Source organism: Novosphingobium lindaniclasticum LE124 (genome assembly GCF_000445125.1).
Taxonomy (GTDB): domain Bacteria; phylum Pseudomonadota; class Alphaproteobacteria; order Sphingomonadales; family Sphingomonadaceae; genus Novosphingobium; species Novosphingobium lindaniclasticum.
In genome coordinates, this window is sequence record NZ_ATHL01000151.1 from 1 (window position 1) to 111165 (window position 111165).

90 protein-coding genes and 1 pseudogene are annotated in these 111165 nt (G+C 66.4%); 54 read left to right on the forward strand and 37 right to left on the reverse strand.

All coding sequences use genetic code 11. The features are described 5' to 3' along the window. The 4 genes and pseudogenes from L284_RS45105 to chrA all read left to right on the forward strand — a co-directional run. A pseudogene (locus L284_RS45105) lies at positions 1-450 on the forward strand (IS21 family transposase); the annotation flags it as partial. Beyond that, positions 447-1316, forward strand: a complete 870-nt coding sequence (gene istB / locus L284_RS45110; protein ID WP_021235954.1) for an IS21-like element helper ATPase IstB — start codon at positions 447-449, stop codon at positions 1314-1316. The pseudogene L284_RS45105 and the gene istB, both read left to right, overlap by 4 nt. Positions 1317-1762: 446 nt before the next feature. Beyond that, complete coding sequence (locus L284_RS45115) at positions 1763-2716, forward strand: chromate resistance protein ChrB domain-containing protein (protein ID WP_021236015.1); 954 nt, start codon at positions 1763-1765, stop codon at positions 2714-2716. Further along, a complete protein-coding gene (gene chrA, locus L284_RS45120) occupies positions 2713-4119 on the forward strand; it encodes a chromate efflux transporter (protein WP_021236016.1) in 1407 nt (468 codons plus the stop codon). Before L284_RS45115 ends, chrA begins: the two co-directional genes overlap by 4 nt. A gap of 46 nt (positions 4120-4165) precedes the next feature. Here chrA and L284_RS45125 read toward each other — a convergent pair whose 3' ends face one another. The 3 genes from L284_RS45125 to L284_RS48320 form a co-directional block, all read right to left on the reverse strand. Continuing rightward, positions 4166-6016 carry a methyl-accepting chemotaxis protein gene (locus tag L284_RS45125; protein ID WP_021236017.1) on the reverse strand — a complete coding sequence of 617 codons (1851 nt, stop codon included), beginning with the start codon at positions 6014-6016 and terminating at the stop codon, positions 4166-4168. Between the two features lie 229 nt (positions 6017-6245). Beyond that, positions 6246-6872 (reverse strand): DUF1826 domain-containing protein, encoded by a 627-nt coding sequence (locus tag L284_RS0125000; RefSeq protein WP_021236018.1) that lies wholly within the window; start codon positions 6870-6872, stop codon positions 6246-6248. Further along, positions 6869-7072: a hypothetical protein gene (locus tag L284_RS48320; RefSeq protein WP_160172156.1), complete on the reverse strand. Its 204-nt coding sequence runs from the start codon at positions 7070-7072 to the stop codon at positions 6869-6871. The genes L284_RS0125000 and L284_RS48320 overlap by 4 nt, the downstream gene beginning before the upstream one ends. 550 nt (positions 7073-7622) lie before the next feature. Here L284_RS48320 and L284_RS48140 point away from each other — a divergent pair. From L284_RS48140 to L284_RS45190, 14 genes are all read left to right on the forward strand, one after another. Beyond that, the gene (locus L284_RS48140; RefSeq protein WP_152524778.1) at positions 7623-7835 is read left to right on the forward strand and encodes a hypothetical protein; all 213 of its coding nucleotides are present in this window, start codon (positions 7623-7625) and stop codon (positions 7833-7835) included. A 262-nt stretch (positions 7836-8097) separates the two neighbouring features. Then, positions 8098-8289, forward strand: a complete 192-nt coding sequence (locus L284_RS45135; protein WP_021236020.1) for a Flp family type IVb pilin — start codon at positions 8098-8100, stop codon at positions 8287-8289. Between the two features lie 74 nt (positions 8290-8363). Then, positions 8364-9269, forward strand: a complete 906-nt coding sequence (gene cpaB / locus L284_RS45140; RefSeq protein WP_021236021.1) for a Flp pilus assembly protein CpaB — start codon at positions 8364-8366, stop codon at positions 9267-9269. Beyond that, positions 9259-10776, forward strand: coding sequence for a type II and III secretion system protein family protein (locus L284_RS45145; protein ID WP_235054600.1), 1518 nt, complete (start codon positions 9259-9261; stop codon positions 10774-10776). The genes cpaB and L284_RS45145 overlap by 11 nt, the downstream gene beginning before the upstream one ends. Continuing rightward, positions 10766-11068: a hypothetical protein gene (locus tag L284_RS45150; RefSeq protein WP_021236023.1), complete on the forward strand. Its 303-nt coding sequence runs from the start codon at positions 10766-10768 to the stop codon at positions 11066-11068. Before L284_RS45145 ends, L284_RS45150 begins: the two co-directional genes overlap by 11 nt. Positions 11069-11096: 28 nt before the next feature. Continuing rightward, entirely contained in the window at positions 11097-12671 is a 1575-nt protein-coding gene (locus tag L284_RS45155) for a TadE/TadG family type IV pilus assembly protein (RefSeq protein ID WP_021236024.1), read from the forward strand. A 2-nt stretch (positions 12672-12673) separates the two neighbouring features. Beyond that, on the forward strand, positions 12674-13174 hold the full coding sequence (locus tag L284_RS45160) for a TadE/TadG family type IV pilus assembly protein (protein WP_031343178.1): 501 nt from the start codon (positions 12674-12676) through the stop codon (positions 13172-13174). Next, positions 13171-13803: a TadE/TadG family type IV pilus assembly protein gene (locus tag L284_RS45165; protein ID WP_021236026.1), complete on the forward strand. Its 633-nt coding sequence runs from the start codon at positions 13171-13173 to the stop codon at positions 13801-13803. The genes L284_RS45160 and L284_RS45165 overlap by 4 nt, the downstream gene beginning before the upstream one ends. 9 nt (positions 13804-13812) lie before the next feature. After that, positions 13813-15015: an AAA family ATPase gene (locus tag L284_RS45170; protein WP_021236027.1), complete on the forward strand. Its 1203-nt coding sequence runs from the start codon at positions 13813-13815 to the stop codon at positions 15013-15015. Position 15016: 1 nt separating this feature from the next. After that, a complete protein-coding gene (locus L284_RS45175) occupies positions 15017-16408 on the forward strand; it encodes a CpaF family protein (protein ID WP_021236028.1) in 1392 nt (463 codons plus the stop codon). Further along, positions 16405-17406: a type II secretion system F family protein gene (locus L284_RS45180; protein WP_021236029.1), complete on the forward strand. Its 1002-nt coding sequence runs from the start codon at positions 16405-16407 to the stop codon at positions 17404-17406. The genes L284_RS45175 and L284_RS45180 overlap by 4 nt, the downstream gene beginning before the upstream one ends. A 1-nt stretch (position 17407) precedes the next feature. Continuing rightward, positions 17408-18379: a type II secretion system F family protein gene (locus L284_RS45185; RefSeq protein ID WP_021236030.1), complete on the forward strand. Its 972-nt coding sequence runs from the start codon at positions 17408-17410 to the stop codon at positions 18377-18379. A gap of 1 nt (position 18380) precedes the next feature. Next, positions 18381-19202, forward strand: coding sequence for a tetratricopeptide repeat protein (locus L284_RS0125005; protein WP_021236031.1), 822 nt, complete (start codon positions 18381-18383; stop codon positions 19200-19202). Continuing rightward, positions 19202-19669 (forward strand): A24 family peptidase, encoded by a 468-nt coding sequence (locus tag L284_RS45190; RefSeq protein WP_021236032.1) that lies wholly within the window; start codon positions 19202-19204, stop codon positions 19667-19669. Before L284_RS0125005 ends, L284_RS45190 begins: the two co-directional genes overlap by 1 nt. 10 nt (positions 19670-19679) lie before the next feature. Here the strand turns inward: L284_RS45190 and L284_RS48580 are convergent, their stop codons facing one another. Both L284_RS48580 and L284_RS45200 read right to left on the reverse strand, forming a co-directional pair. Further along, complete coding sequence (locus L284_RS48580; RefSeq protein ID WP_021236033.1) at positions 19680-20069, reverse strand: M23 family metallopeptidase; 390 nt, start codon at positions 20067-20069, stop codon at positions 19680-19682. Between the two features lie 455 nt (positions 20070-20524). Further along, positions 20525-20743 (reverse strand): hypothetical protein, encoded by a 219-nt coding sequence (locus L284_RS45200; protein ID WP_021236034.1) that lies wholly within the window; start codon positions 20741-20743, stop codon positions 20525-20527. Positions 20744-20963: 220 nt separating this feature from the next. Here L284_RS45200 and L284_RS45205 point away from each other — a divergent pair, with 220 nt between their 5' ends. From L284_RS45205 to L284_RS45215, 3 genes are read left to right on the forward strand one after another with little or no spacing between them, the layout of a single operon-like run. Next, positions 20964-22127 carry a PepSY-associated TM helix domain-containing protein gene (locus L284_RS45205; RefSeq protein ID WP_021236035.1) on the forward strand — a complete coding sequence of 388 codons (1164 nt, stop codon included), beginning with the start codon at positions 20964-20966 and terminating at the stop codon, positions 22125-22127. Beyond that, positions 22127-22309, forward strand: coding sequence for a hypothetical protein (locus L284_RS45210; protein WP_021236036.1), 183 nt, complete (start codon positions 22127-22129; stop codon positions 22307-22309). Before L284_RS45205 ends, L284_RS45210 begins: the two co-directional genes overlap by 1 nt. Positions 22310-22354: 45 nt before the next feature. After that, positions 22355-24565, forward strand: a complete 2211-nt coding sequence (locus L284_RS45215) for a TonB-dependent receptor (RefSeq protein ID WP_327194227.1) — start codon at positions 22355-22357, stop codon at positions 24563-24565. A gap of 83 nt (positions 24566-24648) precedes the next feature. Here L284_RS45215 and bdcA read toward each other — a convergent pair whose 3' ends face one another. The 5 genes from bdcA to L284_RS45240 form a co-directional block, all read right to left on the reverse strand. Beyond that, positions 24649-25362 (reverse strand): SDR family oxidoreductase, encoded by a 714-nt coding sequence (gene bdcA, locus L284_RS45220; protein ID WP_021236038.1) that lies wholly within the window; start codon positions 25360-25362, stop codon positions 24649-24651. Between the two features lie 136 nt (positions 25363-25498). After that, entirely contained in the window at positions 25499-27685 is a 2187-nt protein-coding gene (locus L284_RS45225; RefSeq protein ID WP_021236039.1) for a TonB-dependent receptor, read from the reverse strand. Next, on the reverse strand, positions 27682-28878 hold the full coding sequence (locus L284_RS45230) for a PepSY-associated TM helix domain-containing protein (protein WP_081674195.1): 1197 nt from the start codon (positions 28876-28878) through the stop codon (positions 27682-27684). The genes L284_RS45225 and L284_RS45230 overlap by 4 nt, the downstream gene beginning before the upstream one ends. 77 nt (positions 28879-28955) lie before the next feature. Beyond that, positions 28956-29354 (reverse strand): hypothetical protein, encoded by a 399-nt coding sequence (locus tag L284_RS45235; RefSeq protein ID WP_235054602.1) that lies wholly within the window; start codon positions 29352-29354, stop codon positions 28956-28958. Between the two features lie 113 nt (positions 29355-29467). Further along, positions 29468-31522, reverse strand: coding sequence for a TonB-dependent receptor plug domain-containing protein (locus tag L284_RS45240; protein ID WP_021236042.1), 2055 nt, complete (start codon positions 31520-31522; stop codon positions 29468-29470). Positions 31523-31645: 123 nt separating this feature from the next. Between L284_RS45240 and L284_RS45245 the strand changes: the two genes are divergently transcribed. Together L284_RS45245 and L284_RS45250 are read left to right on the forward strand one after the other, a co-directional pair. Beyond that, positions 31646-32227, forward strand: a complete 582-nt coding sequence (locus tag L284_RS45245) for a hypothetical protein (RefSeq protein WP_052018459.1) — start codon at positions 31646-31648, stop codon at positions 32225-32227. An 8-nt stretch (positions 32228-32235) separates the two neighbouring features. Then, the gene (locus tag L284_RS45250; RefSeq protein WP_021236044.1) at positions 32236-33228 is read left to right on the forward strand and encodes a cytochrome-c peroxidase; all 993 of its coding nucleotides are present in this window, start codon (positions 32236-32238) and stop codon (positions 33226-33228) included. Between the two features lie 18 nt (positions 33229-33246). On the opposite strand, the gene L284_RS47755 is transcribed toward L284_RS45250, so the two are convergent. The 3 genes from L284_RS47755 to L284_RS45260 all read right to left on the reverse strand — a co-directional run bounded on the left by L284_RS47755 (position 33247) and on the right by L284_RS45260 (position 40201). Then, positions 33247-37431, reverse strand: coding sequence for a PAS domain-containing protein (locus tag L284_RS47755; RefSeq protein WP_021236045.1), 4185 nt, complete (start codon positions 37429-37431; stop codon positions 33247-33249). 192 nt (positions 37432-37623) lie between these two features. Continuing rightward, on the reverse strand, positions 37624-39723 hold the full coding sequence (locus L284_RS45255; RefSeq protein ID WP_021236046.1) for an AsmA family protein: 2100 nt from the start codon (positions 39721-39723) through the stop codon (positions 37624-37626). After that, entirely contained in the window at positions 39674-40201 is a 528-nt protein-coding gene (locus L284_RS45260) for a hypothetical protein (protein ID WP_021236047.1), read from the reverse strand. The genes L284_RS45255 and L284_RS45260 overlap by 50 nt, the downstream gene beginning before the upstream one ends. A 184-nt stretch (positions 40202-40385) precedes the next feature. Between L284_RS45260 and L284_RS45265 the strand changes: the two genes are divergently transcribed. Further along, a complete protein-coding gene (locus L284_RS45265; RefSeq protein ID WP_021236048.1) occupies positions 40386-40982 on the forward strand; it encodes a hypothetical protein in 597 nt (198 codons plus the stop codon). A 122-nt stretch (positions 40983-41104) separates the two neighbouring features. On the opposite strand, the gene L284_RS45270 is transcribed toward L284_RS45265, so the two are convergent. The 3 genes from L284_RS45270 to L284_RS45280 all read right to left on the reverse strand — a co-directional run bounded on the left by L284_RS45270 (position 41105) and on the right by L284_RS45280 (position 44002). Continuing rightward, positions 41105-41956 carry a glucose 1-dehydrogenase gene (locus tag L284_RS45270; RefSeq protein ID WP_031343197.1) on the reverse strand — a complete coding sequence of 284 codons (852 nt, stop codon included), beginning with the start codon at positions 41954-41956 and terminating at the stop codon, positions 41105-41107. Between the two features lie 154 nt (positions 41957-42110). Next, positions 42111-42851, reverse strand: a complete 741-nt coding sequence (locus L284_RS45275; protein ID WP_021236050.1) for an alpha/beta hydrolase family protein — start codon at positions 42849-42851, stop codon at positions 42111-42113. A gap of 11 nt (positions 42852-42862) precedes the next feature. After that, positions 42863-44002: a DUF3182 family protein gene (locus L284_RS45280; protein ID WP_235054604.1), complete on the reverse strand. Its 1140-nt coding sequence runs from the start codon at positions 44000-44002 to the stop codon at positions 42863-42865. Between the two features lie 213 nt (positions 44003-44215). Between L284_RS45280 and L284_RS45285 the strand changes: the two genes are divergently transcribed. The 4 genes from L284_RS45285 to L284_RS45300 all read left to right on the forward strand — a co-directional run bounded on the left by L284_RS45285 (position 44216) and on the right by L284_RS45300 (position 48456). Beyond that, the gene (locus L284_RS45285) at positions 44216-45319 is read left to right on the forward strand and encodes a fumarylacetoacetate hydrolase family protein (protein ID WP_021236052.1); all 1104 of its coding nucleotides are present in this window, start codon (positions 44216-44218) and stop codon (positions 45317-45319) included. Positions 45320-45332: 13 nt separating this feature from the next. Then, the gene (locus L284_RS45290) at positions 45333-46085 is read left to right on the forward strand and encodes an SDR family NAD(P)-dependent oxidoreductase (RefSeq protein ID WP_021236053.1); all 753 of its coding nucleotides are present in this window, start codon (positions 45333-45335) and stop codon (positions 46083-46085) included. Then, the gene (locus L284_RS45295) at positions 46069-46947 is read left to right on the forward strand and encodes an SMP-30/gluconolactonase/LRE family protein (RefSeq protein WP_021236054.1); all 879 of its coding nucleotides are present in this window, start codon (positions 46069-46071) and stop codon (positions 46945-46947) included. Before L284_RS45290 ends, L284_RS45295 begins: the two co-directional genes overlap by 17 nt. Before the next feature lie 63 nt (positions 46948-47010). Next, positions 47011-48456: a sugar porter family MFS transporter gene (locus L284_RS45300; RefSeq protein ID WP_021236055.1), complete on the forward strand. Its 1446-nt coding sequence runs from the start codon at positions 47011-47013 to the stop codon at positions 48454-48456. Positions 48457-48556: 100 nt separating this feature from the next. Here L284_RS45300 and L284_RS45305 read toward each other — a convergent pair whose 3' ends face one another. Both L284_RS45305 and L284_RS45310 read right to left on the reverse strand, forming a co-directional pair. Further along, positions 48557-49612, reverse strand: coding sequence for a LacI family DNA-binding transcriptional regulator (locus L284_RS45305; protein WP_031343201.1), 1056 nt, complete (start codon positions 49610-49612; stop codon positions 48557-48559). A 93-nt stretch (positions 49613-49705) separates the two neighbouring features. Further along, positions 49706-51799, reverse strand: coding sequence for an alpha-glucuronidase family glycosyl hydrolase (locus L284_RS45310; protein ID WP_021236057.1), 2094 nt, complete (start codon positions 51797-51799; stop codon positions 49706-49708). A 244-nt stretch (positions 51800-52043) separates the two neighbouring features. Between L284_RS45310 and L284_RS45315 the strand changes: the two genes are divergently transcribed. The 8 genes from L284_RS45315 (at position 52044) to L284_RS45350 (ending at position 65860) form a co-directional block, all read left to right on the forward strand. Continuing rightward, the gene (locus L284_RS45315) at positions 52044-54425 is read left to right on the forward strand and encodes a glycoside hydrolase family 3 N-terminal domain-containing protein (protein WP_021236058.1); all 2382 of its coding nucleotides are present in this window, start codon (positions 52044-52046) and stop codon (positions 54423-54425) included. An 11-nt stretch (positions 54426-54436) separates the two neighbouring features. Continuing rightward, a complete protein-coding gene (gene manD / locus L284_RS45320; RefSeq protein WP_021236059.1) occupies positions 54437-55648 on the forward strand; it encodes a D-mannonate dehydratase ManD in 1212 nt (403 codons plus the stop codon). Positions 55649-55662: 14 nt separating this feature from the next. Continuing rightward, a complete protein-coding gene (locus tag L284_RS45325) occupies positions 55663-56967 on the forward strand; it encodes an MFS transporter (RefSeq protein ID WP_200861690.1) in 1305 nt (434 codons plus the stop codon). Beyond that, the gene (uxaC, locus tag L284_RS45330) at positions 56964-58376 is read left to right on the forward strand and encodes a glucuronate isomerase (RefSeq protein ID WP_021236061.1); all 1413 of its coding nucleotides are present in this window, start codon (positions 56964-56966) and stop codon (positions 58374-58376) included. Before L284_RS45325 ends, uxaC begins: the two co-directional genes overlap by 4 nt. Continuing rightward, entirely contained in the window at positions 58373-59833 is a 1461-nt protein-coding gene (locus L284_RS45335) for a mannitol dehydrogenase family protein (RefSeq protein WP_021236062.1), read from the forward strand. The genes uxaC and L284_RS45335 overlap by 4 nt, the downstream gene beginning before the upstream one ends. Next, the gene (locus L284_RS45340; protein WP_021236063.1) at positions 59830-61509 is read left to right on the forward strand and encodes a GH35 family beta-galactosidase; all 1680 of its coding nucleotides are present in this window, start codon (positions 59830-59832) and stop codon (positions 61507-61509) included. Before L284_RS45335 ends, L284_RS45340 begins: the two co-directional genes overlap by 4 nt. Positions 61510-61644: 135 nt before the next feature. Then, the gene (locus L284_RS45345; protein WP_021236064.1) at positions 61645-64554 is read left to right on the forward strand and encodes a TonB-dependent receptor; all 2910 of its coding nucleotides are present in this window, start codon (positions 61645-61647) and stop codon (positions 64552-64554) included. A gap of 85 nt (positions 64555-64639) precedes the next feature. Next, on the forward strand, positions 64640-65860 hold the full coding sequence (locus L284_RS45350) for an SGNH/GDSL hydrolase family protein (protein ID WP_021236065.1): 1221 nt from the start codon (positions 64640-64642) through the stop codon (positions 65858-65860). A 122-nt stretch (positions 65861-65982) separates the two neighbouring features. Here the strand turns inward: L284_RS45350 and L284_RS45355 are convergent, their stop codons facing one another. Next, positions 65983-67038 carry a glycoside hydrolase family 43 protein gene (locus L284_RS45355; protein WP_021236066.1) on the reverse strand — a complete coding sequence of 352 codons (1056 nt, stop codon included), beginning with the start codon at positions 67036-67038 and terminating at the stop codon, positions 65983-65985. A 259-nt stretch (positions 67039-67297) separates the two neighbouring features. Here L284_RS45355 and L284_RS45360 point away from each other — a divergent pair, with 259 nt between their 5' ends. Then, entirely contained in the window at positions 67298-67507 is a 210-nt protein-coding gene (locus L284_RS45360; RefSeq protein ID WP_021236067.1) for a hypothetical protein, read from the forward strand. A 71-nt stretch (positions 67508-67578) separates the two neighbouring features. Here L284_RS45360 and L284_RS47760 read toward each other — a convergent pair whose 3' ends face one another. Together L284_RS47760 and L284_RS45365 are read right to left on the reverse strand one after the other, a co-directional pair. Continuing rightward, the gene (locus tag L284_RS47760) at positions 67579-67761 is read right to left on the reverse strand and encodes a YbdD/YjiX family protein (protein ID WP_021236068.1); all 183 of its coding nucleotides are present in this window, start codon (positions 67759-67761) and stop codon (positions 67579-67581) included. Further along, a complete protein-coding gene (locus L284_RS45365; RefSeq protein ID WP_031343204.1) occupies positions 67758-69794 on the reverse strand; it encodes a carbon starvation CstA family protein in 2037 nt (678 codons plus the stop codon). The genes L284_RS47760 and L284_RS45365 overlap by 4 nt, the downstream gene beginning before the upstream one ends. Positions 69795-70086: 292 nt before the next feature. Here L284_RS45365 and L284_RS45370 point away from each other — a divergent pair, with 292 nt between their 5' ends. The 3 genes from L284_RS45370 (at position 70087) to L284_RS45380 (ending at position 73276) form a co-directional block, all read left to right on the forward strand. Next, positions 70087-71463 (forward strand): ATP-grasp domain-containing protein, encoded by a 1377-nt coding sequence (locus L284_RS45370; protein WP_031343205.1) that lies wholly within the window; start codon positions 70087-70089, stop codon positions 71461-71463. After that, on the forward strand, positions 71460-72263 hold the full coding sequence (locus L284_RS45375) for a sulfite exporter TauE/SafE family protein (protein WP_021236071.1): 804 nt from the start codon (positions 71460-71462) through the stop codon (positions 72261-72263). Before L284_RS45370 ends, L284_RS45375 begins: the two co-directional genes overlap by 4 nt. Before the next feature lie 326 nt (positions 72264-72589). Next, complete coding sequence (locus L284_RS45380; protein WP_021236072.1) at positions 72590-73276, forward strand: CDP-alcohol phosphatidyltransferase family protein; 687 nt, start codon at positions 72590-72592, stop codon at positions 73274-73276. A 9-nt stretch (positions 73277-73285) separates the two neighbouring features. Here the strand turns inward: L284_RS45380 and L284_RS45385 are convergent, their stop codons facing one another. From L284_RS45385 to L284_RS45400, 4 genes are all read right to left on the reverse strand, one after another. Next, positions 73286-74860, reverse strand: a complete 1575-nt coding sequence (locus L284_RS45385) for a Na+/H+ antiporter (protein WP_021236073.1) — start codon at positions 74858-74860, stop codon at positions 73286-73288. An 81-nt stretch (positions 74861-74941) separates the two neighbouring features. After that, a complete protein-coding gene (locus L284_RS45390; protein WP_160172157.1) occupies positions 74942-75538 on the reverse strand; it encodes a M17 family peptidase N-terminal domain-containing protein in 597 nt (198 codons plus the stop codon). Positions 75539-75620: 82 nt separating this feature from the next. Next, entirely contained in the window at positions 75621-76319 is a 699-nt protein-coding gene (locus L284_RS45395; protein WP_021236075.1) for a pirin family protein, read from the reverse strand. A 122-nt stretch (positions 76320-76441) separates the two neighbouring features. After that, the gene (locus L284_RS45400; RefSeq protein ID WP_031343208.1) at positions 76442-77089 is read right to left on the reverse strand and encodes a response regulator transcription factor; all 648 of its coding nucleotides are present in this window, start codon (positions 77087-77089) and stop codon (positions 76442-76444) included. A gap of 108 nt (positions 77090-77197) precedes the next feature. Between L284_RS45400 and L284_RS45405 the strand changes: the two genes are divergently transcribed. Further along, positions 77198-77842 carry a response regulator transcription factor gene (locus L284_RS45405; protein WP_021236077.1) on the forward strand — a complete coding sequence of 215 codons (645 nt, stop codon included), beginning with the start codon at positions 77198-77200 and terminating at the stop codon, positions 77840-77842. A 6-nt stretch (positions 77843-77848) separates the two neighbouring features. On the opposite strand, the gene L284_RS45410 is transcribed toward L284_RS45405, so the two are convergent. The 8 genes from L284_RS45410 to L284_RS45445 form a co-directional block, all read right to left on the reverse strand. After that, positions 77849-80806, reverse strand: coding sequence for a sensor histidine kinase (locus L284_RS45410; protein WP_152524779.1), 2958 nt, complete (start codon positions 80804-80806; stop codon positions 77849-77851). A gap of 82 nt (positions 80807-80888) precedes the next feature. Next, on the reverse strand, positions 80889-81662 hold the full coding sequence (locus tag L284_RS45415) for a YoaK family protein (RefSeq protein ID WP_021236079.1): 774 nt from the start codon (positions 81660-81662) through the stop codon (positions 80889-80891). Positions 81663-81767: 105 nt separating this feature from the next. Continuing rightward, positions 81768-83111 carry an alginate export family protein gene (locus L284_RS45420; RefSeq protein ID WP_031343211.1) on the reverse strand — a complete coding sequence of 448 codons (1344 nt, stop codon included), beginning with the start codon at positions 83109-83111 and terminating at the stop codon, positions 81768-81770. Positions 83112-83226: 115 nt separating this feature from the next. Beyond that, the gene (locus L284_RS45425; RefSeq protein WP_021236081.1) at positions 83227-83655 is read right to left on the reverse strand and encodes a DoxX family protein; all 429 of its coding nucleotides are present in this window, start codon (positions 83653-83655) and stop codon (positions 83227-83229) included. 3 nt (positions 83656-83658) lie between these two features. Next, positions 83659-84552, reverse strand: coding sequence for a VOC family protein (locus L284_RS45430; RefSeq protein WP_021236082.1), 894 nt, complete (start codon positions 84550-84552; stop codon positions 83659-83661). Positions 84553-84691: 139 nt separating this feature from the next. Further along, the gene (locus L284_RS45435) at positions 84692-86539 is read right to left on the reverse strand and encodes an amidohydrolase (RefSeq protein ID WP_031343212.1); all 1848 of its coding nucleotides are present in this window, start codon (positions 86537-86539) and stop codon (positions 84692-84694) included. An 89-nt stretch (positions 86540-86628) separates the two neighbouring features. Continuing rightward, positions 86629-86913, reverse strand: a complete 285-nt coding sequence (locus tag L284_RS45440) for a DUF1427 family protein (protein ID WP_021236084.1) — start codon at positions 86911-86913, stop codon at positions 86629-86631. A 194-nt stretch (positions 86914-87107) separates the two neighbouring features. Further along, positions 87108-87767 (reverse strand): hydrolase, encoded by a 660-nt coding sequence (locus L284_RS45445; protein ID WP_021236085.1) that lies wholly within the window; start codon positions 87765-87767, stop codon positions 87108-87110. Between the two features lie 327 nt (positions 87768-88094). Here L284_RS45445 and L284_RS45450 point away from each other — a divergent pair, with 327 nt between their 5' ends. The 6 genes from L284_RS45450 (at position 88095) to phoA (ending at position 98312) form a co-directional block, all read left to right on the forward strand. Continuing rightward, entirely contained in the window at positions 88095-88577 is a 483-nt protein-coding gene (locus tag L284_RS45450; protein WP_021236086.1) for a sigma-70 family RNA polymerase sigma factor, read from the forward strand. After that, entirely contained in the window at positions 88574-89491 is a 918-nt protein-coding gene (locus L284_RS45455) for a FecR family protein (RefSeq protein WP_160172158.1), read from the forward strand. The genes L284_RS45450 and L284_RS45455 overlap by 4 nt, the downstream gene beginning before the upstream one ends. Positions 89492-89616: 125 nt before the next feature. After that, positions 89617-92337 (forward strand): TonB-dependent siderophore receptor, encoded by a 2721-nt coding sequence (locus L284_RS45460; protein ID WP_021236088.1) that lies wholly within the window; start codon positions 89617-89619, stop codon positions 92335-92337. 37 nt (positions 92338-92374) lie between these two features. Continuing rightward, positions 92375-93964 (forward strand): alkaline phosphatase D family protein, encoded by a 1590-nt coding sequence (locus L284_RS45465; protein ID WP_021236089.1) that lies wholly within the window; start codon positions 92375-92377, stop codon positions 93962-93964. A 130-nt stretch (positions 93965-94094) separates the two neighbouring features. Next, on the forward strand, positions 94095-96734 hold the full coding sequence (locus L284_RS45470; protein ID WP_021236090.1) for a TonB-dependent receptor: 2640 nt from the start codon (positions 94095-94097) through the stop codon (positions 96732-96734). A 150-nt stretch (positions 96735-96884) separates the two neighbouring features. Continuing rightward, complete coding sequence (phoA, locus tag L284_RS45475; protein WP_021236091.1) at positions 96885-98312, forward strand: alkaline phosphatase; 1428 nt, start codon at positions 96885-96887, stop codon at positions 98310-98312. Between the two features lie 106 nt (positions 98313-98418). Here the strand turns inward: phoA and L284_RS45480 are convergent, their stop codons facing one another. Beyond that, positions 98419-98775, reverse strand: a complete 357-nt coding sequence (locus L284_RS45480) for a response regulator (protein ID WP_021236092.1) — start codon at positions 98773-98775, stop codon at positions 98419-98421. Between the two features lie 253 nt (positions 98776-99028). Between L284_RS45480 and L284_RS45485 the strand changes: the two genes are divergently transcribed. After that, complete coding sequence (locus L284_RS45485; RefSeq protein WP_021236093.1) at positions 99029-99277, forward strand: hypothetical protein; 249 nt, start codon at positions 99029-99031, stop codon at positions 99275-99277. A 140-nt stretch (positions 99278-99417) separates the two neighbouring features. Next, positions 99418-99987, forward strand: a complete 570-nt coding sequence (locus tag L284_RS45490; RefSeq protein ID WP_021236094.1) for an opacity-associated protein — start codon at positions 99418-99420, stop codon at positions 99985-99987. Between the two features lie 86 nt (positions 99988-100073). Here L284_RS45490 and L284_RS45495 read toward each other — a convergent pair whose 3' ends face one another. Together L284_RS45495 and L284_RS45500 are read right to left on the reverse strand one after the other, a co-directional pair. Then, positions 100074-101705, reverse strand: coding sequence for an alginate export family protein (locus L284_RS45495; protein ID WP_021236095.1), 1632 nt, complete (start codon positions 101703-101705; stop codon positions 100074-100076). Positions 101706-101722: 17 nt separating this feature from the next. Continuing rightward, positions 101723-102718 carry an MBL fold metallo-hydrolase gene (locus L284_RS45500; RefSeq protein WP_200861691.1) on the reverse strand — a complete coding sequence of 332 codons (996 nt, stop codon included), beginning with the start codon at positions 102716-102718 and terminating at the stop codon, positions 101723-101725. A gap of 111 nt (positions 102719-102829) precedes the next feature. Between L284_RS45500 and L284_RS45505 the strand changes: the two genes are divergently transcribed. After that, positions 102830-103552 (forward strand): TetR/AcrR family transcriptional regulator, encoded by a 723-nt coding sequence (locus tag L284_RS45505; protein ID WP_021236097.1) that lies wholly within the window; start codon positions 102830-102832, stop codon positions 103550-103552. 448 nt (positions 103553-104000) lie between these two features. Then, a complete protein-coding gene (locus L284_RS45510) occupies positions 104001-106148 on the forward strand; it encodes a TonB-dependent receptor (protein WP_160172159.1) in 2148 nt (715 codons plus the stop codon). Between the two features lie 63 nt (positions 106149-106211). On the opposite strand, the gene L284_RS45515 is transcribed toward L284_RS45510, so the two are convergent. Continuing rightward, a complete protein-coding gene (locus L284_RS45515; RefSeq protein WP_021236099.1) occupies positions 106212-106889 on the reverse strand; it encodes a TetR/AcrR family transcriptional regulator in 678 nt (225 codons plus the stop codon). Positions 106890-106998: 109 nt separating this feature from the next. Here L284_RS45515 and L284_RS45520 point away from each other — a divergent pair, with 109 nt between their 5' ends. The 3 genes from L284_RS45520 to L284_RS45530 are packed head-to-tail and all read left to right on the forward strand — an operon-like array spanning position 106999 to position 111120. After that, positions 106999-108111, forward strand: coding sequence for an LLM class flavin-dependent oxidoreductase (locus L284_RS45520; RefSeq protein ID WP_021236100.1), 1113 nt, complete (start codon positions 106999-107001; stop codon positions 108109-108111). A gap of 55 nt (positions 108112-108166) precedes the next feature. Further along, a complete protein-coding gene (locus L284_RS45525; RefSeq protein WP_031343218.1) occupies positions 108167-108751 on the forward strand; it encodes an NADPH-dependent FMN reductase in 585 nt (194 codons plus the stop codon). Beyond that, positions 108748-111120 (forward strand): beta-glucosidase, encoded by a 2373-nt coding sequence (locus L284_RS45530; protein ID WP_021236102.1) that lies wholly within the window; start codon positions 108748-108750, stop codon positions 111118-111120. The genes L284_RS45525 and L284_RS45530 overlap by 4 nt, the downstream gene beginning before the upstream one ends. Positions 111121-111165 lie beyond the last annotated feature (45 nt).

Sequence of the window (111165 nt, forward strand, 5' to 3'; positions counted from 1 at the left end):
CGTCTCGATGTCTTCATCGGCGGCACAAGGCTCATGACCCTGCAGCGCGGCCGCGCCGGTGTGAACGGTAAGCACGGCCACGTTGTCGATTATCGCCATGTCATTCATTCCCTGCGCCGCAAGCCGATGGCGCTGCGGGGATTGGTCTATCGTGACAGCCTGTTCCCCCGTGCGCCCTACCGCCTCATGTTCGAGCACTTGCTGGAAGCTGTGGGCGAGAAAGAAGCCTGCCGGATCATGGTCGAGCTTCTGGCCATGGCCCACGAGCGCGCCTGCGAGGCGGAGCTCTCCCATGTCCTGGAGGAGAACCTGGCAATCCGCAGGATCCCATGCTTGTCGGCACTTCGGGCCCGCTTCAGCCCCGATCCCGCCACTTTGCCCGAAGTCGTGGTCGAGATGGTCTCGCTCTCGATCTACGACGGGCTGATCGAACAGGGAGAAGCGGCATGAGCACGGCTCCCATGATCGACGCACAGCGCCTGGGCCTGATGCTCAATGAACTGCGCTTGCCAACCATTAAGCATATCTGGGGAGATTTTGCAGCCCAGGCGGACAAGGAAGGATGGCCCGCGAGCCGGTTCCTTGCAGCTCTCGCCGAACACGAACTCGCCGAACGCGATCGTCGCCGGATCGGGCGTCATCTGGCTGAAGCCCACCTGCCGGCGGGCAAGACGTTGGACTGCTTCGCCTTCGAGGCCGTGCCGATGATCTCCAAGGCACAGGTCATGGCCCTGTGCGCCGGCGATGGTTGGCTCGACCAGGGTTCCAATCTCATCCTGTTCGGCCCGCCAGGCGGCGGCAAAAGCCATCTGGCGGCGGCGATCGGCCTGGCATTGGTGGAAAAAGGCTGGCGAGCACTGTTCACCCGCACCTCTGACCTCGTCCAACGTCTGCAGGTGGCTCGCCGCGAACTGACGCTGGAATCCGCAATCGCCAAGCTCGACAAATATCATCTGCTCATTCTCGACGACTTCGCCTACGTCTCACGCGACCAAGCGGAAACCTCTGTCCTCTTCGAACTGATCAGTGCCCGATATGAGCGCAGATCCCTGCTCATCACCGCCAACCAGCCCTTCGGTGAATGGAACCGCGTCTTCCCGGACCCGGCAATGACGCTCGCTGCGGTCGACAGGCTCGTGCATCACGCCACGATCTTCGAGATGAACGTGGAAAGTTATCGCCGGCGCACGGCTCAGGCCCGCCGCACCGGGGCTGGACGTCCTGCCGCCTACACCACTCCGAAAGTCCTCGAGACCATCCGCGACAATCAGGATGAGAACGAGATCCTTGCCAGCGAAAAGCAAAATCGGCACTGAATGACGCGCCGCGACAATCACATTCTCATCCTGATTGACGCGCAATCCTCATCCTGTTTGTCGCGCTACACACAACCACTTCCGGCCTTACTCGAGCCTGGGGAACAGAACCCCGGCCGAGGTAGGAGCCAGTTCGGTCGGCAAACCGGGCCATCACGTCCACGCTTGGGCATCAAACCGGGCACAGGCTCTACTCATAGCTGGTAGAAACCTCGGGCTCGGACCACACGAACACATGACCCATATCTACATCCAGGGATGGGTCGGCGGCTCGCCTGTGACCTGGATGGAAACCGCGACCAACGAGGAATATCTAGCACTCATTAGAGAGAAGTAAGGAACTGACGCGTCAGTTGGGTACCGCCAAAGGATCGCAACCGTGATCTCACAGCAGGGAATGATATAGCTGTTCTTACGGGTGGAAGCTGTGATATACCCATATCAACATGCTCAAACCGTCACCCGCCCTCTGGCTGGCGCTGCTCCATCAGCTGCCGACGAAGCCGCCCTACTTCCGCGTCAAGATCTGGCGCCGCCTTCAGGCGATCGGCGCGGTTCCGATCAAGAACGCGGTCCACGTTCTCCCCAGGGCCCCGGAGCACGCGGCAACCTTCCAGGAACTGCTGGATGAGATCGTCGCCGGCGGGGGCGAAGCGATTCTGATCGAAGCCCGTCTGCTGGTCGGCATGACCGATGCGGAAGTGCAGGCACTGTTCGACGACGCGCGCAATGCCGATTATGAGGACATCACCCAGAACGCGCGTCGCCTGCTGGAAACAGGCCCCGCGAACGGAAGCGAGATCGTCCGCCTTCACAAGCGGCTGGATGAGGTCAAGGCGCTCGACTACTTCGGCGCACCCCGCCGGCGGGATGCCGAGGCGGCGCTCGCACAGCTCGATCGCCAGCGGTACGAGCATCCGGACGTCGGCCGATCGCAACCGCTTTCCGAGGAGCCGCTCGACCTGGTGGCGAAAGTCTGGGTGACGCGCAGCGGCGTCCACGTCGACCGGATCGCCTGCGCCTGGCTCATTCGCAGGTTCGTAGATCCGCAAGCCACCTTCAAGTTCGTCGATGCCCGCAGCTACTTGCCCGGCCTGGGCGAGTTGCGCTTCGACATGGCCGAGGCGGAATTCACGCACGAGGAAGATCGCTGCAGTTTCGAGACCCTGGTGCTGCGGGCCGGCCTCGGCGACGACCCGGCTCTCGTGGCGATCGGCGAGATCATCCATGATCTCGACATCGGCGACGGCAGGTTCAATCGCCCGGAGACACCGGGGCTCGGCGCCATCCTTTCGGGGATATGCGCCTCCTGCGACGAGGACCTCCAGCGCATCGCCCAGGCCGGTGAGGCGCTCAACCAGTTCCATGCCTTCTTCAGCGCAAGGAAGACCGAACCATGACCATTGTCGCCATCGAACCTGCCGAAGGGCCTTTGCCGGCCACTGGCGATCACGGCATCGCCTTCGCCGAGGCGGTCGCCGTCTGGGCGCGCATCGCGGCGCTCAGCTTCGGGGGGCCTGCCGGTCAGATCGCAGTCATGCACCGCATTCTGGTGGAGGAGAAGAAGTGGATCGGGGAGGAGCGCTTCCTCCATGCCCTGAACTACTGCATGCTCCTGCCCGGCCCCGAAGCGCAGCAACTGGCGGCCTATATCGGCTGGCTGCTCCACCGGACCAAAGGCGGCCTTGTCGCCGGGGCATTGTTCGTCCTGCCGGGTTTCCTGGCGATCCTGGGCTTGAGCTACGTCTATGTGCTGCTCGGCCGGACGCCGCTAGTCGAAGGGCTGTTCTTCGGCCTGAAAGCCGCCGTGCTGGCCGTGGTGGTCCAGGCCGTCGTTCGCGTGGGGTCGCGGGCGCTGAAGAACGGCGTGATGCGCGGGATCGCGGCGGCGGCCTTCCTCGCCATCTTCTTCCTGGACGCGCCGTTTCCGCTGATCGTCCTGCTCGCCGGCCTGGGAGGGTATGCCGGTGGCCGCGCCGGTCTTGCCGCCTTCAAGGCCGGCGGCGGTGGTCATGGCTCGGCGGGCGGCAGGATCGTTCACGATGCCGAGACGGCGCTGGGTGAAGGTCTGCCCGAACACGCCCGCCCGAACCTTGCCTGGTCGCTCAAGATATCGGGCGCTCTGCTCGCCTTGTGGTTGGCGCCGGTTATCACGCTGCTGGTCCTGGCGGGACCGGACAACGTCTTCACCCAGATCGCCACGTTCTTCAGCCAGATGGCGGTCGTGACCTTCGGCGGCGCCTATGCGGTGCTCGCCTATGTCGCTCAGGAAGCGGTCGGCACCTATGGCTGGCTGAAACCGGGCGAAATGCTCAATGGCCTGGGCCTTGCCGAGACGACGCCTGGCCCGCTGATCATGGTCACGCAATTCGTCGGCTTCCTTGCCGCCTTCCGCGAGGCGACGGGACTGTCGCCGCTCGTCGCGGCCACGCTGGGCGCGGTCCTGACGACCTGGGTCACATTCGTGCCCTGCTTCCTGTGGATCTTCGCCGGCGCGCCGTTCGTCGAGCGGCTGCGCGGCAATCGCGCGCTGTCCTCGGCGTTGACCGCGATTACGGCCGCGGTGGTCGGCGTCATTCTCAATCTTGCGGTCTGGTTCGCCGTGCACACGATCTTCACTCAGACCCGCACGATCGGCTTCGTCGGCAGAGGCTTCGATGTGCCGGTGCCGACCTCGCTCCATGTCCCCGCTCTCGTGCTTGCGCTTGGCGCGGCGGTGGCCGTCTTCCGGTTCAGGATCGGCATGATCCCGGTGCTGCTGGCCTGCGCCCTGCTTGGCGCCGCCTATGGCCTGATCGGATAACCCACCAGGCCGCAGCGAGCAGACGTCCGCTGCGGCCGGGCGCGCTTCAGAAATCGTTCCAGTCGGCTTCGCTGGGGACCTGGGCCGAGAGCAGCCGCAGATGCGCATTGCCGGAGACGCGTGCAGGACGCGGCTTCTTCGCTTCGAAGCTGCGCGGGCGGGGCGGCGTCGCGGATGCCGCGACCTTGAAGCTGGCGGTCTGGCCGGCCAGCGTCATGACTTCGTTGGACAGGTTCCGGGCTGCCGCCGAGGTTTCCTCGACCATGGCCGCGTTCTGCTGGGTGGACTGGTCCATGGTCCCGATAGCGACGCTGATCTGGCTGATCGCTGTCGACTGCGCCTGGTTGTCGGCCGCCATCGAGCCGAGCAGACCATGCACTTCCTCGACGTCGCTGGTGATCGCGGCCAGCGCTTCGTCGACATGCCTGACCATTTCGACGGCCGAAACGATCTCGGACTGCGTGGTCGTGAGCTGATCGCGCGCGCGGCCGGCTTCCTCTTCCGCCCGCATCGCCAGGGCCGAAACCAGGTCGGCGACGACCGCGAAGCCCCGTCCTGCCTCCCCGGCCCGTCCGGCTTCGACGGCGGCGTTCATCGCCAGGACGCGGGTCTGAAACGCGATCTTGTCGAGGCCTTCGATGACGCTGTCGATTCCCTTCGCGCTGTCCGCGACCCGCGTCATGGCCTCCACCGCCTCATGCGCCGTTTCGCGCCCGCCGCGCACGGTCGAGATGGCGCCGTCCGCCCGCTCAACAGTGCGCGTGGCCGAGACGGCGGTGGCCTTGAGCCGGCCGTCCATCTGCGTCACCGCTGCCGCCGTCTGCTCAAGGCTGGCCGCGCTGGATTCGGTGCGCCGGGCAAGATCTTCCGAGGCCTGGGCGATCTCTCCCGATCCGGTTCGAATGGCCTCGGTGCTCTGCCCGACGGCGGCGATGAGCGTTCCGAGCGTGGAAAGGGCCTCGTTGAAATTGGTCTTGAGTTCCGCGTAGTCGGCAGGAAACTCGGCCTGGATGCGGGCCGTGAGGTCACCTTCGCTCAGCGCGGCGAGGCCGTCGCGCAGCGCGCTCGTGATGACCTGCTGCGCGCGGGCGGCGGCCGCGTCCGCCTCGGCGCGGTTCACGGCCGCCATGCGGAACTGCTCGACCGCCTTGGCGACATCGCCCAGCTCGTCGCCGCGATCCAGGCTCGGCACACGCGCGGTGCCCCCCTCGGCCAGGGTCGTCGTCGTGCGCGACAGTTCGGCCAGCGGCGCCGAGACCGAGCGGGCCAGCAGGCGCCAAATGGCGAACAGCCCGGCCATGCCGATCGCGGTGACCGCGAGGATGAACCAGAACGCGCGCTGGGCAAAAGCCTTGCCGGTGTCGTTAGACGCCTTGGCGCGCGCTTTCTGAAGCGCGATGAGATCGTTGGCCTCTTTCGAAGCCGCATCGGAGATGTCCTTGCCTTCCCCGAGGATCATCGCCAGCGCCGCCTCGGCGCCGCTGCGCTGCTTCATGGCGAAGATCCGGCTGTTCACCTCGTGAAGCCGGTCGATCCGGCTTTTCAGCGAGGAGAGCTGCGGGGTGAATTCGCCGGCGAGCGGAGCGTAGTCGCTCGCCGCGCGGTCGATCGCCTGCCGGTTCTTGTCGAAGCGCTCGGCGTAGTTGCGCTCCTGTTCGGGTGAGCGCGCGTTCATCTGCGACAGGATGATCACCCGGTGCTCTCTCAGTCCGGTCATCAGGCGCCCCAGAGCATCGGTTCCGGCGATGCCGCGCTCGACATGCCGCGTGGCGATGGCCTCCAGCTCTCTCATTACGATGATGCCCGATCCCGCCAGCGTGCCCATGAGCGCTCCGATCGCAAGGAACGTGACGAGCATTTTCTTCGAGAATTGCCAATTGTTGAAGACGGTTATCATGATGGAGCCCCCCTGAGCCGATTGAAACGTCGTATAAGAGAATTATAGAAGTTGGCGGTGCGGTCGGTCGGGGAACTGACGATACATTTTGTTGCCGATGCCCAAGCCTGTTCAGTGGGGCAGGGCTTGGCGGCATGGCGGACCTTGGGGGAACCGGTAAGATCACTCGCCGCCGCGGAACATCGTCGCGCGGCTTATCCGCTCCAGTACAGGGGGCGTCGCGGGTCGTTCATGGCTGCGCCGCTTCGAGCGGGGCCAAGGGTGGCATGTCCAGGACCAGCAGCAGTCGCGCTGCACCGGTGCCGGCGATCGGCGGCGATCGGTGGAGGATCGCCGGCGTTTCGGCCCACATGCGGCCCTTGAACAGCCCGACGGTGCCGGCGGCCACGTGGTTGATCGGGGCTTCCGCTCCGGCGCCCGCCTCAATCCATTGCGTACCGGGTTCGGTGAGGGGCATCAGCAGGCGGGCCGTGACATTGTCCATGTGGAACTTGCGGCAGGCGTCCGTCTCCACGATGTCCAGACGCAGGCGGACCGTGTCTCCGCCCATGATGCGGACGAAGCGGCGGGCAAGCGAAGCGATTTCGGCAGCCAGAACGGCCGCACGCACGCCAGCGGGATAGCCTGCCCGCTCCAGGGCGGCGGGAAGGGTCGCGGCAGGGTCTGTCAGCGCAAGACTTTCCTGCACATCGTCGATCTCGCTGAAATCCAGCTTGTCCAGCCAGTCCAGACCTTTCGGCCTGGCCCGCGTCCAGAGTACGAGATGGACGGTCTCTTCGAGAATGCGCGCGAGAACGGCCGGATCATCGGAGGCGGCCCAGGCGGTACGAAGAGATTGCGGCGCGGCGAGGCTCACTGGGCCGTCTCCACGGTGCGGAGCGGGAAGGGGGAGGCGTCGATGCTCACGTCCGACATGTCGTGAACGGTCAGGACGATGAGGCGTCCTGCCCAATTGGCGCGGATAGGATGGAGCGGCGCGGTCCTCCTCGCGCCCAGCAAAGCGGGCAGAACGGTGAGGTACGGCTTGCGGGGCGCTACGGTCGGACTGATGGGCATGATGCGATCCTGGTCAACGCAATGATATAACGTATCATAAAAATGACGCAATTGGGAAGGGTGTCCTGGCAATCCGCTTTTCCAGGATGCGATGGTTTGGAGGCGGATCGGTCGGTTCATCCTCCCAGGCTTCGAGCCGCCTGTGATTCCCACCGGGCGCCTATCGCGAAAGTCCCGGCGGGCCTGATGCGCTTTCTCGAAGATGACCAGTCCGATGATCCCATCCTTTCGGTCGTGAACCTCGTGGATCTGTTCCTGGTGATTTGCGCCGTGGGGAGGAGAAGTGGAAACCTCCGCCATTCTCTGACTGCGGTCCGGGGATGCGAGTCGCCGCCGGCAGCGCGGCAGCGGGAGGTCGCTCGGCAAAAGCGCAGGGGTGAAGGTCCACTCTAGTGCCGATGCCATGCCGCCGCCTGGCGCAATTCGGCAAAACTAAGTTGCGCTACCGAATAACCCGATTGATCCGTGCTTAGGTCGATGGCCACTGCCGAGTTCGTCCGAGATAATCGCAATCTCTTCCGCCGTTTAATGGGAGCACGATCATCATGGCTTGAGCGCTTCTGATAACAATTCGCAGCAGCAAAGCGCACCGGCATCCGAGGAAGCCCATCCTTTTGGCGTAATTTTCAGCCAGTCTTCTGTTCTTTTTTGGGACGAAACGGGCTTTTTTAGCGGCAAGGCGCGGAACTTTTGCGTATTTTGTCGAAATATTGCTGAAATGCCACCGCTTACCCGCGGTCAATTTATTGATCTGTATCGATAAAAATCAGGTTAGCATTTTCGATTGACGATGATGTGTTCACAACCGATCATTGGTTTGTCTCTGGGGAGAGGCAAAAGACGATCGGAGCCACAGCACAACAAGCCGGCATTGATCTAACAGAACCGCAGTCGCGGCTCGCAACATCTCTCGTCGAGACACGACATACCGCAGCGATTGCTACGGACAACTGTATCATAACTCGAACCATGCATTCCTGTCGGCCTGTCGCCGGCAGTTGAGGATCTGTAACTGGGAGACCGCCATGAGCAAGTTCATCCGCGATTTCATTTCCGATCAGTCCGGCGCTTCGGCAGCCGAATATGCGCTCATCCTCGCCATCGTCGGCGCCGGCATCGGCACAGCGGCCTATGCGCTGGGCACCTCGATCAAGGGCGCCATGGGCAGCGCGGCCACCAAGATCGACGCCTGCAGCAGCCAGGCCGGCTGCCCCTGATCTTTCCGTTCTCCCCGCCGCCCGGGCGGCGGGGTCTTCGCCAGTCGTTTGGGGGCAACTTGGGGAGAGGCGCCATGGCAAAAGGGCGCAATCTGTTACTCGTCGGCGCAGCGGTCACGATCGGCCTTGCGGCAACCTTCATGGCCAATGCCTACTTCTCGGGAGTAGAGGAACGCCAGGCGCAAGTCGCACAGCAGCAACAACTGACCCGCATCGTCGTTGCCGCCAACGATCTTCCGTTCGGAACCGTGCTCAACGAGCAGAACCTGAAGCTGGTGGGCTGGCCCGCCGTCTCGGTCCCCGCCGGAGCCTTTACCACTCTGGCCGAAGCCACGCGCGGCGGGCAGGCCACCATCCGCGCGATCGTTCGCGGTGAGCCCGTGCTGGCCTCGAAACTGTCGGGCCGCCCGACCCTCTCGGCCAACTTGCCCAAGGGCCAGTTCGCCGTCGCCGTGCCGATCAGCGCCGCCACCGCCGCCGGCGGGTTCGTGCGGCCGGGGGACATCGTCGACGTTCTGCTCACGCGGCAGATGCCGGGCGACAATGCGGGCAACCAGGACAAGATGACCGACGTGGTCCTTGCCGCCATTCCCGTGCTGGCCGTGGATGTGGACGCCAACGACAAGAGCACCGGCCCGGCCGTCGGCAAGACGGCGACGCTGCAGGTCGACACGCTGGGCGCCCAGAAGCTGGCGCTTTCGCAGCAGCTCGGCATCCTGAGCCTGGCGCTGCGCAACGCTGCGGATGCGACGGTCACGTCATCTTCTACCGTGATCCCGCCGCAGCTTTCCGCCCGCAACTATAGGATCGGCGCTCCGCGTGCGAGCGCGCCTTCCGCCCCCGCCGCCCGGATCGCCCCGATGCGCGTCAACCTGACGCTGCCCCGGGTCGATACGCCCGCTCCCCGTCCTGTCGGACTGCTCATGAGCGTGTTCCGTGGCAACGAAGGCAGCGAATACGAGGTGCAACGTGGCTATTGATCGCAACCGGGCCGCCGCGTGCGCCATGGCTTTCGCCATCGCCGCCGCCGCGCCCCTCATCGCCCCTTCCGCCGCCAGCGCACAGGCCGTCCGTTCCGCCGCGCTCGCGCCTACCCTCCACGCCGGTACGCTTGCCGTGCCGCTCAACAAGAGCCAGGTCGTCAGCGCCGACCGCCCGATCGCCAAGGCCATGGTCGGCAGCGCCGACATCGCCGACATCCTGCCGGTCACCGATCGCTCGATCTACGTCCTCGGCAAGAAGATGGGCACCACCAGCCTGACGCTCTACGACGGCGGCGGCCGGGTGATCTCGATCCTCGACGTCGCGGTCGGCCCCGATGTCGAGGCGCTGGGAGACCAGATCCACCAGCTCATCCCCGGCGACCCGATCGAGGCACGCATCTCCAACGATTCCGTGGTCCTGACCGGCATGGTCAGCAGCCCCGGCAATGCCGATCGCGCCATGCAGCTGGCCCGCGCCTTCGCCGGCGACAAAGTGGTCAATTTGCTTTCGGTCGGCTCCAGCCAACAGGTTATGCTGGAAGTCCGCTTCGCCGAAGTGAACCGCTCCACCGGCAAGGAGATCGGCGTCAGCGCCTTCTTCCAGTCGCGCGGGGGATCGTTCTCGGGCGCGATCGGCAAGGGCGCACAACTGGTTCCGGGCGGCGCAACCACGACCACGACTGTGCCTTTACCGGGCGGCGGCTCCACCCAAGTGACTTCCACCAGTAACGCCGGCATCCTTGGCCTGGCCGCGATCACCGATACCTTCGGCATCTTCCGCAAGGTCTTCTCGCTGGGCGGGCTCGATATCGATGCCACGCTCAACGCGCTGGAATCGCGCGGCATGGCCAAGACGCTGGCCCAGCCGACGCTGATCGCTCTCTCCGGCGAGCGCGCTTCGTTCCTGGCGGGCGGCGAGTTCCCGGTGCCGGTGGCGCAGGCCAGCAGCAATTCCAGCAACGGCAACCAGGCGATTACCGTCGAGTTCAAGTCGTTCGGCGTCAGCCTCGGCTTCACCCCCACTGTGCTCAGCGACAAGACGATCAGCCTGATCGTCGAGCCCGAAGTGAGCGCACTGGATCCTTCCGCCTCGATCGCCGTGGGCAACATCACCATACCCGGCCTCCGAACGCGGCGGGCGAGCACCACGCTGGAGCTGCGCGACGGAGAAAGCTTCGCAATCGCGGGCCTGCTCCAGAAGGACTTCCAGACGACGGTCAGCCAGGTGCCCATTCTCGGCTCCCTGCCGATCATCGGCTCGCTGTTCCGTTCCAGTGCCTTCCAGAAGGGCGAGACCGAGCTGCTGATCGTGGTGACGCCGCACCTGGTGGCGCCGATCAAGCCTTCGCAAGTGCGCCTGCCGACCGATCGGGTGGCAGATCCCGGCGAACTGAACACGTTCCTGGCGGGACAGGCCTATGCGCCGCAGCCGCTGGCACCGGCCGAGCCATCAGGCGCTCAGCCTTCCTCCACCCTGCCGAAGGGAGACGGCTATGACTTCTGACCGCACGCTTCCCGCGCTCCTGCTGGCGCTGCTCGTTACCGGGTGCGCCACGCCGGACGGCAAGTTCTACATGGGCGGCAAGGACAACTTCGGCGAGGCCAACCGCCAGACGATGGCCGCGCAGATCATCGATCCCGATCCGCGCTACGATACGGCGGTTCCGGACGGCAACGGCGCGCACGCCGCCGCCGCCCTGGAGCGCTATCGCACCGACAAGGTGAAGAAGCCCGAGCGGGTTCGCACCAGCCGCGACCTTGCAGGTGCCGCCTCCGGCGCTGCCGGTCCCAACTAATCCCACCGAGTGCCCCGGAGCCCCGGCCATGATCAGCCACGCGCCAATCCACCGCTTCCTCGCCGACCAGAGCGGCGCCGTTGCGGCCACTTACGGACTGTCGCTCTTCGCGCTGATCATGGTCGGCGGCGTCGGGTTCGACTATGCCCGGCTCGCCGGGATGGACAGCGAGTTGCAGAACGGCGCCGACCAGGCCGCGCTGGCCGGAGCGACCCAGCTCGACGGCAAGAGCGGCGCCTGCTCCCGCGCCGCCGCCGCCGCGATCGGACTGGTGACGAACACCACGATCCTGGCAAGCACGCATAGCATCTCCGTCGCCAGCGAGAGCGCCTGCGATGCCACCGGCACGGTGCGCTTCTGGCAGAATCGCGATGCCACCCAGGCCGCCACCAGCGATGCCAATGCCCGTTACATCGAACTCGATGTCGCCGCGCGCAGTGTCGACTATGCGCTCACGCCGGTCGGCGGGCTGCTCCACGCCACGTCGAAGGCGAGCGCCATGGCCGGGATCGGATCGTCGATCTGCAAGGTGCCGCCGGTCTTCATGTGCAATCCCGCCGAAGCGAGCGACGTCTCCTTCAACACGCCGGACTACATCGGCAAGGGTATCCGCCTGATCGCCAACGACGGTGGCGGCAACTATGGGCCGGGCAACTTCGGATACCTCCAGTCCAACGCCGGCAACGGCGCCCAGGCTGTCGCCCAGACGCTGGGCCGTACCGAGATCCCCGGCGACTGCCTCGGTATCGATGGCGTGGACACCAAGCCCGGCGTGCAGGTCAGCGTGCTGGATGCGCTCAACACCCGCTTCGATGTCTATGCCAACGGCCTCAACCAGGCCTGCGGCAACGGCAACGGGCTTTGCCCGCCTTCCGCCAACACCCGCAAGGACCTGATGCACAAGGGCGGGACCGGCAACTGCGCATTCCAGACCGGCAACGGCAACGGCTGGCACGAGGCGCCGCACCCTTATGTGCCGACTTCTGCCACCACGCCGCTGACTGCCGCCCAGATCACCGGTCTGTCGCCGATGGGCTATCCGCGCGACATGTGCCACGCCGTCAGCCTGACCGGCAGCTGCGCCAAGGGCCAGATCGGCGATGGCAATTGGGACCGGAACGCCTTCTTCAAGACCAACGGCGCCAACTACCCTTCCACTTTCGATGTCGGCGGTACTTTCGGCACCGCCGCGCCGACGCGCTACCAGGTCTATCGGTACGAGGCGGCCAATGCCGGCTCCCGACTGCAAATCCAGGCCGACGGCAGCGACACCTCCCGTCCGCAGCCCTATTGCCAGGCGCCCGGTGTGCCGGTGGGCGGCGTATCGGGAGGCAACGGGGCAGCAGACCGGCGGGTGATCTCGGTGGCGGTGATCAACTGCCAGTCGCAGGGCATCGGCGGCGCCTCCTCCGGCGTGCAGGTGCAGAAGTGGGTCGACGTGTTCCTCGTCGAACCCGCCGTGGCCCGCAAGAGCGGCTCGACCAAGCTGACCGAACAGAGCGACGTCTATGTCGAAGTGATCCGTGAAACCTCGCTCGGCAGCGGCGGCGGCAGTTCGGCCGCGCAGATGATCCGGCGCGACGTGCCGTATCTGGTGAAGTGACGATGCGTGCGCTTCTTTCCCTCCGCCCTCGCTCGCTCCGGACCGATCGTTCCGGCGCCGCCGCCGCCGAGATGGCGCTGCTCCTGCCGCTGGCGCTGGTGCTGATCTTCGGCGCCATGGAAGGCGGCTGGTACATGGTCTGCGAGCACCGCGTCGTGAAAGGCGTCCGCGACGCCGCCCGCTATGCCTCGCGCCTCGATTTCAGCAACTACACCTGCCCTTCGACCTTCAGCGGCAACGGCACCGCGGTGAAGAACCTGGCGCGGACCGGCAAGCTCACCGGCGGAACGCCCACGGTACCGGGCTGGACCGATGCCCAGGTGACGATCGCCGTCACCTGCTCCCCAGGCGCGAGCGGGCTCTATTCGGTCGTTTCCGGCAATGCCCCCAAGGTGAAGATCAGCGCCCAGGTGCCCTATCCCTCGCTGTTCGGGACGCTGGGCTTCGGCGGGACCTCGCGCACCCTCGGCGCCTCGGCGCAAAGCCCGGTGGCAGGGCTGTGACCGCTGCTCCCTTCTCGATCCGGGCTTTCGCGCAGGACCGCGCGGCGGCGAGCGCAGCGGAATTCGCGCTCGTCCTGCCGCTGCTCCTGCTGCTGATCCTCGGCACCATCGACATCGGCCTCTATGCCTGGCAGATCAACCAGGCCGAGAAGGCCACGCAGACCGGCGCGCGCTGGGCCGTCGCCACCGACATGATCGCCAGCGGCCTGCAAAACTACAGCTTCGCCAGCGCGGGAGGTATTCCGCAGGGCACCGTCGTCGGCGTCAGCGCCTTTCCCGGCGTCACCTGCCAGAGCGGCGGCACCAGCGTAAGCTGCACTTGCGCCGCCGGTGGTTCCTGCGCCTTCCCGCTGACCGCCAGCAACACCGCCTTCACAGCGCTGGTGACCCGCATGAAGCAGATCGACGGGCATATCACCGCCAGCAATGTCGTGGTCACTTACGGATGGTCCGGCCTCGGCTTTGCGGGCGACCCGAACGGGCCGGACGTGGCTCCGCTCACCACCGTCAGCCTGCGCAACATGAACTACCAGCCGATCAGCACCCTGGTCTTCGGGGTGCAGGTCCCCCTGCCAACCTTCGCCTACACGCTGACCATGGAAGACGGCAGCGGCACGGTCTCAAACTAGGCGCATCTCATGGGAAAGAACGTGCACTTCGACCAAGCGGGCAGCCAGACCGGCGGGAGCGGACGCTCCGCGATCCTCGTCGTCGCCTCTCAGGCCGTGATCGAGGAATTCAGGGCCGGCAGCCAGGGCGATCTTGTACTCGGCCTGCATCTCCTGGCGATGGAGCCGCACGAATTCCTGCCCGCCCATATGCTTCAGGACATGACCATGGCGGTGATCGAGGTGCACCCGGAGGACCAACGCTCGATGGCCCGCCTGACCCGCGTCTGCGAAGCCTTCCCGACGCTTCCGGTGGTCGCCGCGATCAGTGACGCCAGTGTCGCCCTGGTGCGGGCGCTGGTGCGCGAGGGCATCTGCGACGTCGTGTCGCTGCCTCTGGACCTCGACGAGATCCTCCAGATCTCGCTCGACACCCTTGCCCGCCAGCAGGTCCGCATTCCGCAGACGGGCGCCCTGGCGCCGGTCCTGGCCGTGACCCGCTCCATCAGCGGCTGCGGCGCGACCTCGATCGCGACCCATCTGGCAGCGGACCTCGCCGGCCATGAGGAAGGCGGCAAGGGCACGGTGATCGTCGATCTGGACCTCCAGTTCGGGCACGTCGGTCACTATCTGGGCACCACCGCGCGCGGCAATCTCAACGACCTCCTTGCCGCCGGCAATCGCCTCGACGAGGAACTGCTCGGTTCGGTCCTCGGCGCGGCAGGCGGCGGCCTTTGGGTGATCGCCGCGCCCGAGGCGATCATGCCGCTGGAAGCGGTCGATACCGACCAACTCCTGCGCGTCATCCACCTGCTGCGCCAGCGCTTCGACCATGTCGTGCTGGACCTGCCGGCGAACTGGACCAACTGGACCCTCTCCGCGGCCGTAGGCGCGGAGGTGATCGTGCTGGTGGTCGAACTCTCGATCGCCAGCCTGCGCGAGGCCCGCCGACGGCTCGACCTTTTCGCCTCGGTCGGCATCGCGCCGCAAAGCATCGCCATCGTCGTCAACCGCGCCGAGAAGCGCCTGTTCCGCACGATCGACGTTTCGGACGCCGCCCGCACGCTGGGGCACGCGGTGCTGGGCACCATCGCCCTCGACGCGCCGCAAGTGGAAGCCGCGCAGGCGGAGGGGCGCCTCGTCGGCCAGGTGCAGCGCAAGAGCCGTTTCGCAGCGGACGTCCGCACGCTGGCTGAAACGCTGAGAACCGGATTACGCGTAGGGGAGAACTGACATGTGGCAATTGCGTCGATCGCCCGGGGATCTCGATCAGGCCGGGAACGTCACCGGACTGCCGGTCCCGAACGCGGAACCGGCCAAGCCGCAACCTGAACCCTTCGATAAGGCAGGTGGCCAGCTCTCCACCCTCAAGATCCACATCCACCGCCAGTTGCTGGACCGCATCAATCTCTCCGTTCTGGAGAAGATGCCGCGTGAGACGATCGCCAGCGAAGTTTCCGCGATCATCACCGAACTGCTGGAGGACAGCAGCGAGATGCTCAACCGCGCCGAGCGGCTGCTGCTCTGTGAGGAAGTGCTGGACGAGCTACTGGGGCTGGGGCCGCTCGAACCCTTGCTCAAGGACGAGACGATCAACGACATCCTCGTCAACGGCCCGGAGGCCGTCTTCGTGGAGCGTTTCGGCGTGCTGGAAAAGGTCAGCACACGCTTCCAGGACAGCCGCCACCTGCTGCGCATCATCCAGAAGATCGTCAGCGCGGTGGGTCGCCGCGTCGACGAATCCTCGCCTTTCGTCGATGCCCGCCTGCCGGACGGCTCGCGCGTCAACGCCATCGTCCCGCCGCTGGCGATCGACGGGGCGTTGCTATCGATCCGCAAGTTCTCGAAGAAGCCGATCGGCATGGACCGCATGATCGACCTGGGCAGCATGCCGTCCGCCATGGCGCAGGTCCTGCAGGCGGTCGTGCTCGCACGGCGCAATGTCATCATCTCCGGTGGCACCGGCTCGGGCAAGACGACCATGCTCAATGCGCTGTCGAGTTACATCGACAGCCACGAACGGATCGTCACCATCGAGGATTCCGCCGAACTGCAACTCCAGCAGGAACACGTCGCCCGCCTGGAGACTCGCCCCGCCAATATCGAGGGCAAGGGCGAAGTCACCCAGCGCGAACTCGTCAAGAACGCGCTGCGCATGCGGCCGGACCGGATCATCCTGGGCGAATGCCGCGCCGGGGAGGCCTTCGACATGCTGCAGGCCATGAACACCGGCCACGACGGCTCGATGACGACGATCCACGCCAATACCCCGCGCGACGCGCTCTCCCGCATCGAACAGATGGTCGGCATGAGCGGCATCGACATCGCGCCGCGCTCCGTGCGGGCGCAGATCGCCTCGGCCATCAATGTCGTGCTCCAGATCGGCCGCCTGCCGGACGGCAAGCGCAAGGTCCTGTCGCTCAGCGAGATCACCGGCATGGAAGGCGAGACGATTTCCATGCAGGAAATCTTCCGCTTCCATCGCACCGGCCGCGAGGACGACGGAACCGTTATCGGCCACTTCGAGGCCACCGGCATCCGCCCCCGTTTCATGGCCGACCTCGCCGCCCACGGCATCCACCTCGAACCGGAACTGTTCCGCCCGACCGCGAGGCTGGAGGCATGAGCGCCGTCCTCGTCCGGCTGGTCACCATGGTCGCGGTCTTCGCGGCGGTATTCCTCATCGCCCAGGTGCTGCTGCGCCTGATCTGGCAGTACCAGGCGGACCGTGCAGCCGTGAACGAGCGCCTGCGCATGCTCCGCGCCGGGCACGACCGCGACCGCGTGGCCCATACCCTGCTCAAGAACGCGCCGCCGCAGCTCTCCGCCGATGCGACCTGGCTGGAACGGGCCCATGTCGCTTTCGTGCGCACGCTGATGGCCGCGGCGATCCGCATCGATGCGCGGCAGATCCTGCTGCGCATGGGACTGGCCTTCGCCGCCGTGGTGTTCCTGGCCCTGTTCCTGGTCTCGCTGTCCGGCCGGACGGTGACCATGGGCGTGCTCCAGTTGGTCCTCGCCTTCGCGGCGGCGCTGGCCTTCGGGCTCCCGCTGCTGCTGATCAACCGCAAGGCCCAGAAGCGCCGCCGGCGGATGGAGGAACTGTTCCCCGTCGCGCTCGACATCTTCTCGCGCTCGCTCCACGCCGGGCACCCCATCGCCTCCGCCATCGCCCTCGTCGCCGAGGAGATGGACGATCCGGTGGGGTCGGAATTCGGCCTGGTTTCCGACGAAGTCTCCTACGGCGCCGAACTCAACGATGCCTTGGCCGCCATGGCCGATCGGTGGGATCTGGAAGACATCCGCATGTTCGTCGTCTCCGTCTCGGTCCAGAGCGAGACCGGCGGCAACCTTGCGGAGATCATCGAAAACCTGACCAGGGTGATCCGCGAGCGCGCGGCGCTCTTTCTCAAGGTCCGCGCACTCAGCTCGGAAGGCCGGATGACCGGGTGGATGCTGACCGTGCTGCCGGTGTTCACCTTCGTCAGCATGTTCCTGATGAACCCCGCCTTCTACCTGGAGGTCGCGCAGGACCGCATCTTCACGATCGGCTTTCCTTGCCTGTTCGGCCTCTACGCCATCGGCATCCTCGCCATTCGCCGCATCACGGACATCAAGGTGTGATATGTTGAACCTGCTCGTCGGCAATACTCTCGTCCGCCTTCTGGCCCTTGGGCTGGTCTTCGCGATCGTCGCCGGTCTCGTGCTCACGATCCTGCTGATGGTGAGCCAGCGCGCGTTGGTCCGCCAGCAGCTTGACACCCTCAGCCGCAGCACGCTCGATGCGCATAGGCCGGTTTCGCTGCGCCGAGGCAGCAACGATGCCTGGTCGCGGCTGGCCGACCGCATCGAGAAGACCGGCCTCAACCTTGCGGACACCAAGGGCGACGCCCTGCGCGACCTGATGGTTTCCGCAGGCTTCGAATCCCCGGCGGCGCCGCGCGTCTACACCCTGCTTCGGCTCGTCCTGGTGATCGTGCTGCCGCTCGGCGTCATCGTCCCGCTGCTGCTGGCCGGGACCGAGATGAGCTACTTCAAGCTCTACCTGCTCGGCGCAGGGCTGGCGCTGGCGGCGCTCTATGGGCCCAACATCTACGTCCGTTCCCGCGCGGCCGGACGGCGCCGCGACGTGCTCAACGGCTTCCCGGACAGCCTGGACCTGATGCTCGTCTGCATCGAGGCGGGCCTCGGCCTGGAGGCGGCGATGGACCGCGTCGGCCGCGAGATGGTCGCGTCCCATCCCGCGGTCGCGCAGCTTCTGGTCACCGCCACGCTGAGCCTGCGGGCCGGCGCCTCGCGGGAGATGGCGCTGCGGGGCATGGCGGACCGCGCGCGGCTGGACGAGATTTCATCCTTCGCCACGATGCTGATCCAGTCCGACCGGCTCGGCACCAGCATCGGTTCCACTCTGCGGGTCTATGCCGCCGAGATGCGCGAGAAACGCAGGCTCCGCGCCGAAGAGCGCGCGCACCGCATCCCGGTGCTGATCTCGGTGCCGCTGGTCGCCTGCCTGCTGCCGACGATGATCGGCACGCTGATGCTGCCCGCCGCGATCCGCGTGGTGCGCATTCTCATTCCGCAGATGATGGGAGGCTGAGATGAAGGTGAAGCCAGTCGGTACGCTCTGCATGGCGCTCGGGATGTTGCTGCCGCTGACCGGATGCAGCGGTGCGCTGAAACTGTTCGGACTGCGGCATGACAGCCGCCCGGAGATTGCGGTCCGCCCCATCGGCGGCACACGATCCCCAGCCGGCGCTGCCACTCGCCAGGGACGCGAAGACCTTGCCGCCGGGCGGATCGGCGCCGCAATCGCGCAGTTCCAGGTCGCGCTGGCAGCGGGCGAACCCGTCGGCGCGGCCGCCAACGGTCTGGGCGTGGCCTATGCGCGGCTCGGCCGGTTCGAGCAGGCCCACCGCTTCTTCTCCGAAGCCCTCGCCATCGAGCCCGCCAACGCCAAGTACCGGTCCAACCTCGCGCTGCTGATGCGCTCGCCCCTGATGGCCGAGCGTCACGCCGCCGACCTCGCCGCCCAAATCGCGCCGGCCGCCCTGCCCGAAATTCCCCGCCGCTCCGTCGTACCCGGCGCACTCACGCGGATCTCGCGCGGCGCCGTCGCCCTGCGCACAACCGGCCGCGCAGCGCCGGGACGCGGGCCGCTCCCCCGGACGGGCGCATCGGGCAGCGAGGGATTTCATCCGCTCGTGCGCATCGAGTTTGCAGACGTTACCGAGGCGCTTCCAACGAAGCCCGAAATCGCACCCTCCGCTGCAGCCGCCGAGACTGAGTCGGTAATGGCGCCGAAGCCCCCGCCGGTACCGCGCCGCACGGTTCACCTGAGCGCCGATGCGCGCGGCTTCAAACCCCTTGTCCATATCGAGCTTGGCGGTCCCGCCGTATCCTCCAGCAAGGAGCAACAGTGATGGCAGTGACATTCTGGGCCGGTCTCGCGCTGCTTCTTCCAGCCTGCCTCCATGCCGCATGGTCCGACCTGTTCCGCCGCCTGATCCCGAACCTGCTCTGCCTTGCGACCGGGCTGGCGGGCCTTGCATGCGCAGGAGTTCTGGGCGGAATCGATGCGCTCACCAGCCACGCCGCCCATGTTCTCATCGCGCTGGCCGGAGGAATGCTGCTGTTCCGCCTGGGCATGGTCGGGGGCGGCGATGCCAAGTTCTACGCGGGCTGCGCGGGCTGGTTCGCCCTGCCGCAGGGGCCGGGCCTGCTGGTCTATGTCGGGCTGGCCGGCTTCGTCCTGTTCCTTGGCTGGTTCACCATCCGCCGCATCCAGCGCCGCCCTATCCGCGCCGCCTCCGACCGTCCCTTCGAACGCCTGCCCTACGGCCTGGCGATCGCCGGCGGCACATTGCTCCTGGCGTTCGACCTGATCTGAGAAGGCGCTTTCAGCGCCCGAGCGTTCCTGAAGGATCGATCGGGCGCCCAAAACGCCGCAGCTCATAGTGCAGATGCGGCCCGGTCGATCGACCGGTGGAACCCACGAACCCGACGAGTTCGCCCGAACGGACATCCTCTCCCGCCATCACGCCAAGCCGCGAAAGATGCGCATAGCGCGTCTGCAACCCATTGCCGTGATCGATGGTGACGGCAAGCCCGTAGCCGCCGCTCCACCCCGATTGCACGACGCGGCCCTCAGCCGTCGCGAAAACGCCGTCGCCCTCCCTCGCCGCCAGATCGATTCCGGCATGAAAGCGCATGCCTCCCAGCGAAGGATGCGGGCGCATGCCGAAACCGCTCGTCATGCCCCGGCTGCGCACCGGCACGCCGGCCGACATGTCTCCTGCAACAGGCGAGAATGAACTGGACCTGATCCTCGAGAGAGGCCGCAACCGCGCGCCTTCGACAGTATGCACTGTTCTGGATACAGGCGATGTCGCGGACATGCTGCGGGAAGGTCGATCGAAAAGGGGCGGCCCCTGACCGGACAGGTCCTGCTCCCGTCCAATCGTGATGTGCGCCGCAGCGCCAAGTTGATAGGCTTGGGCAGCATCGTCGGCGAGCGCGGACGATGGAACCATTATCCTGGCGATGATACAGGGGGCAATCATGAAGCGGACGATCATACCGACCCCTCAGTCTTCGGGCAGTACTTACGATAGGCCTCGCAGGTCGAGAGGTCGATAGGACTGAGGGATAAGTGCTGTGCCAATATGATCCAGCGGTCTCCCGAACGGGCTTCCTCTGATTACCCCACGCTCTTGCCATGCCGCGCTGGCACGGCAGCGGATCTCTAAAACGCTTTCCGGAGCGGTGAACAGCATCGCCGCCCGGCCGCACGCGTCAGCAGCGTCGAGGTGACGTCGCCGGGCACTTCGGCGAGGGTGCTCGGCTCGGCAGGGTGATCGCTGGAGATCACCCGGCCGGCGTCATGCGCGAGTGCGGCAAGGGCGAAGCGCAGATCGTTGATGTCTTGCGCCCCTGCGGCGGGCGGAGTGTCTCGTTCGCTCATCCTGTCCTCCTGCCTCGGAAGAGCAGTATGTGCGCTCGGGAGGTCATTCGATCCATCCATTCGAACCAGCAAGATCGCTAAGTTTTACCTTCTTGCGGCAACTGGGAGGATCCTGCGACCGACGCAGGCCCTGCCATTTCCCACAATGCGCCGAGTTGACAGACTGGAGACGGCTTCTTAAGGCGAATGATAATCGTTCGCAATTGTAGTCGCGGCTCTGATGACAAGTTCCACCATCCGCATCTGGTATCTGGTCCACAAGTGGACCAGCCTGATCTGCACGGCTTTCCTGCTGATGCTGTGCCTCACCGGGCTGCCGTTGATCTTCCACGATGAAATCGACCGGATGAGCGGCAACGCCCCGGCATTCGGCATGCCGGACGTCGGCTCGAGCGGCACGACGCCGGGCCTGCTGCCGCTCGACGAGATGATGCGCAGGGCCCTAGCGTTCCGTCCCGACGAAGTGCCGGTGTTCATGGCGTTCGACAATGAATCGCCGTCAATGACGATCACCACCGCCCCTCGACCCGACTCCCCCGGATCGGAGATGACGATCCAGGTCTTCGACCGCTCCACCGGCCGGCGCATCGGCCAGGAGGATGAGAGCGGGGTCATGCATTTCCTGCTCCAGCTCCATACGGACATGTTCCTGGGGCTGCCGGGGATGCTGTTCCTCGGCGCGATGGGACTGCTGTTCACGGCGGCCCTGATCTCGGGCGTGGTGCTCTACGCGCCGTTCATGCGCAAGCTGGCTTTCGGCACCCTGCGCACCTCGCGCAGCGCACGGCTGAAGTGGCTGGATTACCACAACCTTATCGGCATGGCCGCGCTGGCCTGGATGACGGTCGTGGGCCTGACCGGGGTCGTCAACACGCTGGAGAAGCCGATCAACAAGTTGTGGCAACGCAACGAACTGGCGGCGATGACGCGGCAGTATGCGGGCAAGGAGGCGCTGGCGCCATCGCGCTACGGCTCGCTGGACAAGGCGATGGCGCAGGCGCGCAAGGCCTTGCCCGGAAACAACCCGCAGTTCATCGCCTTCCCGGGCGGCAGCTTCAGTTCGAAGCATCACTATGCGGTCTTCTTCCAGGGCGACACGCCGCTGACCGAACGCCTGCTGACGCCGGCCCTGATCGACGCGGAGACCGGCGCTTTCACCGCCGCGCGCACGATGCCCTGGTACAACAAGTCGCTCTCGCTCTCGCGCCCGCTGCACTTCGGAGATTACGGCGGGCTGGTGCTGAAGATCCTCTGGGCCGTGCTGGACCTGTTCACGATCGTGGTGCTGGCCAGCGGCCTCTACCTGTGGCTCGGCAGGCGCCGCGCCTCGGCCGCCGCGCATGTGCGCGAGGTCGAGAGCGGCGGCGCGGCGGAGCCGGCCTGATGAAGCGACCGCCTCAGAGACTGCGGGCGATCTTCGCCGCGCCGGCGGGGATCGGCGTGCTGAGCAGTGCCGCTCTCGTCCTGGCCCTTACCGGGGACGGCTGGCGCGACGCGATTTCCTGGGCCGGCCTTGCCGTACCCGTACTCACCGTGGCCTGGGCGATGACGTCCCGCCGCTCCTGAACTTCCCGCGCATCATGCCGAATCGCGCCAATCGAGGGCTATTTCGTGATCAAGAACCGCTGCCGACCTGCCTTTGCCGTCATGGGCGGTGCATCCGCGCTCGCCCTTGCGCTTCCGGCCCATGGGCAGGACGCCCGGCAGGGGCGCGACGACGGCGATATCATCGTAACCGCCCAGCGCGAGAACCAGACCGGCGTCACGCACGGCGGTAACATCGGCGTGCTGGGCAACAAGGCGGCAGAGGACGTGCCCTTCGCAGTGAAGAGCTACAACGGCGCGCTGATCCTCAACCAGCAGCCGCAGACCCTGGGCCAGGTGCTTGACAACGATCCTTCGGTGCGCACCAGCTACGGGTTCGGCAACGCGGCCGAGCAGTTCGTCATACGCGGCTTCGCCCTGGCCGGCGACGACATCGGCTTCGACGGTCTCTACGGCATCACTCCGCGCCAGTTGATCGCGCCGGAACTCTATGACAGCGTCCAGGTGCTCAACGGCTCCAGCGCCTTCCTCAACGGTGCCGCGCCGGGTGGGACGGCCATCGGCGGCAGCGTCAACCTCATCCCCAAGCGCGCAGGCGACAAGCCGCTGACCCGGCTGACGGCGAACTATACGTCGCACGCGCACTTCGGCGGCAGCTTCGACTTCGCCCGGCGCTTCGGCTCCGGCGGCGAATGGGGTGTGCGGATCAACGGTGCCGCCCGGCGCGGCGACGTGGGCATCGACGACGAGTTTCGCAGCGCCTACCTCCTGGGCGGCGCGATCGACTACGACAAAGGCCCGCTACGCCTCTCGCTCGACCTTGCCTATCAGAAAGTGCGCGTGAACCGGCTTCGCCCCAAGCTGACGCTGCCGGCCTCGATCACCGCGATCCCGAGGGTACCGAAAGCCGACGCGAACTACGGCCAGCCGTTTTCTTTCACCAACTTGCGCGACATCTATGGCCAGTTCCGTGCCGAGTACGACCTGTCGGACAATGCCATGGTCTATGCCGCTTTCGGCGCGCGCGACGGGTCTGAGGACGGCTTCTACAGCAGTCTGACGCTGCTTGATGCCACGACTGGAAATGGCACGGTTTCGGGCTCTCGCATCCCACGCACCGACAACAACGAGGCGGCGCAGGCGGGAATTCGCGTGAAGCTGGCGGCAGGGGGCATCAGCCATGAGTTCAACCTGGGCGCCTCGCTGAACTGGCTTGTCAACCGCAATGCCTATGAGTTCTACGCCGTCTCGACCGGCACCAACAACATCTACGATCCGGTGACCGTGCCGCAGCCTGGGCAAGTCAACTTGCGAGGCGGCAACATGGCTGATCCGTTCCCGATCTCCCGCACTCGCCTGATGAGCACGTTTGCTTCCGACACCATCGGTTTCTGGAACGATCGCATCCTGTTGACCGGGGGCCTGCGCCTTCAGCAGATCGTGGTAAAGTCCTATGCGGCAAATGCCGACCCCAAGCTCAATATTCCCCAGGGCGGCCTTTCTGGCGAATACGACAAGGACGCGGTCACGCCGGTGATCGGCCTGGTGGTGAAGCCCGTCGAAGGCATCTCGCTCTATGCCAACCGCATTGAGGCGCTGGTGCAGGGCGCCACGGCTCCGGCCATCAGCGGCGGCTATAACATCGTCAACGTCGGCGAGGTGCTCGATCCTTACAAGTCGACCCAATACGAGGTCGGCGGCAAGCTGACGCTGGACAGGGTGACGGCCAGCCTTTCGTTCTTCACCACCGACCGGGCCACGCAGATCCTGGTCCCGGTGGACACGCCCGCGAATTCCGCTCGCTTCGAGGCATCGGGGCTCCAGCGCAATCGCGGCATCGAACTGAGCATCCAGGCCGAGCCCGTCGAAGGCCTGCGCATCATCGCCGGCGGTTCGGTGATCGATGCAAGGCTGCGGCGCCAGACCAACGGCTTGAACGAGGGCAACAAGGTTGCCGGCGTTCCCGAATACCTCCTCAACGGCAATGTCGAGTGGGACCTGCCGTTCGTGCCCGCCCTGACCCTGACCGGCAGGATCGTCCACACCGGCGAGCAGCCGGCGAACAACGCCAACACCCTCGAACTTCCAAGCTGGACACGCTTCGACCTGGGGGCGCGCTATGTCGCACTGGTGGGGGATCGACCGCTGACGCTCCGCTTCGGCGTCGATAACGTCGCCAACAAGCGTTACTGGGCAAGCGCCTTCGACACTTCGCGCCCCGACCTGCTGCAGGGCGCGCCCCGCACTTTCAAGCTCTCCGCCTCGATCGACCTCTAGGCCTTGCAAAAATGGCCGGGCGGCGCGGGCAAAGCGCCCGCCCGGCTCAAGCGGAACGCGGTTTTCGCCGCATCCCGCGCCAACTAGGCGCCGAAGCCGCCGTCGATGGTCTGCATGGATCCGGTGATCATCGCGCCGTGGGGGCCGGCGATGTAGGCGGCGAGTTCGGCGATTTCGGCCGCCCGGGCGTGGCGCTTGATCGCCATGAAGCTGTGCATCGTGGCCGCCATCGGCCCGTCGGCCGGGTTCATGTCGCTGTCGGTCGGTCCAGGCTGGATGCTGTTGACGGTGATGCCGCGCGCGCCGAAGTCGCGGGCCAGGCCACGGACCATGCCCTGCATCGCTGATTTCGTCATCGCGTAGGCGGCGCCGCCAGCGAAGGGCATGCGGTCCGCGTTGACCGAGCCGATGATGATGATGCGCCCCTCGTCGTTCATCCGCCGCGCCGCTTCCACCGCGGCGTGGTAGGGCGCGCGGACATTGACGTCGATCATATGGTCGACGGCGTCGGCATCGAGCGTCAGGGGATCGCCCAGGACCAGAGTGCCGGCATTGACGACAAGGACGTCCAGCGCGCCCTGCGCCGCCACCGCTGCAATCAGGGCGTCACGGTCGGCGCTGTTCGCCTGGAGGGCCCGCGCGCCGGTCTCTGCGGCCAGGCCCTGGGCGGCCTCCTGCGATCCGGCGTATGTGAAAGTGACCGAGGCCGCCGCCGCGCGGAAGCGGCGGACGATCGCAGCGCCGATGCCGCGGCTGCCACCGAGCACGAGGACATTCTTGCCGTTGAACGCGTTCATGAACTGTCTCCTTCCGGTTCCGTCGCCAGCGGGATGGATCCTGGGGAAAGCCGGGCCGCTCGCGCCGTCGGGGAGGCATGATGCCGATCAATTGCCGCCCCTTCCAGACCTCGATGACGGCCGCTGCGCTTTCGCTTCAGAAATGCGCGGCCAGTGACGCTTCGACGCTGCGCGGGGCGCCGATATAGATGTCGTTTGCGCCGTAGCCGGAATATTCGCCGTAGAAGGCGTCGGTCAGATTGCGGCCGCGCAAGGCAAGGGTGAGCTGCTCGGTGATCGTCCACGATACGGCGGCGTCGAAGGTGGTGCGCCCTTTCACCAGGACCGTGTTGGCGGTATCGGTGTAGAACCCGGAGACGTGGCGGACGAAGCCGCTCAGCGTCACCGGCGCGGCCGCGAGCCGATAGGCGAAGTTCGCCGCCGCCGTCGTCGAAGGGACGTTCACCGGCCGATTGCCGGCCCGGTCGAACCCGCCCGCCTCGATCAGTTCGTCATAGCGGGCATCGGCATGGCTCATACTGGCACCGAGCGTGAGGCGGTCGGTGATGGCCGCGCCCAGGCTCAGTTCCACTCCGCGAGAGGACTGCGTTCCGCCCTGAACCGTCAGGGTGGGATCGTTGGGATCGCGGGTGATGATGTCGTTCTGGACGATCCGGTATGCCGCGCCGGTGACGGTGAGGCGCTGGTCGAAGGCGGCGAGCTTGAAGCCGCCTTCGTACGAGTACCCCTTCGTCAGCTTGAACCGCGTATTGGCGAGCGGCATCAGCAGGATCGAGGAAACCGGACTGACCGCATTGGTATATTGCCCGTAGAGCGTCAACGCCGGAGTGAGCGCGTAGCTGCTCCCGAGGCGCCAGGAGATCGGCCTGTACACCGGATTGGCGCGGGTGACGACGCTGGGCGTGACGAGATAGTCGGTGGAAGCGCGATCGAGATCCAGGTGGTCGTAGCGGAACCCGCCTACCAGCAGCCATGCGGGCGTCAGGTTCAGCGCGTCCTCGGCAAAGAGGGAAAAGGTACGCAGCCGGGAATCGAAATTTACGTTGGACGCGCGGTACTGGCTGCCGTCGACCGGGAAGGTGCCGAGGATCGGGGCGAAGGGATCGACCTGCGGGACCAGGCTGCTGGTGCTGGTCTCCCGGAGGCTCGCCAGGTCTGTGTGATTGTATTCGGCCCCAACCGTGAAGCGATTGCGCAGGCCCGCGACGGTGCCTTCGTTGCCAAGCGCCGTGCGGACGTTCCAGAACTCATGGTCATGGTAGAACCGCGTCAGACCGCGCTGGATGCTGCCGCTCGGGAATGCGGTGCTCGGCGCCAAGAAAGTGCGAGTGCCGTTGTTCACGAAAGCGCGGTCGGCGGTGTACCACAGCAGATCGGTCCCGAGCGACCACCCACCGCCAAGCCTGAGGTCTATACGCGAGCGGATCGTGGTGTCCTCGGCTCCCGAGTAGCCGCCCCGGGGCGTGTAGTTGCGGCGGCGCGCCGCCTTGTCGACGACCATCCCATTGCCGGTGGCCACCGCGTGACTGGGATCGCGGGCATAGGCCAGCGGGATCAGCACCGCGCCTTGATAGGCACTGTCGGCGCGGTCGCTATAGTGATCCACCGCCAGCAGGATCGAGAGGTCGTCGGATGGCCGGAACAGCAGGCTGGCGGTGAGGCCGCTCGCGCGCGTCTCGTTGTCGTCGATGTCATAGAGGCTGCGGGAATGGAGGTAGCTGGCGTCGGCGCGCAGGGCCAGTTTGTCGGAGAGCTGGTAGTTGACGCCGCCGGCGGCCGACAGGGTATCGAAGCTGCCGTAGCTCAGCAGGGCATCCATGTGGTGGCCGTCGAAGCTTGGCTTGCGCGTCACTTTGTTGATCACGCCGCCCAGAGCGCCTTCGCCGAACAGCACCGAGGCCGGGCCCTTGATCACTTCGATCCGGTCGAAATGCCAGGTGTTGGTGTCGCGTTGGACCACGGTGGAGGAGGAGATGCGCACGCCGTCCTGCAGGATCGAGACGACATTGCCCGCGAAGCCGCGCATGCTGACGACCGCCGGATTGCCGGGGGCGTTCCCGGCGATCGCGCCCGGAACCTCGGCGAAAGCCTCACGCGCGGTGCGCAGGCCGCGAAATTGCAGATCGGCCTGGCTCAGGGTCTCGAGGCTGGCGGGCGTCTCCCGCACGGTGAGGTCGAGGCGGCTGCCGGCGTCGCTGTGCTGCTCCAGCTTCAACGGGTCGCGCTGGGCGGTGACGGTGATCGTGCCGCCGGCCGGCGCCTCGTCCGCGAAGGCAGGCGTGGCGATCAGGCAGGCGGCGATGGCTGCGTGTGGAACTTTCAAGATCTGCTCTCCATGGGATTCATTGCGGCCCGCGCGGCGGTGCGGCGGCGCCAGTGAAGAAGGCCGGTGACGAGGAGCCCGGCAGGGCAGAGGCCGAGGATCACGGCGAGAATGCGGGTGGGCAGGCCGCCGACAGATCCGTCATGCAGCACCCGGATCCAGCCGATAGCGGTCGTCGCGGCGTTGCCCCGGCGTATGTCCTGCACGGCAAGGATGCGGGCGTCATGCTGGTCGACGAAGACATAGCTTCCGGGAAACCGGCGATGCGGATCGCCGGGAACCTGCACGCGGATGCGGAACGGCTCCGCACCCGCCGGCGGGACGTCCACGAAGGCCAGGCGCCCCTCCGGCAGGATCCGATGCGCGGCCAGGAGAGCCTCCGAGGGGGCGATCTGCCTGCCGGACGAAGCCGCCGAGCGGGGGCTCGGAACGTCGTCCGGAACGGCGATCGCGGCGGCGAACAGGGCCGTGCGGATCTCCGGCAGGGCCAGCAATGCGCCGGTGGCCGACAGCACGATGAGCAGCACGACGCTCCACAGCCCCGTCAGCTTGTGGAGGTCGCGCAGCCGGCGCTGGGGTCCGGCGCCGCGTTTGAAGGCCACGGCCTTGCGCCAGGTGCCACGCGGCCACCATGCGGCGAGGCCGGTTGCGAGCAGGGCCAGAACGGCATAGCCCGACCATCCCACCACCTGCCGGCCCGGCTCGCCGGCGAGAAGGTCCATGTGCAGATCGTAAAGCCAGGTCATGAGGTAGCTTCCCCAGGGCTCGGCCCGGACGACGCGCGATCCGTCGGCGGAGAACCAGACCATCAAGCGCGGGGCATGGTGACCGGCATGGCGGGAGGCCGGATAGAAGCGGGCGGGAATCATGCCGTCTTCCCCGGTCGCCTCGAACGACCACTTGCCGGGGGCGCCCTTCCAGCGGGCGCGTCCGGCGGCCAGGGCGCGGTCCCATGCAGAGGAGGTCCAGGACGGTGCCGAGGCCGCTTCCGTCCGCGCGATCGCGGGATGGAGGGCCTTGTCGATCTCGACATAGAAGACCAGCGCCGACCCGGTAAGACCGAGCAGGGCGAAGACCAGTCCGAGACTGAGCCCCAGCCAGAGATGGACATGGCGCAAAAGCGGGCGCGGCCTCAACGGGCTCGCGGATCGTGAACGGGCGCGCTCAGCGGAGCGCCATCGGGCAGCAGACATGCAAGGGAAGCTCCGGCAAGGGCCGGAAGATCAGCGCGCAGGCGCCTCCGGCCGGTCCGACAAAACGCTCTGGTTCGTCAGATCAGCGCCGGTGGGCCGCGCAAGGGCGGGCGAAGATGGGAAAGGCGCGCCGCAAGCGCGAGGCGGATCGGCGCGAAGCCGAGCGCCAGGATGAAGGCGATCGCGAGCGCGAGGAGGACGGGGTCGGCCCCGCCGAGGGAAGCCATCGACAGCGCGCCGTAGGGGCACTCGCCCTTGGCAGGCTTTCCGGGGGTCTCGTCCTTGGCCGATTTCACCGGTATGGAGACCTGGGTATCCGGCCCGGCGCCGCTGGCGTCGTGACAGATCTGCACGGTGATCGTCCGGCTGTCCTGCGCGATCATGTAGCCGCTCGGCACGGCGATCTTCAGGCATAGCGCCAGCGCGATGAGCCCGAAGGCCAAGGCGCTGTGCTGCCTGAAGAAGGTGCGGAGCATGTCCATCGGGAACGAGCACTAGCCGTGGGCGCAGGGCCTGTCACCTGGGCAAGTTGCCTCAGCGCGCCGGCGTGCACGAACAAGGGCGACCCGGCGGCCGCCCTCTTCGCCGTTCAATACTTGAAGCCGAAGCTCAGGAAGAAGCTGCGCCCCGGTTCGGGGAAACCATCGGCAAGCACGTAGTAATCGTCGAACACGTTGCGCACGCCCGCGCCCAGTTCGACGCCTTCGCGCAGCGCGTGGTTCACCGTCAGATTGGCCTGCACATAGCTGCCGGTACGGTAATATCGGCTGCCATCGGTGCTGACCGTCCAGCGGTTCGACGCGATGTCGGCACTGGGCAGGATGTGCAGTCCTGCGATCGGCGACCAGTCCGCCCAGACGAAAGCCTTGTGCGTGGGCACGCCGGTCGGCTGGAAGGCGGTGTTGGTGGGATCGTCGAGATCGCGATGGGTATAAGTATAGTTGCCGCCGAGGGTGAGGGTGGAGGCCGGCCGCGCGGTCAGCGCGATTTCGCCGCCGTAGTAATTGCCGCTGCCGAGGTTGCGGCTCTGGGTGACCGGCTGGCCCTGGAACACGGTGGGGAAGGCGACGATAACATCGTTGAGATGCGAATAGAACATCGCCGCTTCGGCGTGGAGCGGGCCAAAGTCACGCGCGCCGCCGATTTCGTAATTGGTGGCGCGTTCGGCCTTGAGCTCGGGGCTGGAGGTGGCCCCGCCGAAGCGCGAGCTGAAACGTTCGAAGATCGTGGGGAAGCGCGCTCGCGAGGAAACGCCGGCGTGAAGGCTGGTCCGGGCATCGGCGCTCCACACGAGTTGCGCCTGTCCGTTCAGCGCCTCTCCATTGTGCAGAGGATAATTGATCAGGGCATTGTTGGCATAGTCCTCCGCCCGCGACAGGTTGCGCCAGTCGAAGCTCGCGCCGGCGGTGAAGGCCAGTGCCGGCGTCAGATCCAGCTTGTTCTCGGCGGCGATGCTGTAGGTTTCCTCGAGGCTGGTCTGCTTCGGTTCGGTCGCGCCCGAAGGGAAGGCCTGCTGCCATTCGACGTGCTTGTCACGGCGATAATGGGCGGCGATGCTCAGGCGGTCGATATCGCTGACATCGACGTCCAGTTGCGCCGAGCCGCCCCAGGCCTTGTCGGCATAATAGCTGTTGAACGCCCGGCCCTTGCTCTGGGTGGTCTGGCTGGCGTCGTCGAATGCGCGCAGCAGATTGTCGAAGCTGTTGTGATAGACGCGGGTCTTCAGCGAGGCCCGGTCACCCAGGGCGGTGGTGGCGAGGAAGTAGATGCTGTCGATGTTCCAGTAGGGCCACGACCAGTTGCGCTGGGTCGGGGGCCGGTCGGTGATGTGCAGCGGCGCGTTCTTGGAGCCTTCCTGCCGGGTATAGCTGATCGAATATTCGTCGTTGGCGTTCGGCGTGAAGCCCAGCTTGGCATTGACGCGCCAGTCGGCCGTGCGGGAAAAGCCGCGGCGGCCGCCGTCCTCGGCCGATCCGGCAATCGGGTCGTAGCCGCCCGGCAAGTCCCAGTGATCGGTGAAATTCCGGGTATAGCTGGCCTGCGCATACCACTTGTCCTGCTTCGTGCCGAGCAGGGCGAAGACATTGTAGCCGGCATATTCGGCCTTGCGGCCAAGGTCCAGCGTGCCGCGCGCTTCGGCCTCGATCGGCTCGGTGGGCTTGCGGGTGACGAGGTTGATCGCGCCGCCCATCGCGCCCGGTCCGTCGAGCACCGAGGCATAGCTCTTGGCCACCTGCACCTGGGCGATGTCGGACGTGAGGAAGCGGCCATAGTCGAGCCGCCCGTCGGCAGGCAGGTAGACGCGGATGCCGTCGATCGAGAGCGGCACCTGATAGCGGTCGAAGCCGCGCACGTTGATCAGCCGCTCGTTGCGCGATCCGCCGCTGTTCGACGACGAGACGCCCGGCATCAGGTTGACGGCGTCGTCCAGGCTGTTGCGCTGGAACAGCGTGATCGCCTCGGCATCGAGCGTGGAGGAGGTGATCGCGAGACCGTCCGGCGCCGGGGCGGTGACGATGATCTGGCCCAGCGTGAAGGCATTGCCGCGCTGCGCGTCCTGGTCTTCGGACGCTGCGGACTGCGCGAGCGCGGGACTGGCGAGGATGCAGGAAAGAGTGACCGCAAACGCGGGTGCGAAACGCATGAAAGAAGCCCCTGTGCCTTGTAATGTCGTGGTTTTTTGCTGTCGTCGTCGCGACGAATCGCTATATCTGATCGTATATAGTTGTCGTGCGCTGCAAAAGTGCAGCAAAATGAGGATCTCAAGATGATCGGGGAAAAATTTCGGACCTGGCAGGGCGGCTTGGCTGCGGCGGTGCTGCTGGCCTGGGCGCCGGCAGGCGCGGCGCTGGCGCAGGACATGCCCGGCATGGGCACGGTCTGTCCGGCGGATGCGCAGGCTGCCGCCCTGCCGGTCGAATTGTCCGGCTGGACCCGGCGCGTGCCCTTGGCGGCCGGGCGCGATGCGGCTTCGGCGGCGCGCCTGGTGCCGGGCACCGCGATCGAGGGCAGGCTCAGCCCCACGCCCGAGGTTCGCTATGCCCTGCGGCCTGAAAAGCCCGGCGGGTCGGTGAGTTTCGGCGGGATCTTCGCCTTCACCGTCGCAGAGACGGGCCGCTACCGCGTGGCGCTGGGCTCCGCCGCCTGGATCGACCTGATCAGGATGGGCGAAGCCGCCGGCAGCGGCACCCCCGGGCGGGGCCTCGCCTCCATCGCGCATGGTCACGGGCCGGACTGTTCGGGCATTCGCAAGATGGTCGACTTCGCGCTCGAACCGGGAGACTATCTGGTGCAGATCGCCGCCAATGCGAACGAGAAAATGCCGCTGCTCGTCGCCCGTCTTCCCTGAGCTCTTCCATGCGTTATGCCCTGACCGGCCTTGCCCTGATCGCCGCGGCGTTCTGGGGGCAAATGGCCTTATGCCGCGCGGCTCCCCAGCTGGACGAGCAGGTGAAAGCCGCTCGGGTCGAACTCGGGCGCCGGCTGTTCTATGACGCCGATCTCTCGGTCAACGGCACCATGTCCTGCGCGACCTGTCACGAGCAGCACCACGGCTTCACCGACGGCAACCGCACGCACCCCGGCGCGCTCGACGACCCGGGCCGGCGCAATGTCTCGACGCTCGCCGATGTCGGGGATTTCCCCTGCCTGACCTGGGCCGATCCGCGCCTGACCAGCCTGGAGGCGCAAGTGGCGGTGCCGGTGTTCGGGGAGCATCCGGTGGAAATGGCCATGAAGGACCATGAAAGCGAGATTGCCCGGCGGCTCGGCCGCGACCCCTGCTATGTGACGCAGTTCCGGCAGGCCTTCCCCGGGGGCGACGGCGCGATCGACTATCCCAAGGTCGCCGGCGCCCTGGCCGCTTTCGAACGCGCGCTCGTCTCGCGCGGCAGCGATTGGGACAAGGCCGTGTCGAGCGCACAAGCCCGGCAGGGGGAGGGCATCTTCCGGCGCATTTGCGCCGGCTGCCACAGCGGCCCGAACTTCACCGACGCGCGCTACCACCGGATCGGTGAGGTCCCCCCTCCGGACGCGGCCGATCCGGGCCTGGCCGAAGTCACCGCCCGCGACCTTGGCCGCGCCCGCGACCGTGGCCGCTTCCGCACGCCGAGCCTGCGCAACGTGGCCGTCAGCGCGCCCTATCTGCATGACGGTTCGGCGCCCACGCTCGAGGCGGCGATCGCGGCGCATGCCCGCATCGCACCGCTTTCACCGGACCGGCGCCAAGCGGTGACCGCCTTTCTCGCGGCCCTCACCGATCGCGCCTTCCTGACGGATCCTGCCTTCCCGCTGCCGCAGACCGCTTGCGGCAAAGCGCTCTACGGGCAGTCTGCAAGCCGATCCAACTGAAGCAGCGGGCGTGGGAGGTCAGACGCCGAGACTATCCGCCAGTGCGCCGATGATATGCCGGAATTCCACCGGCTTCTGCAGGCAGGGAATACCGGCGAACCGCTCCGGGATCACATCCTGATCATAGCCGGTGATGAACACGAAGGGCACGCCGTCCCGCCTGAGGTCGCCGGCGAGGTCGAACGATCGGCCGCCGCCCAGATTGATGTCGAGGACGGCGCATGTCGGCGGCGCATCGGCCATATGGGCGCGCGCGGCGTCTTCGCTGGGGCAGGGGCCTAGCACCTGGGCGCCGGCGCCTTTCAACGCGCGCGCGGTATCGGCGGCGAGGTAGTAATCGTCCTCGACCACCAGGACACGCTGGCCGGTGAGATCGGCTTGTCCGCTCATGTCTATCGCTCCTCCAAACAGGGTGGCAGGCTGAGGCGCATCCGTCTCCAGGATACTGGCGCCGTCCTTGAGGGGGAATTCCAGCCGGCATTGCGCGCCGCCCGCCTCGAACCGCACCGAGCCGCGTCCATTCAGCTCATAGGGAATGCGCCCTTCGATCAGCTCGCTGCCGAACCCCACGCGGCGAGGACGGTCCGGCGGCTCTCGTCCGGGAGCCCCGCTTTCGCTCCACTCGAACACCAGCCAGGGCTTGGTCGGCTTCTCCTCGACGCTCCAGCGCACGCGGACCAAACCGTCGGGATGCGAAAGCGCGCCGTATTTCAGGGCATTGGTGGTCAGCTCGTGTACCGCCAGCGTCATGGTCTCCGCCGCCTTGGGGGAAAGCTCGATCTCGGGACCTTGAGCGTCGAACTGGCCGCCGTGCCCGGCCAGCGCCGAAAGTTCGTCGTGAACGATCGTCGCCATGCCGACGCCGACATTGGCGGCGCGGGTCAGCAGCGCCTGGACCCGCGCGAACGTGTCGAGGCGCCCGGAAAGAAGTTCGGAATAGTCCGAAACGCTGCCCGCGCCGTCCGCCGTGCGCAGCGTGATCGAACGGATGATCGCCATGATGTTGCGCACACGGTGCTGAAGCTCGGCCAGCAGGACCGTCTGGTGCTCCGCCGAGAGCTTCTCCTCGGTCACGTCCAGGGCGATGCCGCCGATGCGCGGGATATGGCCGTTGTCGCGGAGCGGGAAATCGGTGTTGCGGATCCAGCGGAACGCCTTGTCGGACGCGCGCTGGATACGGAACTCGTGCAAGGTGGCTTCGCCGCTCCGCGCCCGTTCCAGGTGCTCGAGCGCGATATCGCGATCCTCGGGCAGGATCAGCGCGGCCCAGCGCTTCACGTCGCCCAGCAGTTCGTCCGCCTCTATGCCGTAGATCGGCTCGATCGCGCGGCTGGCGAACTCCATGTTCAACGTGGCCGCATCGCGGATCCACAGGGCGCCGGACGAGGCATCGGCGAACTGGCGGAACCGCTCCTCGCTTTCGCGAAGCCTCGCTTCCGTGCGCGCGCGTTCCAGAGTCGACCACGTCCGTTCGGCAACCTCGCGCACCAGGTCCTGCTCGCCGGCGCTCCAGCGTCGCGGCAAGGTGTGCTGCACATAGAAGAACGCGGTTAGCCTGCCGTCTCTGAGCAGAGGCACGGCGATGCTGGAGCGCAGCCCCCCAATGGCTCTCAGAGCCTCCTCGTTGCCCTGAGCGATGGGATCTACGTGGGCGTCCTCGATAATCACGGTTCTGCCGGCGCGATAGGAAGAGACGATGTCGTCGCTGAACAAGTCGAGCCGCCACTGCCCTTGAAGGCTGCCCATTTCGCCGTCGGTCCAGTCGCGCCTGACGATAAGCATGTCGCCGGGCGGCGGAACTTCGCCGTAGCCGCACCGTCCGACCCGCATGTGGGCGCCCACCATCGCACTGGTGAGGGCCATGATCTCGGCCGGATCTGCCAGGTTCCGCACGGCGTCGCTGAGGCTGAGCAGGAACATCTGCCGCTCCTCGCTTTCGCGCAGCACCTCGTCTGTCCGGGCCCGTTCGATCGCTGCCCAGGTGCGCTCCGCGGCGGCCTCGACCAGCGCGATTTCCCCGGCGCTCCAACGTCGCGGCGAAGAGGAAACCGCCGCCATGGAGCAGAGCGGGTTCTTCGTCCCGCGGCGTAAGGTAGAAGCCAGCATCGCCCGCATCCCCACCGCCTTGCTGCTGGCGCGCTCGGCATCCGAAAGGCCTCGCCGCGCGAAGTCGTCTTCGATCACGAAAGTCTTTTCGAGCAGCTGTCGGTAGGCATCCGGGAAGTCGGACAGGCGGACCTGGGCCGGAAGCGGCGGGACGGTGTCGTTGCCGATCTGATAGGGGAAGTCCGCGCGGTCATCTTCGGGGCGATAATAGGTGACATAGCAGCGATCGAGCCGCATATGATCCGAAAGCATCCCGATCGCGCGATAGGCAACCGCATCGGCGTCCTTTTCCGCGCGCAGCGCGTCCGAAAGCTCGAGCAGAAAGGCCTGGTGTTCCCGGCTTTCGCGCAGAGCGATCTCGCCCTGCTTGCGCCCGTCGATGTCGCGGATGAACAGGGCGATCCGGTCCGGCCCGCTGGGATAGACGCTCAATTCGAACCATCGCTGCACGGACTGGGCGTAGTTTTCCACCGTAACCGGCTCGCCCGTTTCGACCACTTGCCGGTGGATCGGCAGCCAGTTGTCGAAATCGTCCTTCAGCGAAACCTCGGACAGTGGGCGGCCCAGGAAGTGCGATCGCTCCAGGCCCGTCTGTCGCTGCACGGCCTCGTTCAGTTCCAGATAGATGAAATCGACGATTTGCCCGGCCGGGTCGCGAACGGCGCGCAGGACGGCGATCCCATCCTCCAGCTTGTCGAACAAGCTCCGGTACTTTGCCTCGCTCTTGCGCAGCACCGCTTCGGCAGCCCGCTGTTCCAGCAGGTCGGCGGCTTGGCGGGCAAGCAGATCGAGGAACCGCAAGTCCCGCTCGGAAGGGCGATGGTCCGCCGTGGCCCAATGTGTCGAGACCATGCCGATCGCCCTGCCGGACCGCGACACCAGCGGCATGGACTGCGCCGAGAGGACGCCATCCTCGACATGGAGCCGGACCGACGGGTCCGAACTGGCCGGATCGAAGTGGCACCAGGCGCGACTGCCGGTACGCATGGCTAGGCCGCAGGATGTGCTCGAGCTTGCGCTTACGCGGTGGAACCGATCCTGCGTCCGCCGGCTGAAGCCCTGGGCGGCGAGGATGACGAGTTCCTCGGTCTCGGAATCCAGCATCTGCACGCTGCCAGCCTTGGCCCGCATGATCGCGATCGCCGCCGACAGGACTTCTTCGTAGATGGTCTGCACGTTGTCTTCGGTGACGAGCCGGGCGCCAAGCTGCTGGAGGATCAGGGTGTCGCGCAATTCGTCGTTGAGCGCCTGCTCGCTCCGCTTGCGCTCGGTGATGTCCTCCATCACGCCGATCATGCGGCAGGGAGCGCCCGTTTCATCATAGAAGAACCGTCCGCGCGCGGCGCACCACAGGACGGTGCCGTCCGGATGGAGCGTGCGGAATTCGTGAGCGTAGACCTGGCGGGTGTCGCGCGCCGCCTCGATCCGGGAGACGGTTTCCGCGCGGTCTTCCGGGTGCACTCGCGCCAGCCAGGCTTCGAAGCTCGGCGTCACTTCGCCGATCCGATAGCCCTGCATCAGGAAATGCCGGTCGCTCCAGGTCACCGCGCCGGAGCGGGTGTCCCAGTCCCAGCTGGCGAGTTCCCCGATTTCTATGGCGAGCCTCAGCCGTTCCTCACCTTCGGCGCGTGCGGCTTCGGCGCGCTTTCGGTCGGTGACGTTCCAGATGAAGCCATTGATCCTGCGCTCGCCGGTTGCCGGATCGGTGGTGGGGGAGGCGCGCTCTTCCAGCCACTCGATCTCCCCGGTGTCCGGCCGAACGACGCGAAACTCCATATGCCATCCGGTGCCCGTCTGCCCGGCCTTCAAGACCATCGCCTGATGGCGTTCGCGATCGTCTGGATGCACCCGGACAAAGCCGTCAATGCCCTTGTGCGCGTGGGCGACTTGGCCGGAAGGTCCAAAAGTGGAAATCGCATTGGCGCGCGTAACCCGGTCGCTCACCGGATCCCATTCCCAATACTCCATGCCCCCCACTTGCAGCGCTTGCCGCAGCCTGGCTTCGGCGGCGGACAGTGCCGACTTCGCGGCCGAGGCTTCCTCCTGCGCGGCGGCAAGGCGGCGCTCGAGTTCCTGGTAGGACGGCTGCTCTCCCATGTCTCAAGAACAACACATGTCGGCGCAATGTCCAATAGCATGTCGGCAATCGTTCCTGCGGTAATCCGGCCTCAGGGCGCACCTCGTCCGATCAGCGACCGGCAGAGGCAAGGGTCGGCGGCGCAGCGCGAGTTGTCGCGATCGGCACGGCTTAACGCTTCCCCCGGCCGAAAAGCGCGGGACCCACCGCCATCAGCGGATCTTGCCCGCGCGGCCGGAGCCCACGTCGTCGCGCGGCTTGCCCTTGGTGGTGCGCTGGGCCTTGGCCGTCGCCCCCGCCAGTACCGGGCCGCAGGCGGCGGACTTGGCATCGCCGACGTCCACGAAAGCCAGCAGCCCGGCCACCGGCGTTGCCGCTACTGCCAGGCCGAGGCCCACGCCTGCCCGGCCGAGCAGTTGCGGGCTGATCACGTCGAGCGAGGGCTTGGCGAAGCGGCCGCCGATGCCGACGGGGGACTGGCCCGAGAACAGGCTGAACTTCTTGCCGTCCGCACGGAAGGCGAGATCCAGCGCTTCGGTGCCGAAACTGAACCCGCCGCGTCCGGTGATGACGTTTTTCGAGGTGTCGATCAGGATCGGATCGGCGGCCGCCGTGCCGCCGCGCACCGTGAAGGCGACGAGGCCGCAGTTGAGCTGGACCGGTTCCTTCAGCTTGCCTTCGAACATCTTGGAGGCGAACGTTCCGAGGTCCAGCTCCGCAAGCTGGACGTTGCGAGTCCAGAACGTACCGCGCGGCATGACGAAAGCGATGCGGCCGGAGGCGGAAGCCAGGGAGTCGTGAATGGTGTCGCCGCGGCCTTCCAGCTTGATCCGGCCGCCGATCGTGCCCGTCGTACCGGATTCCTCGACGCCGTAGCCGGCCAGCAGGCGGCCCATCGGCGTCGGCTTCAAGCGGATGTCGTAGCTGACCGCGGAGGGCCGCTGGCGCGTGTCGAAAATCAGGTCCGAGGCGACATCGCCCCGCGCCATCGAAAAGGTCAGCGGCGACAGCGCCAGCCGGCCGCGCTCCAGCGAGAGCTTGAGCGCGATGTTCTGGACCGGGACGCTGCGCGACCGGATCGCGCCGATCTTCCAGTCCAGCCCGGCGTCGAAGCGCTGCATGGTGCCGATCGGCAGGGCAGCATCGGGCAGCACGCGCTGCGACCCGGCGCCGGTAGCGGCGGCAGCGGCGACGGCGCCCTTGGCAGCCACGATGTCCGGGTTGTAGCCGATGAAGGGTGCCGCATCGACGATGTCCAGCCGGCGCGTGGCAAGCTGCGCATCGAGGCGCAGGCGCTCGGCGTTCTTCACCGTCAGCGTGCCGCGCAAGTCGGACTGGCCGAAAGTGCCGGTCATGCCGGTGAAACGATAGGTCGCCTCATCCTTCACCATCTGCGCTTTCAAAGCATAGCGACGGGTCTGCGGAATGGCGACGTCGATGATGGCGAGCAGTTCGGACAAGTCGCGTCCCTGTGCCCGGACCTTCAGCGGGACGCCCTCGAACTCGGCAAGCGAGGGGAGGGTGCCGGATACGTCCATCCGGTTGTTTGCCGCCCAGGCCGTCAGTTCCAGTGCATTGCGGCCGCGATCCACCGTTTCGTCGGGCGAGAGCAGGCGGGCGCTCAGGCGAAAGGGTGTCTTGCGCAAAGTGCCGTCGCCGCGCAAGGCTACGGCCTTGCCGATCCGCGCATCGATGGCCGTGACCGGGTCCACGACGAGATCGGCGACGAGCGGCATCTGGGGATCGAGATAGCGAATGCGGGTATCGGACAGGGTCGCGCGGTCGATCCGGGGGAACTCGAAAGGCTTGCCGCCTTCGCCGCTTCCGAAAGTCCAGGTGTTGCGCTTATGCGTCTTGTCCCATTCGAGGTCCAGCGCGCCGCCCTGGAGATCGAGCATGGGGACATGGCGTCTGCCGAACAGGAGAGAGAGCGGCGCGATCCGCGCTTCGATGTGGCGGGCGGCGAACATGCGGGGGCGCCCCGCCCATTCGGGATTGGCGATGCTCAGGTCTTCGGCGAGGAACTTGATGCGGAACGGCGCGAAGTAGAGCTGGAACTCGCCGCCGACTTGCACCTGTCGCCCGGCCGCGGAACTCGCCATGCTCTCGAAGGGGTGTTTCAGGAACCGCCCCTTGGTGATGAAGAGCACCAGCCACGCCGCGAACAGGGCAAGGACCGCGCCGATCGCGACATTGCGCAGGATCCTCAGGACGCGGAGCCGGCGTGCGCGCTTATCGCTCGTTGGCGGAGGAGCGGGAGGTTCACCGCCCCCCGCATGGTTTCGCTCGTCGATCTGCGCCGCTACATCCATGCAGGGCTAAAGATCGACATGCGATTTGGTTTCGCGAAAAGGCGCAGCCTCGGCACGCGCGGTCGAAAAGAGCGCTCCTCAATAGACGCAGATCTTGCGGTTGCTGCCCTGAACCCAGCAGGCGCGGGTCGCGCTTGCTGCGCGTGAAGGCGCCTTGGGGGACCATTCGTGCACCGTTGTCATAGTCGACCACCACGCGTTCGGGCGAGGTCTTGTCGGCATAAAAGGCCCGGCCGTCGACGTCGATGGCGAAGCTGCCGTCACCGTTGCGGGGGTAGAACGTGCAGGCCTTTCTGGGACCGCCCTCCAGCACGCATTGTGCTGCGCGGCCCTTGCTGATGGTGCCGCCGTTGTAATCGGCAATAGGCTTCACCGGACGGCCGAGGTGGAGTTCGTTGCCGTTGCCGTCCTTCACTTGCGCGCCTGCGGGAAGGGACAGTGTCGCCACCGAAGCGGTCAGTATGGAGAGCGTGCGCATGAATGTTCCTTCATCTACAAGCGGTTGCCGGCATGATCGCAGCGCGGCGAGGCTTTGGGCAAACCCTGTTTCGGGTACGACGGCAGATCCCGGATCATCGGGTGATTTCACCTGACAGGAAAACGCTTTAAGGGGCTGGACCCGAGGCGGCGCAGGCCGCGAGAAACGAGCAGGAATTACCCCGATGACGATCGCACGCGACCTGGTGCAACTGGGCAAGCTGGTGGCAGCGCAGCACGGCTGGGCCGCGGCCAAGGCGTTCAAGGCTTACGAGATGCCCGACGCCGACAAGGCGCGCCTCGCTGCCTGCGCGGTGGAGATCCTGAAGGTGTTCCCTCAGGCCGCGGATCGGCAAAGTGCCGTTTCGGGCTGGCTCAGCGCGGCGCTTGCGGTTCAGCTCGAACGGCATCTTGCCGCTCCGGTCCAGGTGGTGGCCGGCGTGCTGGCGGTCGATGGGCAGCCGGTCTACGGACGGCGCGAACCGGTGGACGGCCCGGCGGCGTTCGGCGGCGAGGATGCCGGATGGGATGGCCACGTCTGGGTCATGGTCGGCCCTTACGTGGTGGACCTCGGCATGTTCCGCGCGGCCTATTCCGCCGATTGTCCCCCGGAACTGGCGCGCCATGTCCATTCGCTGTTCGGGCAGAACCAGGCCGTCTACGTCGACCACTGGCGGCGCACCCGCCAGTCAGGCCTGAGCTACGAGCCCCAATATGTCCTCACCCGCGACGAAGTGACGCTGCTGATGGGCGGGGCATACCGGCTGATCGCACCGCAATGACCTTTGTCGCCGAAAGCCATCGACCTTCCGGCGAGCCGTTCACGCCTTGAGATCGGAGCAGCCCCCTCCGCCCGGCGAGGCCGTGGAGGAGGCGACTGTCCGTTGGCTGGACGGTGCGGGCTTCAACTGCCGACGATGATGCCGCCGTTCGGATGGAGCACCTGGCCGCTCATGTAGCTGGCGTCTTCGCACGCCAGGAACAGGAACGAGGGCGCCACTTCGTTGGGCTGGCCGGGGCGGCCCATCGGCGTGTCTTCGCCGAAGTTTTCGAGTTTCTCAGGCGTCGCGCCCCCGCAGGGGTTGAGCGGGGTCCAGATCGGGCCGGGCGCCACGGCGTTGACGCGGATGCCCTCGCTTACGAGGTTCTCGGACAGCGAGCGGGTGAAGGCCGTGATCGCGCCCTTGGTGGAGCTGTAGTCGAGCAGTTCCTTGCTGCCCTTGTACATGGTCACGCTGGTGCAGTTGACGATGCTGGCGCCGGGCTTCAGGTGCGGCCGGGCGGCCTGGGTCATGAAGAACATGCCGAAAATGTTCGTCTGGAACGTGCGGCGCAGCTGTTCCTCGGTGATGTCGGTGATGTCCTTGTCGGGATGCTGTTCGCCGGCATTGTTGATCAGCACGTCTATGCGGCCGAACGTCTCCAGGGTCTGGCGCACGGCCAGCTCGCAGGCGTCCGGCGAGCGGATGTCGGCGCGGATGGTGATGGCGCGCCTGCCTTCCGCTTCGACGATCCGCTTGGTTTCCGCCGCATCGTCGTCTTCGAGCAGGTACATGATGGCTACGTCCGCCCCCTCGCGGGCGAAGAGGGCGGCCACTGCGCGGCCTATCCCGCTATCGGCCCCGGTGACGACGGCGACCTTGTCCTGCAGCCTGCCGGAACCGAGATAGCGCGGCTGCCATTCCGGCTTCGGCTCCAGTTCGCTTTCGTGACCCGGCAAGGGGTCCTCGTGGATCATGTCCTGGGTCTCGGCCATCGGCGTGTTCCTGTCGTCTGCCCCTTCCGTGTCTTCACCGAACGTGGCGCAGCGCACCCGGTTGCAGGCGTAACGAGCCCTGCGGCGTACCGTTCGCCAGCTTCGGCGGGAGGTGGAATCTTGATAATTTGCTGCCGCAACGAAGGCAGAGCCCTCAGGCCGGACGGCGGACGCCCCGCACCATCTCCTCGATCCAGTTGATCAGCAGCTGATTGTAGCCCTTGCGCTGGCTTTCGTCGCGCAGGACATGGTCGGCACCCTTGAGGACCCGGTAGCTGAGCGAGCGGCTGTTGCGAAACGCCGCCATGTAGGAGCTGATCGCCGGATGCGGCACGTAGTCGTCGAACTCCGATTCCACGATCAGCACGTCTCCGGCGAAACGCTCGCAGGCGGCCAGGGCGCGGTCCTGGTGCCCGGTGCGGAAATGACTGCGGTAACGGTCGATCTCCGCGCGGTCGAGCAAGGCCTTGGGCACATCCCAATGGCTGTCGGGATAGAGCGCCGGAACGCGCAGCGCCAGCCAGGAGACCGAGCGCTCCGCCGTGAGCAGCGCAGCCAGATAGCCGCCGTAACTGGTGCCGACGACGGCGATGGCGGAGCTGTCTATGCCTTCCTGCCCGGCCAGGAAATCGTAGGCGGCCACGACGTCGGCAAGCCCGTCCGAGCGGGTGACGCTGTTGCGCTCGTCTTCATGCCGGGCATGGCCGCGCAGGTCGAACGTGAAGCAGATGCAGCCGAGCTGCGCGATTTCCTCGGCACGGATGAGATCCTGCTCCTGGCACCCACCCCAGCCGTGGATGAAGAGAACGCCGGGCGTGAGCTTGGCGGGGGTAAGGATGGTGCCGTCGATCGTCTCGTCGCCGACGGCCAGGGTCACGGGGTTGGCTGACTTCATTCGATTACCTGTCACTCGATGATTTGCGCATATTTCGTGAGCGGCCCGGCTACCGGATCCACGCCGGCATAGTACACGGCCGCGTCGGGAGGGGCGGCATGCGGGTTTCCGTAGATCTCGACGGTTGCACAGGTCACCCCGGCTTTCTCGGGATGCGCTTCGAGATATTGGCAGGCGGCGATTTCCGCTCCGGTGGCGCCGCCGATGCGCCAGCTCTGTTCCAGCACACCGATGCGTATGCGCCCCCCGGCGTCCGTCCCCTCGGCCACGTCGTAGTTGCGACGAGAGGCGAAAAGCGCCGGGTAGGCGGCGAAAACGGCGCGGTCGTAGAGCAGCGCCTTGCGAACCGCCTCGGCGCGGTCGTGGGAAAGCAGCTCTCGTTGGAGTTCCTCGAAGCCGCCTCGCACCACATGAAGGCGCGAGCCGCCGTAGGCCGCTTCGCCGCGATTGTTGCGGGTAAGCCGCTGAGTCCCCCAATAGGCGAAAGACCGGACGGCGGATGCGGAAGGAGCATCGCGCCGCCCCGGCAGCCCGATCGTGCCGATGCTGTACGTTTCGACCTCGCAGAGGTTCTCCTCGATCACCAGCCCGCCGGCTTCGATCCGGGCCGGATCGATCGCGGCGAGCGCCGCCTCCAGTTCCTGCTCCGAGGCGACCACGGTCTGCCCCTGGCCCGATGTCGCCTCCACTTCCTTGAGCCGGGCCGTTCCGTGCTTGAGCATGAGCTGGCCGGCGATGCGGGCGTCTTCCACCGCGAAAGCCGTATAGCCGCGCAGGACGGCGTTCCCGAGGTGCACCGCAAGGCCGGCCTGCCAGCCCTCCGGAGCCCGCGCGTCGGCGGAGATCAAGCCGTGCGATATGGCCTTGCTCGCCACGAAGCGGTGCGGGACGGCACCGCCGAAGAACTGCGTATCGCGCGTGATGCCCAGCGCATGCGCTTCCTCGACCAGCAGCGTATCGCGCGGGACGAAGTAGTCGCCGCCTCCCGCCGGCCATCGCATCCAGCCCGGCTCGCCTGCTGGGACCGCACCGGCCAGAGCGGCGATGCGCCTTGTCGCTTCCTCCCAGGTCGTCCGGTCATGCTCGTTGGAAAAGGACGCATCCGGGGGTGTTGCGGCGGGGATTGCAGTGTCAGAAGGAATTCCATTCACGTCGCGCGATCCTCGCAAGTGCGGCCGATATGGACCAACGCCTGAAACCGCCTGCAGGATGCAAGGAGGTAGGCCACCCCTTTGCCCAAGCCTTTCGATTGTTACCGTTCGTGCAATCCGCCTTGACAAGCCGCATCAATGTGCCAAATGGTAGCGCTATCAGTTATACCAGACAAACAAAGGGAGGGGATCCGTGGCGAATCCCGATACTGCATGTCGTTGATGCCTGCCGACTGGACTTCCGGCACCTTCCTGGGCCGTGCGGACTTCGGCGAAGGCCCCAGCCCGATCCTCGTGGTGCGCGGCGAACTGCTCGATATGTCCGCGGTAATGCCCACCGTTTCGGCGCTGGTCGAAGCGGGCGATTTCTCCGGCCGAGGCGGCAAGAAGCTTGGCGCTTTCGACGTTGCATCCGTCAACCTGCTCTCCCCGGTCGATCTCCAGTGCGTGAAGGCCTGCGGCGTCACTTTCGCCACATCCGCCATCGAGCGCGTGATCGAAGAGCGCGCGCGTGGTGACTGGAGCGCCGCCGCCGCCATCCGCGAACGCCTGGAATCGCGCATCGGCGGCCAGATCCGCTCGGTCGTGCCCGGCTCCGAAAGCGCCGCGCAGCTCAAGGCCGCGCTGATCGAGGACGGCCTCTGGTCTCAGTATCTCGAAGTCGCCATCGGCCCCGATGCCGAAGTCTTCACAAAGTCGCCCGTGCTCTCCACCGTCGGCGTCGGCGCCGAGATCGGCGTGCGTTCGGATTCCAGCTGGAACAATCCCGAACCCGAAATCGCCCTGCTGGTCGGGAGCAATGGCCAGGCCGTCGGCGCCACGCTGGGCAACGACGTCAACTTGCGCGATTTCGAGGGCCGTTCGGCCCTGCTGCTGGGCAAGGCGAAGGACAACAACGCCTCCTGCTCGCTCGGCCCGCTCGTCCGCATCTTCGACGATGGCTTCACTATCGACGACGTGCGCGTTGCCGAAGTGCGCCTCTCGATCACCGGCGAGGACCAGTTCGTCCTGCGCGGCACCAGCAACATGGCGGAAATCAGCCGTGATCCGCTGGATCTCGTGCGCCAGACGCTGAGTGAGCACCACTATCCCGATGGCTTCGTGCTGTTCCTCGGCACGCTTTTCGCGCCCGTGCAGGACCGCGATGAAGCGGGCCGTGGCTTCACCCACAAAGTGGGCGATGTCGTAACTATCGAGAGCGACAAGCTGGGCCAGCTCCAGAACCGCGTCGTCACCTCCCGCGATGCGGCGCCCTGGCGCACCGGTATCGCGGCGCTTTACGCCAACCTGCTTTCGCGCGGGCTTCTCAAGGCTTGATGAGGGCCCATCCATGACCAAACATTCCGCAATCTATCCCAGCCTCAAGGGCAAGCGCGTCCTCATCACGGGCGGCGGCACCGGCATCGGTGCGGGCCTCGTCGAGGCTTTCGCCGCGCAAGGCGCGCATGTCGCCTTCGTGGACATCAACGCGGCTGCCGGCGAGGCGCTTTCCGCTGCGCTGCCGGGAACGCATTTCCGCACATGCGACTTGCGCGACCTGGAGGCCACCGCCGCCACCGTGGCAGAGCTTTCGGGCCTGCTGGGCGGCGTGGACGTGCTGCTCAACAATGCGGCCAACGACGATCGCCACACGATCGACGACGTGACGCCCGCCTATTGGGACGAGCGCATGGCCACCAATCTGCGCCACCAGTTCTTCGTGGCACAGGCGGTGGTGCCGGGCATGAAGGCGCAAGGTCACGGCGTGATCCTGAACTTCGGTTCGATCAGCTGGCATCTCGGCCTGCCGGACCTGGTGCTCTACCAGACCGCCAAGGCGGCCGTGGAAGGCATGACCCGCGCCATGGCGCGCGATCTTGGCGCGGACAACATCCGCGTCAACACGATCGTGCCGGGCAATGTCGACACGCCGCGCCAGAAGCAGTGGTACACGCCGGAGGGCGAGGCCGAGATCATGGCCGCGCAGTGCCTGAAGGCGCGCATCCAGCCTGCCGATGTCGCCGCGCTCTGCCTCTTCCTGGCTTCGGACGACGGCGCCATGTGCACCGGGCACGACTACTTCGTCGATGCCGGGTGGCGCTGACGTGACGCCGGAATCCGTTCTTTCCCTAGGCGCCACGCTGGGCGAGGGGCCGGTCTGGACCGGCGACCGCCTGTGGTTCGTCGATATCAAGGAACACCGGCTCTACCGACACGATCCGGCCACCGGCATGCTCGACATGTGGCACGCCCCCGACCAGATCGGCTGGGCGCTGCCGACGGAGCGGGGCGACATGATCGCCGGGGTCAAGACCGGGCTGCATCGTTTCAGCCCGGAAACCGGCGCCTTCACGCCGCTCCATGATCCCGAGCCGACCCGTCCAGGCAATCGGCTGAACGATGCCGCCACCGATCCCTCGGGGCGCATCTGGCTGGGTTCGATGCATGACGAGGAAACCGAGGCTTCCGGCGCGCTCTATCGGCTGGACCGGGGGCATTGCGTCCACGCGGGCCTGCCAGAGGTAGTGATCACCAATGGACCCGCGATCAGCGCGGACGGACGGACGCTTTGGCACACCGATACGCTGGGCAAGACGATCTGGCGCGTTTCGGTCGATGAGGACGGCACGTTGGGCAAGCCCGAAGCCTTCGTCACCATCGAGGACGGCGCGGGCTACCCGGATGGCGCCGTGATCGACGCCGAGGGCTGCCTCTGGACCGGTCTGTTCGGCGGCTGGGGCGTGCGGCGTTACGACCCGGCGGGCAAGCTGATGGTAACCGTGAAGTTCCCGGTCGCCAACATTACCAAGATCGCTTTCGGCGGCCCGGGCTTATGCACCGCCTACGCCACGACGGCGCGCAAGGGCCTGTCCGCGGCCGAGCTGGAGCAGCAGCCGCTCGCGGGCGATGTTTTTGCTTTCGATGCGGGCGTTTCCGGCTTGCCGGTCCACGCCGCCAACAGCTAAGTCCAACGAAGATGTCGGGCGCCAAACAGAACATCGCGCATCTCGATGAAGGGGAAAAGAGGAATGACTGCGGCGCAGACCGGGCCACTAGGCGGGCCGGACATCGGGGGCGAGACCCGGATCAACATGGCATTCATCGTCGCCATCGTGGCGGTCGCCACGATCGGCGGCTTCATGTTCGGCTACGATTCCGGCGTGATCAACGGCACCCAGAAGGGGCTTGAGGCCGCCTTCGATCTCGGCAAGCTGGGCATCGGCTTCAATGTCGGCGCGATCCTCGTCGGCTCGTCGATCGGCGCCTTCGCCGCAGGCCGCATGGCCGACGTGATCGGTCGCCGCGGCGTGATGATGCTCTCCGCCGTGCTGTTCTTCGTCAGCGCCCTAGTGGCGGGCGCGGCCGGTTCCTCGGCGATCTTCATCATCGCGCGCATCGTCGGCGGCCTCGGCGTCGGCGCGGCCAGCGTGATCTCGCCGGTCTATATCTCCGAAGTGACCCCCGCCGCCATTCGCGGCCGCCTGTCCAGCGTGCAGCAGGTGATGATCATCACCGGCCTCACGGGGGCCTTCGTCGCGAACTTCGTGCTGGCACGCTACGCGGGGGGCTCTACCGAAGCGCTCTGGCTGGACCTTCCGGCCTGGCGCTGGATGTTCTGGCTCCAGGCGATCCCGGCCGCGATCTACTTCTTCGCGCTGCTCATCATCCCCGAAAGCCCGCGCTATCTGGTCGTCAAGGGGCAGGAGCCGCGCGCCCATGCGGTGCTGACGAAGCTGTTCGGCACGGCCGAAGCCGACCGCAAGGTGGCCGAAATCCGCGCCAGCCTGGCCGCAGACCACCACAAGCCCAAGCTCTCGGACCTTATCGAGAAGACCACCGGCCGGGTGCGTCCGATCGTCTGGGCGGGCATCGGACTGGCCGTGTTCCAGCAGCTCGTCGGCATCAACGTGGTGTTCTACTACGGCGCCACGCTTTGGGAGGCCGTCGGCTTCTCGGAAGACTATGCGCTCCAGACCAACATCCTTTCCGGCGTGCTCTCGATCGGCGCCTGCCTCGCGACGATCGCGCTGGTGGACCGCATCGGCCGCAAGCCGCTGCTGCTGATCGGCTCGGCCGGCATGGCGGTGACGCTGGCGATCGTGGCCTATGCCTTCTCCACTGCCGTCACCGGCGCGGACGGCGCGGTTTCGCTGCCCGGCAACAACGGCGTGATCGCGCTGGTCGCCGCCAATCTCTACGTGATCTTCTTCAATATGAGCTGGGGCCCGATCATGTGGGTCATGTTGGGCGAGATGTTCCCCAACCAGATTCGCGGCTCCGGTCTGGCGGTCGCTGGCTTCGCGCAGTGGATTGCGAATGCAGCGGTTTCGGTGAGCTTCCCGGCGCTGGCAGTCAGCCCCGGCCTGGCCGTGACCTACACCGGCTACGCCTTCTTCGCGGCGGTTTCGTTCTTCTTCGTCCGCGCCATGGTCAATGAGACCAAGGGCCGCGAACTGGAAGAGATGGAAGGCTGATCTGAAGCGGGCAGGAGGCTTCGGTCTTCTGCCCGCCCTGAAACGACAAGGCCCCCTTGCGACCTGTGGCAAGGGGGCCTTGTCGTTTGTGCGCTCTGGGTCAGGCAGGCCCGGCGTCGGAATCCCGGCGGATCAGCTTGAACTCCGCGACGACATGGGGATGCTCCACGGCGGATCGACCGCCGTTGCGTGCGCGGATCTCACCGATCAGCAGCCGTACCGCGCGGCGCGCCATATCGGTGGTGGGCTGGCGGATCGTGGTCAGTTCGGGCCAGACGGAGACGGCCAGGGCGGTATCGTCGTAGCCGCAGACGGTAAGCTGGTTCGGCACGTCCAGCCCGCGCCGGTGGGCCACGGTGATGGCGGCGGCGGCCATGTCGTCGTTCGAGGCGAAGATCGCGGTGGGCGGCGTGTCGAGGTCGAGAAGCTGCGTGGCCGCCTCCAGACCGGAACGATAGGTGAAATACCCCTGCGCCACCAGCGCGGGATCGAACGGCAGGTGCAGCGCCGAAAGCGCCTCGCGGTAGCCGTCGAGACGCTCGGCGCTGGCGGTCTGGTTCGGGTGGCCGGTGATGAAGCCGATGCGCCGATGGCCGAGCGCAGCCAGGTGATGGGTCATCGTGAAAGCCGCCTCGCGGTCGTCGATGCTGACCGAAAGCGCCCATTCCGGCGCGCGGCCCGTGGCCACCGCCACGACCGGCACATCCGCGTCCTTGAGCGCCTCCAGCACGGCCGGGGAATCGCTGAGCGGCGGGGGCAGGATCACGCCGTCGATGCGGGTCCGCAGCAATTGCGCCACCGCCTTGGCCTCGCCGCCTTCCTCGTTGCAGGGCTTCACCAGCAGCTGCGCGTTGGCAGCACTGGTTTCCTCCAGCGCGCCCACCAGGAACTCGCTGAGATAAGCGAAGCTCGGGTTGGAATGGAGCAGCCCTATCCTGAGGTCCTCACCGCCCGCCAGGATGCGCGCGGCGTTGCTGGGGGCGTAGTTCAGTTCCGCGATCGCCGCCTCTACCTTGCGGCGGGTTTCCTCGCGGACGTTGGCGCCCTTGTTGATGACGCGGCTCACGGTCATCGGCGACACGCCTGCGAGACGCGCGACGTCGTCGATCTTGGCGCTGGAGCGCTGTTTGCGCGGACCTCTGGTTTGGCTGCTCATCTGGTTCCCCGGCGCCCCGGCGCGCATGGAAGGCGCCGGGGAATGTTCGCTAAGACCATAAGTGGCATTGGTAGCGCAACCATCGAAGCGCGATCAGTGCGGATGCCCAGGTGCCAGCGGGAAGTCCTGTGCCTTGTACCAGGCGAGATCGTGCTCCGGCGCAGCCGCGCCTGCAGGCAGCGGCAGGCCATTGACCGACATCCAGTAAGCCAGGCTCGCATCGCGCCACCACTTGGCCTCGTTATGCTGGATCTGGAGGTAGCTGGCGGTCTTCTGCCAGCGCTCGGCATCGACCAGGCTTTTGACCTCCTGCCACTCGGCCTGCATCTGCGCGACGGTGGAAACCCCGCGATCGTAGCGCGCCACCATCTCCTGCCAGAGCGTGCGGCCGGACTTCATCTTCCAGTCCCACGGCAGGTGATGGAACCACAGCAGTTCGCTTTCGGGCGTCGTGCGAGGGTCTGCCAGCATCTTCGCCACCGCCGGCGCGTACTGCGCCACGGCGTTACTGCCGGTCTTCGTGCGGTCGAAGCCGATGCCGTTCCTGTCGGCCTTGTGATAGTAGACCGGGTTCCATTCGGGCCGGGCGAGATCGCTGATCCACGGCCCCGGGCCGTAGTGGTGGCCGGTGCCCATGAGGTGGGCGAGGCCCAACGGGCCGGTATAGTCGACCACCGCCTCGCGCGAGGCCAACATCATCTTGACGGCGGTGTCGACCACGCGCGGATCGTTGCCGAAAGTCTGCTGCGCCCATTCGCGCGCGATCCTGTCGGCCGAAAGCGTCGGATCCCAGGCGAGGCGACCGAAGGCGTACCAGTTGGCCTGGTTGAAGGTGGAGCCAGACCAGTCGCGGTCGCGCCCGACATTGGCGACACCGGCGATGCCGCTCAGCTTATGCCGATAGAGCGAACCGTCGACCACCTTGGCCACCGTCGATCCCTTGCCCTTGGCGCGGGTGTCCGCCTCCAGCACTTCCTCGAACATGGTGCCGAGGTAGGCCAGGTGGGTGGCGAAGCCGAGGTATTCCTTGGTGATCTGGAGTTCCAGCATCATCGGCGTCTTCGGCATGGCGCCGAACAGCGGATGGAACGGCTCACGCGGCTGGAAGTCGATAGCGCCGTTCTTCACCTGCACCAGCACGTTGTCCGCGAACTTGCCGTCGAGGGGCTTGAACTCGGTATAGGCCTGCTTGGCACGGTCCTCCGGGTCGGTTTCGGCATAGACAAAGGCGCGCCACATGACGATGCCGTTATGCGGCGCGACGGCGGCGGCCAGCATGTTGGCGCCCTCCGCATGGCTGCGATGATAGTCGCGCGGGCCGGGCTGGCCTTCGCTGTTGGCCTTCACCAGGAAGCCGCCGAAATCCGGGATCTCGCGGTAGATCTCGTCGCTCTTGGCCTTCCACCAGGCCTGGACGTCGGGGTCGAGCGGATCGGCGCTCTTGAGATGGCCGACCTCGATCGGGGCGGAGAAACGGGCGGAGAGATAGACCTTGATGCCCCAGGGGCGGAACACCTCCGCCAGTGCCTTGGCCTTGGCGATATAGGGCGCGGTCAGGCTTTCGGGCTTGGCATTGACGTTGTTGAGGACGATTCCGTTGATGCCCAGCGCGGCATTGGCGCGGGCATAGTCGGTATAGCGCGGATCCTTGAAGTCCGGCAGGGTCCACCAGTCCCACAGAGACTGGCCTGCGTATCCGCGCTCCACCGAACCGTCGAGATTGTCCCAGTGGTTGAGCACGCGCAGGCCGATCTTCGGGGCGGACTGGAGATCGATCGCTGCGAGATCGGCGCCGGTCTTCTGGGCGCGGATCAGTGCAAAGGCGCCATAGAGCACGGCGCGGTCGGTCTTGCCGGTGACGATCAGGGTCTTGCGGCCATCGAGCATGGCGGCGCGGACCAGATAGCCTTCCTCGCCCAGCGCGCGGGTGGGCAGGCGGAGTGCGGCGATAGCCGGGTCGTCGGACTTGCCGAGCACCACGGGAAGAGGCGCTGCGGCAAGATCGCGGCGCAGTTCCCCGGCGGCGCGGTCCAGCGTTTGCGACTGGCCGACGACGCGGATGTCCGTGGCGGGCGAACTTGCAGGGGCCAGCCAGAGGTCGTAGCCATCGTTTGCAAAGGCCGGTGCAGTCGCGAATCCCAGCGCGCCCAAGCACACGCCGATCGTCAGAAGCCGCTTCTTCATCATCCTCCCCTCTATCCCAAATCATGGCCGGTGGCCGAGGCGTAATTAGCGCGGCGATGCCATTGACAAGCTCGTTCCTTGTCGCGCATGATACCGCTAACACACAAAGTTCCGGGCAGGCAACACCGTTTGCCGCCTGGTTGGGAAATGGGCCGAAAGAGTGCCCGAGGATGCAGGGGAGCACGATGATTCTTCAGGTATGTCTGACGCTTGCGGGATCGCGCGGTTCGTTCGCGGGAGCCAAGGCATGATCGCCGCTGCCGTGAAGCGCCGTGAACTGCTACGTTGGGGCGCCGGCGCCTCGATGCTGGCTTTCATGCCGGTCGCGGCACGCGCCGCGACGCCGCTCTACAAGGACCCCAAGGTTCCGGTGGACTTGCGCGTCAAGGATCTGATGGCGCGCATGACGCTGGACGAGAAGGTGGCTCAACTGGTCACGCTCTCGACCCGCAAGCGCGAGATCATGGACGAAGCCCGTGCTTTCGATCCGGCGCGCGCCAGCCAGGCCCATCCCAACGGTATCGGCCAGATCGCTCGCCCCTCCGACCGCGGCGGCGCGGCGACGGCCAACAACACCGGCACCGACGTCACCGGCCGCTGGCGCAAGCCCGCCGATACCATCGCTTTCGTCAATGCCACCCAGAAGTGGGCGCGCGAGCGGACCCGGCTGGGCATTCCCGTGCTGTTCCATGAGGAATCGCTCCACGGCTACATGGCGCCCGAGGCGACCAGCTTCCCGCAGGCCATCGCCATGGCGGGCACTTTCGACACCGATCTGGTGGAGCGCGTGCAGTCGGTGATCGGGCGCGAGGTGCGCGCCCACGGCTCCACCCTGGCGCTGTCGCCGGTGGTGGACATCGCCCGCGACCCGCGCTGGGGCCGTATCGAGGAAACCTTCGGCGAAGACCCCTATCTTTGCGGAGAAATGGGCGTCGCCGCCGTGCGGGGGCTTCAGGGCGAAGGCAAGGAACTGGCCGAGGGCAAGGTCTTCGCCACACTCAAGCACATGACCGGCCACGGCCAGCCCGAGGCAGGCAACAACGTCGCCCCGGCCCCCCTCGGCAAGCGCGAGCTTTACGACAGCTTCTTCCCGCCGTTCCGCGAAGTGGTGCGCCGCACCGGCATTGCCGCGGTCATGCCCTCCTACAACGAGATCGACGGCATCCCCAGCCACGCGAATCGCTGGCTGCTGACCGACGTGCTGCGCGGCGAATGGGGTTTCGACGGCGCCATCGTCAGCGACTATGCGGCGATCGGGGAACTGGCCTCCTTCCACCACCTCGCCAGCGATATCGAGGGCGCGGCGCGGCTGGCGCTGCATGCGGGCGTGGATTCCGACCTTCCCGATGGCGAGGGCTTCCGCACACTGGCCGACCAGGTGCGCAAGGGGCTGGTGCCGCTTGCCGCCGTCGATGCCGCCTGCCGCCGTATGCTGACGCTTAAGTTCCGCGCAGGCATGTTCGAGGCCGGGCCGGTCGATCCCAAGGCGTCGGCCAGGCTCACCGCCAATGCCGAGGCCCGCGCGCTGGCGCTGGAAGCGGCGCGCAAGTCGATCTGCCTGCTCAAGAACAGCGGTGTCTTGCCGCTGACGGCGGGCGCGCAGAAGCGCATCGCCGTGATCGGGCCGAACGCCAACGTCACGCGCCTCGGCGGCTATTCGTCCGAGCCGCGTTTCAGCGTGAACCTGGTCGAAGGCATCAAGGCGCGGGTCGCCGGCAAGGCCGAAGTCGTCTTCGCGCAGGGCGTGTTCATCACGCAGAGCGAGGACCGCTCCGCCAACGAGGTGCTGCTGGCCGACCCGGCGAAGAACCGCGCGCTGATTGCCGAGGCTGTCGAAGTCGCGAAAACCAGCGACGTGATCGTCCTTGCCATCGGCGATACCGAGCAGACCAGCCGCGAAGGCTATGCGAAGAACCACCTTGGCGACCGTACCGACCTCGACCTCGTGGGCGAGCAGAACGAGCTGTTCCGCGCCCTGAAGGCCACCGGCCGGCCGGTGATCGTCGTCGCGCTCAACGGCCGTCCGCCCTCCTGGCCGACCGTGGCCGAGCAGGCGGACGCGATCCTCGAATGCTGGTATCTCGGCCAGGAAGGCGGCACCGCCATGGCCGAGGCGCTGTTCGGAGACGTCAATCCCGGCGCCAAGCTGCCGGTCACCGTGGTCAAGGACGTGGGGCAGGTGCCCTTCTTCTACAACCACAAGCCGTCCGCCAAGCGCGGCTACCTCTTCGCGGAGACGGCGCCGCTCTATCCCTTCGGCTTCGGCCTCAGCTACACCACCTTCACGGTGGGCGCGCCCAGCCTTTCGGCGCCGCGCATCGGCCTCTCGGGCCATGTCACCGTCTCTGTCGATATAAGCAACACCGGCCAGCGCGCGGGCGATGAGGTTGTGCAACTCTATGTCCACGACCAGGCCGCCAGCGTCACCCGCCCGGTCATGGAACTGCGCGGTTTCCGCCGCGTCACGCTGAAGCCGGGCGAGACGCGCAAAGTCGAGTTCACGCTCGGCCCCGACGATTTCAGCCTCTGGAACGAGGATATGCGCGAAGTCGTCGAACCCGGCCTGTTCGATATCCTGGTCGGCGCCAGCAGCGCCGATCTCAAGACCACCACTCTCGAAATCGCCTGAGGATCCATCCCATGCCCAAGATCGTCGATGCCAAGGTCATCATCACCTGCCCGGGTCGCAACTTCGTCACGCTCAAGATCACTTGCGACGACGGCACCACCGGTGTCGGTGACGCCACGCTTAACGGCCGCGAGCTTTCGGTGGCCAGCTACCTGACCGACCATGTGATTCCCTGCCTGATCGGCCGCGACGCGCACCGTATCGAGGATGTCTGGCAGTACCTCTACAAGGGCGCCTACTGGCGCCGCGGCCCGGTGACGATGACCGCCATCGCTGCCGTCGACATGGCGCTCTGGGACATCAAGGGCAAGATCGCCGGCCTGCCGGTCTACCAGCTGCTGGGCGGTGCGAGCCGTGAAGGCGTGATGGTCTACGGCCACGCCAACGGCACCACCATCGAGGACACGATCGAGGTCGCGCTCGATTACCAGGCGCAGGGCTACAAGGCGATTCGCCTCCAGTGCGGCGTGCCCGGCATGGCCTCGACTTACGGCGTCTCCAAGGACAAATATTTCTACGAGCCCGCCGACGCCGACCTGCCGACCGAGAACGTCTGGAACACCGCGAAGTACCTGCGCGTCGTGCCCGAACTGTTCAAGGCCGCGCGCGAGGCGCTGGGCTGGGACGTCCACCTGCTGCACGACATCCACCACCGCCTGACCCCGATCGAGGCGGGCCGTCTCGGCAAGGACCTCGAACCCTACCGCCCGTTCTGGCTGGAAGACGCGACCCCCGCCGAAAACCAGGAGGCGTTCAAGCTGATCCGCCAGCACACCACCGCGCCGCTGGCCGTGGGCGAGATCTTCAACTCGATCTGGGACTGCAAGGACCTGATCCAGAACCAGCTGATCGACTATATCCGCGCCACGGTAGTCCACGCAGGCGGCATCACGCACCTTCGCCGGATCGCCGCGCTGGCCGATCTTTACCAGATCCGCACCGGCTGCCACGGCGCCACCGACCTTTCGCCGGTCTGCATGGCCGCCGCGCTGCACTTCGACCTCTCGGTGCCGAACTTCGGCGTGCAGGAATATATGCGCCACACGCCCGAGACGGACGCGGTCTTCCCCCATGCCTATACGTTCGAGAACGGCATGATGCACCCGGGCGAGGCGCCGGGCCTGGGCGTGGACATCGATGAGGAACTGGCCGCGGGCTACGAATACAACCGCGCCTTCCTGCCGGTGAACCGCCTCGAAGACGGCACGATGTACAACTGGTGATCGCGGTGAACGGCGTGACGCCTATCAGTGAAACGGTGGTTCCCGGGCCGAGCAAACCCTCGGGCCGGATCCGCTGGATCGTCTGCGCGCTGCTCTTTGCGGCGGTGGTGCTGAGCTATGTGGACAGGCTGGTCCTGCCCACGCTCAAGCCCGAGCTTCAGGCGCGCTACGGCTGGAGCGAGAGCGGCTATGCCGACCTCGCGATCTGGTTCCAGGCCGGCTACGGCATTGCCTACGTGTTCTTCGGCCGCCTGATCGACAAGATCGGTGCGCGGGCGGGCTATGCCCTGGCCGTGACGCTGTGGACGGTCGGCCACATGGCGCATGCGCTGTTCACTTCCACCAGCGGCATGCTCTTCGCGCGCATTCCGCTGGCCATCGGCGAGGCGGGGACGTTCCCCGCCGCCATCGCCGCCACCAACGAGTGGTTCCCCAAGCGCGAGCGCGCTTTCGCCATCGGCATCTTCAACGCCGGTTCCAACGTCGGCGCGATCCTGACGCCGCTGGTGGTGCCGGTGATCGCGCTGACGCTGGGCTGGCGCTGGGCCTTCATCCTCACCGGCCTGCTGACGGTCCTGTGGCTGGCGGCATGGCTCGGCTTCTACCGCCGCCCGCGCGACAAGAAGAACCTCAGCGCCGAGGAACTGGCGTGGATCGAGGCCGACCCGGTGGAGAAACCGCGCCCGGTCAAGTGGCGCGCGCTGTTCGGCTATCGCCAGACCTGGGCCTACATGCTGGGCCGCTTCCTGATCGATCCGGTCTGGTGGACGTTCCTGTTCTGGCTGCCGGACTTCTTCAACAAGCAGTTCGGCGTGAAGATGCTGGACTTCGGCCCACCGCTGATCGCCGTCTATCTGCTTGCGGACGTCGGCTCGGTGCTGGGCGGCTGGGCTTCCTCGCGCTTCATCGGCCGGGGTTGGACCATCAACCGCTCGCGCAAGACCGCGATGTTCCTGGCCGCGCTCTGCGCCGTGCCGATCGCGCTGGCGCCGGGTGCGCCGGGCCTGTGGACCGCCGTGGCGCTGGTCGGCCTCGCCTGCGCCGGACACCAGGCGTTTTCCGCCAACCTCTACGCGCTGCCGGGTGACACGATGCCGCGCTGGATGACCGGCTCGGTCGTCGGTCTCGGCGGTCTGGCCGGTGCGCTGGGCGGCATGCTCATGGCCAAATTCGCCGGCACCATCCTCGAGACCGTGGGCAGCTATGAGCCGATCTTCGTCGTGGCTTCCTGCGCCTATCTCGTGGCGCTTGGCGTCATCCACCTGATCCTTCCCCGCTACCAGGTCGCCGATCCCGACCGCGAGAAAGCCACAGCATGACCCGTCCGCTCGTTCTCTATCCCGACCGCCTGTTTCCCGCCGATCCTGGCACGCGCGCCATTGCGCGCGCGCTCTACGAAGGCGTGAAGGACCTGCCCATCGTCAGCCCGCACGGCCATACCGACCCGGCCTGGTTCGCCTATGACGCGCCGTTCACCGACCCCGCTTCGCTGCTGATCGTGCCGGATCATTACGTGTTCCGGATGCTCTATTCGCAGGGCGTGGCGCTGGAATCGCTGGGCGTGCCGAGCGTCGACGGCAGCCTGGTGGAGCAGGATCCGCGCAAGATCTGGGCGATTTTCGCGCAGCGCTATCACCTGTTCCGGGGCACGCCCTCGCGCATGTGGCTGGACTGGGTCTTCGCTGAGGTCTTCGGCCTCGACGTGCTGCTGGATGAGAGCACGGCCGACCACTACTACGAAGTGATCGACGCCGCGCTCAAGACCGAGGCATTCCGCCCCCGCGCCCTGTTCGAGCGCTTCGGCATCGAGGCGATCGCCACCACCGAAGGCCCGCTCGACCCGCTCGTCCATCACCGTGCGATCCGGGAAAGCGGGTGGAGCGGCCGGGTCGTCACCGCCTACCGCCCCGATCCGGTCGTCGATCCCGAAACGCCGGGCTTCGCAGCCAAGGTCGCGAAGTTCGGCGAGATGGCGGGCGAGGACGTTTCGACTTACGCAGGCTATCTGGCCGCGCACCGCTTCCACCGCGCCCGCTTTCGCGAGGCCGGAGCCACCTCGACCGATCACGGTCATCCCAGCGCCCGCACTGCCGATCTCTCGCCCGAGGATTGCGAGGCGCTCTATCGGCGCGTGCTGGCTGGCGCGAGCAAGGAGGACGCCGAACTGTTCCGCGCCCAGATCCTTACCGAAATGGCGGGGATGAGCGTGGAGGACGGCATGGTGATGCAGCTTCACCCCGCCGTCTATCGCAGCCACAACCAGGCCGTGCTCGACCGCTTTGGGCGCGACAAGGGCGGCGATATTCCGCTGCCGGGCGAGTTCGTGCAGGCTCTGAAGCCGCTGCTCGACCGCCATGGCAACGACCCGCGCCTGACCTTGATCCTCTTCACGCTCGACGAGGACGTCTACTCGCGCGAACTGGCGCCGCTGGCCGGGCACTATCCCTCGCTGCGCCTCGGCCCGCCGTGGTGGTTCCACGATTCTCCGGAGGGCATGCGCCGCTTCCGCGAGCGCACGACCGAGACGGCGGGCTTTTATAACACCGTCGGCTTCAACGACGATACCCGTGCGTTTCTCTCGATCCCGGCGCGGCACGACGTGGCCCGCCGCATGGACTGCGCCTGGCTGGCACAGCTCGTGGCCGAACACCGCCTGCCCGAGGACGAGGCGCACGAAGTCGCCCGCGCCCTCGCTTACGATCTCGTCAAGGCGGCGTACAAGCTGTGAGACTTTCGACCGAGACTCTCGCGCAGGTTCCTGCTGCCGTCGCCCGTCCCGCCTATGACCGCGCGGCGGTCAAGGCGGGGGTCGTCCATCTCGGCATCGGCGCCTTCCACCGCGCGCACCAGGCCGCCGTGTTCGAGGCCGCGCTGGCATCCGGCGATCTGCTCTGGGGCGTAATCGGCGTCTCGTTGCGTTCGGCTTCGGTGCGGGACCAAATGACCCCGCAGGACGGGCTTTACACCCTGCTGGTGCGCGAAGGCGAAAAGCAGACGCCGCAGATCATCGGCGCCGTGCAGCGGGTACTGGTCGCGCCCGAGGACCCGGAGGCGGTGGTGGCCGCGCTGGCTTCGCCCGATACGCATCTCGTTACCCTGACGGTCACCGAGAAGGGCTATTGCCTCGATCGCAAGACCGGCCGTCTCATGGCCGAGGACGCGGACGTGGCTGCCGATCTCGCCGGGCTGGAGCGCCCGCGCACGGCGGCGGGGTTTCTGGTCGCGGCGCTGGCGCGTCGACGTGCCGAGGGCCTCGCCCCGCTCTCGATCCTCTCCTGCGACAACCTGCCCCACAACGGCGCGCTGCTGAAAGGCGCGGTGCTCGCCATGGCCGAGGCGCACGATCCGGCGCTCGCCACATGGATCGCGCAAAATTGCACGTTCCCCGCCACCATGGTCGACCGCATCGTTCCGGCCACGACGGACGAGGACATCGCCGGTCTTGCGGGCCTGATCGGTTTGGAAGACCGGGCCATGGTCAAGGCCGAACCTTTCCTGCAATGGGTGATCGAGGACAGCTTCGCAGGCGCCCGCCCCGACTTCGCTGCACTGGGAGTCCAGCTCACCGATGCCGTCGCCCCGTGGGAGGAAGCCAAGCTGCGCCTGCTCAACGGTGCGCATTCGGCCATCGCCTATCTTGGCGGCCTTGCAGGCGACCGTTTCGTCCACGAATTCGTCCGCACTGCTCAGGGCCTGCTCTTCGTGGAGCGGCTCTGGGACGAAGTGGTGCCCACGCTGGACCCGCCCGCCGGGCTCGACATTCCCGCCTATCGCCGCGAACTGATGGCGCGCTTCGCCAATAGCGCGCTCCAGCACCGTACCCGCCAGATCGCCATGGACGGCTCGCAGAAGCTGCCGCAACGCCTCCTCGCGCCGCTGGGCGCGGTGATGGAGCAGGGCGGCTCCTGCGCCGCCATCGCGCTGGCCGTGGCAGCGTGGGTACGCTGGCAGGCCGGGACGACCGATGCCGGTGAGATCTTCACCGTCGACGATCCCGCCGCCCCGGCGCTGGCCGATGCCATGCGCAATGCGCCGACCCCGCGTGCCCGTGTCATCGCCGCGCTCGGCGTGCTCGGCTATGAGCCAGACGCCGCCGCGCTCGACGCTATCGCCGCGCACCTCGGCCATCTCGAAACCTCCGGCGCCCGCGCCGTGATCGCTGCCTTCCTGGGAGAGAACGCATGACATTCCGCTCTGCCTTGCTGGCAGTCTCCGCCCTCGCGACCAGCCTGAGCCTGGCCGCCCCCGCGCTAGCCGATGCGCCGCGTCTTGAGCGAAAGGGCGATACGCAGCAGCTCATCGTCAACGGCAAGCCCATGCTGATGATCGGCGGCGAACTCAGCAATTCGGCATCCTCCAGCGCCGCCTACATGGAGCCGCACTGGAAGCGCCTGACGGAAATGAACGTCGATACCGTGCTTACGCCGGTGTCGTGGGAGCTGATCGAGCCCACCGAAGGCACGTTCGACTGGTCCTCGGTGGATTCGCAGATCAAGGCGGCGCGGGCCAACGACCTCAAGCTGGTGATCCTGTGGTTCGGCGCGTGGAAGAACTCCATGTCCACTTATGTCCCGGCCTGGGTAAAGCGCGACCAGCAGCGCTTCCCGCGTGCGCAGCTTCCCAATGGGCAGGGCGTGGAGATCCTCTCGACCTTCGGCGGCGAGACATTGAAGGCCGACCAGCGCGCCTATGCCGCGCTCATGGCGCATCTGAAGGCGGTGGATTCCAAGGACAACACCGTCGTCATGGTGCAGGTGGAGAACGAGATCGGGATGCTCCCGGTCGCGCGCGACTATAGCGCGGCTGCCAATGCCGCTTATGCCGAGCCGGTCCCGGCCGAGCTGGTGAACTACCTTGTAGCGCACAAGGATTCGCTGGTTCCGGGCATGCGCAGGATGTGGCTGGAGCGCGGCGCGCGTACCAGCGGATCGTGGGACGAGCTGTTCGGCGGCGGCGATGCGGCGGCGGAAGTCTTTGCCGCCTGGCATTATGCCCGGTTCGCGAACCAGCTCGCGCAGGCCGGCAAGGCGGCCTATCCGATCCCGATGTACGTCAACGTTGCGCTCAACCGTCCGGGTCGCATCCCCGGCGAATATCCCAGCGGCGGCCCTTTGCCGCACTTGCTGGACGTGTGGAAAGCGGGCGGCCCGCACCTCGATTTCCTGGCGCCGGACATCTACTTCTCGAGCTTCGTGGACATCGTGAACGGCTACAAGCGGCCCGACAACGTGCTGTTCATTCCCGAAGCGCACAATGCCAGCAATCCTACCGGCGCGGCGAACGCGTTCTACGCGATCGGCCAGCTCGACGCGATCGGCTTCAGCCCGTTTTCAATCGACTCGGTGGATCAGGATCCCGGTGGCCTCAAGGATGCCTACGGCGTGCTCCAGCAGCTCAAGCCCTACATCCTGGATGCGCAGGGTACCGACCGCATGGTCGGCTTCAAGCCGCGCCAGCTCTATGACGAGACGCTGGTCTACGAGCCGGAAACCCGCGAAGTCGGACCCTACCGCTTCACGATCGCCTACGCCGATATCCAGAAGCCGGTGGCGCACCCCGGCGCAGATGTCTCGCAGCCGGGTTCTGCGGCCGCCATCGCAGCGGCAGGCGGCATGATCATCCAGATCGGCCCCGAGGAATACCTCGTCGCAGGACAGGGCGTGACCGTGACCTTCAAGCCGCTGGCCGATGCCGCCGCGCTTGCCGGTATCGACTCGGCGTTCGAAGGTAAGTTCGATGCTTCCGGCAAATGGGTGCCGGGTCGCCTGCTCAACGGCGACCAGACCCATCAGGGCCGACACATTCGCCTGGAGGCCGGAAAATGGCAGATCCAGCGGGTAAAGCTCTATACTTACCGCTAGAAAGATACCGCTAACATAAGTGTTGACGCGCCACTGCTCGAGGCATATGTATATCTTAATGATAGCGCTACCAGCAGTGGCGTACCCGTGATCCGCCCGGAGGCGGACGCAAAATGACATGGGAGGGGATTACCAATGCGATCCGACCGTATTTCCGTTCGTGCCGTTCTCCTGAGCGCCGCCGCGCTTTCGAGCTTCATCGCACCTGCCGCTTTCGCGCAGGACACCGCAGCGCCGGCCGCCGTAGACGCGCCGCAGGACGATGCCTCCACGGAGCCGTCGGCGGGTGACATCATCGTCACCGGCATCCGCGGTTCGCTCCAGAGCGCAACCAACGCCAAGCGCGAGGCCGTGACTTTCGGAGACTCGATCTTCGCCGAAGACATCGGCAAGCTGCCCGCCACCAACCTCGCCGAAACCCTGAACCGCATGCCCGGCGTGCGCCTCAACCGCGACATCAACGGCGAAGGCACCCAGGTCGCCATTCGCGGCCTCGGCCCCAGCTTCACCCGCGTGCTGCTGAACGGGTCCCAGCTTCAGGTGGCGTCCGATGGTGGCACCAACGGCGGCAGCGCCAACCGCGAAGTCGATCTCGATTTCTTCCCGTCCGAGCTCTTCACCCGCCTCGACCTTGCCAAAAGCCCGACGCCCTCCACCCTCGAAGGCGGCATCGCCGGCACCGTCAACTTGCGCAACGCCCGTCCCTTCGACAAGGAAGGCACCCACATCACCGCCGTGGCACAGGGCCAGTACACCGACAGCAACGGCAAGATCAGCCCGCGCGGCGCACTCGTCGCCAGCCACACGACCGACACTTTCGGCATTCTCGTCGGCGTGGCGGGCGTGAAGACCAAGACCCGCGTCGACGGTTTCGAGACCGTGGGCTGGGGCGACGGCAGCCTGGGCGCCGGCGATGCCGGCAACAACAACTGGAACTGGGCCTCGGTCGTCCCCGCCAATGCCGGTCACGGCCTCATCCCCGGTCAGCCGGTGGACGTGGTCGCCACCTCGGGCCTGACGCGCAGCCAGCTCAGCACCGCGCTGCTGCCGCGTCTGGGCCGCAACAGCCTGACCACCGGCGACCGTTCGCGCATCTCGGCGCTGGCTTCGCTCGAATGGCGCCCCAGCGACGAACTGCACTTCGCCCTCGACGGTATCTGGGCCAAGTCCAAGCGCAACTACGACAAGATCAACATGAACTGGCAGGTCCGCAACTCGGGCCCCGGCACCGGCGCCCAGGCGACCGGCGGCATGATCCCGATCGACCTGACCGTGGACGACAACGGCGTGGTGACGAGCGGCACTTTCGCCAACTCGTCGTTCTTCCTCGAAGCCAGCCAGTTCAAGCAGACCACCAAGTTCTGGAACATCAACCCCAGCCTGACCTGGCAGCCTTCCGACACCGTCAAGGTGGAGGCGAGCGCCAACTGGTCGAAGAGCAAGTTCTTCCGCGAGCAACCGACGTTCGCGTTCCAGACCCCGCCGAACTCGGGCGTGGATGTCTATTACGACAATACCGGCGCCGCCAACCGCCCGCTGATCACCACCAACATCGATCTCAACGATCCGAATCTCGGCTGGCAGTGGTATCGTCAGAACATCCAGCTCGTGCGCCGCAGCACGGAAACCAAGGGTGCGCACCTCGATACGACGATCGGTGACGATCAGTTCAGCATCAAGTTCGGCGGCGCCTACGACCGGGCGCAGCGTTCGATCCGTGCCTATGACAACAGCCCGGCCTACCAGCTTTCGGTTTGCGGAGCGGGCTGCACCGGCGCCACCGGAACCGTGCCGACCAGCGCGATCGGGCAGTATCTCAACACGTTCCCGGTGAACGATTTCGGCCATCTCGCCAGTGGCAGCGTCGGCTACAACGCTTTCGTGGTGCCGGACTTCGACGCACTGAGGGCCGCCACCAATTACGCCGCCTACCGCGACTCCGCGCCCGAAGCGCGCGGCGCGGTGACCGGCGGCGCCACCGGCGACATGGACGAAACCGTATGGGGCGCCTACTTCGAACTGAACGGCGTCACCCAGATCTTCGGCCGTGACCTGCACGTCAATGCCGGCATGCGTTACGCGCATACGCGCCAAGTCGTCGTCGGGCCGAGCCAGGTGGGCAACACGATCATCGATATCACGTCGAAGTCGAACTACGACAACTTCCTGCCTTCGATCAACGTGACCTACGATCTCCTGGACAACCTCAAGCTGCGCGCTTCGGCTTCGCGTACCATGACCCGTCCGGACGCAGGCCAGATCCTGCCGGGGATCACCTTCTCCGATCCCTCGGCACTGGTCGCCACCGCGGGCAACCCTGACCTGACGCCCTACACCTCGGACAACTTCGATATCGGCGGCGAGTTCTACACCGGCGGCATCGGCTACATCGGCGTGTCCGCCTTCATGAAGAACATCCAGGGCTTCACGGAAACGCAGGTCACCAGCGCCAGCTTCGGTTCGCTGAACATTCCGTTCGACGGCCTGATATCCACGCAGCAGGATGCGCTGCGCAACCGCGCAGCCGCCACGGGCGTGGCGATCGCCGACCTGCCGATCACGGTGAACCGCCCGGTCAACCTCGCCGACCTCAAGATCAAGGGCATCGAGGCGACCTGGGTACAGCCGCTCGATTTCCTGGTGCAGGGTCTCGGCTTCTCCGCGAACGGCACCCACCTCAAGCAGTCGTCGTCCTCGGGCCTGGTCGCCACCGGCGTCTCGCCCTATTCGTACAACCTCCAAGGCTTCTATGAGAACCATGGCTTGTCGATCAGCCTGAACTACGTCTGGAACGACAAGTCGATTGCGGTGAACGGTCCGCAGAACAACATCCCCGGCGCCGCGCTGCGCGCCGATGCGCGCGGCCAGCTCGACCTTTCGGCCGGCTACCAGCTGCCGTTCCTCAATGAGGGCGTGCGCCTGACGCTCGACGTGCTGAACATCACCAACGAGCCGATCCGCACCACCTTCGAATATTCGAACGCAGCATATTCGGTCTACTATCCCGGCCGTCAGGTGCTGGTGGGCCTGCGCGCCAACTTCTGATTGTTCTTGCAGGGAACTCCTCCTCCCTGAAAACTCCGAGCCGGCGACCCACGGGCGCCGGCTCGTTTCTTTTTGAGGATCCGCAATGCTGCCGAAACTTCGTCCCTTCGCCCTCACCGCCGCACTTCTGACGACGGGAGCGGCGACGCCCGCCCTGGCGGCGGCATGCCCCTGGATCGCCGCCTGGGGATCATCGCAAATGGTGCCGGGCGCCGACAACGCGCTTCCCGCCGAGGCCTTGCGGGATGTCACCTTGCGGCAGATCGTTCGCCCCTCGATCGGCGGCAGCGGGCTGCGCGTGCGCTTGTCCAATGCGTTCGGTGACACCCCCCTGGTGATCGAGGGAGCAAGCGTGGAGCGGGCCTTGCAGACGGACAAGGCGGCTATCGATGAGAAATCGCTGACGCCGCTCCGCTTCTCCGGCAAGATGCATGTCGTGATTCCGCCCGGCGCCGAATGGCTTTCCGACCCGGTGGACAGTCCCATCAGGGCTTTCGAGGACCTGGCCGTCTCGATCCATGTTCGGGCGGTGCCTCCGCGCCAGACCTCGCATCCGGGATCACGGGCGACATCGTACTGGCTTCCCGGTAACCACCTCGCAGATGCGGACCTGCCGGGCGCGCGCGAGGTGAACCACTGGTTCCTGCTCTCCGGCATCGAGGCGAGTGCCTGCCGAACGGGCGCCGTGGTCGCGCTCGGCGATTCCATCACCGACGGACACGGCGCCACCACCAACGGCAACGACCGCTGGACCGACGTGCTGGCACGGCGTCTGGGCGGCAAGCGGGCCGTGATCAACCAGGGAATCGGCGGGAACCGCGTGCTGCTGGACGGGCTTGGCCCCAACGCCATGTCACGGCTGGACCGCGATGTGCTGGCGCTCCCCGGCGTCACGCACCTGATCCTGCTGGAAGGCATCAACGACCTCGGCGTGCTCACGCGCGACCAGCCGGTCAGTCCCGCAGAACATGCCGCCATGGTGGAGCAGGTCACCGGCGCCTACGCCCAGATCGTCGCCCGAGCACGGGCGAAGGGGATCAAGGTCTACGGGGCTACCCTGCTGCCGTTCATGGGCATGGCATACTATCACCCGGATGCCCTGAACGAGGCGGATCGTCAGGCGATCAATGCCTGGATCCGCAAGCCCGGCCATTTCGATGCCGTGATCGACTTCGACAAGGTCATGCGCGATCCTGCACGGCCTGATCGGCTCAATCCGGCGTTCGACGTGGGCGATGCGATCCATCCCAATCCGGCCGGGTACAAGGCCATGGGGGAGGCGGTGCCGCTGGAATTGTTGCGCTAGGGGGTCCGTTTCGAGACATGGGCTGGTCATTGCCAGCAGTCCCGGATCAGGTCCGGGACGACGCCCGGCTCCGGTAAGAGCCTGGCATGGCGGACACGAGGCTCGTGTCCGCCATGCTTCGTTCAGCGGACGAAGGGATCGATCGTCTTGATCGTGCCGTCCTCGTTGTAGTGCAGCTGCGTGACCTTCACGTTGCGCAGACGCGTCTGGCCGGAGAGCTGGCTGTCGGCATAGAACAGCCACCACTTGCCGTCCTTTTCGACGATCGAATGGTGCGTGGTCCAGCCTTCCACCGGCTCCAGGATGCGGCCCTTGTACGTGAAGGGGCCATAGGGGGAATCGCCGATGCCGTAGGCGAGGTAATGCGTGTCACCCGTGGAGTAGCTGAAGTAGTACTTGCCCTTGTACTTGTGCATCCAGGCGGCTTCGAAGAAGCGGCGGTCGTGGTCCCCGCCGAGCAGGAGCTTGCCCTTGTCGTCAACGATCTTCACTTCGCGCGGGGTCTCGGCGAATTCCAGCATGTCGCCGCTCATGCGCGCGACGCGGGGGAGCAGGGCCGGCTTGTCGTCGGCCTGAAGGTCGGTCTTCGAGCCCTCGGGATCGTACTTGCCGTTCACGTTGCGCTGGAGTTGACCGCCCCAGATGCCGCCGAAGTACATGTAGCTCTGGCCGTCGTCGTCGGTGAAGACGGCCGGGTCGATCGAGTAGCTGCCCTTGATCGGCTGCGGCTGCGGCTTGAACGGACCCATCGGATCCTTCGAGGTGGCCACGCCGATGCGGAAGGCGCCCTCTTTGTCCTTGGCGGGGAAGTAGAGGTAATAGGTGCCGTTCTTGAAGGCGGCGTCCGGCGCCCACATCTGCTTCGAGGCCCAGGGCACCTGCTTCACGTCCAGCGCGACAGGGCCGATGGTGACCTTGCCGCCGACATCGTCCATCGACAGGACACGGTAGTCGCGCATCTCGAAGTGACTGCCGAGGTCATCCTCGGGCGTGGGGCCGTCGATGTCGTGGCTGGGGTAGATGTAGATCTTGCCGTTCCAGACATGGGCGGAGGGATCGGCGGTGTAGATCTCGCTCACCAGCGGCTGCGACAGGTATTTCTTGTCCGCAGCCGCCTGCGTGGAATCGGCGGAAGCGGTGGGTTCGGGCGCCCCGCCGGTGCCGTTGCAGGCTGCCATAAGGCCGCACAAAGCGGTTGCCCCAAGGGCTGCGTAAATTCGCCTCGACACATTCATCTCCCGGTCGCTGTGACGTTATCGAGAAAAGATAGCGCTAACATTCAATCCGCACAACCGGATATCTCGGCTGTTCGAGAGTGAGAGCCCATTCCCTTCCGATAGCCGCCCGCCAAGTTTACCGGAGCGAAACTCCGGCTATCGTAATTGCCATTGCCGTGGGCGCGCCAAGCTGGCAGGGCTCGGAGCGAGGGCAATGCACATGACTATCCTGCAAGACATAGAGAAGCTCGTCGCCCGGCTCGCGCCGGAGCCGGTCTGCGACGACTGCATCACGCAAAGGCTGGGCCTCAGCGTACTGCACCATGCCGACTTTCAGACCCGCGAACTGGTAGGCACCAATGGTTTCGTGCGCAGCAAGGACGCATGCAGCCTTTGCGGCGAGACCAAACTGGTGATTCGCCGGCACTGAAGTGCGTGCTGGCATTCAGTTCGCGTTTTTGACCCGACGATCTTTTTCCCGCGTCGGCCGAGATCGAGGAATCAGCAGCACCGCCCGCCGTTTTTCCCGCCATACCGCGCCTCCTGCCGGTCGCGGAAGAAGGCCCGCCGATCCATGATCGGACGCTCGGGATGGTGCGCCGTCATGTGACGGACGTAGTCATCGTAATCCGGCACCCCGACCATCAGCCGGGCCATGCGGCGCAAGGTCTGGACCATGTTCATGCCGCCGCCGGGATTTCATGGACGGTCGGCACGGCGCTGCGGCGCGAGGCCATGCAGGTGCGCCAGGTGAAGACCATCAGCGAGAGCACCACGGCCAGGAACACAGCCACCAGTACAGCATCGACCCGGTCGTTGAAGACGATGCGCTCCATCTGTTCCATCGACTTGGCCGGGGCGAGCAGTTCGCCTCTTTCCAGCGCGCCGGAGAACTTGGCGCCATGCGCCAGGAAGCCCACGGCGGGATCGGATGAGAACAGCTTCAGCCATCCTGCGGAGATCGTGCAGACCAACAGCCAGGCGGTCGGCAGCAGCGTGACCCAGGCATGGCGGTCGCGCTTCATGCGGAACAGCACGGCGGTCGCCAGCATCAGCGCAATCGCGGCCAGCATCTGGTTGGAGATGCCGAACACCGGCCAGAGCGTGTTCACGCCGCCGAGCGGATCGGTGACGCCTTGATGGAGGAAGAATCCCCAGGCGGCGACGCAGAGCGCGGTGGCGACGAAGCCGGGGATCTGACTCTGGCTTTCGCTCAGGCGCGGCATCGCCAGCGCCATGAGGTCCTGCAACATGAAGCGGCCCGCACGGGTGCCGGCATCGACGGCGGTGAGGATGAACAGTGCCTCGAACAGGATCGCGAAGTGATACCAGAATGCCTTCATTGCCGGGCCGCCGACGACATGGGAGAAGATTTCCGCCATCGCCACGGCCAGGGTCGGTGCACCGCCGGCGCGGGAAATGATCGTGTGCTCGCCCACGTCTCGCGCAGTCTGCGTGATGGTCTCGGGCGAGATGGCGAAGCCCATCGCCGTCACGGCCTGGGCGGCGCTGGCGGCGTCGGTGCCGATCAGGGCGGCGGGGCTGTTCATCGTGAAGTAGATGCCCGGATCGAGGATCGCCGCGCCCACCAGCGCCATGATCGCCACGAAGGCTTCCATGAGCATGGCGCCGTAGCCGATCAGGGGCGCATCGGTTTCGCTGGCTATGAGCTTGGGGGTGGTGCCGCTGGCGATCAGGGCATGGAAGCCTGATACGGCTCCGCAGGCAATGGTGATGAACAGGAAGGGGAACAGCCCGCCCGAAAAGACCGGTCCGCCGCCGCCGACAAAGCTCGTCAGCGCGGGCATCCTGAGCGGCGGCGCCATGATGACGATGCCGATGGCCAGGGCGGCGATGGCGCCGATCTTGAGGAAGGTCGAAAGGTAGTCGCGCGGGGCCAGCAGCAGCCAGACCGGCAGGACCGAGGCGACCGCGCCGTATCCGATCAGGATCCAGCAGAGTTGCAGCGGGGTGAACGTGAACAGCGGTCCCCATACCGGCGACTGCGCCACGGCCTGACCGTAGACGATGGCGGCCAGCAGGCCGACCAGGCCGAGGAAGGAGACTTCACCGATCCGCCCCGGCCTGATCCAGCGGGTATAGGCGCCCATGAACATGGCCAGCGGAACCGTGGCCGCCACGGTGAACATGCCCCAGGGGCTCTCGGCCAGTGCCTTGACCACGATGAGCGCGAGCACGGCCAGGATGATGACCATGATCATGAACGCCCCGAACAGCGCTATCGTCCCGGCCGCCTGGCCCATCTCCATGCGGATCAGTTCGCCCAGCGAGCGCCCGTCGCGCCGCATCGAGATGAACAGGACCATGAAGTCCTGCACCGCGCCGGCCAGCACGACGCCGCCGATGATCCACAGCGTGCCGGGAAGGTAGCCCATCTGCGCGGCGAGCACCGGGCCTACCAGCGGCCCGGCGCCGGCGATCGCGGCGAAGTGGTGGCCGAACAGCACGGTGCGGTCGGTCGCCACATAGTCCAGCCCGTCGGCACGGCGAAGGGCGGGCGTCGGCCGCGACGGGTCCAGCTTCATCACATGGCGAGCGATGAACAGGGCGTAGTAGCGATAGGCGACGAGGAAGCAGCAGACGGCGGCCACCACGATCCACAGCGCGTTCACGGCTTCCCCGCGCGAGACCGCGACCACCGTCAGCGAAATCGCGCCGACGAGACCGGTGAGGAGCCAGGGCAAGTGGCGGATCATGTTGCTCTCCTTTGGGCGCCGTTTCCCGCGCCCGTCGCTAGCGTGCATAAAGCCCTGCGCGGACGAGGGAACCGGAAAGTTGACGTCGTCCGGCATCGAGTCCGGGACGACGACCGGTTTCCATTGGGTCTATGACAGGCAACCAAAGATCGTTGGCGGACGTTCCTTTGCGTGGCACCAAGGCGCTCCCCTTGAGGTGACCTGCCAATGTGCTTTGTTTCTAACAAGTTGACATGCCGCTTGCGGTACGGTGAAACTGCCGGCCGCCGTCTTTCCCGGGGGAAATGAAGCCTTGCGTGGCTGGATACTGTTTCATCGGGAACTCGATCCCGCGAACTCGGAAGTGCCGGAGGTCCTTCGTTTTCAGGAGGCTGCCACCGCCATGGGGATCGAGCTGCTGGTGCTCCATCCGCACAAGTTCGACCTCGTGGTCGGCGCCGAGGAAGACTGGAGCACCACCTACCAGGGCCGCCTGGTGGAGCGACCGGACTTCGTGATCTGCCGTACCGGGGCGGAGACGGACTACTTCACGCTTGCCCTGCTGCGGCATCTCGAACGGCGCGGGGTGCGGCTGGTCAACGGCCCGGCGACGATCGAGCAGGTCGCCGACAAGCTGCACACCCTGCAGAGCCTCAACCGCGCCGGCTTGCCGATCCCGCGCACGATCCTGGGCACATTCCCCATGGACGTGGATCTGGTCGAGCGTGAACTGGGCTTCCCGGTCATCGTCAAGACGCTCAAGGGAACGCGGGGAGCAGGGGTCCTCAAGTGCGAGGATCGCAGCCAGTTCGAGGATCTGGCCGGTCTGCTGGAAAGCGCCGATGCCCAGGCGGATTTCATCCTCCAGCACTACGTTCGCGCCAGCCACGGCCGCGACGTGCGGGTGCTGGTCGTGGGCGGGCGAGTGATCGCGGCGATGGAGCGGCGCTCGCTGACGGGCGGGTTCAAGTCCAACGTCTCGCTGGGCGGCGTGGGCATCGCCTACAATCCGCCGCCGGAAATGGCGGAACTGGCTGTGCAGGCGGCCGATGTGCTGGAACTGGACGTGACCGGCATCGACATTCTCTTCGACGAGGAAGGCTACCGCATCTGCGAGGCGAACTCGGCGCCGGGCTTCCAGGGGCTGGAACGGGCCACGGGATACGACGTGCCTTCCGCAATCCTCGAATGGGTGGTCTCGACCCAGGTGGAAGCGGCGCCGGTCGTTGCGCCGGCGGCCGAGAGCAATGCCCTGGCCGACCTTGCCTTCGGCGGCCGGGCGGGCCTGCGGGCCCTCAGCGATCGCAATCCGGAATATCGCCGCTTCGCCAGTGCCGTGGGGGTCCGCATGGTCGGGGCGGGGCTGAGCTGCCTGGCCCACGCCACCCTGCCGCCCGCGCTGTCGGATCGCAAGAGCCGCGTCGGTCTCGGTCTGCGAACCCTGTTCGACGGCCGGGTGGATGCGGATCTCTCCGCTCTCAACGACCATGAACAGGAAAGGACGTTGATGACCGTGCTGGTCGCGGCGATCTGGGCGGCGGTTCTGCCGTGGCTGGCGGGTGCGGCCGTGGTGCCCAGCGCGGTGCTTTCGGTGATGGCCCTGTGCTTCCCGCTGCTGTTCATGATGACGGCGCCGGCCGGACGCATCGGCCGGTCGGCATCGTCCCTGCGCAGGAAGATCGTCGGATGATCGATGCATCCGTTCTGTCGCTCGACATGATCCCGTGGAGCGACCTGGCTCCTTTCATCGTCGCCGGGTTCCTGGCGCAACTGGTCGACAGCGGCCTCGGCATGGGCTTCGGGGTCCTCGCCAATTCGCTGCTCGTGCTGCTCGGCCTGCCGCCGGGCGCGGCTTCTGCGGTGACGCACCGGGTGGAGGGCTTCACCAGCGGCGCCTCGGGACTGGCCCATGCCTTGCAGCGCAACGTCGACTGGCCGCTGTTCGGCCGCCTGGTTCTGCCCGGCATTCTCGGCGGACTGCTGGGCGTCTGGGTGCTCACGAGCGTCAGCATGGCGATCCTGCGGCCGGCGGTGCTGGCCTATCTGGCGGCCGTCGGCCTCTATCTCATCTGGCGCGGCCCGCGACGGCCGCAGTCCTATCGCCGCATGAAGCTCGTGGGGCCGCTCGGCCTGTTTGCGGGTTTCCTGGATGCCTCGGGCGGGGGCTGGGGGCCGATGGTGACCGGCAATCTCATGGCGCAGGGCATGACGCCGCGCATGGCGATCGGCACCGCCAACGCCGCGGAGTTCTTCGTCTCGGTCACGGTTCTGACGGCCTTCATCGGGCGGCTGGGCTTCCACTCCTTCACGATCGCCGCTTCCGGGCTGCTGATCGGCGGTATCGTTGCGGCGCCCTGCGGTGCCTTCGTGACGCGGCGCATTTCTCCGCGCCGCCTGATGGAACTGACCGGGGCCATCCTGGTGGCGCTGAGCCTGGGCGGCCTGGTCTCGCTGATGTTCTCTCCGATCCCGCTGTTCGCACGGCTCTAGTCGCGGCAGGGCCAACGAAAACAGCTTGTTGGCGCCGAGCCGAGGGCAGGGCGAGGCGACCGCACGACCCGCAACTGGCCAATCGGCGCATCCTCGGCTATGAGGCCCCGATCACCGGCTGGATTTTGCATGTCGGGGACTGAGAGACCGCCGGGCTCCCGCAATCAGGAGCTATGGATGGAACTCTCTGCTACCTTTTCGATTCCCCTCTCGCGGGCCCCTTTCTCAAGGACAGTGCGCGCGGGAAGCGGCTGGCTTTGGCCTGTCGTGTTCGACATGCCATCAACCGCCAGCGATTCCGGCCTCCGATATTCGAGACGACCTGCATGAACGCCAAGACCCAAGCCCACCCCGCCCCGCCCACCCGCATCCAGGAAAACCTGCTGGCGCGGCGGGAGCGGCAGCTCCTGCAATGGCTTTGCGCCCGCATGCCGCGCTGGGTGACGCCCGACCTGCTGACGGCGCTGGGACTGGTCGGCGCCTTCATGACCTTCGGCGGCTACGCGGCCAGCAACCTTTCGGCGGATTGGCTGTGGCTGGCAATGGCAGGGTACGTCGTGCAGTGGTTCGGCGATTCGATGGACGGCAGCCTTGCCCGCTTTCGCAAGATCGAGCGGCCGTCCTATGGCTATTTCATAGACCACAGCTGTGACGGTTTGACGACGGCGCTGATCGTCTGGGGGATCGGCACCACGCCCTACGTGACCATGGACGTGGCGATGATCGCGCTCGTGGGATACCTGCTGCTGTCGATCCACGCCTATCTGGCCGCCCGCGTCCTCGGCGAATTCAAGCTCTCCTATCTCCAGGCCGGACCCACCGAACTGCGCTTCATGCTGATCGGCCTGACCGCGATGATGATGGTGCTGGGCACCGGAACCGGACTGTTCGGAGCGATCTCCGGCTTCGACGTGTTCGTCGGCTCGGTGGGAGCGATCCTCATGGCGCTGTTCGTCATCCAGACGCTCGTCACCGGCAAGCGCCTGGCGGCTTCCGAGCGCCGGACGCTCTGAGTTTACGCCCTAGGCCTTGGCGGCGAGGGCGCTCATTTCCTCCAGGTCCAGGTCGTGTTCCAGTTCCTGCAAGGTTTCCTCGTCGATCTCGCCGTTGCGGTGGAGGCGCAGAAGCTCTGCGCGGCCTGCCGCCACCGCTTTCAGGATGAGGTCGAAGTGGGCGTGGAGGGTTCCCGCATGGACCTCTTCCTGGCCGGCGTAGTCGAGAGACAGAGCCGCCTGGTGCCGGTAGCGGTCCAGCAGCCTCGGGTGGATCACGGCGCCATCGGCATCGTGGGCGTGGCTTTCGACGACCGCTAGCTGCGCCTGCGCCATCGCGGCTTCGGCTTCGCTCATGCTGAGGTGCCTTGGTTCGTTCTTCGGCGCTTCCAGGTTGGCCAGCCTGATGACGGCCCCCAGGGTCGTGCCCTGGATCAGCACGGTGCCGATGATGACGGCGAAGGCGGCGACCAGGATGAAGTCGCGTCCCGGAAAACCTTCGGGCACGCTCAGCGCCACCGCCAGCGTGACCACGCCGCGCATGCCGGCCCAGCCGAGGACCGTGGCCGAACGGGCGCCGATAGGGTCGTAGCGCCGCACGCCGAACAGTCGCACCAGCCGGATCACGCCGTCCGATCCGAACACCCAGGCGAACCGGGCCAGGGTCAGCGCCGCGAGGATCGCGAGGATCGGCACCGCCATTTCGTCGAGCACCACGCCGAAGCCGCCGATCCTCTCGATCACGCCGCGCAGCGAGGAGCCGATGAGGAGGAACACGAAAGCTTCCATGAGGAAGATCATGACCGCCCAGAAGGCCGTGCTGTTCATCCGCACCGTCGCGCTGAACACGACATGCTGATACCAGCCGCAGATCAGCCCCGCCGCGACCGTGGCTATGACGCCGGACAAGTGGAAGCTCTCGGCAAGGAGGTAGGAGGCCCAGGGAGCCAGCAGCGACGAGGCGATCATGAGGTACTTGTCCTCGAGCCGGGGCGCGAGCATCACCCAGCCGGCCCCGATCGCGGCACCGACGATGGCGCCGCCCAGGGAAAGCAGGGCGAAGCTCCCGAGTGCATCGACCATGCTGAACGCGCCGGTCGCTCCGGCCGCGATCGCGAAGCGGAACAGCACGAGGCCGCTGGCGTCGTTGAACAGGCTTTCCCCTTCGAGCAGGATCGACAGTCGCCGGGGCAGGTGGACCCGCTGGAGGATGGCGCGGGCCGAGACCGCATCCGGCGGGGAGACGATCGCGCCCAGGGCGGCGCAGGCGGCCCAGGGCAGGCCGGGCACGGCCCAGTGCGCGACTGCGGCAACCGCGACGGTGGTGAAGACGACCGATCCCACCGCCAGGGAGGCGATGCCGATCACGTGCCGCTTGAGGCTGTGGATGGCGATGAACCAGGCGCCGTCCATCAGCAGCGGCGGCAGGAAGATCACCAGGACCAGTTCGGGATCGAGTTCGATGACCGGCAGTCCGGGAAGAAAGGCGAACAGCGCGCCGCCCGTCAGCAAGGCGACGGCGGGGGGCAGCCCGAGCTTATGGGCCGTGAAGTGCAGCACGATGATCGCCAGCAACATGGCCACCACCAGTTCGAAGAGTTCCATGGGACGCCTGCTTCCGGAAATTTCGTGAGAACGAGGATCGACATAACGGCTGTTCCGACGAGGTCCAGCCGGTGGAGCGGGTCAGTCCGCCTGGCGGATAAGCTGATCGCCAAACTGCTGCGTCGCGGCGGACAGGCGAGCGGCGCCGACGTCGAACACCCAGCGCTGCAACATGGCCGGCTCCGCCAGGCCCAAGTCGATCAGCCGGGATCTGGCGCGCAGCGCATCGGTCAGCCCCGCCACCAGGGAGGCGGGTGCTCCGGTGGTGCCCTCCGGGGTGATGCCGCTGTCGAGCATGCCCGGCGCGAAGGCCGCGCTTTTTGCGCCTGTGGCCAGGGCGATTTCGGTGGCAGCGCGCATGGCACGCCGAAGTCGCTCCGTCGACCAGCCGTCCGGATCGCCCAGTCCCACGAGCAGGAGTGCGTCGGCGTGGACACCGCCGGGCGGGGTGGGAACGAGGAGGCATTCGCCCGTCCGGCCGGTGAAGACACCGTCGCGACGCAGTTCCGTCAGCCGCCCGCTCAGGACCGCGTCGAGATGCGCGAGGCCACCTGCAAGGGGTGCCGACCCGGCCTCCCTGGAGAAGACGCCCGCGCACGAGAGTTCCACTTCCGCCCCGGCGGCATCCCAGGCGGCAACGTCAACCGAGACGCCGAACGCCGATCCGACTTCATTCATGAGCATGATCCTCGCTGTGCAAGGTGGCAAGGGAAGGCGGAGCACGGCTCGCCTTCCCTTGCCAAGGTTTCACGGCGCTATGTCAGGCGGCGTCCACCATGACGATCTCGCTGTCCTCGATCGCGGTGACGCGGATCACATCGACGTCCTTGATGGCGGCGCCATCGCGGGCATTGACCTGCACGTCGTCGACCAGGATCGCGCCGGTGGCCGGTACGAGATAGGCCTTGCGATCGCGGCCGATCGGATAGTCCGCGCTTTCGCCGGCCTTCAGCGTCGCGGCGACGATGCGCGCATCGGTGCGGATCGGCAGGGCATCGCCGTCGTTCTCGTAGCCCGAGGCGAGCGTCACGAAATGGCCGGAGCGATCGCCCTTGGGAAAGGGCTTGGCGCCCCAGCTCGGCGCATCTCCGTTACGGGTGGGGATGATCCAGATCTGGAAGATCTTCGTCGTCACGTCTTCCAGGTTGTACTCCGAGTGACGGACCCCCGTGCCCGCACTCATGACCTGGACGTCGCCCGCCTCTGTCCGGCCCTTGTTGCCGAGGCTGTCCTCATGCGTGATGGCGCCCTCGCGAACGTAGGTGATGATTTCCATGTCGCGGTGCGGATGGGGCGGAAAGCCGGTCCCCGGCGCGATGGTATCGTCGTTCCAGACCCGCAGGTTGCCCCAGTGGTCACGGGCGGGATCGCGGTAATCGGCGAAGGAGAAGTGGTGCTTGGCGTCGAGCCAGCCGTGGTTGGCGCCGCCCAGGCTGTCGAAGGGACGAAGTTCGATCATGTCAGGTCTCCAAGAGGGGGCGGTCGATCGCCCTGCTGTTGCCACCTCTCTAATCCACCGCTTCATTCCTGATCAGCCGTATAAATCCTCCTCAATCGTTCGATGAATTAGAAAAGCGGGAGTCAAGCGGCACAGGAAAGGGCATATTCCGCAGGCAGGATCTGCGAGGCGCGGACGAGATCCGGGACGGAGCGAAGGTCCATCTTGCGCATCATGCTGGAGCGGTGGAGCTTCACGGTGACTTCGCTGATGTCGAGCTCCCAGGCGATCTGCTTGTTCATCAGCCCGCGCACGACGCCGTCCAGCACCTGCCGCTCGCGCTGCGTGAGCATTTCGAAACGCTGAATCACGCCGCGCTGGTTGCGGGCCACCTTGCGGCGGCGGCTGTCGATCTCCAGCGCATGTTCGACGGCGCCGAGCATGTCCCGTTCGTCGTAAGGGCGGGGCAGGAAGTCCACCGCGCCGGCCTTGATCGCGCGGACGGAGAGGGGAACATCGGCCTCGTCGGTGACGAGGACGACCGGGATCGGTTCGCCCCGGCGCTCCAGTCGCTCGATCAGGTCCAGGCCGTCGATCTGGGGCATCTTCGCTTCCGCGACGATGCAGCAGGGCGCTTCCGGCAGGGCGGTATCGAGCAGGGCGCAGGCAGAGGCGAAAGTCTCGACCGCGAATCCCTGGCTGCGCAGCAGCGCAAGCAACGTGGAAGGTGCTTCTCCTTCGCCGCCGACGATGAGTATTTTTCCGGGAGCGGGTCGAGTCGCAAGAGCCATGATGTCCTCCTTCTGGCCTCCGCCGAATGGTCCAAAGTGCACAGAACGAACAATCCCCTCTTTCGGGGGGAATTGCCTTGGCGAACCGCACCGGCCTAAAGAACAGCCATGGAAACGCAGCTCTCTCCCGGCGATCTCGACCCGCCGATCCGCATCGCCGTGATCGACGATCATCCGCTGCTGCGCGACGGCATCGTGGCCGTCCTGGGAACGCAGCCCGACCTGGAACTCGTCGGCACCGGAGAAGACGGCGAGGCGGCGGTGCGCATCTACCGCGAGCAGCGCCCTGACGTGATGCTGCTCGACCTGCAGATGCCGAATGTCGACGGCGTGGAAGCGATGACGCGTATCCTGGCCGAGTTTCCGGAAGCGCGCATTCTGGTGCTGACCACCTATTCGGGCGATGGGCGGGCGACCCAGGCGATCAAGGCCGGGGCCTCGGGTTATCTGCTCAAGAACAGCCTGCGCACCGAACTGCTGGACGCGATCCGCTCGATCCATCGCGGCGGCACGCATTTCGACCGGCAGGTCTTCGGTGCCGCCGATCGCGAGGCCAAGCGCCTGACGGCGCGGGAAAGCGACGTGCTGGAACTGGCGGCGGCCGGCAATTCCAACAAGCAGATCGCGGCGCGGCTCTCCCTCTCGGAAGACACCGTGAAGGGCTACATGAAGGCGATCTTCGCCCGGCTGGGGGCGATGGACCGCACCCATGCGGTGGCGATCGCCGTCCGCAACGGATTGATCGAACTCTGAACCCGATCAGCGGTAGGCGATCTTCGCCGGCAGGGTCATGCGGATCGAGGTGCCGCCGCCCGCCGCGTTGCCGATGCTGAAAGTGCCGCCGAGCCGCTCGATGCGCTCGCGCATGCCGGTGAGGCCGAAGTGTCCTTCGCGGCCGCCTGCCGCGCGAACCTCCTCGGGAAGGCCGGTGCCGTCATCGACGATGCGCAGGGCCAGCCGGTCGCGGCCGTGGTGGACTTCCACCCGCACCCGTACCGCACCGGCATGCTTGACGACGTTCGCCAGCGCCTCTCCCACCGCGAGTTCCAGTTCTTCGGCGACCGGCGCGCGCACGAGCTGTTCGGCGCCGTCGGCATCGACGCTCCACTCCAACGCGTCGGCAACCACGCGCGCCGCGCAGCTTCGCAGCACTTCGGCGATGGACTTGGGCTCGGCGTCCTCCCGCAGGCCCCGCACGCGTTCGCGGCCGTGGAGGAGGACATCGTCGGCCCGCTCCAGCGCATCCTCGATCGCGACATGGGCGGGGCTTCCCGGCGGCGTCAGGTGAAGCACCGTCTGGAAGCGCAGCATCAGCCCCTGGAAGCCCTGCAGCAGGGTATCGTGCAAGTCCCGCGCGATACGCTCGCGCTCGGCCACGCGCGCCTCGATCCTGTCGTGGACGGCCTGCATGGCCAGGCGCACCCGCCAGCGGAACAGCGCGAGCCCGCCCAGCACGACGGCGGCGATGACGGCGAGGCGGAACCAGGCGGTTTGCCAGAAGTAGGGCGCGATGACGAAGCGCACATCCGCGCCGCGCCTGGCCCAGGGGCCGTCTTCCGTAGCGGCGGTCACCTGGAAGCGATACGTGCCGGGGCCGAGACCGGCGTAGTCCACGCGGCGGCGTTCGCCTGCGTCGACCCAGTTCTCGTCCACGCCGTCCAGCCGGTATCGGTATCGATTGCCCTCCGCGCTGGCGAGACCCAGCCCGACATAGGACAGGCCGACGCGTGTCGTGCCGGCCGGAAGCCTTGCGCCCGTAGCCGGATAGGTCCTGCCGTCGACTTCGATGCCGGTGATCTGGACCGGCATGTCGCGGCGCCACGGCCCGATGCGCCGGGGGTCGATCTGGACGATGCCGCTGCCCGTGACGAACCAGAGGCGGCCCTGGTTGTCGATCGCCGCGTCGTTTGCGACATAGGCCTCGGTCCGGGCACGAATGCTGCCGTTCTCGCCGAAGCGGGCGAGCGGGAAGAGGATGCCCGGTTGGGCGAAGGCGCGGTCCAGATCGGCGGCGGCGATCCGCACGATCCCTCCGGCGGAGACCAGCCAGTAGTAGGCGCCCTGCCGCACGATGCCCATGACCCCCGCGAGCCAGGGATAGGTCCGGGCGCTGAGCTGCTGGACCTTGCGGCCGTCGTAGCGGGCGAGGCCCGCTTCGCCGCCTATCCAAGTCATGCCGTCCATCTGCTTGAGCATGCGCACGAAGCCGACGCCGCCACGGCTTTCGCCGGTGGCTGTCCCGCCGGTCGTTTCCTTGGGCCAGATCGGGGTCGCCTTGCCGTCGCGGATCCGCGCCACCACGCGCAAGGGCTGGCTGACGACGAAAGTGCCCGGCGCAGTCGCCACGAAGTTGGTGACCGGCGGCAGGCTCTCGTCCTTGATCCAGCGCGTTCCCGCCAACCGGTAGATGCCGACGCCGGCAATGGTCTGCCACAGCCCCCCTTCCGTATCGGCGGCGCAGCCGCTGCCCACTTCGTGGAACTGCTCGCGCGGACCGATGATGCGCGAGGGCTTGGAGCCGCGCACCATGTATTCGTTCTGGGTGGTGAAGACGTAGGCCCCCTGTCCCGGCACCGAGCAGACATCGTTGACGAGACTGGAGCGCAGCACCAGTTCGGCCTTGTCCTGGGTGATGCGGAACAGGCCCTCGTCCGCGCCGATGTAGAGCGAGCCGTCGGGGCCGGTGGCAATCCCGGTACGCACGCCGCGTATGGCGTCGTAGCGGACGACCGGCGTGCGCACGAAGCGATGCAGGCCGTCCGGGGCTCCGCCCCAGACGATGCCTTCACGGTCTCGCAGCAAGGTGGAGATGCGCATGGGATACGTCCTTGCGCGGTCCATGTTCAGGGCATTGCCGGGGACCGTCTCCAGCCCCGCGCCGTCGCCGGAGATCCACAGCAGGTCGTCCTCGTCGAACAGCATTTCGCGAATGCCCTCGCTGCCGTTCATCATCGGGCCGAAAGTCACCCCTGCATGGGTGAAGGATGTGGGCGTCAGGCGCAGCAGCCCGTCGCTCGAGTAGAACCATAGGCGCCCGGCGCGGTCCTCGCGAAAGGCGGGGCCCAGATTCACGGGACCGGGCACGGTCGTCAGGGTGCGGCTGCCGGGCGCCAGGCGATGGATGTTGGGGTAGGACGCGATCCACACGGCTCCGTCCCGCGCCAGGTACATGCGCTGGAGCGGGCCGTTCACGTCGATGACGTCCCACTTGCCGCTCACGAAGTGCCGCAGCTGGGAGCCGAAGCCGCTCCAGGCCGAGACCCAGATGCTGCCGTCAGGGGCAGCGGCGATATCGGTTATGCGGCCGCGCGGCTTCTTCACGGGATTGGCGCCGCGCAGCTTGCCGTTCTGGAGATGACCGATGCCGCCGAAGGCATAGCCGACCCACAGGCTTCCATCCTTGGCAGCGGCGAGCGCGGTGACCTGGCGGGAGCGGAAGTTGTCGAAATCCTCGGGATCGACACGCTCGAATCGCAGGCCGTCAAACCGGTAGAGCCCGTCGCCGGAGCCAAGCCAGAGGAAGCCGTCCGGCGTGCGGGCGATCGCGCGAATGTCGGGAGGGGCACCGTCCGCCAGAGACCAGTGGCGATGGCCGTAGCCGGGAACGTCCTGCGCCGCGGCGCTGCTCGCCAACACGGCGAACAGCGCTGCACCGAGCGCGAAAACAGGCCGGAAACGGCGGGAAAGGCAGCGAGCCCCAGCTCGATCTTGACGCATCGCCCGCGCATTGCATGGCAAGGCGCGGGCGACAAGCTAGTCCTTGGTGTGGTTCTTCCTGTCGCCGGCGTGGGACCGACGCTCAGGGCTTGTGAGGCGCCGCCGCTGCCGGATCGCGCAGGAAGATCAGCGTCGCGCCGAGCACCACGGCGCCGGCGAGGGCCAGCGGCAGTGCCAGGCCCCCGTGCCTCAGCAGCACCGCGCCCACGGCGGCGCCCGCGAAGATCGACAGCACGGCGCCGAACCGTCGCAGGAAGTTCGGCGACTTCCCGGCAGTCTGGTCGGCGGCGATGCCGGTGATGGTGAGCGTGAGCACGGTCGTGGTCAGGTCCGGCACCTTGAGCGAGCGGACGGTGGCGTTGCGCAGGCCCATGGCGAAGCCGGTGAGGGCGATGACGCTCATGACCGCAGCCTTGGGCGCCTGGGCGGCGATGTCGACATCGAGGGCGATCAGCGCTGCGATCCACAGCAGTCCGGCTTCGACTACGGCCGCCCATAGGAGCCATCGGCCCAGCGGGCGCTCCTTATGCGCGCGGGCGAGGCGGCCGGCGCCCCATGCGCCCGCCATGAAGGCAATCAGCGCGAGCACCGAAGGGATCACCTTGAATCCGGGCGTTCCCGCTGCCGCAAAGCCCAGGAACACGACGTTGCCGGTCATGTTCGCGGTGAACACTTTGCCCAGGCCGAGCACCGAGGCGGCGTCGACGAGACCGGTGGTGGCCGAGAGCAGCAGGAGCAGGCACGGCAGCAGCGTGGATTTTGCGGGCGAGGTGGCGGCGGGCGCCGGGGCGGGCGCCGGGGTGGGCGCCGGGGTGGGCGCCGGGGTGGGCGCCGGGGTGGGCGTGGGTGCGGGCATGACGATCTCCTGAAATGATGCGTGCGGTCTACCCGGCCATGCCCGGCCGGGTTATCCGAACAAATTCGCTTCCATCTTTCGATGATCTCGAAAAGCGGGAAGGCTCTAGAACCGGAAATTGCTCTCCAGCCCGAGCATGTGGATGGTCTTGCCCGAGCCGGTCTGCTCGATGAATGGGCCGGGCGCAAAGGCGGAGAGGGAGGCGGAGAGTTCGAGTTCCGCCGTGGCCTGCCACGCCAGAGTCGCTTCCACTTCCTTGCCGACGAACTTGGCGCGGCTGTCTCCCGCGTTTCGGATCAGGTTGCCGGGGATGTCGTAGAGCCCGTCTTTCCGCGAATAGCGCCAGTAGGCCATGGCGGCGAGGCTGGCGGAGAGGTCGGGCGCCAGTTGCAGGCCGAGCGAGGAATAGGCGTTGACGATGTTGTAGGGGCCGACCGGCGAGAGTTCGCCGAAGTACTTGCCCTTGGGGAACAGCGCGTTGAAGGTGCCGAGGCGGTTGTCATTCCGCTTGCTGTCGCCGCTCACCACGTTGAGGCGCACGGTCAGGTCGGGGGCCAGCGGGGCGTCGGGGAAGGCGCGGCCGAGTTCGCTGCCCAGCGTCCAGGCCGAGATCGGGCCATCTGCGAAGCGGCCGAACTGGTAGACGCCCTCGACGTTCCAGTGCCAGTCGTTGCGGCTGCCGTGCCAGCGCGTGCCGAGGCTGTGGCGGGTTTCGGTGCCTTCGCGCGTGCCCCAGCGGGCGGCCGCGTTGCGGTAGCCGAGGTAGTAGAGGTCGAGGCCGGGCATGGCGGCATAGGCGCCCCACAGCGACTTTTCGGGGGAAGTGCGGTCGTTGAAGCCGCCCTTGCGGGCCTGCACCGGCTTTACCGCCAGCAGGCTGACTTTGGCCGCGCCCAGCGTCACGTCGGCGCGCAACCCGTCGAAGGCGAGCGGAACATTGGGGCCGTAGCGGGTGCCGATCAGCCGCTCGGTGCCGAGCGAGAGCATCTGCCGTCCGCCGCGCAGGGCGACCGGCCCGAGGTCGGCCTCGACGAAGCCTTGCAGCAGATCGAGGCCGGAGCCGTCCACCGGGCTGGGCGAGGGCGCCACGCTGATGGAGGCCGAGGCGATCGGCTGGACGAAGGCGCGCAGCTTGCCGACGTGGAGGTCGGCGTAAGGCAGGGCGCGCAGCCAGACGTAGCTGTCGCCGGGCGCCGGAGCGCTGCCCCACAGGTTGTTCTCGTAGTTCTCGCTGCGGGCGCGCAGTTCGATGCCGGTGGAGAGCCAGGCGTCATCGCCCAGCGGCACGTACTTGAACGGGCCGGTCCAGTGATGATCGCGCTTTTCGGCGTCGGCCAGGTCGGACCAGTCCTCGTCGTAGCGGGTGATCGAGAGGGTGGGGGCCTGCCAGGCTTCGGTGGGCTGGGCCTGGGCCGCGTTCGGGAGCAGCGATGCCAGCACGAGGGACAGCGCGGCGCGGCGTCGTCCCGGACTCGATCCGGGACCGCTGGCCGAGCCGCGCCCTGTTCGCGGGCCTGCGCCTAACGACAGCCAGCGGTCCCGGATCGAATCCGGGACGACGAGATCAGGCACCTTTCTTCTCCCCGCGCGCCAGGCTCGCCAGCAGCACGAAAGCGCCGACCAGGCCCATGTGTTCGAAGAACGCATTGGTGGCCGCGAAGCGCTCCGGCCCCTCGGGCATGGCCCAGAAGGCATTGGCGAGGATCGCGGCGAAGAACGTGAACACGCCGAGCATGCCCGCACCCAGCCACACCAGGCGGCCCGAGAGGATGAGCAGCGGGGCGATCAGCTCGATGGCAATGGTCAGGGCGGCCCAGAGCGCAGGCGGCGTCAGGCCGAAGTGCGCCTGCTCCGCCAGGGCGGCAGGCCAGTCGCCCAGCTTGGCGATGCCGCCCACGAGGTAGGCGCTCACCAGCAGGAGGCGGGCAAGAAAGCCGGTCGGCGCGAAGTCCAGCACCGATGCGACGAGTTTGGGCGTACCGGTGCCGGACATGGCTCAGTTCGCCTTATCGGAGTGGATCTCGGCGATGTAGCCCCCGGGGAAGCGCACGATGGCGCTCCGGCGTTTGTTCGCCTGGAACGGCGCCACCAGCGTCTCCACGCCCGCCGCCGAAGCCTTGGCGAGCGTCGCGTCGAGGTCGCTCACCGCATAGCCGGTCATGTCGCGGCCATAGGGCCAGGGCAGCTGGCCGTCCGAGACGTAGACCACCATCTTGCCGTAGCCGCTGGTGAGCGCCACGCGGCGGATCGTCTTGCCGGGTTCGCCGATCTCGGCGCCATCGGCGGCCTTGTCGTCGGCGGTGACCTTGGCGTGGGCGAAGCCGGCCCAGCCCTTGAGGAAGGTGTCGGCGGCATCGGCGGTGAGGTAGACGCGGTTTTCCGGCACTGTTGCCAGCGCGGTGTAGCTGGGCTTGGCGGTGTGCCAGTAGAGCTGCATGTTCACGCCGCCCGGCCACTGGATCACCGAGTCCCGGCCGATCGGATCGGGGAAGGTCTCCAGGCGGCGCACGGCGCCATGGCCCACGGCTGACTTCACCGCGGCGTCGAGGTCGGTCACCAGATAGCCGGTGCGCTCATCGCCGAAGGGGTAGGGGATCGGCGTCTTGAAGCCGAATACCGAAACGGTGCCGACAGGCGTCAGCACCAGCTGCGACTTGGTGAGGCTCTTGGTCGGCGTGACCTGGAACTCGCCCTGCTTGCTGGTGGTTCCGCCGAACGTGGCGACGAAGCTGGAGACGAAGGTGTCGAACTGGTCCTGCGGCACGTAGACGTGGGTCGTGTCGTACTGCGCGCCAACCGCGTAGTCCGCAGCGGGCGCGGATTTGGCGGCGGCCAGGGCTGGAGTTGCGGTCAGCACGGCGGCGGCGATCAGGAAGGTGAAGCGCTTCATAAGGGGCTCCTCTGGTGGACGTGTTTCATCGTCGTCCCGGACTGGATCCGGGACCGCGAGCAGTTCTTTTGGCACTTCGCCGCGAGCAAGGCGCGGCGCAGGCAGCAGTCCCGGACTCAGTCCGGGACGACGCGGCGGATCAGACGGCCCAGCAGCCGCAGCCGAGCGAGCCCCAGAAGGTCTGGACATCGGCGGCGGGCACGTTGGCGCCGAGCGCGGCGGCATGGTCGTGGCCGTGCACGCCGCAGGCGCTGGCGCAGCCGCAGGCCGAGGCGAGCTTCTGCTGGGCTTCGGGCGTCTGGTAATAGCCGCCGAAAGTGGCGACCGGCGACCAGTCTGGCATCGGGCGGGGCAGCTGCGGCGCGAGCGGGCGGTAGTCGCCTTCGCCATGCACCACCTTGCCGCCGAGCACGGTCAGCACCGAGCGGATGTGGACGATGTCGTGCTCGGGCACCGCGAAGAAGTCATCGGAGAGCAGCGCGAGGTCGGCAAGCTGGCCGGCCTTGATCTGCCCCTTCTTGCCCACTTCGTTCGAGAACCAGGTGTTCTCGTGCGTCCACATGGCCAGCGCCTTTTCTCGGCTGACGCGGTTGGCGTTGGGGTAGAGACGCAGGCCGCCGACGGTGCGGCCCGAAACCAGCCACGAGAGCGAAACCCACGGGTTGTAGCTGGCGACACGGGTGGCGTCGGTGCCGGCGCCCACGGGAATGCCGGCGGAGATCATCTTGGCGATCGGCGGGGTGCGCTCGGCCGCCTTGGCGCCGTAGCGCTCGACGAAGTCCTCGCCCTGATAGGCCATGCGGTGCTGCACGGCAATGCCGCCGCCCAGCGCGGCGATACGGTCGATATTGCGGTCGGAAATGGTCTCGGCATGGTCGAAGAACCAGTTGATGCCTTCCAGCGGGATGTCGCGGTTGACCTTCTCGTAGACGTCGAGCGCGCGGCCGATGGTCTCGTCATACGTGGCGTGGAGGCGCCAGGGCCAGCGGTGCTCGGCGAGCAGGCGGATGACGGGTTCGAGGTCGCCTTCCATGCTGGGCGCCATGTCCGGGCGGGGCTGGCGGAAGTCCTCGAAGTCGGCGGCGGAATAGACCAGCATCTCGCCCGCGCCGTTGTGGCGATAGGTGTCGTCGCCCTGGCCCGGGGTGACCTGCTTCACCCAGCCCGCAAAGTCCGCCAGTTCCTCCTTTGGCTTCTGCGTGAAGAGGTTGTAGCTGATGCGCACGGTCAGCTGGTCCTCGGCGTGGAGCTTCTCGATGATCTCGTAGTCGTCGGGATAGTTCTGGAAGCCGCCGCCCGCGTCGATCACGCCGGTCACGCCCAGCGCGTTCACTTCGCGCATGAAGTGGCGGGTGGAGTTGACCTGATACTCCTGCGGCAGCTTGGGACCCTTGGCGAGCGTGGAATAGAGGATCGTCGCATTGGGTTGGGCGAGCAGCAGGCCGGTGGGGTTGCCGCTGGCATCGCGCACGATCTCGCCGCCTGGCGGGTTGGGCGTGTCCTTGGTATAACCCACGACGCGCAGCGCCGCGGCATTGAGCAGCGCGCGGTCGTAGAGATGCAGGATGAACACCGGGGTGTCGGGGGCGACGGCGTTGAGTTCGGCGATGGTCGGCAGGCGCTTCTCGGCAAACTGGTGCTCGGTAAAGCCGCCGACGACCCGCACCCACTGCGGGGCGGGGGTGTTGTCGACCTGCTTCTTCAGCATGGCCATGGCATCGGCCAGGGTCGGCACGCCGTCCCAGCGCAGCTCCATGTTGAAGTTCAGACCGCCGCGGATGATGTGCATGTGGCTGTCGATCAGGCCGGGGATCAGGCGGCGGCCCTTGGCGTCGATCACTTCGGCGCCAGGCGCGGCGGCCTCGCGCGCTTCCCGTTCGCTGCCGACGGTCAGGAACTTGCCGTCGCGAATGACCACGGCCTCGGCCTGCGGGTTCTCGCGGTCGAGCGTGGTGACCTTGGCGTTGATGATGATCGTGTCGGTCATGGCGGCTTCCTTGGATCGGGCGGTTTGAGAAAATAGCGAGGGCAGGAGCGAAGTGGCGGCCGCTCCGGCAAGGGTCTGGCGGCGGGTGATCATGCCTCGGTCCCGGAGTCGGAAGCGTGATCGGAGGTGCGGCAGGGGGACTTGTCTCCCGGCAGGCGGCCCAGCACATGTTTGCGGCAGTCGGTCTTCACGAAGTGAGCGACTTCCTCCTGCGCCCAGACCTTCCTGGCCAGCGGCACGATCTGCTCGCCGAGCAGGATGCCGAGCAACCCGAGCAGGGCGATCATCGGCGGGGCGGGCGAACGGACGCCGAGGAAGCTGTAGACCACGCCCACCAGCAGCCCGGCGGCAATCGAGAGAAGGTAGGGTTTCATGGCTTCGGGTTTCCTCGAACGTTCGTTTTCGCCTCTGTGAGACGGAAGAGGTCTTTCCATTCTCGGCCCCGTCATCCTGGAACAAGTTCAGGATGACGGGATAAGGTTGGAGTGGGGGGCGAAGGAAGGGACCGGAAAGCCTCGCGGTGAGGGCCGGTCGGGAAGAGTGCGGCTCCCCGGTCCCGAGCTTCGGATCAGTGACCGCCTTCCGACGCGCCGAACATGGTCTTGGCGTACTTGATGCCCAGGCCGTAAGCGCCGCCCCAGACCTTGGCGATGCCGGTGGTGCTGTCGTAAGTCTCGGTGCGGGCCCAGTCGCGCTGCAGTTCGAGCAGGTACTGGAGCGAGGTCATCGGCACGGCGCCGAGCTGGATCATGCGTTCCACGGCGCGTTCATGGGCTTCGGTGGAGATGTCGCCGCAGGCGTCGGTGATGACATAGGCCTCGAAGCCCTGGTCGATGGCCGATGCGACCGGGCCGACGATGCAGACCGAGGTCCACAGGCCGGCAAAGACGATGCGCGGCTTGGCGATGCGGTTGATCTCGCAGATCACCGCTTCGTCTTCCCAGGTGTTCATGCTGGTGCGGTCGAGCAGTTCCTGGCCCGGAAAAGCGTCGGTGATCTCGTCGAACATCGGGCCCGAGAAGCTCTTCTCGGCAACCGTGGTGAGGATCGTGGGCACGCCGAACGACTTGGCACCGCGCGAGATCAGCGCCGCATTGTTGCGCAGCAGCTCGGCCGAGATCGACTTGGTGGCAAAGGCCATCTGCGACTGGAAATCGATCAGGACAAGCGCATGGTTGTCCGGCGAGATCAGCGACTTGCCCGGAGTGGCGGTGGCGGTGAGCGTCATCGTAGGGTTCCTCCTGTTGGGCATCCGTGCCCGGTGAGATCGTTTTTAGACGGAAACGGGCTTCTAAAAAGCCGGATAAAACTATATTGAATGTTCTACTAAGTAGAAAAGCAGTGAACTGCTGCTAGCACCTCGGCGGCGCTGCACTCGTTTGGCTCAACGGGCGGGGCGACGAAACCAACCAATGGTATAGGACCGCCCATCCGCGCGACTTTCCGGCAGCTCCGCCGGGCAGGCCGACCGGCCGCGCCGCCCTGCACCCACGCGAAAAGCTGTCATAAGATCGTGATAAAGCGCCGCTACTCGCCCGGCCACGGAGGCGCGGGAATGAAATTCGAGATGCTGGGCGCAAGCTGGCAGCAGCTTCAGCGCCAGGTGGCCAGATTGACGCGGCGCGACGATGCAGAGGATCTGTTGCACAGTTCCTATCTGCGCATGGCCGAGAAAGCCGATCGTGCCGTGGCGCGTCCGGAGGCTTTCCTTGTCCGTTCGGCGGTCAACCAGGCGCGCGACGACTTCCGGCGGTCGCGCCATCCCGCCGCTCCGCAGGCGATGGATCTCCAGACCTTGCAGGTCTGCGACCGTTCTCCCTTGCAGGACGAGATGTTGATTGCCCGGCAGAGACTCGCTCGCGTAAAGGAAGGGCTGGACCGGCTGTCGCCCCGATCGCGCGAGATATTTCTTATGCACCGCCTGGATGGATTGAAGTACCGCGAGATTGCCGAGCACCTGGGCATCAGCATGAGCGCGGTGGAGAAACACGTCGCCAAGGCGATGCAATCCCTCTCCGAATGGACCGAGGGCTGGTGAGCGCAGCGATGTCGCAGGATCGTTTCCAGGAAGCCTCGCAGTGGGTCGCCCGGCTTCATGCCGAAGATCGCTCGGAAGCGGACGATCGCGCTTTCCGGCAATGGCTGGAGGGCGATCCCCGGAATGCCGGCCGCTTCGAACATGCCTCGGCCGTATGGGACGCGGTGGGCGGCGTGCGCGACGATATCGTGCGGGTGCCCTTGCGCCCGGCGGTCCTGGAGCGCCGTCAGGTCCTGGCCGGGCTCGCCGCCGTCGCCTTGACGGGAACCGGTGTGGTCGCATTGTCTTCGGGCAAGGCCCAGGCGATCGAGACCGGCATCGGCGAACAGAAACGCATCACTTTGCCCGACGGTTCGCATCTCTTCGTCGACACGGCAACTTCCCTGCGTTTCCGCACGTCCTGGACGCAGCGGCTGCTCTGGCTTGCGCACGGCCGCGTGCATCTGGATATCGCGTCCGGCAGCCTGCCTTTCGTCGTCTCCGCGGGACAGAGCGAGCTGGTGGCGACGCGCGGCAAGTTCGACGTGGAGCGCGAGGCCGAGGATCTCGCCTTCGTGGCCATAGACGGGGTCGCGACGATCCGGGGCTCACGCGAGAACGATCTGCGCCTCGCTTCCGGCGAGCGCTTTCGCAGCGGCAGCGCGGGCACCGGGCGTGACCGGCCGGACATGCGCGACATGAGCGCCTGGCAATCCGGCCGCCTGGCCTTCCGCGACGAAACGCTCGCTTCCGCCGCCGCGCAGATGAATCGCTACAGCCTCCAGAAACTCGTGGTGACGGATCCGCAGGTCTCTTCCCTGCGCATCAGCGGCGTCTACACGGTGGGCGACAACGTGCGTTTCGCGCGCAGCGTGGAGGAACTTTTGCCGGTGCAGCTGGCGGTTTCGGGCGATCGCATCGTCATCGCGAGATAAAGACGATTTTTTCTCGTCCGCAGGGGTGGGGAAAACCAGGGTTCATTCGTCGATGCGGCACGGCCGCTTGGCCGCCAACATAGTGTGCGGGGCAAATCGACGTGAAACATGGCTTCATTCGGCTCATGAGCTGCTCGCTGGCGCTTGCCTGCCTCACGGCTCCTGCAAGCCAGGCGCTGGCGCAAGGTGCGCGCTCCACTCTGGATGTCCGCGCCCAGCCCCTGGGCAGCGCTCTCGAGGAGCTCTCGCGGCAATCGGGAACGGACATCCTGTTCCGCTCCGACAATGTCGCGGGCAAGCGATCGGTCGAGGTCAGCGGGACGATGAGCGTCCGACAGGCGCTGGACCGCCTGCTCAAGGGAACCGGGCTCACTTACGGCATCGGCGCATCGGGTGCGATCGTGGTGAAGCCGGAGCCGGCGCGGACAGTTGACATCGCGGAAGGACTGTATGGCGGCGAGATCGTCGTCACCGGCGTCGCGGCGAAGACCAGCAAGTTCAAGACTTCCTATGCCGTCTCGACGCTAGATCAGGCGCAAGTCGTGAAATCCGCGCCCCAGAGCACGGCGGACCTCATCGGCAAGATTCCCGGCTTCTACGCCGAGGCGTCCGGCGGCGAGTCCAACAACAACATATCCGCGCGCGGGCTGCCCGGCACCGACGGGACGCGTTTCCTGGCCTTGCAGGAAGACGGCATGCTGCTGTTCCAGGACCCCAACGAGATCTATCTCAACGGCGATTCCCTGCTGCGGCTCGACATCATGACCGAGCGGGTGGAGGCGGTTCGCTTCGGTTCCGCGCCGATCTTCACCAGCAATGCGCCGGCCGGCGTCATCAACTACATCACCCGCAAAGGCGGGGAAGAGGCGAAGGGGGCGCTGCGGGTGACGGTGGAGGACCGGGGCCAGAAGCGCCTGGACGGGTTCGCCTCGGGGCCGCTGGGTGGCGACTGGTACTACGCGGCCGGCGGCTTCATCCGGGTGAGCGACGGTTATCGCAATCCCGGCTATACGACCGACAAAGGCGGCCAGTTTCGCGTCAACCTGACCCGCCGCTTCGCGAGCGGCGAACTGACCGCTTATGCCAAGTACATCGACGAGACCAATGCCTTCTACCTGCCGATACCGCTGAAGGACCCGCGCGACGGCAGTTCGCTGGCCGGGCTGGTCGATCCGCTGCGCGGGACGATGCTGTCCAACGCCAACCGGAGCTATGTGCTGCCGACCTTCACCGGATCGCAGGGGCAGAGCTTCCAGCGAGATCTGGCCGATGGGCGCCATGCCAGGGCCTTCATGACCGGGCTCGACTTCGACATCGACCTGGGCGGTGGCTGGTCGGTCTCCAACAAGCTGCGTTATCTCCGGGCGACGATCGACCTCGACACGCTGTTCTCCACCACCGGGCTGTCCGACTACCGCACTTATGCCGCCAACAAGCTGCAAGCGGCGCGCGGCGCCTTCGGCGCAGGCGTGTCGGAACTGCGCTACGTTCTTGCCGATGCACGCGGTGCGGACGGCGGCCGGGTCGCCTGGGATCCCAGCGGCTCGCGCGGGTTGGTGACGGAACAATCCTATCGCTATGTGCCGATGAAGGGCACCAGCGTGATCGACGACTTCCGGCTCAGCAAGGACGTCTTCGGGTTCGGGCCGGGCCGTCACACGCTGACGGCCGGGCTCAGCTATTCGCGCGCGACGCTGCGGCACCAGCGGCTCCTGCAGGATTCGCTGCACGAAGTGGGGCAAGACCGGCGGCGCCTGGACCTCCTGGCGCTGGATGCCGCCGGAACCGTGCTGGGATCGGTGACCGACAACGGCTTCCTGCGCTACGGTTCCTACTACATCGGCGGCCGCGCGGAGTCCGATCGCTACGCCGTCTACATCGCGGACGCCTGGCAGGTAAGCGAGGCGCTCAGCATCGATCTGGGCTTTCGCAACGAGTGGTACGACCAGACCGGCGTGCGCTGGCTGACCGAGACGCGCAATCTCGGCGACCCGACGACCATGGCGGACGACGCGGTCCAGGGCAACAGCGGCCGGACGGCGATCTATAGAGACAAGGCCGACAACCAGGCCTGGACCATCGGCGCGAACTATGAGTTCAGCCGCCGCTTCGCCGTGTTCAGCCGCTTCACCAAGTCGTTCCGCAGCCGCAACGTCTGGGCAACGGTGACGGACAGCGCCAATCCCGACGACGAGATCACCGGGGCGGAACTGGGGGTGAAGTACAACAGTCCCACGTTTTCGCTTTTCGCCACCGGCTTCTACAGCGACTTCAACCGGCTCTCGATCAGCGGGCCGACGGTCAATCCGCTCACGGGCACCAACGAATCCTCGACTTATTGGGGCAAGCTGAAGGTCTACGGCATCGAAAGCGAGGCCGTGTGGCGCCCGGTGGAAGCCTTCGAACTGAGCGGCAGCGTAACCGTGCAGCGTCCGCGCCAGCGTGATCTCCAGGAAGGGCGCTACGGCAATCTGGGCGAGATCTACGACGGCAAGCTGCCCTCGCGCGTGCCCGAAGTGATCGCGCGCGTGACGCCGACCGTGTTCTTCGATCTGGGCCCGGTCCCGATGACGTTCTACGGCACGGTGGCCCACACGGGGCGGCGCTATGTCGACGCGCTGAACAGCACCAAGTTGCCAGCCTATACCGTTCTCGACCTGGGCATCACGGCGCGCATCGGCGATTTCGACCTCCAGGGTACGGTGACCAACCTCACCAACGAGATCGGCATCACCGAAGGCAATCCCCGGGTGGACGCCCTGACCGGACAGGGAACCAATGTGGTCGGCTTCGGCCGTCCGATCTTCGGTCGCACCTTCCGCCTTGTCGGCACCTGGAATTTCTGAGCCTCTTCCTTCACCCCTCTTCATTCAAGGATCACCCATGACCGGCCCAGATCGCCGTTCCGTTCTCGCCGGCCTGGCGTTCGCAGGCGGCAGCCTCGCCGCCGGCGGCGCCAGGGCGGCCATTCCCCGCAACTTGCGCGAGAACCCGGCGTTCCTCGTTCCGCCTTTCCAACTCGGCGTCGCTTCGGGCGACCCATCGCCGGACGGCTTCGTCATCTGGACGCGGCTTGCGCCCGAGCCGCTCCAGCCGGGCGGCGGCATGATCATGGCGCCGGTGCCGGTCGCCTGGGAAGTGGCGGCTGACGAGGCGTTCCGCGCGGTCGTGGCGAAAGGCGAGGCGATCGCGCACCCGGAACTGGCGCACTCCGTCCATGTCGAAGTGAGCGGCCTCCAGCCCGACCGGCCCTATTGGTACCGGTTCCGCTGCGGCACCGAGCGCAGCCTGCCTGGACGCGGAGCGACTCTCCCGCTGCCCGGTGCGCCCAAGGACCGCGTGCGCTTTGCCGTAGCCGGCTGCCAGCACTACGAGGAAGGCCACTATACCGCCTGGCGCCGCATCGCGGAGGAGCCGGTCGATTTCGTGTTCCACTACGGCGACTACATCTACGAAGGGCGCGACACCGGCGCGGGCTCCCGCTTGATGAACGGCAGGCCGTTCTCGCCGCTGCGCCGTCACCTGGGCGACGAGATCTACTCGCTGGACGATTACCGGCGGCGTTACGCGCTCTACAAGTCGGATCACGATCTTCAGGCGGCCCATGCCGCCGCACCCTGGTTCGTGAGCTTCGACGATCACGAGATCGACAACAACTGGGCGAACGACCGCGACCAGGACGGAACCGCGCCCGAGGTCTTTGCCTTCCGCCGCGCCGCCGCGATGCAGGCCTATTACGAGCACATGCCGCTGCGGCGATCCTCGATGCCGCAGGCAGGGCACATGCAGATGTTCCGCCGCGCACGTTTCGGCGACCTGCTGGACGCTCATTTCCTCGACACCCGCCAATATCGCAGTCCTCAGGCACGCGGCGGCAAGGACGGGCCGATCGACGCGGAAGTGCGCTCGGCCCAGCGGACCATGCTGGGAGACCGGCAGGAGGCCTGGTTGTTCGAGGGTCTCGCGCGGAGCGATGCGCGCTGGCAGATGATCGCCCAACAGGTCATGCTCATGCAGCTTGCCGTGACGCCGGCAGGCGGCGGCGCGGCGGGGTATTCGATGGACCAGTGGTCCGGTTATCTGCATAGCCGCGAGCGCCTGCTCGGCCATATCGCAGACCGCCGCCTTACCAATGTCGTGACGGTCAGCGGCGACGCGCATCGGCACTTCGCGGGGGATCTTCTGCGCGACGGCGGCGAGGGGCGGGCGGTCGCCGCCGAGTTCCTCGCCACGTCCATCACATCCGGGTCGGACGGCGTCGGCGAAGGCGATGCCTATCATCGTTCGGTCGCCGGGAACGCGTGCCTCAAGGCCATCACCGACCGGCGCGGCTACGTCCTGTGCGATGTAACCCGCGACACCTGGCGCGGAGACCTCAAGGTGCTCGACAGCGTCATGCGGCCCGACGGCAGGCTTTCGACTTTCGCCAGCTTCGTTGCCGAGCGGGGACGGCCGGGACTTCTCAGAAGCTGACGACCCTTTCCATCCGGGCCTGACCAAGGCTCGCCCGATCCAGTCCATCCGGCCGCGGGCAGCGCTTCGCGGCGCCCGGAGACGCGCGCGTGTCTCCCATTACCATTCTCAATCCAGGGGTATTTTTTCGATGAAACGTTTCATGATCGGCTGCGCGTCCGGCGCATTGGCACTGGCGCTGTCAGCCCAGTCCGCCGCCCGGGCCCAGACCGCCGCCAGTGCCATCCCTGCGCAGTCCTCGTCCGAGGAGGCGGAGATGAACACTATCGAGGTTCTCGGCGTGAAGTACGGCTACCAGCCGGTGGACGTGAAGAAGGAAAGCCCGGTCATCGTCGATTCGATCTCCTACGACGACATCGAGGCGCCGACCGGAGACAATTCCATCGCCTCGATGGTGATGCAGGTGCCCGGCGTCAGCTTCGAGGGGGATGGCGACGAACCGCGCTACATCACCATTCGCGGCCTTTCCGCCGACCTGAACATGACCACCATCGACGGCCTTACGCTCGCCACCCTTGGCGAGAACGGCGCCGGTACGCGGCGGGTCAACCTGCAACTCGTACCCGCCGACATCTCGCAGCGGGTCGACGTGTTCAAGGCCTTCACCGCCGAGCAGGATTCCGCAGCCATCGGCGGCCTGACGAACATCGTCACGCGATCGGCACTCAAGGCTTCCGCGCCCTACTTCATGCTCGACGGTTACGGCATCTACTCGACCTTTCGGGGCCCGGCCGGGGAGAATTCCGGCGGCTCCACGCGGGCGCATTGGGGGCAGGGGCTGAAGACCGCCTTCGCCGATCGCTTCGGTTCGGAAGGCCAGTTCGGCGTCGTCGTCACCGCCCGTTATCAGGACCGCGTCCGCAACTCCAACAAGAACTGGCCGGACCGGCGCACCTACTTCAACGATGCCGGGGCCGTGATCGCCGGACCGGACCCGGAACTCGGCTGGGACGGGCGCGACGGTCTGACCAAGTTCGCCTTCGGCGACTATTCCAACGCCATTCGCAACCTGGGCGGATCGCTCAAGCTGGAATGGCAGGCCAGCCCGGCAATTTCGACCTATCTCATGGGCTACATGTACAACCGCAGGGAGTCCTCGACGATGAACTCCAGCGACGTCATGGGCAATACGCGGGCCGTCACCGATCGCACCGATACCACCGGCACGGTGCGGGTGGACTACGTCCAGTCCGTCGTCCGCTACAACCAGTGGGACCGCACCGCGAGCGGGCTCATCTACGGGTTCGACTGGGATGCCGGTGCCGATTCCGCATTCTCGGTGAGGGCCGGCTACACCCGTGAAAGCTATGACGATGACGAATACTGGACGCGCGTGCGTACCGCTCCGGGTCATGAACTGTACTATTCCTATAGTATGAAGGGTCTTCCGCAGATGACCAGCTTCACCGGCGACGCCTTCGCCAGCCGCTATCTGCTCAACGGCTCCAACATCAATTACGTCCGGGCGCAGGAGGACGTGTTCGACGTGCGTGCCGACTATTCGCACAACGTCGGACCGGCCGCGCGCGGCTTCGGTTTCGTGGCCGGATTGAAGTTCACGCACCTGGACCTCGACAAGGACGTGGACAGCGTGCGCTACCGGACAGGGGGCGACGTGACCCAGCTGATGTACGATCCGGGATACTCGCACTACGGCAGCAACGGCATGCGCCTGCCCTGGCTGGACTACGATCGGTACTGGAACGGCGGCACGCCCGCAGAGGATGCCGCAAGTTCCGACCACTACAGCCGCATCACCGACTATCGCTACCGCGAGGATGTGATGAACGGCTATCTCTCGCTGCACTATCGTACCGATAGCACGCACGTCATTGCGGGCCTGCGATACGATGACACCACGTTCGAGGGACGCGCGCCGCTGACCGTGGATGGAACCCTGACCGCCGATTTCACGCGCCCTTCCGGACGGTATCGCTACTGGCTTCCCTCCCTCAATGTCACGCATGACATTGCGGACGGGTGGAAGGTGCGCGGATCGGTCAGCCGTACCATCGGCCGGCCGACGCCCGGCAGCCTGGTCCAGGCCGAAAGCGAGACTTGCGGCGAAGGCGTGACCGGCTGTGCCGTCACGCGCGGCAATCCCGATCTCAAGCCGCGCCGTGCAAACAACTACGATCTCGCGCTGGAGCATTACTTCGACGGGGATGATGCCCTGATCGCGCTCACCGCCTTCCGCAAGGAGATCAAGGACGACATCTTCACCCTCACCACGGAGTGGGAGGAGAACGGCCTGGTCAACCAGATCCGCCAGCCGATGAATGCGGAAACCTCGCGGGTGCAGGGCCTGGAACTGGCGCTTGTCGATCGCTCGCTGCCCTTCGCCAGCAACCTCGGCGCATCGTTCAATGCGACGCGGCTGTTCGGCAGGATGAACTACGTCACCGATACGCTGTCGCGCCGGATCGACCGGGTTCTCCAGCAGCCCAAGTGGATGGCGAACATGACGGTGACCTACCAGATCCCGCAGATCGACGGCGCCCTGCGCGTGACGGCGAACTATCAGCACGACTACCTCACGAGCGTCGGCGCATCGGCTTGGGACGACTTCTACGTCAAGGGGCGCGCTTCGGTCGACCTGTCGCTGTGGCACGGCGTGGGCCGCGATTTCGTGTTCAAGTACGAAGTCGACAACGTCCTCGGCGCGCCGCCGGAATGGTATCACGGCCGCAACGTCAACGGCACGCTCTCGCAGCGGGACAACTACGGGCGCGGGATCTACTTCCACGTCATCTACTCCCCCGGACGGTAAGAGGCCGCTGGCGGCGCTTCGCTCCCCGCGCGCCGTGACTGTCAAATAGATGTCACTTTGGCCTTCTAGCTGCGCCCGTGATCGCCCTTGCGGGCGCAGCTTCCCTGCGTGGCCGAACGCGCGCCGCCTTCCCCAGCTACAGGAACCGTCATGATTTCTCGTCTCCCTCTCGTTGCCGCGCTGGTCCTTGCGGCGCAGCCCGCGCTGGTCCTTGCGGCGCAGCCCGCGCTTGCCCAGGACGCGTCGGATCTCGCGCGCGCGGCCAAGGGCGACATCACGCAGGCCGGCGGTGCCCGTCGCATTTCCGGCGACCGTACCGAGGCACTGCGCAAGCAGCTCGTCGGCAGCAAGGCGCGCAACGTGATCCTGCTCATCGGCGACGGCATGGGCGATTCCGAGATCACGCTCGCCCGCAACTATGCGGAAGGCGCGGGCGGATATTTCAAGGGCATCGACGCGCTGCCGGTGACCGGGCAGTACACGCATTACTCGCTCGACCGAAAGACCGGCCTGCCCGATTACGTCACCGATTCCGCTGCCTCCGCCACCGCCTGGGCCAGCGGCGTCAAGAGCTACAACGGGGCCATCGGCGTCGATGTGAAGGGCAAGCCGCACAGCACGCTGCTGGAGCGCGCCAAGGCCGCCGGCATGGCGACGGGCGACGTCTCCACCGCCGATATCGAGGATGCCACCCCGGCGGCGCAATATGCCCACGTCACCCAGCGCAAGTGCTTCGGGCCGGAAGCGACCACGAAGTTCTGCCCCGGCGATGCCCTGGAAGCGGGCGGCGCGGGCTCGATCGCCGAGCAATTGCTGGCAGCGCGTCCCGACGTGACGCTCGGCGGCGGCGCTTCGACTTTCGACGAGACGGCGCGTGCCGGCAAGTGGAAGGGCAAGACGCTGTTCCAGCAGGCCAAGGCCCGCGGCTTCCGGGTCGTGCGCGATGCTGCCGGACTGGAGGCCGTGACGGCCGCCGGCGCCGATGCGCCTTTGCTCGGCCTCTTCGCGCCCGGCAACATGCCGGTTCGCTGGCGCGGGCCGCGCGCCAGCTATCACGGAAATATCGATCAGGCACCGGTCAAGTGCGAAGCCAACCCCGAACGCACCGCCGCCATCCCGACGCTCGCCGCCATGACCCGCAAGGCCATCGCGCTGCTCAAGGACAAGCCCAAGGGCTTTTTCCTGCAGGTGGAAGGCGCCTCGATCGACAAGGAGAACCACGGCGCCAACCCTTGCGGCCAAATCGGCGAGACGGTCGATCTCGACGAAGCGGTGCAGGTGGCGCTCGAATATGCGCGTGAGCACGGGGATACCCTGGTGATCGTCACGGCCGACCATGCGCATACCAGCCAGATCATCAGCAACGGATCGAAGGCGCCGGGCCTGACCAAGGCGCTCGTCACCAAGGACGGCGCCGTCATGACCGTCAACTACGGCACGGCCGAGGAAGGCGCGATGGGCCACACCGGCACCCAACTGCGCATCGCCGCCTACGGCCCCGGCGCGGCCAACGTCGCCGGTCTGCTCGACCAGACCGATCTCCACTACATCGTACGCGGCGCGCTCGGCCTGGATTGATCGCGCACCGGGACGCCGCGCTCGGCTTTGATTGATCGCGCACCGGGACGCCGCGCGCAAGGGTTGCCGCACGGCGTCCCGGGTCTCGCGCCTTGATCTGCGGTCGCTATCCCAGGAGATCGTCCACTTCGCCCTGCAGCCGTTCGATCCTGTAGGGCTTCGGGAGGAAGCGGCCATCCTCGGGGATGAGGTCCTTGGGCGGCCAGGTATCGCCCGACGTTATCAGGATCTTGATGTCGGGCCAGCGCTCGTGGACGAACCGGGCGAGCGCGATGCCGTCCATCGAGCCGGGCATCTTGATATCGGTGAACAGAACGTTGAATTCGGACGCCGAATTCAGGATCTCCAGCGCGGCCTCGGCATTGGCCGCATCGATGACTTCGTAGCCGGCCTCCTCCAGGGCGTCGGCACCGACCAGCCGGATCAGGTCTTCATCCTCTACGAGTAGTACCCTGCGTTTCATCACCACATCACTCGCCCATGCTGTCCCTCGCGTCCGTGGCGGCAACGAGTTCGATGGCGGCGGCGTTCCAGGGCCGTTGCTATTTTCGAAGCCCGCCGGGCAGGATCGGTATCGCGCGGCCGAGGGGGGCGGCGGTTCCCGAAGCTCATGCACCCGCGCAGACGCATCCACGCACCGGCGCATCCACGCTCCGGCGACCTGGCGGTGTCGTTCTTCGCTTGCATCTCAGGCAACGCCCGGTAGGCGCGGGCGCATGACGATCATTCCCTGGGATCAGCCCGCGACGCTGATCGACCTTGACGGTAAGACACCGATCATCGGCACGATCCACGACTGCGTGATGCACTTCGCGCTCTTCAAGCCTTTCGCCAAGGCGCAGGCGCGGATCCTTCTCACCCGTCCGACATTTCGAGACGGTCGCAAGACCCGGACCTGGATACTCAATCCCGATGAAATCGAACGCCTGGTCCAGCGCCTGGCCGACGATCGCGCCCGCCTCTAGGCGCCGATATCCTCCGGCGGGGAGTGGTGCTTAGATGACACACCTATGACGAAACGATAATCTACGCGGAAACCCCGAGAGAAGTTTGCGGTTCAAGCACTCGAAAACTGAAACTCAGGTGTGTTTTCTCGGAGATTGATATGAAGAAGCTCTTGTTCGCTCTGGCCCTCACCAGTGCTTTCCCGGCTGCGGCCTTCGCGCAGGACGCGCAGGATCCTTCGGTGGAGACTGCCCCCGATGGAACCCGTGCCTTCGGGATCGAACCCTATGTCGGCGTGCTTGGCGGCTACCACGAATTTTCCCGCCAGAGCGAGTTCGGCTCTCCCCGTGGAGGCCGCATGAACGGCGCCCTCATCAGCGGCGTCGCCGGCGTCAACATTCCGCTTGGACCGGTCTTCGTCGGCGCCGAAGGCAATGCGACGAAGGGCTTCGGCGACATCGACTGGGAATACGGCGTCCGGGGCCGCATCGGCGGCCGTGCCGGCGAGAGCGGCCTGATCTACGCTTCGGCAGGCTACCAGTGGGTCAACGGCAAGCGCGCTTACGGCGATGAAAAGGATTGGATCTACGGCGTCGGCGTCGAAGTGGGTCCGAAGGACATCGGCCTGGGCGGCATCACCGGAAACAGCGGCATCCGCCTGCGCCTCCAGGCCGAAACCTACGACTTCGACAGCATCCGCCCGATGGCGGGCGTGATCGCACACTTCTGAGCACCGGCCTTGGAGCGGCAGCCCCTGCGGGCGCCGCTCCAGGCCACATGCCCTTCCGGGTCACGCGCGGTCTCCTCGCCGCCCCATCAGAACCGCAGCGTCATGTTCGTCTGGACGAACAGGTTGTCGCCATAACCCGCGCGGCGCAGCACTTTTCCGGCTTCTGCATAGTTGACGATGCCGCTCAGGATGACGTGCGGGTCCGGCGTCCAGTTCGCCCGGAGCCGGGCCATGTTGGCGACATGCCTGCCCCTCACGTTCCGGGTGCCGGCATAGATCTGGGAATTGCCGCGATAGACCGCGTCGTTCCGATCGGGGCGCCAGTAGGAACCGATTTCGCCGGTCAGGGAAAACTTCCTGCTCAACGGTACCGTCAGCGTCGGGGCGATCCCCATGAGATTGATGGCACCCAGGTAATTGTCGTCGCTGAAGATGACGGTGGCATTGTAGAGAAAATTGAACGCGCCGACCTTCCCGGAACCTTCGAAGGTGCCGCCGCCCGAGGCGTAGTCGGCATGGAAGCCCAGCCTCGGCGCCGAGCTTCCCGCTCCCAGGCCGACCGACTGGTTGGTGCTGAGGGCCCAGGCATCGACTTGGCGAACGCCGAAACGGCCGTCCTGCTTGAGGGCCGACCAGTCGAACGCAACCCGTCCGAGACGACCCCAGAGCCGGGCGCCGTAAGTCTCCCGCCGGTCCTTGCCCGAAAGGCGGCCGAGCGTGTGCTCGTCCTTTACGAAGTGGTAGTAGAACGGGTCGAAGTAGACGGCGGATTTGCTCTTCGGGTCGGCGCCGGCGACGACGAAGCTGGAATAGACGCCGCTCAGCGTCTCGCCATTGCCGATCCGGTCGTCGAGCAGGCCGATGCCCTGCGCGGTCGGTTCGAAATGGAAGGCGCTGAAGCGGAAGCGCCGCCAGTCCATCGACAGCCGCGCGCCGTTCATCGAAACGCGGATATTGGGATTTTCGCGCGGGCTGATGATGAAGCGCGGCCCGTCGAAGAATTCCTGCCGCCCCACGGTGACTCGCGCCACACCCGCGCCGGGTCCGGAGCCGAACGGCGCCCGGACTTCCGCGAAGAGTTGCTGGACGATCAGGTCGTTCTTCTGGATCGCGATGTGGCGGGTTTCGTTCCTGCCGAAGATCTGCCCCGAAGCCAGTTCGCCATAGAACCGCACCGCAGGCCCGATCCGCAGGTCGGCGCCGATCGCCGTGCGCGAGAGCACTTCGATGCGGTCCCGTGTATCGGAGAGCAGCGGCAGGGTGGACAGGCTGACGCTGCTGCGCTGCGTTCCATTCAGTGTCAGCGACACATTGCCGTCATCGCTCAGCGGGATGAACTTGAGCGGGGACGCCCAGTCGCGCTTCGCCCGGCGATCGCGGAGGAACCGCCAATCCTCCGCGCCGCGCAGCATCATGTAGTTGGGACCGGTGCGGGGACCTTGTCCATCGGCCTCGGCCGGGAAGGGAGACTTGAGCGGATCGCGGGGGGTGGAGCGGGGGTTGGAGCCCGAAGCAGGGCCAAGATCAGGGGCCGGAGCATGGCCAGGAGCAGGATAAGGCGGGGGAGCGAGCTGCGGCGTCGGAACGGCTGCCGGCGGTGCGGGAAGGGGCTGCGCGTCATCGCCCGCGGCTGCGAAAGCGCAGCCCGGCACGAGCAGTCCGATCGTCACGCATCCGGCGAGGCTCCGATCGCGCAGCGGAAAAGTCCGGTTGCGCATCGTCGTTCTCTGGCCGCTTACCCGAGCGGGATTTCCATGAGATCGCGCCCCACCACGATCTCGCCCTTGTAATGCCTGGCGACTTCGCTGCGCCACATGTCGTCGGTGATCCACTCCATGTCGCCGGGAACGAAATGGCTCAGCACCAGCTTTTTCACTCCCGCGCGCGCGGCGATCCGGCCGACCTGTTCGGCGGTCGTGTGGCTTTCGATCAGGTGGTTGCGGAAAGTCGGCGTGCCGTTCGCGCGCTTCACCAGTTCATCGACGCCGGGAACGTAGAGCACTTCGTGGACCAGCACGTCGGCGCCCCTGGAGAAGTCCGCCAGGGCGGGATTGTAGGCGGTGTCGCCCGAGTAGACGACGCTGCCGTAAGGCGTTTCGAAGCGGTAGGCCAAGTTGTCGAGCGGGGGATGCGGGGTCGTGAACGCCGTCACCGTGACGCCGTCCCCGGACATGACCAGCCCCTGCTTCGCTGCGAAATCGCGAGCGTGCAGGAGCGTCGCCGGGTCCACCCTACCTTCGTCGGCAATGCGGGTGGCGATGTCCATCCGGTTGAGCCGCCAGAAATCCGCTGCCATCGCCTCGATCCCCACCGGACCGTAAGCGTCGATCGGACGGCGCAGAGCGCCCGCCGCCCACATGTTGTAGACGAGGTTTCCGAATTCGAGCTGATGATCCGAATGCATGTGCGAGATGAAGATCGCGCGGATATCGGCCAGGTCCAGCCCGGATTTCACGATCTGCGCGGTCACGCCCATGGCGGTGTCGATGACGTAGACATTGCCGTCCACGACCAGGGCATTGGCTGGATTGGAGCGCGTGCCGCCCACGCGCGGGCCGCCTTTGGTGCCGAGCAGAACCAGCTTCGCGCCTTCGACGGGAGCGGTCTTCGCGCCGGTCTGCGCCAGCAGCGAGGAAGGGGAGCCTGCGAGAACCCCTCCCGCAGCGGTGGTCACGGCCGCCTGCAGGATCTTGCGGCGATTGAGCATGGGGATGCGCGGGGGGAAAATCATGAAACTCCTCTCGACCTGTAAATTCAGCCCTGACCGGGCTTGTTGGCATCCGCCTAACATTCGCCTCCCTCTGGGGTCAATAAGAATGAGAGTCGCGTTCGGTTTATCGCGATGGACAAGGTGCGTCTCATCGGCAATGCCCGCCGGGTGATGGAAGCGAGCCTTGCGCCCGATATCGAGGATGATCTCACCCGCGTCGGTGTGATCCCGGCGCAGCAATCGCGCAGCCGGACCCTGCGCGATCGCCTGATCCGCGAGTCCCTGGACATCGCGCGCAAGGTGCCGTTTGACGAGGTGAGCATCAACGACATCTGCGCCGCCGCGCAATGTTCGACCGGCGCCTTCTATTCGCGGTTTCCTGACAAGATCACGCTGTTCAAGGCGGTGATGGTCTTCGCCGCCGCCGAGTCCGGGCCGTTATTGGAACGCTTGGTCCGGGACGAGGACTTCGCGCACATCCTGCCGAAACTCATGGCCGCGCAAGTAGATCGCTATATGCGCCAGAAGACGTTCTTCCGTTCCGCGTTCAAGGTCAGCCTGGACTGCGAAGAGGCGTGGGAGCCCTTCCGCCGCAATGCCCGCAATCTCGCCGCCGCCTATATCGATCGTGTGTTCGGCCTCCCGGAACTGGACCGCAGCAGCGTGAATGTCGACCGGATCCGCTTCGCCTTCCAGGTCATGTACGGCGTGCTCAACAATACCCTGATCAATCGCCCGGGACCTTTCGTTCTGGAGAGTGCGCAGTTCGCCCGGCTGCTGGAAGAGGCGGTGGTGGCGACCATGGACCTGCCGATCGCCGAAGCGGTGCCGGGGAAATCTCACGACGGGGCGTAGCGGGTCGGGGGCGGGTCAGCCGGCGGTCGTCTCGCCGGAGTGACGGCCTCCTGCTTGCCACAGGTGTCGAGCGCGGATTGGCTGGCGAACAGGAAGCACCGGTCCCGGTCGACGACGGAGAAAGGGTCTCCCACACTGTCGAGCACCGCCCGCAGTCGTTCCTCGCTCTCGCGCCTGTTAACATAGCGCCAGACGCCGCTTCAGCGTCTCGATCTCCCGTTCATCCGCCATGAGGTCGTGACGCACATCTCGGGCCAAGGTCGAAGAGAAATCAATCCGTATACGGTGCGAGACGGCGCACGAGGTCCATATTGACGAGGCGCGGCGGCTGAGTTAATTAGAATGAGGATTATGGTTTTATAAAGAGCGCCCCAGAGGGTGGCTCCAGACATGATGGGGAGGGTATATGAGACTGAACTGTCTTCTTGTTTCCGTATCGGCTTTGGCCATGCCAGCCATGGCAATGGCGCAGGAGGGGCCGGCCGAATCGCAGGCGCCGGGCGGATTGGGCGACATCATCGTCACGGCCAACCGCACCGCCTCCAGCGCGCAGGACACCCCGACCGCGCTCAACGTCTATTCGGGCGACGCCCTGCGGGACGCGGGCATCGCCTCGGTGCGTGATCTCGCCAGCATCGACGCCAGCGTCAACATCTCTCCCTCGGCAGGCGCGGCCTATGTCGCGGTGCGCGGCATCGCCTCCACCGACGTGACGGAAATCGGCGACCCTTCCGTTCCGGTCTCACGCGACGGTTTCTATACCAACCGCTCGTTCTCCCTCAATTCGTCGATGTACGATCTGGCCCGCATCGAAGTGCTCAAGGGGCCACAGGGCACTCTCAACGGCCGCAATTCCACCGGCGGCCTGGTCAGCATCATCACCAATCGGCCGCAATTCGCCAATGGCGGCTACAGCTCGGTCGAAGTGGGCAATTACGGAACCTTCAACGGCGAGATGGGCGCGAACCTGGCGCTGGGCGATACCTTCGCGATCCGCGCTTCGGGCACCTACCTGACCCACAAGGGCTATCGCAGGATCGATGGACCGACCACCTCGGGCGATGACGAGGACTTCGCCTCGGGCCGCCTTCAGGCGCTTTATCGGTCGGGCGGCCTGTCCGCCTGGGTATCCTACCAGCACGATTCGCGCACGGTGAACGGCGACGCTATCTTGCGCGGCGCGCTGGGCGGACCCAAGCCGAGCTTCAAGAACCTGGGAGCGTTTCCGGGTGATTCCCCGCAGAAGACCACGCTGGAAGGCGATCGCATCCGCTGGGAACTGGCCTATGCCACCGACGGCAACCTCAACTTCATCTATGCCGGCGGCTACGACAGCCAGAACTGGAACAACATCCTGGACGCCACGGGGCCGGAATATCCGGCGAACCGGCAGTTCCGGCAGAACGAGCGCCCCAAGACCTGGAACCACGAGTTCCGCGTCAGCAACGACAGCGCCTCGAAGCTGTTCTTCCAGGCGGGCTACTTCCGGTTCAGCGAGAACAACACGGTGGACTCCGGCCTGTTCAACCGCGAGATGACCGGTCCCTTCGCCGTGGGCGGCCCGTTGGAGGCTCTGGCGCAGCCAGACCAGTACGGCATCAAGTTCGACTACAAGATCCGCACCCGCTCGCAAGCCGTCTTCGCCCAGGTCGACTACGACCTGACCGATCAGCTCGAAGTGAGCCTGGGCGGCCGCTACACCTGGGACAAGAAGACGCGCACCGGGCAGGCCCTGCTGTTCCTTCCCGCGCTGGCCAGCCCCTTCGCCCCGGCTCTTCGGTTGACCACGCCCGGTCTCGGCCGGTTGAGCGACGGCCAGCCGACCTGGCATGTCGGCCTCAACTATCGCCCGACCCCCGATACCCTGATCTATGCGAAGTACGATCGCGGCTACAAGTCGGGCGGCTTCAACTCGAACGGCAGTTCGGCCTCGGTCCCTTACGACCCGGAACAGCTCGACGCCTTCGAGATCGGCACCAAAAACTCGCTGCTGGGCAATACCCTCCAGATCAACGGCGATATCTTCTATTCCAACTATCGTGGCTATCAGGCTTCGCAGACGTCCGACGTTCTCCAGGGCAGCGGCATATTCAACGTCGGTTCGGCGAAGATCTTCGGCATCGAGGGCGAAGTGAAGGCGCTGCTGGGCGAAACGACACGCCTCGGCCTCAATGCCGCCTATCTGCATACCAAGTTTGGAGACGATATCGTCGTCAACGATGGCGACGGCAATCCGCAGGACATCAGCGGCAATCGCCTGCCGAATGCGCCTTCGTTCACCGTCACCGGCTCGATCGACCAGGACTTCGCCGTGGGGGCGGGCAAGATCACCGCGCACGTCGATGCGAAGTTTTCGTCCAAATACTACTTCTCGGCCTTCAACCTGGACGATATCTCGACCAGCGACTTCGTGATCGCCAATGCTTCGCTGGGCTACGAGCCGGACCACGGCGGGTGGAAGGTGATCGCCTTCGTGCGGAACGTGTTCGACAAGAACGTGCTGGCCTATGCCCAGCAGAACTTCGTCTCGCACACCAACAATTACCAGTTCCAGCCCCCACGCACTTACGGCGTGAGGGCAAGCGTCAACTTCTGACGCGGCAGCAACAAGGGAAGGGCGCGCGGCATCGATGCCGCGCCCCTTTTCGTAGGCGCCGCTTCAGATATCGGTCTTGAGATAGGCCAGGCACATGCGGCCGAGTTCGATCTTCAGCTCCTTCCAGTCCTGCGGATGAACCGATTCTCCCGTGGAGCCGAGGCTGAGCTGGCGGGCGAGAGTGGCGAAGATGATCTGATAGGCGGCATTGGCCTTGCGCTCATGGTCGCTGCCGCCGAACTCCGCGCGATATTCCAGCATGGCTTCCATGCCGAGCGCGGCGGCGCGATTGGCACTCTGGCGGCCGGGATCGGCGACGAGCGGGTCGAAGGCCGCGCGGGCCATGCTCTGGCGGAGCAAGGGCGCCTCTTCGCGCAGCAGCTCGGCATAGTTCTCCACATAGACCGGCACCACGGTCGCCAGCGAATGGGATTGCGCCTTCACGCGCTCGATCATCTCGGCCTCCCGCTGCAACATGCGTTTGAGATGATTGGCGATCACCGCCCGGACCAGGTTCTCCTTGCTTTCGAATCGCAAGTAGATCGAGCCGATCGAAACGCTGCCTTCCTGGCTGACTTCCTGGAGCGTGAAGTCCTCGCTCCCCCGTTCCAGCATGAGCTTTTCGGCTGCCGCCACCATGCGTTCGAGCGAGGCCTTGCTGCGCCCCTGCTGGGGCTTGCGGCTGACGGAATCGACGGCGAGCTTTTTTTCGGCCGAGCGGGGCTTTGCGCGTGTTGACATGACCGCGACAAACAGCCTATCGAAATAAGAACGTCAATTCTAATTTACTCCTGTTTCATTCGGCACGCACGTCATCGCGGCGGCGGCCTTGCCCCGAAGGGAGGGGAAGATGCGCTTTTCCGTATTTCTGAACGCCCGTTCGCTCGGTCCGGATCAGGATCGCAAGCTGATGAAGGATCTGGAGGCTCACGCGAAGCTGGCGGCCGATCTCGATTACGACGCGATCTTCCTGCCGGACCACCACTTCAACGGCTACATGCCGGTGGCGAGCGACAGCTTCATCTTCGCCGGCTACCTCGCCGCGCAGATGCCGCAGATGCACTTCGGCTTTTCGGTCGTCTCGGTGCCGCTGCACCATCCGGTGCGGTTTGCCGAGCGGATCAACATCCTCGACCAGCTGACCGAGGGCAAGCTGCTGGTCGGCGTCGGTTCCGGCACCACGCCGGAGGAGATGATCGGCTTCGCGGTGGACTATCGGGACGCCGGGGCCATCGCGGAAAACAACCTGGCGCTCGCCGAGCAGCTCTGGGCCAAGGACATGGAAGATCCGGCGGTCGTGATCGACAACGGGCCGTACAAGGGCCGCGTGCTCCAGCGCATCACGCCGGCGCCTTACACGCCCGGCCATGCGCGGCTGATGCCGGTGGCGATGAAGGAGGCCAGCTCGCGCCGCGCCGCCGAGAATGGCTGGCCGGCGTTCATCCCTGCCTTCACGCCCCCCAAGATCGGCGGCACCGAGCCTTTCGTCCACGTCAGCAAGTGGTTCGAGATCTACAAGGGGTTCCTGCTCGAAGCCGGACATTCCGACGACGTCGTGAAGTCCGCGCTCGACTGGACGACCCATACCTACCAGGTGGTCCATGTCGCGCACAGCGACGACCAGGCGCGCGAGGAACTGGAGGTGATCTTGCGCAGCTACCAGGAAGCGATCGAGCGGGAGGCCGAATTCAACGCCCGCGCCGAGAGCGACGATGCCAACCGGAAGACCGACCGCACGCCGGACGCCCTCAGCGAGGACTGGATCGGCACCTGGTGCCTCTATGGTTCGCCGCAGACGGTGCAGGAGCATCTGGCGCCTTATGCCGAACTCGGCATCGGCAATGTGCTGTGCGGCACGACCACCGGGCCGCTTACCGAGCAGCGCCTGGCTTACGGTGACCAGACCTTGCGCCTCATGGCCGAGAAGGTCATGCCGGCGTTCAAGGCCGCGGTTCCCGCCTGACGAGGAAGAGGCCGGCGCGGCCCGAAAGAAGGCCGCGCCGCTTGAGGAGAATGCGATGACCGAAATTTCATCCACCCCCCGGCGGGTCGTGGGCCTGGGCGGCACCTTCCGCCAGGCCTCTTCCAGCGAGCGGATCGTGCGCGCCGTGCTGGCCGAATGTGCCGCAGTGGGCGCTGAAACCGTGATGTTCGACGGACCGGCGCTTGCCGGCCTGCCGCATTTCAACCCGGAGAAACCGGATCGCACGCCCGAGGAACAGGCGCTTGTCGAAGCCGTGCGCGGCGCCGATGGGATCGTCATCGGCAGCCCCGGCTATCACGGCGGCTATTCCGGCCTGGTGAAGAACGCCATCGACCTGCTGGAAGACCTGCGCGGCGATCCGCGCGTCTATTTCGAGGGGCGTCCGGTCGGCCTGGTGGTCACGGCGGCCGGCTGGCAGGCCTGCGGCACTACGCTTTCGGCCCTGCGCGACGTCGTCCATGCCATGCGCGGCTGGCCGACGCCGGTAGGCGTCGCCGTCAATTCGGTGGAGCAGAAGCCGTTCGCACCCGACGGTTCGCTGGCCGATGACGGCATCGCCGCTGCCGTGCGCGCGCAGGCGCGGCAGATCATGGGCTTCCGCATGGAGGCGGGGGCATGATCCTGGCGCAGTCCTGCGCGCTCACGGCGGGGGGCGCCATGTGGTCCTCGCTGGCCGTGCCGGAAGCGGGCGTTCCGGCCTTCACCATGTCGGATGGGCCGCTCGGCATCGCCAGCGGGAAGGTGGACGAGCGCGACATCGCCTTGCTCAGCCCCTGCTCGACCCTGCTCGGCGCGACCTGGGATCGCGAACTCACGCGCCGGATCGGCGCCCTGGTGGGAAGCGAGGCAGTCTCGCGCGGCGTCGATGCCGTGCTCGCGCCCAATCTCAACCTCGCGCGCAGTCCATTGGCGGGCCGCGCCTTCGAGTATTTCTCCGAGGACCCGGTGCTGACGGGCGTGCTCGGCGCGGAATGGGTGAGCGGTCTGCAATCGACCGGTACCGGCTCGATCGCCAAGCACCTGGTCTGCAACGACAGCGAAACCGCGCGTGACGAAGTCGACGTGCGGGTGGACGAGCGGACCTTGCGTGAGGTCTACCTCCTGCCTTTCGAATATGCCGCCAAGGCCGGCTGCGCGGGGCTGATGGCGGCCTACAACAAAGTCAACGGATCCTGGTGTTCCGAGCAGGCCCATGTCCTGACGCAAGTCGTCAAGCAGGACTGGGGCTTCGCGGGGCTGGTCATGAGCGACTGGTTCGGCACGCACTCCAGCGAAGGCACGATCAATGCCGGGCTCGATCTGGAAATGCCGGGACCGGCGCGCTTCATGGGAAGCGAGCTGGAAGCGGCCGTAGCGGCAGGGACGGTCGATCGGGCGCGCGTCGAGGATGCGGCATCGCGCGTCGCTGCGGTCGCGCGCCGCATCACCGCGGGCAAGGCGCCGCCGATGCCCGCCGCCGAAGCCGAGGCGCTGCTGGTGGAGGCGGCCGCGGCCGGGTTCACTTTGCTGCGCAACGAAGGCGGCATGCTGCCGCTCGTGCCGGGATCGGTCAAGCGGCTGGCGGTGATCGGCCCCAATGCCTGGGCGCCGTGCTTCCAGGGCGGCACTTTCGCCAAGATCTCGATCTCGCCCGATGTGCCGACGCCCGTGGCGATGCTGCGCGAGACGTATGGGGCGTCTTGCGAGATCCTGTTCGAACCCGGCGTCGACCCGCAGCCGCGCCTGCCGAACATGACAGTGGTGCCCGCGCTCGATATCGGCGACGGCTGCACGCGGGGTATGACGCTTGAATATTTCGGCGCGCCGGACTGCGCGGGCGAGGTGCTGACGCGGGAGACCCGGGATACCAATTCGCTCGTCTGGTTCGTCGGCGTCCACGATCAGGCGCGTTTCACCGAGCCCGGATCGGTGCGGGCCAGCGGCCGCTATGTTGCGCAGCATGGCGGCGCGCACAGGCTGCACCTCGGCTCTACCGGCGTCGCGCGTATTCTCGTCGATGGCGAGGAAGTGCTGGGGGTGGGCGGCGATATCCCGGCAGGTGACGTCATGGGCGTGCTCAAGCGCGGTGATTCCGATCATGTCAGCCTCGACCTTGCCGAAGGTCAGGAGGTCACGATTTCGGTCGAGTTCTCGTGGACCGGCGGGCGCGTTCAAGGTCTCTGGTATGGCCTACGCGGGCCCGGCAGCGCCGAGGACATGCTGCAGGCCGCCGTCGATGCTGCACGCGCGGCGGATGCGGTGTTCCTGATCGTCGGCGAGACGTCGGACTCCAGCGTCGAGAGCAAGGACCGCCCCGATACTCTGCTGCCCGCCGAACAGCTGCGCCTGATCGAAGCCGTCACTTCCGCCAATCCGCGCACGGCGGTGATCGTCAACGTGGGTCATGCCTTCGACAGTGCCTGGGAAGACAGGGCGGCGGCGGTGCTTTCGGTCTGGTATCCCGGCGAGGGTTTCGCCTGCGCGCTGGCGGACGTGCTTTCGGGCCGGCGCGAGCCGGGCGGACGATTGCCGGTGACGATCGCGGCGGACGAGCGCGACTATCCCGCCTTCGCGCTCCGGCCCGACGCAGACGGTACGCTGGCCTATCGCGAAGGCACGCTGCTCGGCTATCGGGGCCTTGTGGCGCGCGGCAAGGCGGCGCGTCATCCCTTCGGATCCGGCATGGGCTATGCGCGCTTCGCGTGGACCGATGCTGCGGAGGAAGGCGGCGTGCTGCACCTTACCGTGACCAACCTGTCGAAGCGCACCGGCAGCGACGTCGTGCAGGTCTACCGCGACCATCCGGAGCCGGCGCTGGTGGGCTTCACCCGCGTCGAACTCGCTGCCGGCGAGAGCCGCCGCGTGACCGTGCCGGTGGAACCCCGCGCGCTCCAGCGCTGGGGCGAGCAAGGCTGGGAACCGCTCGCCGAGCGTCTCGTGCTGCGGCTCGCCCGTAACTGCGAAGACGCAGGGCTGCGCGTCGAGATGGAGATTGCTGCACTCGCCTGACGTGCAGCAATGGAGCACAAGGAAAGACCCGCCGGGATCGCTCCC

Bases quoted from the DNA above. Each gene is read 5' to 3' on its own strand.
- L284_RS45380 (WP_021236072.1), top strand. From the start codon at position 72,590: ATGAACGCCAAGACCCAAGCCCACCCCGCCCCGCCCACCCGCATCCAG.
- L284_RS45340 (WP_021236063.1), top strand. From the start codon at position 59,830: ATGACATTCCGCTCTGCCTTGCTGGCAGTCTCCGCCCTCGCGACCAGC.
- L284_RS45160 (WP_031343178.1), top strand. From the start codon at position 12,674: ATGCGTGCGCTTCTTTCCCTCCGCCCTCGCTCGCTCCGGACCGATCGT.
- L284_RS45200 (WP_021236034.1), bottom strand. From the start codon at position 20,743: ATGAGCGAACGAGACACTCCGCCCGCCGCAGGGGCGCAAGACATCAAC.
- L284_RS45190 (WP_021236032.1), top strand. From the start codon at position 19,202: ATGGCAGTGACATTCTGGGCCGGTCTCGCGCTGCTTCTTCCAGCCTGC.
- L284_RS45465 (WP_021236089.1), top strand. From the start codon at position 92,375: ATGACCGGCCCAGATCGCCGTTCCGTTCTCGCCGGCCTGGCGTTCGCA.
- L284_RS0125005 (WP_021236031.1), top strand. From the start codon at position 18,381: ATGAAGGTGAAGCCAGTCGGTACGCTCTGCATGGCGCTCGGGATGTTG.
- L284_RS45355 (WP_021236066.1), bottom strand. From the start codon at position 67,038: ATGGCAGCCTGCAACGGCACCGGCGGGGCGCCCGAACCCACCGCTTCC.
- L284_RS47755 (WP_021236045.1), bottom strand. From the start codon at position 37,431: ATGGGAGAGCAGCCGTCCTACCAGGAACTCGAGCGCCGCCTTGCCGCC.
- L284_RS45520 (WP_021236100.1), top strand. From the start codon at position 106,999: ATGCGCTTTTCCGTATTTCTGAACGCCCGTTCGCTCGGTCCGGATCAG.
- L284_RS45240 (WP_021236042.1), bottom strand. From the start codon at position 31,522: ATGCGTTTCGCACCCGCGTTTGCGGTCACTCTTTCCTGCATCCTCGCC.
- chrA (WP_021236016.1), top strand. From the start codon at position 2,713: ATGACCATTGTCGCCATCGAACCTGCCGAAGGGCCTTTGCCGGCCACT.
- L284_RS45390 (WP_160172157.1), bottom strand. From the start codon at position 75,538: ATGAATGAAGTCGGATCGGCGTTCGGCGTCTCGGTTGACGTTGCCGCC.
- L284_RS45400 (WP_031343208.1), bottom strand. From the start codon at position 77,089: ATGGCTCTTGCGACTCGACCCGCTCCCGGAAAAATACTCATCGTCGGC.
- phoA (WP_021236091.1), top strand. From the start codon at position 96,885: ATGATTTCTCGTCTCCCTCTCGTTGCCGCGCTGGTCCTTGCGGCGCAG.
- L284_RS45115 (WP_021236015.1), top strand. From the start codon at position 1,763: ATGCTCAAACCGTCACCCGCCCTCTGGCTGGCGCTGCTCCATCAGCTG.
- L284_RS45310 (WP_021236057.1), bottom strand. From the start codon at position 51,799: ATGATGAAGAAGCGGCTTCTGACGATCGGCGTGTGCTTGGGCGCGCTG.
- L284_RS45460 (WP_021236088.1), top strand. From the start codon at position 89,617: ATGAGCTGCTCGCTGGCGCTTGCCTGCCTCACGGCTCCTGCAAGCCAG.
- L284_RS45360 (WP_021236067.1), top strand. From the start codon at position 67,298: ATGACTATCCTGCAAGACATAGAGAAGCTCGTCGCCCGGCTCGCGCCG.
- L284_RS45270 (WP_031343197.1), bottom strand. From the start codon at position 41,956: ATGGCCGAGACCCAGGACATGATCCACGAGGACCCCTTGCCGGGTCAC.
- L284_RS45410 (WP_152524779.1), bottom strand. From the start codon at position 80,806: ATGCGTCAAGATCGAGCTGGGGCTCGCTGCCTTTCCCGCCGTTTCCGG.
- L284_RS45175 (WP_021236028.1), top strand. From the start codon at position 15,017: ATGTGGCAATTGCGTCGATCGCCCGGGGATCTCGATCAGGCCGGGAAC.
- L284_RS45500 (WP_200861691.1), bottom strand. From the start codon at position 102,718: ATGATTTTCCCCCCGCGCATCCCCATGCTCAATCGCCGCAAGATCCTG.
- L284_RS45205 (WP_021236035.1), top strand. From the start codon at position 20,964: ATGACAAGTTCCACCATCCGCATCTGGTATCTGGTCCACAAGTGGACC.
- istB (WP_021235954.1), top strand. From the start codon at position 447: ATGAGCACGGCTCCCATGATCGACGCACAGCGCCTGGGCCTGATGCTC.
- L284_RS45470 (WP_021236090.1), top strand. From the start codon at position 94,095: ATGAAACGTTTCATGATCGGCTGCGCGTCCGGCGCATTGGCACTGGCG.
- L284_RS45290 (WP_021236053.1), top strand. From the start codon at position 45,333: ATGACCAAACATTCCGCAATCTATCCCAGCCTCAAGGGCAAGCGCGTC.
- L284_RS45425 (WP_021236081.1), bottom strand. From the start codon at position 83,655: ATGTCCGGCACCGGTACGCCCAAACTCGTCGCATCGGTGCTGGACTTC.
- L284_RS45155 (WP_021236024.1), top strand. From the start codon at position 11,097: ATGATCAGCCACGCGCCAATCCACCGCTTCCTCGCCGACCAGAGCGGC.
- L284_RS45415 (WP_021236079.1), bottom strand. From the start codon at position 81,662: ATGCCCGCACCCACGCCCACCCCGGCGCCCACCCCGGCGCCCACCCCG.
- L284_RS45305 (WP_031343201.1), bottom strand. From the start codon at position 49,612: ATGAGCAGCCAAACCAGAGGTCCGCGCAAACAGCGCTCCAGCGCCAAG.
- L284_RS47760 (WP_021236068.1), bottom strand. From the start codon at position 67,761: ATGAACATGGTCCAGACCTTGCGCCGCATGGCCCGGCTGATGGTCGGG.
- L284_RS45365 (WP_031343204.1), bottom strand. From the start codon at position 69,794: ATGATCCGCCACTTGCCCTGGCTCCTCACCGGTCTCGTCGGCGCGATT.
- L284_RS45235 (WP_235054602.1), bottom strand. From the start codon at position 29,354: ATGCTCCGCACCTTCTTCAGGCAGCACAGCGCCTTGGCCTTCGGGCTC.
- L284_RS45245 (WP_052018459.1), top strand. From the start codon at position 31,646: ATGATCGGGGAAAAATTTCGGACCTGGCAGGGCGGCTTGGCTGCGGCG.
- L284_RS45395 (WP_021236075.1), bottom strand. From the start codon at position 76,319: ATGATCGAACTTCGTCCCTTCGACAGCCTGGGCGGCGCCAACCACGGC.
- L284_RS45285 (WP_021236052.1), top strand. From the start codon at position 44,216: ATGTCGTTGATGCCTGCCGACTGGACTTCCGGCACCTTCCTGGGCCGT.
- L284_RS45295 (WP_021236054.1), top strand. From the start codon at position 46,069: ATGCCGGGTGGCGCTGACGTGACGCCGGAATCCGTTCTTTCCCTAGGC.
- L284_RS45135 (WP_021236020.1), top strand. From the start codon at position 8,098: ATGAGCAAGTTCATCCGCGATTTCATTTCCGATCAGTCCGGCGCTTCG.
- L284_RS45170 (WP_021236027.1), top strand. From the start codon at position 13,813: ATGGGAAAGAACGTGCACTTCGACCAAGCGGGCAGCCAGACCGGCGGG.
- L284_RS45440 (WP_021236084.1), bottom strand. From the start codon at position 86,913: ATGAAACCCTACCTTCTCTCGATTGCCGCCGGGCTGCTGGTGGGCGTG.
- L284_RS45510 (WP_160172159.1), top strand. From the start codon at position 104,001: ATGCCAGCCATGGCAATGGCGCAGGAGGGGCCGGCCGAATCGCAGGCG.
- L284_RS45435 (WP_031343212.1), bottom strand. From the start codon at position 86,539: ATGACCGACACGATCATCATCAACGCCAAGGTCACCACGCTCGACCGC.
- L284_RS45230 (WP_081674195.1), bottom strand. From the start codon at position 28,878: ATGTCTGCTGCCCGATGGCGCTCCGCTGAGCGCGCCCGTTCACGATCC.
- L284_RS45255 (WP_021236046.1), bottom strand. From the start codon at position 39,723: ATGGATGTAGCGGCGCAGATCGACGAGCGAAACCATGCGGGGGGCGGT.
- L284_RS45350 (WP_021236065.1), top strand. From the start codon at position 64,640: ATGCTGCCGAAACTTCGTCCCTTCGCCCTCACCGCCGCACTTCTGACG.
- L284_RS45485 (WP_021236093.1), top strand. From the start codon at position 99,029: ATGACGATCATTCCCTGGGATCAGCCCGCGACGCTGATCGACCTTGAC.
- uxaC (WP_021236061.1), top strand. From the start codon at position 56,964: ATGACCCGTCCGCTCGTTCTCTATCCCGACCGCCTGTTTCCCGCCGAT.
- L284_RS45125 (WP_021236017.1), bottom strand. From the start codon at position 6,016: ATGATAACCGTCTTCAACAATTGGCAATTCTCGAAGAAAATGCTCGTC.
- L284_RS45515 (WP_021236099.1), bottom strand. From the start codon at position 106,889: ATGTCAACACGCGCAAAGCCCCGCTCGGCCGAAAAAAAGCTCGCCGTC.
- L284_RS48580 (WP_021236033.1), bottom strand. From the start codon at position 20,069: ATGTCGGCCGGCGTGCCGGTGCGCAGCCGGGGCATGACGAGCGGTTTC.
- L284_RS45210 (WP_021236036.1), top strand. From the start codon at position 22,127: ATGAAGCGACCGCCTCAGAGACTGCGGGCGATCTTCGCCGCGCCGGCG.
- cpaB (WP_021236021.1), top strand. From the start codon at position 8,364: ATGGCAAAAGGGCGCAATCTGTTACTCGTCGGCGCAGCGGTCACGATC.
- L284_RS45525 (WP_031343218.1), top strand. From the start codon at position 108,167: ATGACCGAAATTTCATCCACCCCCCGGCGGGTCGTGGGCCTGGGCGGC.
- L284_RS45250 (WP_021236044.1), top strand. From the start codon at position 32,236: ATGCGTTATGCCCTGACCGGCCTTGCCCTGATCGCCGCGGCGTTCTGG.
- L284_RS45490 (WP_021236094.1), top strand. From the start codon at position 99,418: ATGAAGAAGCTCTTGTTCGCTCTGGCCCTCACCAGTGCTTTCCCGGCT.
- L284_RS45450 (WP_021236086.1), top strand. From the start codon at position 88,095: ATGAAATTCGAGATGCTGGGCGCAAGCTGGCAGCAGCTTCAGCGCCAG.
- L284_RS45265 (WP_021236048.1), top strand. From the start codon at position 40,386: ATGACGATCGCACGCGACCTGGTGCAACTGGGCAAGCTGGTGGCAGCG.
- L284_RS45430 (WP_021236082.1), bottom strand. From the start codon at position 84,552: ATGAAGCGCTTCACCTTCCTGATCGCCGCCGCCGTGCTGACCGCAACT.
- L284_RS45505 (WP_021236097.1), top strand. From the start codon at position 102,830: ATGGACAAGGTGCGTCTCATCGGCAATGCCCGCCGGGTGATGGAAGCG.
- L284_RS48320 (WP_160172156.1), bottom strand. From the start codon at position 7,072: ATGCCCATCAGTCCGACCGTAGCGCCCCGCAAGCCGTACCTCACCGTT.
- L284_RS45300 (WP_021236055.1), top strand. From the start codon at position 47,011: ATGACTGCGGCGCAGACCGGGCCACTAGGCGGGCCGGACATCGGGGGC.
- L284_RS45530 (WP_021236102.1), top strand. From the start codon at position 108,748: ATGATCCTGGCGCAGTCCTGCGCGCTCACGGCGGGGGGCGCCATGTGG.
- L284_RS45375 (WP_021236071.1), top strand. From the start codon at position 71,460: ATGATCGATGCATCCGTTCTGTCGCTCGACATGATCCCGTGGAGCGAC.
- L284_RS45345 (WP_021236064.1), top strand. From the start codon at position 61,645: ATGCGATCCGACCGTATTTCCGTTCGTGCCGTTCTCCTGAGCGCCGCC.
- L284_RS45150 (WP_021236023.1), top strand. From the start codon at position 10,766: ATGACTTCTGACCGCACGCTTCCCGCGCTCCTGCTGGCGCTGCTCGTT.
- L284_RS45315 (WP_021236058.1), top strand. From the start codon at position 52,044: ATGATCGCCGCTGCCGTGAAGCGCCGTGAACTGCTACGTTGGGGCGCC.
- bdcA (WP_021236038.1), bottom strand. From the start codon at position 25,362: ATGAACGCGTTCAACGGCAAGAATGTCCTCGTGCTCGGTGGCAGCCGC.
- L284_RS45405 (WP_021236077.1), top strand. From the start codon at position 77,198: ATGGAAACGCAGCTCTCTCCCGGCGATCTCGACCCGCCGATCCGCATC.
- L284_RS45445 (WP_021236085.1), bottom strand. From the start codon at position 87,767: ATGACGCTCACCGCCACCGCCACTCCGGGCAAGTCGCTGATCTCGCCG.
- L284_RS45385 (WP_021236073.1), bottom strand. From the start codon at position 74,860: ATGGAACTCTTCGAACTGGTGGTGGCCATGTTGCTGGCGATCATCGTG.
- L284_RS45180 (WP_021236029.1), top strand. From the start codon at position 16,405: ATGAGCGCCGTCCTCGTCCGGCTGGTCACCATGGTCGCGGTCTTCGCG.
- L284_RS45480 (WP_021236092.1), bottom strand. From the start codon at position 98,775: ATGAAACGCAGGGTACTACTCGTAGAGGATGAAGACCTGATCCGGCTG.
- manD (WP_021236059.1), top strand. From the start codon at position 54,437: ATGCCCAAGATCGTCGATGCCAAGGTCATCATCACCTGCCCGGGTCGC.
- L284_RS45275 (WP_021236050.1), bottom strand. From the start codon at position 42,851: ATGAAGTCAGCCAACCCCGTGACCCTGGCCGTCGGCGACGAGACGATC.
- L284_RS45185 (WP_021236030.1), top strand. From the start codon at position 17,408: ATGTTGAACCTGCTCGTCGGCAATACTCTCGTCCGCCTTCTGGCCCTT.
- L284_RS45495 (WP_021236095.1), bottom strand. From the start codon at position 101,705: ATGCGCAACCGGACTTTTCCGCTGCGCGATCGGAGCCTCGCCGGATGC.
- L284_RS45260 (WP_021236047.1), bottom strand. From the start codon at position 40,201: ATGCGCACGCTCTCCATACTGACCGCTTCGGTGGCGACACTGTCCCTT.